Origin of the sequence: Sphingopyxis panaciterrae, assembly GCF_011762125.1 — a bacterium.
GTDB classification, from domain to species: Bacteria; Pseudomonadota; Alphaproteobacteria; order Sphingomonadales; family Sphingomonadaceae; genus Sphingopyxis; species Sphingopyxis panaciterrae.
The window spans coordinates 340538-455880 of record NZ_JAASQN010000004.1 but is presented as its reverse complement, the minus strand read 5'-3'; the positions used below and the strand labels follow the sequence as shown (position 1 = coordinate 455880).

The 115343-nt window shown below is 65.4% G+C and carries 102 protein-coding genes and 1 tRNA gene (1 of these 103 cut by a window edge); 56 read left to right on the top strand and 47 right to left on the bottom strand.

Going from position 1 to position 115343, the window contains the following annotated elements:
* Positions 1-136: 136 nt before the first annotated feature.
* From FHR22_RS16285 to FHR22_RS16255, 7 genes are all read left to right on the top strand, one after another.
* On the top strand, positions 137-1675 hold the full coding sequence (locus FHR22_RS16285) for a sensor histidine kinase (protein WP_166944707.1): 1539 nt from the start codon (positions 137-139) through the stop codon (positions 1673-1675).
* A 50-nt stretch (positions 1676-1725) separates the two neighbouring features.
* A complete protein-coding gene (locus FHR22_RS16280; RefSeq protein ID WP_166944706.1) occupies positions 1726-2976 on the top strand; it encodes a putative DNA modification/repair radical SAM protein in 1251 nt (416 codons plus the stop codon).
* A gap of 8 nt (positions 2977-2984) precedes the next feature.
* Positions 2985-4400: a UdgX family uracil-DNA binding protein gene (locus tag FHR22_RS16275; RefSeq protein WP_341786643.1), complete on the top strand. Its 1416-nt coding sequence runs from the start codon at positions 2985-2987 to the stop codon at positions 4398-4400.
* Positions 4400-5413 carry a ligase-associated DNA damage response exonuclease gene (locus tag FHR22_RS16270; protein ID WP_208417745.1) on the top strand — a complete coding sequence of 338 codons (1014 nt, stop codon included), beginning with the start codon at positions 4400-4402 and terminating at the stop codon, positions 5411-5413. Before FHR22_RS16275 ends, FHR22_RS16270 begins: the two co-directional genes overlap by 1 nt.
* Positions 5410-7080 (top strand): cisplatin damage response ATP-dependent DNA ligase, encoded by a 1671-nt coding sequence (locus tag FHR22_RS16265; protein ID WP_166944704.1) that lies wholly within the window; start codon positions 5410-5412, stop codon positions 7078-7080. The genes FHR22_RS16270 and FHR22_RS16265 overlap by 4 nt, the downstream gene beginning before the upstream one ends.
* A gap of 97 nt (positions 7081-7177) precedes the next feature.
* Positions 7178-7792 (top strand): superoxide dismutase, encoded by a 615-nt coding sequence (locus FHR22_RS16260; RefSeq protein ID WP_166944703.1) that lies wholly within the window; start codon positions 7178-7180, stop codon positions 7790-7792.
* Positions 7793-8025: 233 nt separating this feature from the next.
* The gene (locus FHR22_RS16255; RefSeq protein ID WP_166944702.1) at positions 8026-9405 is read left to right on the top strand and encodes an L-serine ammonia-lyase; all 1380 of its coding nucleotides are present in this window, start codon (positions 8026-8028) and stop codon (positions 9403-9405) included.
* 70 nt (positions 9406-9475) lie between these two features.
* Here FHR22_RS16255 and FHR22_RS16250 read toward each other — a convergent pair whose 3' ends face one another.
* Complete coding sequence (locus tag FHR22_RS16250) at positions 9476-10375, bottom strand: LysR family transcriptional regulator (RefSeq protein WP_166944701.1); 900 nt, start codon at positions 10373-10375, stop codon at positions 9476-9478.
* 98 nt (positions 10376-10473) lie between these two features.
* Here FHR22_RS16250 and FHR22_RS16245 point away from each other — a divergent pair, with 98 nt between their 5' ends.
* The 5 genes from FHR22_RS16245 (at position 10474) to fghA (ending at position 14526) form a co-directional block, all read left to right on the top strand.
* The gene (locus FHR22_RS16245) at positions 10474-11586 is read left to right on the top strand and encodes an S-(hydroxymethyl)glutathione dehydrogenase/class III alcohol dehydrogenase (protein WP_166944699.1); all 1113 of its coding nucleotides are present in this window, start codon (positions 10474-10476) and stop codon (positions 11584-11586) included.
* 125 nt (positions 11587-11711) lie between these two features.
* Positions 11712-12572: a formyltetrahydrofolate deformylase gene (purU, locus tag FHR22_RS16240; protein ID WP_166944697.1), complete on the top strand. Its 861-nt coding sequence runs from the start codon at positions 11712-11714 to the stop codon at positions 12570-12572.
* Positions 12573-12769: 197 nt separating this feature from the next.
* Entirely contained in the window at positions 12770-13150 is a 381-nt protein-coding gene (locus FHR22_RS16235; protein WP_166944695.1) for a VOC family protein, read from the top strand.
* Positions 13151-13159: 9 nt separating this feature from the next.
* Complete coding sequence (locus FHR22_RS16230; protein WP_243853764.1) at positions 13160-13666, top strand: prolyl-tRNA synthetase associated domain-containing protein; 507 nt, start codon at positions 13160-13162, stop codon at positions 13664-13666.
* A complete protein-coding gene (fghA, locus tag FHR22_RS16225) occupies positions 13663-14526 on the top strand; it encodes an S-formylglutathione hydrolase (protein ID WP_166944693.1) in 864 nt (287 codons plus the stop codon). Before FHR22_RS16230 ends, fghA begins: the two co-directional genes overlap by 4 nt.
* A 145-nt stretch (positions 14527-14671) precedes the next feature.
* Here the strand turns inward: fghA and FHR22_RS16220 are convergent, their stop codons facing one another.
* From FHR22_RS16220 to FHR22_RS16200, 5 genes are all read right to left on the bottom strand, one after another.
* The gene (locus tag FHR22_RS16220; protein ID WP_166944691.1) at positions 14672-15658 is read right to left on the bottom strand and encodes a quinone oxidoreductase family protein; all 987 of its coding nucleotides are present in this window, start codon (positions 15656-15658) and stop codon (positions 14672-14674) included.
* 97 nt (positions 15659-15755) lie between these two features.
* A complete protein-coding gene (locus tag FHR22_RS16215; protein ID WP_166944689.1) occupies positions 15756-17597 on the bottom strand; it encodes a DEAD/DEAH box helicase in 1842 nt (613 codons plus the stop codon).
* Between the two features lie 148 nt (positions 17598-17745).
* Positions 17746-18924 (bottom strand): BaiN/RdsA family NAD(P)/FAD-dependent oxidoreductase, encoded by a 1179-nt coding sequence (locus tag FHR22_RS16210; RefSeq protein ID WP_166944687.1) that lies wholly within the window; start codon positions 18922-18924, stop codon positions 17746-17748.
* A 61-nt stretch (positions 18925-18985) separates the two neighbouring features.
* Complete coding sequence (locus FHR22_RS16205; protein ID WP_037518413.1) at positions 18986-19165, bottom strand: hypothetical protein; 180 nt, start codon at positions 19163-19165, stop codon at positions 18986-18988.
* Positions 19162-19638, bottom strand: a complete 477-nt coding sequence (locus FHR22_RS16200; protein ID WP_166944685.1) for a GreA/GreB family elongation factor — start codon at positions 19636-19638, stop codon at positions 19162-19164. The genes FHR22_RS16205 and FHR22_RS16200 overlap by 4 nt, the downstream gene beginning before the upstream one ends.
* A 125-nt stretch (positions 19639-19763) precedes the next feature.
* On the opposite strand from FHR22_RS16200, the gene FHR22_RS16195 reads away from it, so the two are divergent.
* A complete protein-coding gene (locus tag FHR22_RS16195; RefSeq protein WP_166944683.1) occupies positions 19764-20531 on the top strand; it encodes a head GIN domain-containing protein in 768 nt (255 codons plus the stop codon).
* A 43-nt stretch (positions 20532-20574) separates the two neighbouring features.
* Entirely contained in the window at positions 20575-21285 is a 711-nt protein-coding gene (locus tag FHR22_RS16190) for a head GIN domain-containing protein (RefSeq protein ID WP_166944681.1), read from the top strand.
* 192 nt (positions 21286-21477) lie between these two features.
* Here the strand turns inward: FHR22_RS16190 and FHR22_RS16185 are convergent, their stop codons facing one another.
* Positions 21478-22284 (bottom strand): SDR family oxidoreductase, encoded by an 807-nt coding sequence (locus tag FHR22_RS16185; RefSeq protein WP_166944679.1) that lies wholly within the window; start codon positions 22282-22284, stop codon positions 21478-21480.
* Between the two features lie 191 nt (positions 22285-22475).
* Here FHR22_RS16185 and FHR22_RS16180 point away from each other — a divergent pair, with 191 nt between their 5' ends.
* The 6 genes from FHR22_RS16180 (at position 22476) to FHR22_RS16155 (ending at position 29980) form a co-directional block, all read left to right on the top strand.
* Entirely contained in the window at positions 22476-22748 is a 273-nt protein-coding gene (locus FHR22_RS16180) for a hypothetical protein (RefSeq protein ID WP_166944677.1), read from the top strand.
* Positions 22749-22860: 112 nt separating this feature from the next.
* The gene (gene secA / locus FHR22_RS16175; RefSeq protein ID WP_166944674.1) at positions 22861-25596 is read left to right on the top strand and encodes a preprotein translocase subunit SecA; all 2736 of its coding nucleotides are present in this window, start codon (positions 22861-22863) and stop codon (positions 25594-25596) included.
* A 276-nt stretch (positions 25597-25872) separates the two neighbouring features.
* Positions 25873-27312, top strand: coding sequence for a circularly permuted type 2 ATP-grasp protein (locus tag FHR22_RS16170; RefSeq protein ID WP_208417743.1), 1440 nt, complete (start codon positions 25873-25875; stop codon positions 27310-27312).
* A 130-nt stretch (positions 27313-27442) separates the two neighbouring features.
* On the top strand, positions 27443-28384 hold the full coding sequence (locus FHR22_RS16165) for an alpha-E domain-containing protein (RefSeq protein ID WP_166944670.1): 942 nt from the start codon (positions 27443-27445) through the stop codon (positions 28382-28384).
* A gap of 14 nt (positions 28385-28398) precedes the next feature.
* Complete coding sequence (locus tag FHR22_RS16160) at positions 28399-29202, top strand: transglutaminase family protein (protein WP_166944667.1); 804 nt, start codon at positions 28399-28401, stop codon at positions 29200-29202.
* A gap of 46 nt (positions 29203-29248) precedes the next feature.
* Positions 29249-29980 carry a proteasome-type protease gene (locus tag FHR22_RS16155; protein ID WP_166944664.1) on the top strand — a complete coding sequence of 244 codons (732 nt, stop codon included), beginning with the start codon at positions 29249-29251 and terminating at the stop codon, positions 29978-29980.
* Positions 29981-30085: 105 nt separating this feature from the next.
* Here the strand turns inward: FHR22_RS16155 and acs are convergent, their stop codons facing one another.
* The 5 genes from acs to fsa form a co-directional block, all read right to left on the bottom strand.
* The gene (acs, locus tag FHR22_RS16150) at positions 30086-32068 is read right to left on the bottom strand and encodes an acetate--CoA ligase (RefSeq protein ID WP_341786642.1); all 1983 of its coding nucleotides are present in this window, start codon (positions 32066-32068) and stop codon (positions 30086-30088) included.
* A gap of 298 nt (positions 32069-32366) precedes the next feature.
* Positions 32367-33164, bottom strand: coding sequence for a YwqG family protein (locus FHR22_RS16145; protein ID WP_166944661.1), 798 nt, complete (start codon positions 33162-33164; stop codon positions 32367-32369).
* Between the two features lie 155 nt (positions 33165-33319).
* A complete protein-coding gene (locus tag FHR22_RS16140) occupies positions 33320-34822 on the bottom strand; it encodes an acetyl-CoA acetyltransferase (protein WP_243853763.1) in 1503 nt (500 codons plus the stop codon).
* Positions 34823-35617, bottom strand: a complete 795-nt coding sequence (locus tag FHR22_RS16135) for an enoyl-CoA hydratase-related protein (protein ID WP_166944657.1) — start codon at positions 35615-35617, stop codon at positions 34823-34825.
* 117 nt (positions 35618-35734) lie between these two features.
* Positions 35735-36385 carry a fructose-6-phosphate aldolase gene (gene fsa / locus FHR22_RS16130; RefSeq protein ID WP_166944654.1) on the bottom strand — a complete coding sequence of 217 codons (651 nt, stop codon included), beginning with the start codon at positions 36383-36385 and terminating at the stop codon, positions 35735-35737.
* A 169-nt stretch (positions 36386-36554) separates the two neighbouring features.
* On the opposite strand from fsa, the gene radA reads away from it, so the two are divergent.
* The 4 genes from radA to FHR22_RS16110 all read left to right on the top strand — a co-directional run bounded on the left by radA (position 36555) and on the right by FHR22_RS16110 (position 40984).
* Complete coding sequence (gene radA, locus FHR22_RS16125; RefSeq protein WP_166944650.1) at positions 36555-37916, top strand: DNA repair protein RadA; 1362 nt, start codon at positions 36555-36557, stop codon at positions 37914-37916.
* Positions 37917-38088: 172 nt separating this feature from the next.
* Positions 38089-38649 carry a CvpA family protein gene (locus FHR22_RS16120; RefSeq protein ID WP_208417742.1) on the top strand — a complete coding sequence of 187 codons (561 nt, stop codon included), beginning with the start codon at positions 38089-38091 and terminating at the stop codon, positions 38647-38649.
* Entirely contained in the window at positions 38646-39074 is a 429-nt protein-coding gene (locus FHR22_RS16115) for an iron-sulfur cluster assembly scaffold protein (protein WP_166944647.1), read from the top strand. Before FHR22_RS16120 ends, FHR22_RS16115 begins: the two co-directional genes overlap by 4 nt.
* Positions 39071-40984 carry a cation:proton antiporter domain-containing protein gene (locus FHR22_RS16110; RefSeq protein ID WP_166944645.1) on the top strand — a complete coding sequence of 638 codons (1914 nt, stop codon included), beginning with the start codon at positions 39071-39073 and terminating at the stop codon, positions 40982-40984. Before FHR22_RS16115 ends, FHR22_RS16110 begins: the two co-directional genes overlap by 4 nt.
* Here the strand turns inward: FHR22_RS16110 and FHR22_RS16105 are convergent.
* From FHR22_RS16105 to FHR22_RS16095, 3 genes are all read right to left on the bottom strand, one after another.
* Complete coding sequence (locus FHR22_RS16105) at positions 40965-42257, bottom strand: MFS transporter (protein ID WP_208417741.1); 1293 nt, start codon at positions 42255-42257, stop codon at positions 40965-40967. The two genes, FHR22_RS16110 and FHR22_RS16105, sit on opposite strands and share 20 nt — an antisense overlap.
* Before the next feature lie 453 nt (positions 42258-42710).
* The gene (aroB, locus tag FHR22_RS16100; RefSeq protein ID WP_166944643.1) at positions 42711-43805 is read right to left on the bottom strand and encodes a 3-dehydroquinate synthase; all 1095 of its coding nucleotides are present in this window, start codon (positions 43803-43805) and stop codon (positions 42711-42713) included.
* On the bottom strand, positions 43793-44368 hold the full coding sequence (locus tag FHR22_RS16095) for a shikimate kinase (protein ID WP_166944641.1): 576 nt from the start codon (positions 44366-44368) through the stop codon (positions 43793-43795). Before FHR22_RS16095 ends, aroB begins: the two co-directional genes overlap by 13 nt.
* 75 nt (positions 44369-44443) lie before the next feature.
* Here FHR22_RS16095 and FHR22_RS16090 point away from each other — a divergent pair, with 75 nt between their 5' ends.
* The 5 genes from FHR22_RS16090 (at position 44444) to FHR22_RS16070 (ending at position 50163) form a co-directional block, all read left to right on the top strand.
* Positions 44444-44614, top strand: coding sequence for a hypothetical protein (locus FHR22_RS16090; protein ID WP_166944639.1), 171 nt, complete (start codon positions 44444-44446; stop codon positions 44612-44614).
* Complete coding sequence (locus tag FHR22_RS16085; protein ID WP_166944637.1) at positions 44611-46425, top strand: hypothetical protein; 1815 nt, start codon at positions 44611-44613, stop codon at positions 46423-46425. Before FHR22_RS16090 ends, FHR22_RS16085 begins: the two co-directional genes overlap by 4 nt.
* A gap of 196 nt (positions 46426-46621) precedes the next feature.
* Positions 46622-47551 carry a tyrosine recombinase gene (locus tag FHR22_RS16080; protein ID WP_166944635.1) on the top strand — a complete coding sequence of 310 codons (930 nt, stop codon included), beginning with the start codon at positions 46622-46624 and terminating at the stop codon, positions 47549-47551.
* Positions 47552-47561: 10 nt separating this feature from the next.
* Complete coding sequence (locus tag FHR22_RS16075; protein ID WP_166944633.1) at positions 47562-48509, top strand: acetyl-CoA carboxylase carboxyltransferase subunit alpha; 948 nt, start codon at positions 47562-47564, stop codon at positions 48507-48509.
* A gap of 145 nt (positions 48510-48654) precedes the next feature.
* Complete coding sequence (locus FHR22_RS16070; RefSeq protein ID WP_425057458.1) at positions 48655-50163, top strand: M48 family metalloprotease; 1509 nt, start codon at positions 48655-48657, stop codon at positions 50161-50163.
* Between the two features lie 95 nt (positions 50164-50258).
* Here FHR22_RS16070 and FHR22_RS16065 read toward each other — a convergent pair whose 3' ends face one another.
* Both FHR22_RS16065 and FHR22_RS16060 read right to left on the bottom strand, forming a co-directional pair.
* Entirely contained in the window at positions 50259-50447 is a 189-nt protein-coding gene (locus FHR22_RS16065) for a Flp family type IVb pilin (protein WP_166944631.1), read from the bottom strand.
* A 137-nt stretch (positions 50448-50584) separates the two neighbouring features.
* Positions 50585-50764: a Flp family type IVb pilin gene (locus tag FHR22_RS16060; RefSeq protein WP_166944629.1), complete on the bottom strand. Its 180-nt coding sequence runs from the start codon at positions 50762-50764 to the stop codon at positions 50585-50587.
* Positions 50765-50858: 94 nt separating this feature from the next.
* Here FHR22_RS16060 and FHR22_RS16055 point away from each other — a divergent pair, with 94 nt between their 5' ends.
* Complete coding sequence (locus tag FHR22_RS16055) at positions 50859-51260, top strand: (deoxy)nucleoside triphosphate pyrophosphohydrolase (RefSeq protein ID WP_166944627.1); 402 nt, start codon at positions 50859-50861, stop codon at positions 51258-51260.
* On the opposite strand, the gene FHR22_RS16050 is transcribed toward FHR22_RS16055, so the two are convergent.
* Positions 51257-52135 carry a methyltransferase domain-containing protein gene (locus FHR22_RS16050; protein ID WP_341786641.1) on the bottom strand — a complete coding sequence of 293 codons (879 nt, stop codon included), beginning with the start codon at positions 52133-52135 and terminating at the stop codon, positions 51257-51259. The genes FHR22_RS16055 and FHR22_RS16050 overlap by 4 nt on opposite strands.
* 21 nt (positions 52136-52156) lie before the next feature.
* Here FHR22_RS16050 and FHR22_RS16045 point away from each other — a divergent pair, with 21 nt between their 5' ends.
* The 4 genes from FHR22_RS16045 to FHR22_RS16030 all read left to right on the top strand — a co-directional run bounded on the left by FHR22_RS16045 (position 52157) and on the right by FHR22_RS16030 (position 53890).
* Complete coding sequence (locus FHR22_RS16045) at positions 52157-53008, top strand: double zinc ribbon domain-containing protein (protein ID WP_166944625.1); 852 nt, start codon at positions 52157-52159, stop codon at positions 53006-53008.
* A 4-nt stretch (positions 53009-53012) separates the two neighbouring features.
* Complete coding sequence (gene grxC / locus FHR22_RS16040) at positions 53013-53273, top strand: glutaredoxin 3 (protein ID WP_166944623.1); 261 nt, start codon at positions 53013-53015, stop codon at positions 53271-53273.
* 3 nt (positions 53274-53276) lie between these two features.
* Complete coding sequence (locus FHR22_RS16035; protein WP_166944621.1) at positions 53277-53747, top strand: DUF1178 family protein; 471 nt, start codon at positions 53277-53279, stop codon at positions 53745-53747.
* Between the two features lie 66 nt (positions 53748-53813).
* A tRNA-Arg gene (locus tag FHR22_RS16030) sits at positions 53814-53890 on the top strand.
* On the opposite strand, the gene FHR22_RS16025 is transcribed toward FHR22_RS16030, so the two are convergent.
* Positions 53849-55402, bottom strand: a complete 1554-nt coding sequence (locus FHR22_RS16025) for a recombinase family protein (protein WP_341786648.1) — start codon at positions 55400-55402, stop codon at positions 53849-53851. The two genes, FHR22_RS16030 and FHR22_RS16025, sit on opposite strands and share 42 nt — an antisense overlap.
* On the opposite strand from FHR22_RS16025, the gene FHR22_RS16020 reads away from it, so the two are divergent.
* From FHR22_RS16020 to FHR22_RS16005, 4 genes are all read left to right on the top strand, one after another.
* The gene (locus FHR22_RS16020; protein ID WP_166944619.1) at positions 55375-56490 is read left to right on the top strand and encodes a recombinase family protein; all 1116 of its coding nucleotides are present in this window, start codon (positions 55375-55377) and stop codon (positions 56488-56490) included. The two genes, FHR22_RS16025 and FHR22_RS16020, sit on opposite strands and share 28 nt — an antisense overlap.
* 56 nt (positions 56491-56546) lie before the next feature.
* Complete coding sequence (locus FHR22_RS16015; RefSeq protein ID WP_243853762.1) at positions 56547-56909, top strand: recombinase family protein; 363 nt, start codon at positions 56547-56549, stop codon at positions 56907-56909.
* Between the two features lie 408 nt (positions 56910-57317).
* The gene (locus FHR22_RS22570) at positions 57318-57623 is read left to right on the top strand and encodes a sigma factor-like helix-turn-helix DNA-binding protein (RefSeq protein ID WP_166944617.1); all 306 of its coding nucleotides are present in this window, start codon (positions 57318-57320) and stop codon (positions 57621-57623) included.
* A 120-nt stretch (positions 57624-57743) separates the two neighbouring features.
* Positions 57744-58031: a hypothetical protein gene (locus tag FHR22_RS16005; protein ID WP_243853761.1), complete on the top strand. Its 288-nt coding sequence runs from the start codon at positions 57744-57746 to the stop codon at positions 58029-58031.
* A gap of 40 nt (positions 58032-58071) precedes the next feature.
* On the opposite strand, the gene FHR22_RS16000 is transcribed toward FHR22_RS16005, so the two are convergent.
* Entirely contained in the window at positions 58072-58362 is a 291-nt protein-coding gene (locus tag FHR22_RS16000; protein WP_166944615.1) for a recombinase family protein, read from the bottom strand.
* 420 nt (positions 58363-58782) lie between these two features.
* Between FHR22_RS16000 and FHR22_RS15995 the strand changes: the two genes are divergently transcribed.
* Complete coding sequence (locus FHR22_RS15995) at positions 58783-61053, top strand: TonB-dependent receptor (RefSeq protein WP_166944613.1); 2271 nt, start codon at positions 58783-58785, stop codon at positions 61051-61053.
* A 64-nt stretch (positions 61054-61117) separates the two neighbouring features.
* Here the strand turns inward: FHR22_RS15995 and FHR22_RS15990 are convergent, their stop codons facing one another.
* The 7 genes from FHR22_RS15990 to FHR22_RS15960 are packed head-to-tail and all read right to left on the bottom strand — an operon-like array spanning position 61118 to position 67348.
* Entirely contained in the window at positions 61118-62275 is a 1158-nt protein-coding gene (locus FHR22_RS15990; protein WP_166944610.1) for an LLM class flavin-dependent oxidoreductase, read from the bottom strand.
* A gap of 11 nt (positions 62276-62286) precedes the next feature.
* Positions 62287-63249, bottom strand: a complete 963-nt coding sequence (locus FHR22_RS15985; RefSeq protein ID WP_166944608.1) for an LLM class flavin-dependent oxidoreductase — start codon at positions 63247-63249, stop codon at positions 62287-62289.
* Positions 63246-63854, bottom strand: coding sequence for a nitroreductase family protein (locus FHR22_RS15980; protein WP_166944606.1), 609 nt, complete (start codon positions 63852-63854; stop codon positions 63246-63248). The genes FHR22_RS15985 and FHR22_RS15980 overlap by 4 nt, the downstream gene beginning before the upstream one ends.
* The gene (locus FHR22_RS15975; protein ID WP_166944604.1) at positions 63854-64705 is read right to left on the bottom strand and encodes an ABC transporter ATP-binding protein; all 852 of its coding nucleotides are present in this window, start codon (positions 64703-64705) and stop codon (positions 63854-63856) included. Before FHR22_RS15975 ends, FHR22_RS15980 begins: the two co-directional genes overlap by 1 nt.
* Before the next feature lie 17 nt (positions 64706-64722).
* The gene (locus FHR22_RS15970; protein WP_166944602.1) at positions 64723-65490 is read right to left on the bottom strand and encodes an ABC transporter permease; all 768 of its coding nucleotides are present in this window, start codon (positions 65488-65490) and stop codon (positions 64723-64725) included.
* A complete protein-coding gene (locus FHR22_RS15965) occupies positions 65487-66293 on the bottom strand; it encodes an ABC transporter permease (RefSeq protein ID WP_166944600.1) in 807 nt (268 codons plus the stop codon). Before FHR22_RS15965 ends, FHR22_RS15970 begins: the two co-directional genes overlap by 4 nt.
* Positions 66293-67348, bottom strand: a complete 1056-nt coding sequence (locus tag FHR22_RS15960; RefSeq protein WP_341786640.1) for an ABC transporter substrate-binding protein — start codon at positions 67346-67348, stop codon at positions 66293-66295. The genes FHR22_RS15965 and FHR22_RS15960 overlap by 1 nt, the downstream gene beginning before the upstream one ends.
* 28 nt (positions 67349-67376) lie before the next feature.
* On the opposite strand from FHR22_RS15960, the gene FHR22_RS15955 reads away from it, so the two are divergent.
* The 9 genes from FHR22_RS15955 to FHR22_RS15915 all read left to right on the top strand — a co-directional run bounded on the left by FHR22_RS15955 (position 67377) and on the right by FHR22_RS15915 (position 78215).
* The gene (locus tag FHR22_RS15955) at positions 67377-67562 is read left to right on the top strand and encodes a hypothetical protein (protein WP_166943985.1); all 186 of its coding nucleotides are present in this window, start codon (positions 67377-67379) and stop codon (positions 67560-67562) included.
* Between the two features lie 180 nt (positions 67563-67742).
* Positions 67743-68795: an ABC transporter substrate-binding protein gene (locus tag FHR22_RS15950; RefSeq protein ID WP_166944598.1), complete on the top strand. Its 1053-nt coding sequence runs from the start codon at positions 67743-67745 to the stop codon at positions 68793-68795.
* A 106-nt stretch (positions 68796-68901) separates the two neighbouring features.
* Positions 68902-70005 carry a sigma-54 interaction domain-containing protein gene (locus FHR22_RS15945; protein WP_243853760.1) on the top strand — a complete coding sequence of 368 codons (1104 nt, stop codon included), beginning with the start codon at positions 68902-68904 and terminating at the stop codon, positions 70003-70005.
* 161 nt (positions 70006-70166) lie between these two features.
* Positions 70167-71297: an ABC transporter substrate-binding protein gene (locus FHR22_RS15940; RefSeq protein WP_341786639.1), complete on the top strand. Its 1131-nt coding sequence runs from the start codon at positions 70167-70169 to the stop codon at positions 71295-71297.
* A gap of 3 nt (positions 71298-71300) precedes the next feature.
* Positions 71301-72047 (top strand): class II aldolase/adducin family protein, encoded by a 747-nt coding sequence (locus FHR22_RS15935; protein ID WP_166944596.1) that lies wholly within the window; start codon positions 71301-71303, stop codon positions 72045-72047.
* A gap of 67 nt (positions 72048-72114) precedes the next feature.
* A complete protein-coding gene (locus FHR22_RS15930; protein ID WP_166944594.1) occupies positions 72115-73476 on the top strand; it encodes an LLM class flavin-dependent oxidoreductase in 1362 nt (453 codons plus the stop codon).
* Positions 73477-73487: 11 nt separating this feature from the next.
* Entirely contained in the window at positions 73488-74546 is a 1059-nt protein-coding gene (locus FHR22_RS15925) for an ABC transporter substrate-binding protein (RefSeq protein WP_166944592.1), read from the top strand.
* A 98-nt stretch (positions 74547-74644) separates the two neighbouring features.
* The gene (locus FHR22_RS15920) at positions 74645-76369 is read left to right on the top strand and encodes an ABC transporter ATP-binding protein (RefSeq protein WP_243853759.1); all 1725 of its coding nucleotides are present in this window, start codon (positions 74645-74647) and stop codon (positions 76367-76369) included.
* A gap of 4 nt (positions 76370-76373) precedes the next feature.
* Entirely contained in the window at positions 76374-78215 is a 1842-nt protein-coding gene (locus FHR22_RS15915) for an ABC transporter ATP-binding protein (RefSeq protein ID WP_166944588.1), read from the top strand.
* Between the two features lie 20 nt (positions 78216-78235).
* On the opposite strand, the gene FHR22_RS15910 is transcribed toward FHR22_RS15915, so the two are convergent.
* From FHR22_RS15910 to FHR22_RS22560, 7 genes are all read right to left on the bottom strand, one after another.
* Entirely contained in the window at positions 78236-79585 is a 1350-nt protein-coding gene (locus FHR22_RS15910; protein ID WP_166944586.1) for an LLM class flavin-dependent oxidoreductase, read from the bottom strand.
* A 24-nt stretch (positions 79586-79609) separates the two neighbouring features.
* Entirely contained in the window at positions 79610-79810 is a 201-nt protein-coding gene (locus tag FHR22_RS15905; protein WP_166944584.1) for a hypothetical protein, read from the bottom strand.
* Between the two features lie 47 nt (positions 79811-79857).
* Positions 79858-80697 carry a CmcJ/NvfI family oxidoreductase gene (locus FHR22_RS15900; protein WP_166944582.1) on the bottom strand — a complete coding sequence of 280 codons (840 nt, stop codon included), beginning with the start codon at positions 80695-80697 and terminating at the stop codon, positions 79858-79860.
* Between the two features lie 198 nt (positions 80698-80895).
* The gene (locus tag FHR22_RS15895) at positions 80896-81177 is read right to left on the bottom strand and encodes an OsmC family protein (protein WP_166944580.1); all 282 of its coding nucleotides are present in this window, start codon (positions 81175-81177) and stop codon (positions 80896-80898) included.
* A gap of 184 nt (positions 81178-81361) precedes the next feature.
* Complete coding sequence (locus FHR22_RS15890) at positions 81362-81769, bottom strand: hypothetical protein (protein WP_166944578.1); 408 nt, start codon at positions 81767-81769, stop codon at positions 81362-81364.
* A 197-nt stretch (positions 81770-81966) separates the two neighbouring features.
* Positions 81967-82134, bottom strand: coding sequence for a hypothetical protein (locus tag FHR22_RS22690; protein WP_166944576.1), 168 nt, complete (start codon positions 82132-82134; stop codon positions 81967-81969).
* Positions 82131-82958 (bottom strand): TonB-dependent receptor domain-containing protein, encoded by an 828-nt coding sequence (locus FHR22_RS22560; RefSeq protein ID WP_166944574.1) that lies wholly within the window; start codon positions 82956-82958, stop codon positions 82131-82133. Before FHR22_RS22560 ends, FHR22_RS22690 begins: the two co-directional genes overlap by 4 nt.
* Before the next feature lie 117 nt (positions 82959-83075).
* Between FHR22_RS22560 and FHR22_RS15875 the strand changes: the two genes are divergently transcribed.
* Positions 83076-85133, top strand: coding sequence for a CocE/NonD family hydrolase (locus tag FHR22_RS15875; protein WP_208417740.1), 2058 nt, complete (start codon positions 83076-83078; stop codon positions 85131-85133).
* A gap of 108 nt (positions 85134-85241) precedes the next feature.
* Here FHR22_RS15875 and FHR22_RS15870 read toward each other — a convergent pair whose 3' ends face one another.
* A complete protein-coding gene (locus FHR22_RS15870) occupies positions 85242-87110 on the bottom strand; it encodes a sensor histidine kinase (RefSeq protein ID WP_166944572.1) in 1869 nt (622 codons plus the stop codon).
* Between the two features lie 13 nt (positions 87111-87123).
* The gene (locus FHR22_RS15865) at positions 87124-87774 is read right to left on the bottom strand and encodes a response regulator (protein WP_166944570.1); all 651 of its coding nucleotides are present in this window, start codon (positions 87772-87774) and stop codon (positions 87124-87126) included.
* 205 nt (positions 87775-87979) lie between these two features.
* Here FHR22_RS15865 and FHR22_RS15860 point away from each other — a divergent pair, with 205 nt between their 5' ends.
* Both FHR22_RS15860 and FHR22_RS15855 read left to right on the top strand, forming a co-directional pair.
* Entirely contained in the window at positions 87980-90505 is a 2526-nt protein-coding gene (locus tag FHR22_RS15860; RefSeq protein ID WP_166944568.1) for a YadA family autotransporter adhesin, read from the top strand.
* 251 nt (positions 90506-90756) lie between these two features.
* On the top strand, positions 90757-91311 hold the full coding sequence (locus FHR22_RS15855) for a hypothetical protein (RefSeq protein WP_166944566.1): 555 nt from the start codon (positions 90757-90759) through the stop codon (positions 91309-91311).
* Positions 91312-91316: 5 nt separating this feature from the next.
* On the opposite strand, the gene FHR22_RS15850 is transcribed toward FHR22_RS15855, so the two are convergent.
* The 3 genes from FHR22_RS15850 to FHR22_RS15840 all read right to left on the bottom strand — a co-directional run bounded on the left by FHR22_RS15850 (position 91317) and on the right by FHR22_RS15840 (position 98402).
* On the bottom strand, positions 91317-93782 hold the full coding sequence (locus FHR22_RS15850) for an LpqB family beta-propeller domain-containing protein (RefSeq protein ID WP_166944564.1): 2466 nt from the start codon (positions 93780-93782) through the stop codon (positions 91317-91319).
* Between the two features lie 17 nt (positions 93783-93799).
* Positions 93800-95767, bottom strand: a complete 1968-nt coding sequence (locus FHR22_RS15845; protein WP_166944562.1) for a CocE/NonD family hydrolase — start codon at positions 95765-95767, stop codon at positions 93800-93802.
* 472 nt (positions 95768-96239) lie between these two features.
* On the bottom strand, positions 96240-98402 hold the full coding sequence (locus tag FHR22_RS15840) for a TonB-dependent siderophore receptor (RefSeq protein WP_166944560.1): 2163 nt from the start codon (positions 98400-98402) through the stop codon (positions 96240-96242).
* A gap of 372 nt (positions 98403-98774) precedes the next feature.
* Here FHR22_RS15840 and FHR22_RS15835 point away from each other — a divergent pair, with 372 nt between their 5' ends.
* The gene (locus FHR22_RS15835) at positions 98775-99158 is read left to right on the top strand and encodes a winged helix-turn-helix domain-containing protein (RefSeq protein WP_166944558.1); all 384 of its coding nucleotides are present in this window, start codon (positions 98775-98777) and stop codon (positions 99156-99158) included.
* A gap of 9 nt (positions 99159-99167) precedes the next feature.
* On the opposite strand, the gene FHR22_RS15830 is transcribed toward FHR22_RS15835, so the two are convergent.
* The gene (locus FHR22_RS15830; RefSeq protein WP_243853758.1) at positions 99168-99689 is read right to left on the bottom strand and encodes a homogentisate 1,2-dioxygenase; all 522 of its coding nucleotides are present in this window, start codon (positions 99687-99689) and stop codon (positions 99168-99170) included.
* An 89-nt stretch (positions 99690-99778) separates the two neighbouring features.
* Here FHR22_RS15830 and FHR22_RS15825 point away from each other — a divergent pair, with 89 nt between their 5' ends.
* Both FHR22_RS15825 and FHR22_RS15820 read left to right on the top strand, forming a co-directional pair.
* Positions 99779-101887 (top strand): TonB-dependent receptor plug domain-containing protein, encoded by a 2109-nt coding sequence (locus FHR22_RS15825; RefSeq protein ID WP_166944556.1) that lies wholly within the window; start codon positions 99779-99781, stop codon positions 101885-101887.
* A 41-nt stretch (positions 101888-101928) separates the two neighbouring features.
* Positions 101929-102420 (top strand): MgtC/SapB family protein, encoded by a 492-nt coding sequence (locus FHR22_RS15820; protein ID WP_166944554.1) that lies wholly within the window; start codon positions 101929-101931, stop codon positions 102418-102420.
* On the opposite strand, the gene FHR22_RS15815 is transcribed toward FHR22_RS15820, so the two are convergent.
* From FHR22_RS15815 to FHR22_RS15795, 5 genes are all read right to left on the bottom strand, one after another.
* Positions 102417-103265, bottom strand: a complete 849-nt coding sequence (locus FHR22_RS15815) for an HTD2 family dehydratase (RefSeq protein WP_166944552.1) — start codon at positions 103263-103265, stop codon at positions 102417-102419. The genes FHR22_RS15820 and FHR22_RS15815 overlap by 4 nt on opposite strands.
* The gene (locus FHR22_RS15810; RefSeq protein WP_166944550.1) at positions 103265-104860 is read right to left on the bottom strand and encodes an acyl-CoA dehydrogenase family protein; all 1596 of its coding nucleotides are present in this window, start codon (positions 104858-104860) and stop codon (positions 103265-103267) included. The genes FHR22_RS15815 and FHR22_RS15810 overlap by 1 nt, the downstream gene beginning before the upstream one ends.
* Positions 104861-104978: 118 nt before the next feature.
* Complete coding sequence (locus tag FHR22_RS15805; RefSeq protein ID WP_166944548.1) at positions 104979-106208, bottom strand: acetyl-CoA C-acetyltransferase; 1230 nt, start codon at positions 106206-106208, stop codon at positions 104979-104981.
* A 132-nt stretch (positions 106209-106340) separates the two neighbouring features.
* Positions 106341-107537 (bottom strand): CoA transferase, encoded by a 1197-nt coding sequence (locus FHR22_RS15800; RefSeq protein ID WP_166944546.1) that lies wholly within the window; start codon positions 107535-107537, stop codon positions 106341-106343.
* Between the two features lie 117 nt (positions 107538-107654).
* Positions 107655-108830 carry an acyl-CoA dehydrogenase family protein gene (locus FHR22_RS15795; protein WP_243853757.1) on the bottom strand — a complete coding sequence of 392 codons (1176 nt, stop codon included), beginning with the start codon at positions 108828-108830 and terminating at the stop codon, positions 107655-107657.
* 110 nt (positions 108831-108940) lie between these two features.
* Between FHR22_RS15795 and FHR22_RS15790 the strand changes: the two genes are divergently transcribed.
* Together FHR22_RS15790 and FHR22_RS15785 are read left to right on the top strand one after the other, a co-directional pair.
* Complete coding sequence (locus tag FHR22_RS15790; RefSeq protein ID WP_341786638.1) at positions 108941-109666, top strand: IclR family transcriptional regulator; 726 nt, start codon at positions 108941-108943, stop codon at positions 109664-109666.
* 65 nt (positions 109667-109731) lie between these two features.
* On the top strand, positions 109732-111594 hold the full coding sequence (locus FHR22_RS15785) for a DUF885 domain-containing protein (RefSeq protein WP_208417739.1): 1863 nt from the start codon (positions 109732-109734) through the stop codon (positions 111592-111594).
* Positions 111595-112158: 564 nt separating this feature from the next.
* Here FHR22_RS15785 and cobA read toward each other — a convergent pair.
* Together cobA and FHR22_RS15775 are read right to left on the bottom strand one after the other, a co-directional pair.
* Positions 112159-112941, bottom strand: a complete 783-nt coding sequence (cobA, locus tag FHR22_RS15780) for a uroporphyrinogen-III C-methyltransferase (RefSeq protein WP_166944542.1) — start codon at positions 112939-112941, stop codon at positions 112159-112161.
* On the bottom strand, positions 112931-115343 hold the 3' portion of the coding sequence (locus FHR22_RS15775; RefSeq protein WP_166944540.1) for a nitrate reductase. 182 nt of this gene lie beyond the right edge of the window; 2413 of the gene's 2595 nt are visible here — the last part of the coding sequence; its start codon lies beyond the right edge, outside the window; the stop codon is at positions 112931-112933. The genes cobA and FHR22_RS15775 overlap by 11 nt, the downstream gene beginning before the upstream one ends.

Genomic DNA, 115343 nt, shown 5'->3' with positions numbered 1-115343 from the left:
CGGCAGGAGCGGCTGCAACTTGTCCCCTCCCAAAGCGTAGAGTCAGCCGGGACGCGTCGGAGCCAAGGCTTAAGCGAGTGGAATATGGTGACTTTTCCTGTCGTTTTGCCATCGTGCTTTTTTAGGAACGAAAATCATGGCAGAGCGTCCCCCACCAAGAATCGACGCGGCGGCGTCGGCACGGAGCGAGGGGCAGACATTGGCCGACGGAGGCGAAGCAACGGCGGCGGAGCGTGAACGCCGACGCCTTGACACGCTTCGCGAATATCGCCTGCTGGATACCGGACCCGAGCAAGCGTTCGACCGGGTAACCAAGCTGGTCGCCGACCTGTTCGATGCTCCGATCGCGCTCGTGTCGCTTGTCGATGATTGCCGCCAGTGGTTCAAGTCGGCCTATGGACTCGACGTCGCCGAAACCGGGCGCGACATCAGTTTCTGCCAGTTCGTGGTGACCGATGAGCAGCCGATGATCGTGACCGACGTGCTCGGTGACGAACGGTTTCGCGACAATCCGCTGGTGACGGGCGATCCCTTCATCCGTTTCTATGCCGGGGTGCCGCTGCGCGCCTATAATGGCGCGATCCTCGGCACCCTGTGCGTCATCGACCGCAAGGAGCGTGTGATGCTCGAGGCGGCCGAATTGGCGCGGCTCGAGGATTTTGCCGCGATCATCATGGCCGAGGCCGATCTGCGGCGGCTGGTTTCCGAGCGTGACGAGGCGCGGCGGATGCTCGAACGCGCACTTGATTTTTCGGGCATCGCGACGTGGCAACTCGACCCGCAGAGCGGCGGGATGCATTGGCAAGGGGCGGCCGCCGGATTGTTCGGCGCCGATTATGAAACGGCGCTGCGCACCGCGCCCGACCTGCTCGAGCGCATGCCGTCCGAAGATCGCGACCGGGTGACCGCCGCGCTGGAGGAATCGCGTGAGGGAGGTAGTCCCTATTCGGTCGAGCACCGCATCCAGCATCCCGAGCGCGGGATGCGCTGGATTGCCTCGCGCGGCGATTGGGACGTCTGGTCGAACGACGCCCGGCTGACCGGAGTCAGCATCGACATCACCGAACAGAAGAGCCGGCAGGAAAATGCCAACCTGCTGATGCGCGAACTGCACCACCGGATGCGCAACCTGTTCGCGACGGTCAGCGCGATCATCTCGCTCACCCGCCATTCGGCGAACGATGTCGACGATTATGTCGAGCGGATCACCAGCCGCCTCGACGCGCTCAACCGCGCGCAGAATGTGCTGCTCGGCGCCAATTTCATGACCGGGTCGATGCACGCGCTGATGCGCGAGGTCGAGGCGGCTTTTCCGCGCATCCGCTGGACCGGCCCCGACCTGCTGCTCCCCGAAAATGCCGTCGTCGCGATGGCGCTGCTGTTCAACGAGCTTGCGACCAACGCGGTCAAGCATGGCGCGTTGACGGGCACAGATGGCCGCGTCGACATCAGCTGGACGCAGGATGAAGAAGGTGCCGAGCCACGGCTTTTTCGCCTGACCTGGGCCGAAACGGGCGGCGCGATGCGCGTCGCCGCGCCCGAACGGACGAGCTTCGGCACGCTGCTGATCGAACGCAGCGTGCGCAACAATCTGGGCGGGACGATCGAGCGGCGCTGGGATCCGGATGGGCTGGTCGTCGATATTGCACTGCCGGCGCGGTGGCGCGACGCCTAAGCGCGCTGGACAGATTTGTTCCTTTTATGTTCTCATGCTAGGCATGGGATATGTCCACCAAGTCGATTCTGGAAAAGCTCGCCGTTCTTGCCGATGCGGCCAAATATGACGCTTCCTGCGCTTCGTCGGGGACGGTGAAGCGCGATTCGACGGCGACCAAGGGCATCGGGTCGACCGAGGGCATGGGGATTTGCCACAGCTATGCGCCCGACGGACGGTGCATTTCGCTGCTCAAGATATTGCTCACCAATTTCTGCATCTACGACTGCCGTTTTTGCATCAATCGCGCGTCGAGCAATGTTGAACGTGCGCGGTTCAGCCCGCAGGAGGTGGTGCGGTTGACGCTCGATTTCTACAAGCGCAATTATATCGAGGGGTTGTTCCTGTCGTCGGGGATTATCCGGTCGGAAGATTACACGATGGAGCAGCTGGTCGAGGTAGCGCGCATCCTGCGCGAGGAGCATCGGTTCGGCGGCTATATTCATCTGAAGACGATCGCGGGGGCCGACCCGGGGCTGATCGCGCTCGCCGGGCTTTATGCTGACCGGCTGTCGACCAACGTCGAACTGCCGACCGAAGCGGGATTACAGAGCTTTGCGCCCGAGAAAAAGCCCGAGACGATCCGCAAGACGATGGCGTCGGTGCGCGTCGGCGCCGACGATGCGATCGAGGCGGCGAAAAGCCGGCTGATCGGCAAGGCGATGCCGCCGCGCTTTGCACCGGCGGGGCAATCGACGCAGATGATTGTCGGCGCCGACGCGGCGCGCGACGATGACATATTGAAGACCGCGACCAACCTCTATTCGGGCTACCAGCTCCGCCGCGTCTATTATTCGGCCTACAGCCCGATCCCCGATGCGAGCAGCGACCTGCCGCCGGTGCGCCCGCCGCTGATCCGTGAGCACCGGCTGTATCAGGCCGACTGGCTGCTGCGCTTCTACGGCTTCGAGCGGGCGGAAATCATGGAGGGCGCGCGCGGGGGGATGCTCGATCTGGCGATCGATCCCAAGCTCGCCTGGGCGCTGATGCGGCGCGAGGCATTTCCGGTCGATATCAATCGCGCGCCGCGCGAACTGCTGCTCCGCGTGCCCGGGCTGGGCACGCGCGCGGTCGACCGGATCGTCGCCGCGCGGCGGCTGGGCAAGCTACGGCTTGGCGACCTCGCCAAGCTGACCGCCTCGGTGAAGAAGCTGCTGCCCTTCATCGTCACCCCCGATTGGCGGCCGGGCGGGCTCACCGACAGCGCCGATCTGCGCGCGCGGTTCGCGCCCCCGCCGGAACAGCTGGCGCTCGCGCTGTGAGGGAGGTGGTGCTCGAGGAGCCGGGCGATTTTACCGAATGGCGGAGCGCGGCGCGGGCTTTGCTGGCAGGCGGGGTGGCGCCAGAGGATGTGAGCTGGCGTGGCAGCGAAGAGGGGGCGTCGCTGTTCGGTGCGGAGACCGTTCCGGCACCCGCGGGTGCGGTCTCGCTGCCGCGCGAACTGCTCGAGATTGCCGAGCGGGTGATATGCCATCGCGATGCGGAAGTGCCCGCGCGGCTGTACCGGATCATCTGGCGTGCGGCGCGCGACCGGCAGTTGCTCGCGCGGACGACCGATGCCGAGGTCGACTGGCTGCGGGGAGCCGACAAGGCGATCCGCCGCGACGTCCACAAGATGCACGCCTTCGTGCGCTTTCGCCGGCTGGGCGAGGAGGCGGGGCGTGAAAGTTTCGCGGCATGGTTCGAACCGTCGCACCGCATCCTCCGGCTGACCGCGCCCTTTTTTCAGCGGCGTTTCACCGGCATGGACTGGGCGATCGTGACGCCCGATGCGCGCGCGATCTGGCAGGACGAGATACTCACCTACGGCGCGGGCGGCACGAGGGACGAGGTGCCTGACAGCGATGTGGTCGAGGATCAGTGGCGCACCTATTATGGCGCGATCTTCAATCCGGCACGGGTGAAGATCGACGCGATGCGTGCCGAGATGCCGAAGAAATATTGGAAGAACCTGCCCGAGGCGCGGGATATCGCGCCGTTGCTCGCGGGCGCCGAGGCGCGGGTGGAACGCATGCGCGAAGCGGCCGTTTCCTTGGCGAACCCTTTGACCGATAAATGGCGGACGCGCGTGCCCGAAGAGCTGGCCCTCGATGACGATGTAAAGACGATGAGCGAACTTGCTCGCGCGGTCGATCGCTGCACGCGCTGCCCGCTTTATTGCGATGCGACGCAGGGGGTGGCGGGCGAGGGGCCGGAGTCGGCGCGGATCATGTTGGTCGGCGAGCAGCCGGGCGATCAGGAGGATTTGCAGGGGCGGCCGTTCGTGGGTCCCGCAGGGCAGGTGCTCGATGAGGCGCTCGCAGAGGCGGGGCTCGACCGCAGGCGGCTGTTCCTCACCAACGCGGTCAAGCATTTCAAGTTCGAACCGCGCGGCAAAAGGCGGCTGCACCAGAATCCGACGACGGGCGAGATCGATATCTGCCGCTGGTGGCTCGACAAGGAACGCGCGTTCGTCCAGCCGGAGCTGATCGTGACATTGGGCGCGAGCGCGCTGCGCGGGGTGACGGGCAAGAGCGCGAGCATCAAATCGATGCGCGGCGACGCCCACGAGTTGCAAGGAGGCGTCAAGCTGATCGCGACGATCCATCCGTCGTTCCTGCTGCGTTTGCCCGACCGCGAACGGGCGGCCGAGGAGCGCAAGGCGTTCGTCGCCGACCTTGTGCGTGCGCGGAAGCTCGCCGCCTGATGGCGAAGCCCAGGACCTGGATCGAGCCGCATCCGGGCGGCATCTATGTGAAGCCAGCCGACCTGTGGATCGATCCCTCCCGCCCCGTCGAGCGCGCCGCGGTGACGCATGGCCACGCCGATCACGCCCGCAGCGGGCATGGAGCGGTGTACGCGACGCCGGAGACGCTGGCGATCATGGCGCTGCGTTACGGGGTCGATGTCGAGGCGAGCCATAATCAGGCGTATGAATATGGCGACGGGTTCCAGTGCGGCGGGGTGCGGTTCAGCTTCCACCCGGCGGGGCATGTGCTTGGCAGCGCGCAGATATTGATGGAATATCAGGGCGAGCGGATCGTCGTCACCGGCGATTACAAGCGGCGGCCCGATCCCACCTGCACGCCGTTCGAGGTCGTGCCGTGCGATATCTTCGTCACCGAGGCGACCTTTGGCTTGCCGGTGTTTCGCCACCCGCCGACCGTCGACGAGATCGCCAAGCTGATCGGCGCGGTGCGCGCCGAGCCCGACCGTTCGGTGCTCGTCGGCGCCTATGCGCTCGGCAAGGCGCAGCGGGTGATTGCCGAACTGCGCGGGGCGGGGTGGGATGCGCCGATTTATATCCACGGTGCGCTGGAGAAGATGTGCCAGCTTTATGCGATCCATGGCATCGATCTGGGTGAACTGCGGCTGGTGTCGGAGACCGCCAAGGCGGAGATGGCGGGGCAGATCGTCCTCGCGCCGCCCTCGGCGCTGAACGATCGCTGGTCGCGGCGGCTGCCCGATCCAGTGACCGCGATGGCATCGGGCTGGATGCGCGTGCGCCAGCGGGCGCGGCAGCGGATGGTCGAGCTGCCGCTGGTGATTTCGGACCATGCCGATTGGGACGAGCTGACCGCGACGATCGAGGAGGTGAACCCGAAGGAGAGCTGGATCACCCATGGCAGCGAGGACGGGCTGCTGCGCTGGTGCGAACTGACGCAGCGCAAGGCGCGCGCATTGCATTTGGTGGGGCGCGACCTGGAGGAAGAGGTGTGAAGCGCTTCGCGGCCCTGATCGACCGGCTGATCTATACGCGTTCGCGCAATAGCAAGCTTGCGCTGATCGTCGATTATCTGCGGCACACGCCCGATCCGGATCGCGGCTGGGCGATCGCGGCATTGACCGAAAGCCTCGACTTTCCGGCGGTGAAGGCGGGGACGGTGCGAACCCTGCTGGCGACGCGGGTCGATGAGGAATTGTTCCGGCTGTCGCGGCATTTTGTCGGCGACACCGCCGAGACGGCGGCGTTGCTGTGGCCGGACTCCCTTGCCGTTCGTGGTGAGGAGCGGCTGAGCTTGTCGAAGACGCGTCTCGAACCACCTGCTGCGGTCCTTCGAGACGACCCTTCGACAGGCTCAGGGTCTCCTCAGGACGAACGGGATCTGCTCAGCGTATCGCAGGCGGTCGACGCTCTCTCTTCCACGTCCCGCAGCGATGCCCCAGCCATCGTCGCGTCGCTGCTCGACCGCCTCGACGCCGATGGGCGCTATGCGCTGCTCAAACTGGCATTGGGAGGCATGCGCGTCGGGGTGTCGGCGCGGCTTGCGAAACAGGCGTTTGCGCAGGCGTTCGATGTGCCGGTCGACGATGTCGAGGAGCTGTGGCACGCGATCCCGCCGCCCTATGCGCCGCTGTTCGCCTGGGGCGAGGGACGCGGGGAGCGGCCCGACCTCGCCGATGTCGCCTTCTTCCGCCCCTTCATGCTCGCGCATCCGCTTGAAGAGGAGAGCGTCGATCTTGCCGACTATGCCGCCGAATGGAAATGGGACGGCATTCGCGTCCAGATCGTGCGCGGCGGCAGCGAAACGCGCATCTACAGCCGCGGCGGTGAGGAGATCAGCGGGGCATTTCCCGAGCTGATCGCGGCCTTCGATCAGGATGCGGTGATCGATGGCGAGTTGCTTGTGCGCGGCGAGATTCAGGGCGGGGAGGCGGCGAGCTTCAACGCGCTCCAGCAGCGGCTGGGGCGCAAGGTCGTGTCGAAGAAGATGCTCGCCGACTATCCGGCGTTCGTGCGCGTCTATGATCTGCTTGGCGTCGACGGCAATGATCTGCGCGGCCTGCCGTGGACCGAGCGGCGGCGGCAATTGGAGGCGTTCGTGCCGCGCCTCGCCGACAGCCATTTCGACCTGTCGCAGGTGATCGATGCCGCCGATTTCGGCGACCTCGCCGAACGCCGCGCCGGCGCACGCGATGCGGCGATCGAGGGCGTGATGCTGAAGCGCCGCGATGCGCCTTATGTCGCGGGACGGCGCGCGGGGCTGTGGTATAAATGGAAGCGCGATCCGCTGACCGCCGATTGCGTGATGATGTATGCGCAGCGCGGCAACGGGCGGCGGGCGAGCTTCTATTCGGACTATACCTTCGGATGCTGGTCCGAAGCAGGCGAATTGCTGCCCGTTGGAAAGGCCTATTCGGGTTTTACCGACGAGGAGTTGAAGTGGCTCGACAAATTCGTGCGCGACAACACGCTGAACCGCTTCGGGCCGGTGCGCGAGGTCGAAAAAACGCTCGTGCTCGAAGTCGCGTTCGATTCGATCCATGCGTCGAAGCGCCATAAATCGGGGCTTGCGATGCGGTTTCCGCGCATATCGCGCATCCGGCGCGACAAGCCCGCCGAAGAGGCCGACCGCATCGCGACGCTGCAAGTGATGGTGACCTGAATTTTAAGCGGAAAAATTGCCGCCGCGGCCTTGCAACCCGCAGGGGCGATACCGAGTTTAAGGCCGCAAACCCCTCGATAACAAAATGGAGACTGCCATGACGATCGCCCATCCTCCCCTGCCTTATGCCCAGGACGCGTTGGAGCCGCATATCTCGGCCGACACGCTGGCGACGCACCATGGCAAGCACCACAAGGCCTATGTCGACAAGGTCAATGCGGCGATCGAAGGCACTGAGCTCGCCGACAAGCCGCTTGAGGAAATCGTCCACCATGCCGAGGGCGCGGGCAACAAGGGGTTGTTCAACAACGCCGCCCAGTCGTGGAACCACGCTTTTTATTGGGAAAGCCTGTCGCCGGCGAAGACCGCGCCGAAGGGTGACCTGCTCGCGGCGATCGAGCGCGATTTCGGTTCGCTCGATGATCTGAAAAAGAAGCTCAAGGAAACCGCGGTCAACCATTTCGCGTCGGGCTGGGCCTGGCTCGTCTCGCGCGACGGCACGCTGTCAGTCACCGACACGCATGACGCCGGCACCGAACTGACCGCCGGTATCAAGCCGCTGGTTGTGATCGACGTGTGGGAACATGCCTATTACATCGACCGCAAGAACCTGCGCCCGGCCTATGTCGACGCGGTGGTCGACGAGCTTTTGAACTGGGATTTCGCGGCGGAGAATTTCGCGCGCGACACGACCTGGACCTATCCGGCGTAATTTTATCCTCTCCCATAGGGGAGGCAACGAGACTTGCCGGCTTTGCCGGTTAGTCGCAATGGTGAGGGGCTCGGTCCTATCGATAGGGCACAGCCCCTCATCCAATTTCGCCTGGCCGGCAGAGCCGGCAAGGCTGCATATCCTTCTCCCAAAGGGAGAAGGATAGCGGGCCGTAACGAAAATTGGCCCGCGCGGCCCTATCCCGATGAAGCGCCTTCTCCTATAGGGCCGCCATGACGATCAGCCTGTTCGAACTTTTCAAAATCGGCGTCGGACCGTCGAGCTCGCACACCGTGGGCCCGATGGTGGCGGCGCGGCGTTTCACCGTCTGGCTCGACGAGCAGGCGCTGCTTATGAAGACCGTGCATGTCGAGGCCGACCTTTATGGCTCGCTCGCGCTGACCGGCAAGGGGCACGCCGCCGATACGGCCGTGGTCGCGGGGCTCGCGGGCGAAATCCCCGCCTCGACCAGCCTCGCCGCGATCACGGCGCATTGGGACCGCGCGACGAGCGAGGGGTTTCTCTACCTGCTCGGGCGTCAGCGTGTGCGGTTCCAGCCGGCGCGCGACCTGCATTTCCAGATGCGCCAGCGCCAGCCGTTTCACAGCAATGCATTGAGCTTCACCGCGCGCGACGGCGATGGCGAGATTCTGGCCAAGCGCATGTATTTCTCGATCGGCGGCGGCTTTGTGGTCGATGAGGATGAGGCGGGGCGCAACAGCCGCGGCGCCGAGGATGAGGTCGAATTGCCCTATCCCTTCACCTCGGGCGCCGACTTGATCGCGATGGGCAAGGCGTCGAGCCTCAGCTTTGCCGAAATGATGTTCGCCAACGAAGTGCGTCACCGCCCGCCGAACGAGGTGACGGCGGGTATCGATGCGATCGCCGAGGCGATGGATGCCTCGATCGATGCGGGTTGTTCGAGCACGGGCATTCTGCCCGGGGGGCTCAAGGTCAAGCGCCGCGCGCCGCAGATCGCCGACGACATCCGCAACCGCCACGAAACCAATCTGATCGACCCGCTCGCGATGATGGACTGGATCAACCTGTGGGCGATGGCGGTGAACGAGGAAAATGCCGCGGGGGGCAAGGTCGTCACCGCGCCGACCAACGGCGCGGCGGGGATCATCCCGGCGGTCATCCGTTTCTACCGGCGCGGTTATCGCGGTGATGACGCAGGCGTGCGCACCTTCCTGCTCGCCGCTGGCGCAGTCGGTGCATTGTATAAACGCAACGCAAGCATTTCGGGCGCCGAGGTCGGCTGCCAGGGCGAGGTCGGCGTCGCCTGCTCGATGGCCGCGGCGGGGCTGACCGCCGCGCTCGGCGGCACCAATGCGCAGGTCGAAAATGCCGCCGAGATCGGCATGGAGCATAATCTGGGCCTCACCTGCGATCCGATCGGCGGGCTGGTGCAGATTCCGTGCATCGAGCGCAACGCGATGGGCGCGATCAAGGCCATTGATGCTAGCCGCATCGCGATGATCGGCGACGGCACGCATGTCGTCAGCCTCGACACGGTGATCGCGACGATGCTGCAAACGGGCCGCGACATGCGCGACAAATATAAGGAAACGTCGAAGGGCGGGCTGGCGGTTAGCGTGGTGGAGTGTTGAGCTCCATTTCATCGTCACCCCGGACTTGATCCGGGGTCCCGCTTCCAACCTCGCTTAGCGGGACCCCGGATCAAGCCCGGGGTGACGAGGTTTGTTGAAGAACCGTCGGCAATTCCTCGCGCAATTTGTCGATCAGCAGCCGCACCTTCGGCAGCAAATGGCGGCGCTGCGGATAGACGGCCCAGATCGGCTCCTCCTGCGGGCGGAGCGGGTCGAGGAGCGAGACGAGCGCGCCGCTTTGCAGATGCGGCATCACATAGAAATCGGGAAGCTGGCAGACGCCGTGGCCCGCGAGCGCGGCTTCGGTGACCGCGGTGCCGCTGTTGCAGCGCCAGCGGCCGGCGGGGCGGTGGGTGACGTCCTTGCCCTGCGCCCGGAAATGCCAGGCGGGCGCGGTGCCGAGCAGGCATTCGTGGCGCGCGAGATCGTCGATCGACTGCGGCGCGGCGGCGCGTGCGAGATAGGCGGGGGCGGCGCAGAGGTAGAGGCTGCGCGAGGCGATGCGCGTCGCGACGAGTCCCGAGTCCGGCAGCGTGCCGGTGCGGATCGCGAGGTCGAATCCCTCGGCGAGCAGGTCGACGACGCGGTTGGTGAGTTCGAGGGTCACGGTCACGTCGGGAAAGGCGAAGGCATAGTCGCGCGCGATCTGCGCGACGAAGCGCTCGCCCATCGCGATCGAGCAGGTCATCCGCACCTCGCCGCGCGGCGCGCCGTCGTCGCTGACCGCCGACAGCGCATCGTTGCGCGCGGCGATAAGACTGCGGAATTGCTCGATCAGTGTGCGGCCCGCGGGCGTGGGGACGACGCGCCGTGTCGTGCGCACAAAAATCTGCGCGCCGATCCGGTTTTCGAGGCGGATCACCGCGCGGCTGATATGCGAGGTCGAGGTGCCGAGCCGCGCCGCCGCGGCGACGAAGCTGCCCGAGTCGGCAATCGCGACGACCTCTTCGATGCCTTCCCATGCGCCCATTATCTCACCTTTGGGATAATATATTGCCGATTGGCCCCTTTATCGTGCTTTGGATCGGTGTACAGCGGGCGCAATGTTTTTCCGTGAGGAGTGTTCCCATGAAGACCCGCGCCGCCGTAGCGTTCGAAGCGAAGAAGCCGCTCGAAATCGTCGAACTCGACCTAGAAGGCCCGAAGGCGGGCGAGGTCCTGGTCGAAATCATGGCAACAGGCATCTGCCACACCGACGCCTACACGCTCGACGGCTTCGACAGCGAAGGCATCTTCCCGAGCGTGCTGGGGCATGAGGGTGCGGGCGTGGTGCGCGAGGTCGGCGCGGGCGTGACGAGCGTCGTTCCCGGCGACCATGTCATCCCGCTCTACACCCCCGAATGCCGCCAGTGCAAAAGTTGCCTTTCGGGCAAGACCAACCTCTGCACCGCGATCCGCGCCACCCAGGGCAAGGGGCTGATGCCCGACGGCACGACGCGCTTCTCGTACAAGGGCCAGCCGATCTTCCATTATATGGGCTGCTCGACCTTCTCGAACTTCACCGTGCTGCCCGAAATCGCGGTGGCGAAAATTCGCGAGGACGCGCCGTTCCAGTCAAGCTGCTACATCGGCTGCGGCGTCACCACCGGGGTCGGCGCGGTGATCAACACCGCCAAGGTGCAGGTCGGCGACAATGTCGTCATCTTCGGGCTCGGCGGTATCGGACTCAATGTGATCCAGGGCGCGCGTCTGGCTGGCGCAAACAAGATCATCGGCGTCGATATCAACCCGGCGCGCGAGGAATGGGGCCGCAAGTTCGGGATGACCGACTTCCTCAACACCAAGGGCATGAGCCGCGAAGACACGGTCGCCGCAATCGTCCAGCTGACCGACGGCGGCGCCGATTATACTTTCGACGCGACGGGCAATACCGACGTGATGCGCACCGCGCTCGAAGCTTGCCATCGCGGCTGGGGCACCTCGATCATCATCGGCGTCGCCGAGGCGGGCAAGGAGATTGCGACGCGTCCGTTCCAGCTCGTCACCGGCCGCAACTGGCGCGGCACCGCGTTCGGCGGCGCCAAGGGCCGCACCGACGTGCCCAAGATTGTCGACATGTATATGCAGGGCAAGATCGAGATCGACCCGATGATCACCCATGTCATGGGGCTTGAGGAGATCAACAAGGGCTTCGACCTGATGCACGCGGGGGAGAGCATCCGCAGCGTGGTGGTTTTCTAAAAAGCAGTTTCGTTTCTCGCCAAGCTTCGTCATTGCGAGGAGTCGAAGGCGACGCGGCAATCCGGGGTGGTGCACCGCTCTGGATTGCTTCGCTTCGCTCGCAATGACGAGAAGAGGGGAATGTTTTGACCGGACCCTATGTCCTGACGTTCAGCTGCGTCGATGCGGTGGGCATTGTTGCCGCCGTGACGGGGCTGCTCGCGGAGCGCGACGGTTTTATTCTCGACAGCCAGCAATATGCCGACCTGGGTTCGGGGCGCTTCTTCATGCGCGTCGAGTTTCGCGGCGAAGGTGCGCGCTTTCCCGCAGGGCTGGCGGGTGTGCACGAAGCCTTTGCGCCGGTCATCGACCGTTTCGCGATGGACGCGCGAATCAGCGACCGCGCCATCAAGCCGCGCTTCGTCATCGCGGTATCGCAGGGCAGCCATTGCCTGAACGACCTGCTCCATCGCTGGTCGACCGGTAATCTCTCGATCGACATCGCCGCGGTGGTGTCGAACCATGAAGCGCAGCGGCGGCTGTCCGAATGGCATGGGGTGCCGTTCCATTATCTGCCGGTCAGCGACGCGAACCGCACCGAACAGGAGTCGGCGATCCTGGCGATCATGGACGATGCCGGCGCCGAATATCTGGTGCTCGCGCGCTATATGCAGGTGCTGTCGCAGGATCTGTCGGCGCGGCTTGGCGGGCGCTGCATCAACATTCATCACAGCTTCCTGCCGGGGTTCAAGGGTGCCAAGCCCTATCATCGCGCGCAGGAACGCGGGGTAAAGCTGATCGGCGCGACGGCGCATTTCGTGACCAGCGATCTCGATGAAGGGCCGATCATCGAACAGGCGGTCGAGCGCGTCGATCATCGCGATTCGGTGGATGAACTGATCCGCATCGGCCGCGATACCGAGGCACAGGTGCTGGCGCGCGCGGTGCGCTGGGTCGCCGAGCAGCGGGTGCTGATCGATGGACGCAAGACCGTTGTCTTCCGTTAGGACCAGTCGCCATTCCGCCCCTGGCGGCCTGCAAATGGCGAATTGTCCCGCTTCGGGTGCTCACGTGCAAAAGCACGCTGCGCTCCGGGCCGTGACGCTTCACCATTTTCGGCTCGCCAGAAGCAGAATGGCGACTGGTCCTGCTCACTCGGACAGGATAGGTTCCGATTCGCAACCAAAACCGGAGGAGCAAACCAGTGTATAGTCACAATATGGTCGGCGCGAACGACATCGAAGCCGCGAAGAAATTCTATGACGCGACCTTTGGAGCGATCGGCGGCAAGCCGGCGATCCAGGACGACAAGGGCCGCCTGATCTACATGCACAATGGCGGGCTGTTCCTGGTCGGCACGCCGATCGATGGCGAGCCGGCGACCGTCGGCAACGGCTGCACCATCGGTTTCGCGATGGAAGGGCCCGAGCAGGCGAAGGCCTGGCACGATGCCGGCGTCGCCAATGGCGGCACCTCGATCGAAGACCCGCCGGGCGTACGCGAAGGCGGTTTCGGCGCGATGTATCTTGCCTATCTGCGCGATCCGTCGGGCAACAAGCTTTGCGCGCTGCACCGCGTCGTCTGAGGTAATGGAATGATGCGCGGCGAAGCGGGATTGCGATCCGACCTTGAAACCCTTGCGATCCCCTTCGTCGAGCAGGAACATAAGCCGCTGTTCACCGTCGCGGACAGCGAAGAATTATATGGCGTCATGGCCGGGGCGCATACTAAGAACCTGTTCCTGAAGGATGCGGGCGGCGCCTTTTGGCTCGTCACCGTGGGATCGGACGCGCGCGTCGACCTGAAGGCGCTGCCCGCCGCGATCGGCAGCAAGCGCGTCAGCTTCGGCAAGGCCGAGGATATGGAACGGCTGCTCGGCATCGTCCCCGGATCGGTGACGCCGATGGCCGCGATCAATGCGTCGCCGGGAAGCATCACCATCGTCCTCGATGCGCCGCTCGCGCCGGCCGAGCAGGTCAATGTCCATCCGCTGCGCAACACCGCGACACTCGGCCTGTCGGGTGCGGCGATACTGGACCTGCTGCGTCACTGGGGGCATAGCCCGCTCGTCGCGTCCATCCCCATGCAGGAAAGCCAATGACCCTCGAAACTCTCTCCACCAACCGCAGCCATGGCGGCACGCAGGGCGTGTACAAGCATCAGAGCACGACGACCGGCACCGACATGACCTTTGCGGTTTTCGTTCCCGATCATCCCGAAGGGACGAAGCTGCCGGTGCTCTGGTATCTGTCGGGGCTGACCTGCACCCATGCCAATGTGATGGAGAAGGGCGAATATCGCGCGGCGTGCGCCGAATATGGCGTGATCTTCATCGCGCCCGATACGAGCCCGCGCGGCCCAGCCTCAAACGGAGATGCTGTTCCCGACGATCCCGATGCGGCCTATGATTTCGGGCTGGGCGCAGGCTTCTATGTCGATGCGACCGCCGAGCCATGGGCAAAGAATTACCGGATGCGCTCGTACATCGAGGACGAGCTGCCGTCGCTGGTGCTGCGCAATTTCGCGAGCGCCGACCTGACGCGGCAGGCGATCACCGGGCACTCGATGGGCGGGCATGGCGCGTTGACCATCGGGCTGCGCAATCAGGATCGCTTCCGTTCGGTCTCGGCCTTTTCGCCGATTGTCGCGCCGTCGCAATGCCCGTGGGGCGAGAAGGCGCTGACGGGTTATCTCGGCGGCAACCGCGAGGCGTGGCACGCCTATGATGCATGCGCATTGCTCGATCAGGGGCTGCGCGTGCCCGACCTGCTCGTCGATCAGGGCGATGCCGACAATTTCCTCGCCGAGCAATTGAAGACCGAGCTGCTGGTCGATGCGTGCGAGCGCGCGGGACAGAAGGCCGAGATCCGGATGCAGCCGGGGTATGACCATAGCTATTATTTCATCTCGACCTTCCTCGCCGAGCATGTCGCCTGGCATGCGGCGCGGTTGAAGGCGTAGACATTTCGTCGCCCCCGCGAAGGCGGGGGCCGCTATCGGCCTTGCACAATGCTGCCAGCGGCCAGTGAAGGGTTGGACATGCCCCGCATGTCCAAGGATTGTCCGGGGGACAATCCGACCTTTCACTCCTGCGCGGGGGCGACGGTTAAGGGTGCTCGGGAATCAACAGGCTGGATCCCGTCGTGCGTCCCGCCTGCAGGTCGGCGTGGGCGCGCGCCGCGTCTTCGAGCGAATAGCGCTGGCCCACGGTGACCTTCACCGCGCCGCTCTCGATCATCTCGAACACGCGCGCGGCGCCGGCGGCGCGTTCGCCGGGGTGGGCGTAATAGTCGAACAAGGTCGGCCGCGTAACGAACTGCGACCCGTGCTGGGCAAGGATGCCGAGGTTTATGCCGGTCACCGGTCCGCCGGCATTGCCGTAGCTGACGATCAGTCCGCGCCGGGCGGTGGCCTTCAGCGAGGCGTTCCACGTCGCCATGCCGATGCCGTCGAAGGTGACGGGCACGCCCTGACCGTCGGTGATCTCGCGGACATGTGCCGCGACGTCGTCATCCTTGTAACGGATGACATGATCGGCGCCGGCTTCGCGCGCGGCATGTTCCTTCGCCTCGGTGCTGACGGTGCCGATGACGGTCGCGCCGATGGCTTTGAGCCACTGGACGAGGATCAGGCCGACGCCGCCTGCCGCGGCGTGGACGAGCACGGGCCAACCCGCTTCGACCTTGGCGCAGCGCTCGACGAGCGCCTCGACGGTGCAGGCTTTGAGCAGCGCCGCGGCGGCGGTTTCATCGTCGATGCCGGCAGGGAGCTTGAACAGCGAGGCGGCGGGAAGAAGGCGTGCGCTGGCATAGGCGTTGCGCTGCGGCCCGAAGGTCGCGACGCGGTCGCCGGGCCGGAGGCCGTGGACATCGGCGCCGACCGCGACGACCTCGCCCGCCGCCTCGACCCCGAGTCCGCTGGGCAACTCGATCGGATAGGTGCCGTCGCGATGATAGGTGTCGAGATAGTTGAGCCCGACGGCGGTCTGGCGAAGCAGGACCTGGCCGGGGCCGGGTTCGCCAAGCGTCACCTCGCGCCAGTCGATGACTTCGGGTCCGCCCTGGCTCTCGATAAAGGCTTCGATCGCTTTCATGCTCGCGCTCCTGCTGTCCGGTCCATCTGGTGGGCCGGACAGAAGAGCGCAAGGGCAGTGCGGTGAAAGCCCCTCCCCGAAAGGGGAGGGGATCATATCATTTGGGGCGGCGCGGGCTGCGCTGGCCGAAGGGCTTCGGCTTGTAGCGTTCGTTGCCGCCGGGGCCGCCGGGACCACGCGGTCCGCGCGGACCAGCGCGGTCGCCGCCCGGCGCGCGGCCGAGCGTGCTGCGCGGCCCCCGGTCGCCCGGGCCGCCATGCCCGCCCTTGTCGCGGCGCGGCGGATAGGTCGGGCCGTCGGGTGCGGGGGTGATCGACACGCCGCTATCGTCTTCGCCATCCTCGTTGGCGCTGCGCACCACGGCTTCGGCAAAGCGATCGGCGATCGCGCGCGGGATGTTGAACATCGTTTCCTTGGGACCGATGCGGATCGCGCCGATCTCGTTCTTGCTCACATGGCCGCGACGGCAGAGCAAAGGCAGGATCCAGCGCGGATCGGCATTCTGGTGGCGGCCGATATTGAGGCGGAACCAGACGCTGTCCTCGAAGCCTTCGCGGTGGTCGGCGCTGCCGCGTTCGGGACGTTCGCGTTCGCCGCGCTCCCCACGTTCGGGGCGGTCGCGGCCGCGGGCGCTGTTGTCGATCAGATCCTCGGGCGGCGGCATCAAGGCGCGGTGCGCCTGGACGAGCGATGCGGCAATATCCTCAGGCGTGCGCTCGGCCATCAGGCGCTGCGCGAGTTCGAGATCCTCGGGCTCATGCTCGACGGGGGTGAGCAGTTTTTCCATCAGCCGTTCCTGGTCGCGCGCCCGCACATCGGCGGCGGTGGGAGCTTCCATCCATTCGGCGTTGATGCGTGCCCCGCGCAGCATGCCGTCGACGCGGCGGCGGCGCGGATAGGGGACGATGATGACCGCAGTGCCCTTTTTCCCCGCGCGGCCGGTACGGCCCGAGCGGTGCTGGAGCGCCTCGGCGTCGCGCGGGATTTCGACGTGGATGACGAGGCTGAGCGTGGGCAGATCGATGCCGCGCGCGGCGACGTCGGTCGCGACGCAGACCTTGGCGCGGCGGTCGCGCAGCGCTTGCAGCGCCGCGTTGCGTTCGTTCTGGCTATGCTCGCCCGACAGCGCGACCGCGGCGAAACCGCGTTCGACGAGGCTGGCGTGGAGGCGGCGGACATTGTCGCGCGTGGCGCAGAACAGCATCGCGGTTTCGGCGTCGTGGAGGCGGAGCAGGTTGACGACCGCACCCTCGATGTCGGCGGGCGCGACGGTCACCGCCTGATAGGCGATGTCGCCATGGCCGCGGTCTTCGCCGACGGTCGAGATGCGCAGCGCATCCTGTTGATAGCGTTTGGCGAGCTGGACGATCGGTTTCGGAAGCGTCGCCGAAAACAGCAAGGTGCGGCGCGTCGCGGGGGTGCCGTCGAGAATTTCCTCCAGGTCGTCGCGAAAGCCCATGTCGAGCATTTCGTCGGCCTCGTCGAGTACCGCGACGCGGAGCGCCGAGAGGTCGAGCGCGCCGCGTTCGAGATGGTCGCGCAGGCGGCCCGGGGTGCCGACGACGATCTGCACGCCCTGGTTCAGCGCGCGGCGTTCCTTGCTGGCGTCCATGCCGCCGACGCAGGTCGCGATGCGCGCACCGGCCTTGGCGTAGAGCCAGCCGAGTTCGCGGCTGACCTGCAAAGCAAGTTCGCGCGTCGGGGCGACGATCAGCGCGAGCGGCGAGGTCGCGAAGGGCAGGCGGCCGTCCTCGATCAGTTCGTCGCCCATCGCAAGGCCGAAGGCGACGGTCTTGCCCGAGCCGGTCTGCGCCGAAACGAGCAGGTCGCGGCCCTTGGCCTGATCCTCGCTGACCTGCGTCTGGACAGGGGTGAGTGCTTCATAGCCGCGCGCGGTCAGGGCGTCCGAAAGGACGGGGGAAAGATTCTCGAAATTCATTTTGTTCTTCTTATCCTGTGCGGCCATTCTCGGCCGATTCTCTGTTCGTCACCCCGGACTTGATCCGGGGTCCATCGCCCAAGGTTCAGCAATGGCGCGTGGATGCCGGATCAAGTCCGGCATGACGATGGTTTTTGCGGTTTTTTTCCTAAAGGGCTTGGCCCGCCGCGTGTCCGCTGGCCCAAGCCCATTGAAAATTATAGCCGCCCAGCCACCCGGTGACATCCACGGCTTCGCCGACCGCATACAGTCCCGGCACGCTTTTGGCCATCATTGTTTGCGACGACAGATTTGCGGTCGAAATTCCGCCGACGGTGACCTCGGCCTTGGCGAAGCCCTCGGTGCCGTTCGGACGGAATATCCAGCGCGACAGCCGCGCCTCGGCATCGCGAAGCTTCGTGTCGGTCAGGGCTCCGAGTTCGCCGGGGAGCGCAAGGCGTTCGGCAAGCGTTTCGGCAAGGCGGTCGGGGAGCGCGGCGCCCAAGGCTGCACGTACCGAACTGCGCGGGCGGGTACGCTTGGCATCGATCAGCCAGCCTTGCTGGGCATCGGGCAACAGATCGATCGTCACCGGTTCGCCGTGGCGCCAATAGCTGCTGATCTGGAGGATCGCCGGGCCCGAGAGGCCCTTGTGCGTAAACAGCGCGGCCTCGCGAAACGCTGCCTTGCCGGCGCGCGCCTCGACCGGCGCGGCGATGCCCGAGAGCTCACGGAACAGCACATCGCCGCCGCCGAGGGTCAGCGGGACGAGCGCGGGCCGCGGCTCGACGACCTTCAATCCGAACTGGCGCGCGAGGTCGTAGGCGAAACCGGTCGCCCCCATCTGCGGGATCGACGGGCCGCCGGTGGCGATGACGAGACTGGCGGCGGTGAAATATTGGTCGCCGAAGCGGATAGTGAACTTGCCGTCGGCGTGGGTGACGTCGCTCACCGGCTGGCCGGTGCGCACATCGACGCCGGCTTTGGCGGCTTCTTCGAGCAGCATCGCGACGATCTGTTTCGCCGAGCCGTCGCAGAACAGCTGGCCGAGCGCTTTTTCATGATAGGCTATGCCGTAACGTTCGACGAGCGCGACGAAATCGGTGGGCGTATAGCGCGCGAGCGCCGACTTCGCGAAATGCGGGTTCGCCGAGATGAAGCGGTCGGGCGCCGTATTCACATTGGTGAAGTTGCAGCGCCCGCCGCCCGAGATCAGGATTTTCTTGCCGACCCGGTCGGCATGGTCGAGCAGCAGGACGCGCTTGCCCCTTTGCCCCGCGACCGCGGCGCACATCAGCCCGGCCGCGCCGGCACCCAGCACGATGGCATCATATTCGGCGATGGTCATCCGGCCTGGCGCGCGATTCGGCCTTCGCCGGGATGGCGGATGAAAGCTTGGGACATGGTCGTCAGTGCAGCTTCGCGATCGACAGGCTGTCGGCCTTGGCGCGGATCTTCACCGATTCCTCGCTGCGGGTCAGCGCCTTGGCGATCGACTTCAGCGGCATGCCCTTCTTGGCGAGCGTGTGCAGCTTGTCGATCTCGGCGGGAGTCCACGGCTGTTTGTGGCGTTCGAACTTGTCCTTCATGCCTGCACCTCTTGATCGGCGTGCGCCGCGACGATGGCGATCGCCTCTTCGCGGCCCTGATATTCGAGCATCTCGCCCGGCTCGGCACCCATCATCGCGCGGGCGAGCGGCGCGGAGAAGGCGATGTGGCCGCGCGCCGGATCGGCCTCGTCGTGGCCGACGATGGTCAGCGTGCGTTCGGCGCCGTTCAGCGCGAAGGTCACGCGGCTGCCGATCGCGACGACATCGGCGGCGGGCACGGGCTGCACCTCGGCGGTGGCCTGGCGGGTGTGGAAATAGCGCAGGCGGCGCTGGAGTTTCTTGCGTTCCTCTTCGGCGTCGGTAATCGCGATCTCACCCTCAAGACGCGCGACCGCTTCGCCGAGCAGGCGGAGCCCGCGCGGGGTCACGAGATTGGGGCCGACGGGGATCGGCAGCTCAAACTCGGGTTCCTTATGCTCGTCGTCGCTTTCGCGGCGGAACGCAACGCTCATGGTCTGGCTTTCGGTTTCGGGGAGAGGCTTGCCTCTGGACCGCGAAGGTGGCGACAAGAAGGCAGCCATGCTGGACAGCCGCCGCGACCGTGTGTTATATGTACAATACACAGAGGAGATTTGCGATGCGTAACTGGACGATGGCGATCCTGCCGCTGGCACTGACGATGACGGCCACGGGTTGCAGTGGTGCCGACGGCAATGGCGGCGACCGGCAGGACGGCAGCAAAGGCGGGCCGCCCGCCAGCGTCGGCCCGATCACGACGCGCGATTTTGCGCTGACGGGCTTTACCGGCATCGACGTCGCCGGGCCCGACGACGTGACGGTCCGGCGCGGCGACGCGTTTTCGATCAGCGCGCGGGGACGGCAGGAGGCGCTCGACCGGCTCGAAATCAAGCTCGACGGCTCGACACTGGTCGTCGGACGCAAGCGGACGGGCTTCAGCTTTTCGAACAGCGACGAGGATGATGTCGATATCGCGATCACCCTGCCGAAACTCGACACGGTGCAGCTCACCGGTTCGGGATCGATCGAGGCCGATACGGTCGACGGCGACGCGGTAAAGGCGGTGCTGACCGGATCGGGCGACCTGAAGCTGGGCAAGCTGAACGGCAAGAGCGCCAAGATCACCCTGTCGGGTTCGGGCGATATCGAGGTCGGCGGCGGCAAGATCGGGTCGGGCGACGTCAGCATCGCCGGGTCGGGCGACGTCGATGCCGACGGGCTTGTGGCGGAGACGCTGGATATCTCGGTTGCGGGATCGGGCAGCGTCGAGGCGCAGGCGACCGGTCAGGCCGACATCAGCATCCTGGGGTCGGGCGACGTCAAGCTGACCGGCGGCGCGACCTGCAAGACGCGGCAGGTCGGATCGGGTACCGCGACCTGCAAATGATGCGGCGCTGGTGCCGCCTGCGCGAACGGGCTAAGGCGGCACCATGATCCATATCCAGCGATGGGCCGCGCTGTCGGCCGCCGTCTTCGTCGTGACCGCGCCCGCCGCGGCGGCGGAGAAGCGTTACGGGCTGACCAGTTTCGAGACCATCGAGGTCAGCGCCGATGTCGCGGTCGAGGTGGTGACGCGAGCGCCGGTGAGCGCGGTCGCAACCGGATCGCAGGACGCGCTCGACCGGATTGTCGTCGAGGCGCGCGACGGCAAGCTGGTGATCAGCGAGAAGACATTTGCCGGCGACGAAAAGCGCGTGGCACCGCGGGGCTCGGCGACGATCCGCGTCAACGCCGCGAACCTGCGCGCAGCGATGCTGAGCGGCGCCGGATCGCTCCGGATCGACAAGCTGAAAGGCGCGCGCGTGACGATCGGCCTGCGCGGCCCGGGTCAGATCAGCGTCGGCGACATTGTAGCCGACCGCCTGGCGGTCGCGATGGTCGGCAATGGTGCGATGACGCTCGGCGGCAGCGCCAAGCAGGCGCAGATGGCGCTGTCGGGCGCCGGGATGGTCGATGCCGGCAAGCTGGCGGTCGACCAGCTGATCAGCGACAGTGAGGGTGCGGGCGACCATATGCTGAACGCGGTAAAGACCGCCGCGATCACGACACGCGGCGCCGGCAAGACGGTGGTGCTGGGACGGCCGGTGTGCACCGTGCGCAACGTCGGCAGCGGGACGGTGACCTGCGGGACGAAGAAATAAGGGGCTGGCGGCGGCGGTCGTCGGCAGGTCTCGGCCGTTGGTAGTCGTTCCGTCCTTCGTCACCCCGGACTTGATCCGGGGTCCCGCTTGATGCCGAAACTGCCGCCGCTCCAGAAAAAAAGCGGGATCCCGGGTCAAGCCCGGGATGACGAAAGCGGGTGGTGCCTATGCCAGCTTCCCACCCCAATGCCGCTATCCGTGCCCTGCGGTGCCCAGCCCGTCGATCTTCTTCGACTGGCGCACGATCAGGCCGGGGAACCAGCGCGCGATGCGTGCCAGCCGCTTTGCCATCTTGCCGACGGTCACATGCACCTTCGCGCCGTGCACCGCTTCCCACGCCGCTTCGGCGACGCGTTCGACGGGGACGATTTCGAAGCCGCTTGCCGACAGGCGGCTGCGCGCGGGTTCGTTGCTGTCGGCGCTGACCTGGTCAAGCAGCGGGGTGTCGATGAAGCCGGGCATCAGCGAGCGCACTTTGATGCCATGCTTCGAAAATTCGATTTCGAGCGCTTCGGTGAGGCCGCGCACCGCGAATTTGGTCGCCGAATAGACCGCAAGGCCCGCGACGCCGTAAAAGCCCGACGCCGACCCGGTGTTGAGGATCGTCGACCCCGGCGTCGCGCGCAGCAGCGGCAGCGCCGCATAGATGCCGTTGACGACGCCGCCGAAATTGATCGCGATCAGCCGGTCGGCTTCTTGCGGATCCATATCGATATATTGGCCGCCCGATCCGATCCCGGCGTTGTTGAACAGCACATCGAGCCGTCCGCCGCTCGCGGCCGCGAAGCTGTCGAGCGCCGCTTTCCACTGGTCGCGGTCGCGCACGTCCATGATGTGGCGCGACGAGGCGCCTTCGGGGAGCAGCGCCGCGGTTTCGTCGATCCCTTGCGAATTGACGTCGGCGACGCCGACGAACCAGCCTTGTGCGGCGAAATGGCGCGCCGTCGCGCGGCCGATACCCGAACCGCCCCCGGTGATGAAAATCGCCTTCCGTGCCACCCGCGTCCTCCTTACATCAGTGTCAATGTGAGAAGATGCGAAGTTGACGCGCGCGTCAAGCGTCAAATCGCGGCCCGGTTCGCTGCAGCGGTTCGTCGCACCGAGCCCTCTGGACGTCGCAGGGCTTTCACCCTATGTTCAGGGTCCAGCGCCTATATGCGGCGCTTTACGGAAACGAACAGGGGCTATTCTTGCGGTTGTTGCTGACCCTTTTGGCATTGCTGACCGGCCTGGCGACCGCCGACCGGGCGGTTGCCGCGCCTGCCGTTCCGGCGGCGATGGGGTCGCTCATCATGTTCGCCGAGACGGCCGGACAGGCCGAGACCAGCGACAGCGAACGCCGCCCCGCGACGACGACGCCCACCCGCCGCACCAGCGGCGGGGGTGGCGGCCGCAAGGTCCGCAAGGCGGCGCCGCCGCATCTTCCGGGCCTGCTCACCGGTAGCGACCGCGCGCTCGAATAGCATCGAGCCTTAGCGTCCCATCGCGGACGCCGCCCCGAATTGCGGGGCTTTTTTGCATATCCGGCGGCGCCATGCCGCATTGTCATTTCAGAAAATCTCAAGGAAATCCGCCATGTTTGCTGGCCTCGCCAAAAGCCTGTTCGGCTCGTCGAACGACCGTTACGTCACCTCGATGCGCAAGATCGTCGACAAGATCAACGCCTTCGAACCCGCGCTCGAAGCGCTCGACGATACGGCTTTGCGGGCGCAGACGCAGGCGTTTCGCGACCGGCTGAACGCCGGCGAGACGCTCGACGACATTTTGCCCGAAGCCTTTGCGACGGTGCGCGAGGCGGCGAAGCGGACGCTCGGCATGCGCCATTTCGACGTCCAGATGATCGGCGGCATCGTCCTTCATCGCGGCGAGATCGCCGAAATGGCGACGGGCGAGGGCAAGACGCTGATGGCGACCTTGCCCTGCTATCTGAACGCGCTCGAGGGCAAGGGCGTCCATGTCGTTACCGTCAACGACTATCTCGCAACCCGCGATGCCGAATGGATGGGTGCGGTTTACGGCTTCCTTGGCCTGACCACGGGGATCATCGTCCCGAACCTCAACGAGGTACAGCGGCGCGAGGCGTATAACAGCGACATCACCTATGCGACGAACAACGAACTTGGCTTCGATTATCTGCGCGACAATATGAAGTTCGACCGCGTCCAGATGGTCCACCGCGAGTTCAACTTCGGTATCGTCGACGAGGTCGATTCGATCCTGATCGACGAGGCGCGGACGCCGCTGATCATCTCGGGCCCGACCGACGACAAGTCCGAACTCTACATCCGCGTCAACGAGGTGGTCCACCAGCTTGTCGAGGATGATTATGAAAAGGACGAGAAGACCAAGTCGATCAACCTGACCGAAGACGGCACCGAGCATGTCGAGCGGCTGCTCGAGGCTGCGGGGCTGTTGCAGGGCAGCAACCTCTACGACATCGAGAACACCCAGATCGTCCATCACGTCAATCAGGCGCTGAAGGCGATCGTCATGTTCCGCATCGACACCGACTATATCGTCAAGGACGACAAGGTCGTGATCATCGACGAATTCACCGGCCGCATGATGGACGGCCGCCGCTGGTCCGACGGCCTGCACCAGGCGGTCGAGGCGAAGGAAGGGGTGAAGATCGAGCCCGAGAACCAGACGCTGGCGTCGATCACCTTCCAGAATTATTTCCGCATGTATCCCAAGCTGTCGGGAATGACCGGCACCGCGGCGACCGAAGCGGCCGAATTCTTCGATATCTACAAGATGAACTGCGTCACCATCCCGACCAACCGCCCGATCGCGCGGCAGGACGACGAGGATGAATTCTACAAGAATATCACCGACAAGTTCGGCGCGATCGCCAAGACGATCCGCGCGGCGCAGGAGCGCGGCCAGCCGGTGCTCGTCGGCACCGTGTCGATCGAAAAGTCCGAACTTCTGTCCTCCTTTCTCGAAAAGGAAGGCGTTGCGCACAGCGTGCTCAACGCGCGTTTCCACGAAAGCGAAGCGCATATCGTCGCGCAGGCGGGGCGCACCGGCGCGGTCACCATCGCGACCAACATGGCGGGCCGCGGCACCGACATCAAATTGGGCGGCAACGAAGAGTTCCGCATCGACGATGAGCTGAAAGATGTACCCGAAGGCGCCGAGCGCGATGCCGGCATCGCGCGCATCCAGGCAGAGGTTGCCGCCGAGCGCGAGGCGGTGAAGGCCGCGGGCGGGCTGTTCGTGCTCGCGACCGAGCGCCACGAAAGCCGCCGCATCGACAACCAGCTGCGCGGCCGTTCGGGGCGCCAGGGCGACCCCGGCCTCAGCAAATTCTACCTCTGCCTCGACGATGACCTGCTGCGCATCTTCGGCCCCGACACGCTGTTTTCCAAGATGATGAACAAGAATCTGGAGGATGGCGAGGCGATCGGGTCGAAATGGCTGTCGAAGGCGATCGAGACCGCGCAGAAGAAGGTCGAGGCGCGCAACTACGACATCCGCAAGCAGGTCGTCGAATATGATGACGTGATGAACGACCAGCGCAAGGTCATCTATGAACAGCGCGGCGAGATCATCGACAGCGAGACCGTCGACGAGGTGATGCTGGCGATGCGCGCCGAAACGGTCAACGCGATCGTCGCCGACGCGTGCCCGCCGGGCAGCTATCCCGAACAGTGGAACGTCGAGCAGATGAAGGAGCGGACGCTCAATATCCTCGACCTTGCTCCGCCGATCGACGACTGGATGCAGGAAGATGCCGTCGAACCTGAAATGTTCGAGCAGCGCATCCAGGAACAGGCCGACGCCGTCGCCGCCGAAAAGGCGAGCCAGGTCGATGTCGATACCTGGAAGGGGATCGAGAAATCGGTGCTGCTCCAGACGCTCGACCATCATTGGAAAGAGCATCTGTCGACGCTCGACGCGCTGCGCCAGGTGGTGTTCCTGCGCGCCTATGCGCAGAAGCAGCCGATCAACGAATATAAGCAGGAAGCCTTTGCGCTGTTCGAACGCATGCTGTCGAACATCCGCGAGGATGTGACGCGGACGATCGCGCGCATCGACCTGCGTTTCGAGGAGCCCGAGCCGATGGCGCTGCCCGAGCTTCCCGACTTTCTGACCACGCACATCGATCCGTTCACCGGCGATGACAACAGCGCCGACGTCGATGGCGGCGACCTGGGCGTGATCGCGAACACGCTGCCGCCGATGCAGATCCCGCGCCCCGACCTGCCCGAGGGCGAGAATCCCTATGCCGAGCTCGACATCAGCCGCAACGCGCCGTGCCCGTGCGGCTCGGGTCGCAAGTACAAGCATTGCCACGGGGTGATTTGACGTCGGTCCCACTCATTCGTGACCCCGGACTTGATCCGGCGTCCCGCTATTCGACGTCATAAAGCGGGATGCCGGATCAAGTCCGGCATGACGAAGGAAACGAAACAACCCCCTGAAGTTACGGTAACACTTGCCGCCACAAGCCCGCTTGCCAAGGCGCGCGGGGGCGATTAGCATCGCATCTCATAAGCTTGATGGCCGCGTAGCCCCAAGCGACGCAGCAGCAGGAACAATGGGCCGCGCCGGCCGGAAATATCGGGGCGGCTGGTCGATGGCATGTTGCGTGGAAAGGGCGGGCGCATTTCCTTTTTCGACGAGATGACGAGCCAGGAGGGCGGGCCGCGGTCGCCTTACCGCGAATATTGCGACTGGTTCTATGCCGAGGACAGCCAGCGCATCCAGCACAAGACGCAGCAGGCCGAAGCGCTGTTTCGCACCACAGGGATCACATTCAACGTCTATGGCGACGCCGATGCCGACGAGCGGCTGATCCCTTTCGATGTCGTGCCGCGGATCATCTCGGCGAGCGAGTGGCGGCGGCTGTCGCGCGGGATCGAGCAGCGCGTGCGGGCGCTCAACGCCTTTCTCTATGATATCTACCACCGGCAGGAAATCCTGCGCGCGGGCCGGGTGCCGACCCGATTGATCGCGCGCAACGACGCTTTCCTGCCGATGATGATGGGCCTCGATCCCCCGGGCGGTATTTACACGCATATCAGCGGCACTGACATCGTGCGCACTGGCGCCAATGAATTCTACGTGCTGGAGGATAATGCGCGGACCCCGTCGGGGGTGTCATATATGCTCGAAAATCGCGAGACGATGCTCCAGATGTTTCCCGAGCTGTTCGCGAAGGTCGCGGTGCGCGAGGTCGGCGACTATCCGATCAACCTGCTGAAATCGCTCTCCGCCTGCGCGCCGCCGAAATGCGGCGGGACGCCGACGGTCGCGGTGCTGACCCCGGGCATCCACAATAGCGCCTATTATGAGCATAGCTTCCTCGCCGACCATATGGGCGCCGAACTGGTCGAGGGGCACGATCTGCGCGTCGTCGACGGGCGCGTCCAGATGCGCACGACGCAGGGATATAAGGCGATCGACGTCGTCTATCGCCGCGTCGACGACGATTTCCTCGACCCGCTGAACTTCCGGCCCGATTCGATGCTCGGCGTGCCGGGAATCTGGGACGTCTATAGGGGCGGCGCGATCACCATCGCCAATGCGCCGGGCACCGGGATCGCCGACGACAAGGCGCTCTATAGCTATATGCCCGACATCATCGAATTTTATACCGGCGAGAAGGCGCTGCTGCCCAATGTGCCGACGTGGCGGTGCAGCGAGCCCGAACATCTGCGCGAAGTGCTCGACCGCCTGCCCGAACTGGTGGTCAAGGAGGTGCATGGGTCGGGCGGTTACGGGATGCTCGTCGGACCCGCGGCGAGCAAGAAGGAACTGGCGGCGTTCCGGGCCAAGCTGGAGGCCAATCCGGGCAATTATATCGCGCAGCCGACGCTGTCGCTGTCGACGGTGCCGATCTTCACCAAAAAGGGCCTCGCGCCGCGGCACGTCGACCTGCGTCCCTTCGTCCTGATGTCGCCGCAGGGGATTACGATCACGCCGGGCGGGCTGACGCGCGTCGCGATGACGAGCGGGTCGCTGGTGGTGAATTCGAGCCAGGGCGGCGGGACCAAGGATACGTGGGTGCTGGAGGATTGATGGGGACTGCGGCTCTCTTGAACATCGCGCGTCGCCCCCGCGAAGGCGGGGGCCGCTGGAAGTTTACGCGGCAGCGAAGCTGTAGGCTGACAGCGGCCCCCGCCTTCGCGGGGGCGACGCGGGTGTCGCCATGCTAGGCAAGACCGCCGGTTCGCTCTTCTGGATGGCGCGCTATCTTGAGCGTAGCGAGAATAATGCGCGGCTGATCGACGCGGGGTTCCGCATCGCGCTCACCCGGTCGACGACCGCGGCCGCGGAGTGGAAATCGGTGCTCGTCACCGCGGGGGTCGACCGGGCGTTTGTCGGCGCGCATGGCGAATATACGTCGGCACGCGTCGTCGATTTCATGCTTCGCGACCCCGCCAACCCGTCGAGCATCTTGTCGGTGATCAAGCAGGCGCGCGACAATGCGCGGACCGCGCGCACCGCGCTGACGCGCGAGGTGTGGGAAGCGGTCAACACCAACTGGATGACGCTGACCGCGCTGCTCAAGCGCCCGGTCCGCGACGACGACCTGCCCGATGTGCTGACCGCGATCCGCCAGCAGAGCGCGCAGGTGCGCGGCGCCTTGAACGGCACGATGCTGCGCAACGACGGCTTCAACTTCTCGCTGCTCGGCACCTTTCTCGAACGCGCCGACAACACGGCGCGCATCCTCGACGTCAAATATTATCTGCTGCTGCCGTCGGTCGCGCATATCGGCAGTTCGATCGACAATGTGCAGTGGGAGACGATCCTGCGTTCGGTGTCGGCGCACCGCGCCTATCGCTGGCTGTACGGCGCCGAAATCAGCGCGCTGAAGATCGCCGAATTCCTGATCCTCTATCGCCAGTTGCCGCGCAGCCTGGCCTTCTGCTGCGAACGGATGGAGGATAATCTGGCGCAGCTCGAACGCGGCTATGGCGCCGAGACCGAGGCTGGCACCATGGCGCGGGCGCTATGCCACGAGCGGCTGTCGGCGCCGATCCAGACGATCTTCGACAGCGGGCTGCATGAATATGTGACCGCTTTCCTGCGTGCCAATGCTGCGCTTGCGCGGCAGATCGAGCATGATTTCCGGTTCGTGGAATAGGACGGAGCCCGACCATGCGCCTCGCCGTCGAACATACCACCCATTATCATTATGACGCCCCGGTCAGCTATGCGCTGCAACAGGTAAAACTGACGCCCAAGGACCGGCCCGGCCAGCAGCTGGTGACCGATTGGGTGATCGAGGTGGAGGGCGGCGAACGCCAGCTTCATTACACCGACCATCATGGCAATGGTGTCGACCTGATCGCGGTCAGCGGCGGCGCCAGCGAGCTGGTCATTCGCTGTCGCGGCGAGGTCGAGCTGGTGACCTTCGACGGGGTGATCGGCGCGCATCGCGGCGCCATGCCGCTCTGGACCTTCCTGCGCCCGACGCCGCTCACCCGGGCGGGGCGGGGCGTGCGGGCGCTGACCGCGGCGCTGGGCCGCGATTTCGCGTCGGACATCGAACGCGCGCACGCGCTGTCGGCGCTGATCATCGACCGGCTTCCCTACCGGATCGGCATGACCGATGCCGAGACGACGGCGGAGCAGGCGATGGCGGGCGAGGGCGGGGTTTGTCAGGACCATACGCATATCTTCATCGCCGCAATGCGCCATCTGGGGCACCCCGCGCGCTATGTTTCGGGCTATCTGATGATGAACGACCGGACGCAGCAGGACGCAACCCACGCCTGGGCCGAGGCGCATTTCGAGCATATCGGCTGGATCGGCTTCGACGTCAGCAACGGCCATTCACCCGACCAGCGCTATATCCGTGTCGCCACCGGGCTCGATTATCGCGATGCGGCCCCGGTTCGCGGCATGCGCTATGGCGCCGCGCAGGAAAATCTGGTTGTCCAATTGCAGGTCCAGCAATAAGCGGGGCCGGGCAAGACGACTTTCCGGGCGGGGAAAACGGGACAAGATGACCTATTGCGTTGGCATGCGTTTGAACAAGGGACTGGTGTTCATGTCGGACACCCGCACCAACGCGGGCGTCGACGACATTTCGCAGGTCCGCAAGATGCGCAGCTGGCACATGCCGGGCGAGCGCGTCATCACGCTGATGTCGGCGGGAAACCTCGCGACGACGCAGGCGGTCGTCAGCCTGCTCGATGAGCGTACCAAGGCGCCCGAGGACCGGCATCCTTCCATCCTCGAAGCACCGTCGATGTTCCAGATCGCGACGATCATCGGCGAAACGCTGCGCGGCGTCGTGATGCGCCACAATGATGAAGGGCCGGCCGCCGAATCGCTGTTCCGCGCCTCGCTGATCGTCGGCGGCCAGATCAGGGGGGCCGAACCGCGATTGTTCCTGATCTATCCGGAGGGCAATTTCATCGAGGCGGGTGAGGACAATCCCTTCTTCCAGATCGGCGAGACGAAATATGGCCGGCCGATCATCGTGCGCTCCTACGATCCCGCGATGTCATTCGAGGATGCGGTGAAACTGCTCTGCGTCTCGTTCGATTCGACAATCCGCGCGAACGCCGGGGTCGACCTGCCGATCGACCTGAAGGTGCATGAGCGCGACGAATTCACCAGCGTGCGTGAGCGGCGGTTCGAACGCAACGATCCCTATTATGAAAGCGTCGCCGACGGCTGGGCCGAAGCGCTGGGGATTGCGCTGGCCGAACTGCCCGACTTTCATTTCTGATACCGCGATAGCGCAATTATCGTCGTCGCCCCGGACTTGATCCGGGGTCCGAAATTGCGCCGTCGAAATGGATCCCGGATCAAGTCCGGAATGACGATGGCGGGATTATCTGTTCTTTCGCCCCTCGATCAGCCCATCGACCAGGCTCGGGTCGGCGAGCGTCGAGGTGTCGCCGAGTGACCCGAAGTCATTCTCGGCGATCTTGCGCAGGATGCGGCGCATGATCTTGCCCGAGCGCGTCTTGGGCAGGCCGGGGGTCAGATGGATGTGGTCGGGTGTCGCGATCGGGCCGATTTCGGTGCGCACCTGCTGCTTCAGTGCGGCGGCGACCTCGTCGGTCGGTTCGACCCCGGCGTTCAGCGTGACATAAGCGTAGATGCCCTGACCCTTGATGTCGTGTGGGAAACCCACCACCGCGGCCTCGGCGACGAGGTCGTGGAGGACGAGTGCGCTTTCGACCTCGGCGGTGCCCATGCGGTGGCCCGACACGTTGATCACATCGTCGACACGGCCGGTGATGCGCCAATAGCCATCGGCATCGCGGCGGCAGCCGTCGCCGGTGAAATATTTGCCCCTGTAGGTCGAGAAATAGGTTTCGGCGAAGCGCTGGTGATCGCCATAGATCGTCCGCGCTTGCCCCGGCCAGCTGTGCGTGATGCAGAGGTTGCCTTCGGCCGCGCCGCCCGTCTGTTCGTCGACGAGCACGCCGCCCTCGGCATCGACGAGTTGCGGGCGGATGCCGAAGAAGGGGCGTCCCGCGCTGCCCGGCTGCATCGGGTGCGCGCCGGGCAGGGTGGTGATCATGATGCCGCCGGTTTCGGTCTGCCACCAGGTGTCGACGACGGGGACGCGGTTCTTGCCGACAAGCTGATGATACCAGCGCCATGCTTCTGGATTGATCGGTTCGCCGACGCTGCCGAGCAGGCGGATCGACGACAGGTCATGGCGGGTCACATAATCGTCGCCTTCGCGCATCAGCGCGCGGATCGCGGTCGGCGCGGTGTAGAGGATATTGACCTGATGCTTGTCGACGACGCGCCAAAAACGGTCGTGGTCGGGGTAGTTGGGAATGCCCTCGAACATCAAAGTCGTCGCGCCGTTCTGCAAGGGACCATAGACGACATAGCTGTGGCCGGTGACCCAGCCGATGTCGGCGGTGCACCAGAAGATTTCGCCCGGCCGATAATCGAAGCCATAATGGAAGGTGCTGGCAGTCCAGACGCTGTAGCCGCCGACGCTGTGGAGCACGCCCTTGGGCTTGCCGGTCGAGCCCGACGTATAGAGAATGAACAGCGGGTCTTCGGCGCCCATCGGTTCGCACGGGCAGTCGGCGCCGACGTCGGCCGACAGCGCGTCGTACCAATGATCGCGGCCTTCGTGCATCGTGATGTCGCCGCCGGTGTGCGCGATGACGAGCACCGCCTTCACCGCGACCTTTTCGAGCGCCTTGTCGACATTGGCCTTGAGCGGGACCTTCTTGCCGCCGCGCAGACCCTCGTCGGCGCAGATCACCCAGTCGCTCGCGCAATCCTCGATCCGCCCGGCGATCGCATCGGGGGAGAAGCCGCCGAAGATGACGCTGTGCACTGCGCCGATGCGCGCGCAGGCGAGCATCGCCACCGCGCCTTCGGGGATCATCGGCATATAGATGGTAACGCGGTCGCCCTTTTTGACGCCGAGTTTCTTCAGCGTGTTCGCCATGCGGATGACGTCGGCGAGGAGTGCGGCATAGCTGATCGTCCGCGTCTCGCCGTCGGGCGCGTCGGGTTCGAAGATGATCGCGGTGCGCGCGCCATGTCCCGCCGCGACATGGCGGTCGACGGCGTTGTGGCAAAGGTTGAGGACGCCGTCCTCGAACCATTTGATCTCGACCGGGTCGTACGACCAGTTGCCGATCTTCGTCGGGGGGGTCACCCAGTCGAGGCGCTTCGCCTGTTCGGCCCAGAAGGCGTCGGGATCATCGATGCTCTGTTCGTAGAGCCGGTCGTAGTCGGCGGCGTTGCAGTGCGTGTCGGCGGCTGCGTCGGCGGGAACGGGAACAAAGGGCTCGGATGCAGGAAGATCAGAGGGGGGCAATTCGGACGACACTTAACGATTCTCCCGGCTATTTTCTCGCAACGCCTCTCCTATTCGATCGGCATCGTTGGAGCGAGCAAGCAAATCTTCAGTCCCTTTACCGGTTCGCATCGCGTGTAGTCGAGGTGTTCCGAGGTCGCGCGCGCGATGCGGTGTCTCGCCCCCGGGACATGCTCGGGCATGCTTTGCTCGATGCCGACGCGGCGCGCGACGAACAGGGTGCGTTATTCCGAGGCGTTGCCGATGATGCCGGGGAGTTCGTTCGAAATGCAGAAACGCGCGAGGGTCGTTCGCATCCGATGATTGGCGATCAATAACAGTCCCATTGATAAAAAACCTTGCTGAAGTCCCGCTTCAGCAGGTCCTCGCGGCGGATCATGAACTGACCCTGCCCGGAGTCGCCCCACATCAGGTGATCGTCGCTCCAAAGGTTGATCAATACGCGATCGACGTCTTGATAGGGTGCAGTGGAGCGCCAGTCCGACTGGGTGAAGCCGGGGTGACCCCCGACATGATGGACCGACGGATTCGCCTCATCTTGCTTTTCGACAAGGGCATGGATGCGGTCGCTCTTGTCGCGATCGTTCAGCAACGTTTCGAGGTCGCGTTCGGCCAGCCAAGAATCGACAGAAGGGATCTGATCAGTCCGTTTCGGCTGCAGCGCGATGCCCTGTGTAACGGTGGCGTCGTAAAGCGGGGAGTAATCGTCGATCCCGCGATCGCCCGATGGCCGCCCCATGTGCAATTTTCCGGGACCGCCGAGTTTTTCGCGCCAGATGACGCGGAACTTGCCCGCTTCAGGTTTTTCGAAATTCGCCCCGTACAGGTCGCCGCGAGCAATAAAGAATTGCAGGATGCCGCTGGCCGGATAGTCGGGTAGAGGCGGCAGTTCGGCAAAATCGATCTGGGCGAGGAACGACATGGGGCGTCCTTCTGTATCGGTCGGCCAGGATTCGTCGGCGGCCAGCCATACCGGGCCGCCGATCCGCGTGCCACCCGATGTAGCGGGGGCCGGTCCCGACGGCTTGAGCTCGATTGCCGGCAGGCTATGGCCCTTTTGCCAGGCCGCAAATTCGGCAACGGCGGGATCGCGCAGCAGTTCCTCCATCGTCGGTTCGGCGTGGGTTGGCGCCGTACATCCGAAAATGCTCATGATCGAAGCGCCGAATGCCAACCGGACAAGAAGATTTTTCATGCGATCGGTGATAGCGGCCGATCGCATCGGGAGCGAGCCAAATCAGAACTGGAATCCCGTCCCGCAGGTCAGGCGGATCGCCAGCCGAAGCCTTGTTCGAGCGCGACGATTTGTCCCTCGGCGCCGACCGGCTCTTGCGAGCCGTCGGTCAGAAACCCCAGCATCGCGGCGTCGCCGACGTCGATATGCGCAAGCGTTCGCGCGCCCTCCGGCGTGCGCGCCACGACGACGCCGGCCTTCGGATTGCCGTCGCGGCCATAGAATATCGTGTAGCTCTCGATCGTCGCCGCCCCGGCATAATCCTGGGCCAGCTCGGGCACCGGCCCGCGCTTCGCTTCGGCTTCGGCCTGATAGTCGAAGTCCTGCGGGAAGCTTGCCGCCGCGATCGGACGGTTGCCGAGGATGATGCAATGATTGTCGGTCGCGAAGCCGCCGTTGGCGAAGAGGAAGCCATAGCGGCCCTCGCTCCGCAATTTCTGGGTCATCGAGACGATCGCATGGCTCATATAATTGGCGATCGGACCGCCGCCGAAGGTCAGGCCGCCGAACACGCTCGCCGGACGATCCCATGGCCAGCCGAGGATGCGGCGCGCCATTTTGGGGACGCAGGGGAAGCAGCTGTAGAGTTCGACGAAATCGAAATCCTGAACCGTCATCGCGTTCAATTCGAGCGTATGGTTGATCGACGTTTCCATACTGACGCTGCCGTCATAGCCGTCGCGGTGGAGGATGCTTGGCGGCTCCTTCGCCGCCGCGCCCATGCCGACGTAGACCAGCCGGTCTTCGGCGATGCCGCGGCGGCGGGCTTCGGCAAGGCTCGCGACGATGAAGCCCGCGCCCTGGTTGACCGAAGCGTTGGCGACCATCAGCTTCGAATAAGGAAAGGCGATCGGGCGGTTGCGTTCATCGACCCGCAGGATGTCATCGGGCGAGGCGGGCTGGCGGATCCACGCGCCGTCGTTGGCGGCCGCGACCTCGGAAAAGCGCGACCAGATTTTGGCGCTTTCGAATTGCGCTTCGGCAAGGCTCTGGCCCCAGGCGGCGCGCGTGGCGTTTTCGTAGAGCGGATACACGTCGACCGGCGCGGCGAGACCGTGAAGCTGGGCGTAATCGGGCTCGCGCCGCGTTGCCACCTTGCGGACCGCGTTATAGCTTTTGTCCTCGCCGCTCGCGGCTTTCGCGGCGCGGCCGGCGGCGGTGCGCAGGGCCTCGGCGCCGACCACCGCCGCGAGTTTCACTTCGCCTGCGCCGATGCGGTTGGCGGCTTCGTTGAGCAGGCGGACGGGGGTGTCGCCATGCGGGGCGGGGGATTGATAATTGATCGCGGGTGTCGCGCCGATCGCGGCGGCGAGCGGTTCGCAAAGCTTGCCGAGATGGTGAAAGCTGATCTGGTCGACGATCGCGAGACTGTCGAGTTGGGCCAGCGGCACGCCCGCGTCTTTCGCCGCGACCGTCAGCGCGGCGACCATCAGCCCGAGCGAATCCAGCCCCTGATCGGGATCGTCCGGGCGGTCATTGACCTGCCCGACGCCGATAATTACCGGAATGCGCTCGGGATCGGTCATCGCCATCTAGCGGGCTTTCCATTCGGGCTTGCGTTTCTGCGCGAAGGCGAGAGGGCCTTCGCGCGTATCCTCGCTGCGCATCAGCATGCCGCGCTCGCGGGCATTATGTTCCCAATAGGGTGCGTCGGACGCGATACGGCCATCCTGGATGCCGAGCGCGACGCGCTTCGAAACCTGTACCGAAAGCGGCGCGTTGGCGGCGATCTTTTCCGCCAGCGCAATCGCGGTCGGCATCAGGTCGGCCAGCGGGACGACATGGTTGACCAGCCCGAATTCGGCGGCGCGGGCGGCGGGGATCGGGTCGCCGGTCAGCATATATTCCATCGCCAGCTTGCGCGGCAATTGCTGGACGAGGCGGAAGGCGCCGCCCGCCGCGGCGAACAGCCCGACCTTGACCTCGGGCAGGCCGAATTGCGCATGGTCGGCGGCGATGATGATATCGCTCATCAACGCGATCTCGCAGCCGCCGCCAAAGGCGAAGCCGTTGACCGCGGCGATGACCGGTTTCGATATCGGGTGCGCCACCATGCCCGCGAAGCCCCACGCCTGCTGCGCCTTGTCGTCGGGCTGCAGGCTTTCGCCGCGTGATAGCGCGACAAGGTCGGCGCCGGCGCAGAAGCTCTTGTCGCCGGCGCCGGTGATCACGACGGCGCGAATTTCGGGGTCGTTTTCGGCGGTTTCGAGCGCGGTGCCGATGCCGACATGGACGGCGGCATTGACCGCGTTGCGCGCCTCGGGCCGGTTGATCGTCACGATCAGCACATGGCCGCGGCGGTCGGTGAGGATGGTGGTGTCGGTCATCGCGAATCTCTCCCTTTCGGACGAGTATCGCGGTGAGTTGACGTTTACGTCAACTGGAAAGGGGCATAACGTAGATCGGGCCGTCGCCCCCGCCTTCGCGGGGGCGACGGCCTTAAATCAGATCGACTGACCCGTCTTCGCCCAATCCGCCAAGAATCCTTCGATGCCCTTTTCGGTCAGGATATGCTTGAACAGGCCCTTGATGACCGACGGCGGCGCGGTCATCACGTCGGCGCCGATCTTGGCAGCTTCGAGCACATGGATGCCGTGGCGGACGCTCGCGACGAGGATTTGGGTCTGGTACGAATAATTGTCGTAGATCAGCCGGATATCGTCGATCAGCTGCATACCGTCGAAGCCATTGTCGTCGTGACGGCCGACAAAGGGCGAGACGAAGGTCGCGCCCGCCTTGGCGGCGAGCAGCGCCTGCGCGGCCGAGAAGCAGAGCGTGACATTGACCATCGTGCCGTCGCTGGTCAGCGCCTTGCACGTCTTCAAACCGTCGATCGTCAGCGGCACCTTGATGCAGACATTGTCGGCGATCTTGCGGAGGATTTCGGCCTCCTTCATCATCGTTTCATGGTCGAGCGCGACGACTTCGGCCGAGACGGGGCCGGTGGTCAACGCGCAGATTTCGCGGGTCACTTCCTTGAAGTCGCGGCCCGACTTGGCGATCAGCGACGGGTTGGTGGTGACCCCGTCGAGCAGGCCGGTTGCGGCGAGTTCCTGGATGTCGGCGATTTCGGCGGTGTCGGCGAAGAATTTCATGGCGCAGGCTTTCCTGTGGGAAGGGTGATTCGGATTTCGCTTCGCCCTAGAGCAACCCGCGCGTAAATTGAACCGTCGCTACCCTTCATTCGTCACCCCGGATCAAGTCCGGGGTGACGAGGATTTGAATCTGCTGGCGTTCCATCTTTGTTCCGATTATGCGGACCGCATGGCCAAAGCGAAACGTCAATATGTCTGCCAGAATTGCGGCTCCGCCACCTATCGCTGGCAGGGGCAGTGCGCCGATTGCGGCGAGTGGAACACGTTGGTCGAGGAAGCCGCCGAAACCGTGTTTTCGGCAAAGCACGACCTGAGCCGCGGCGGGCGGACGATCGCGCTCGAAACGCTCGACGCCGACAGCAAGATGCCCGAGCGCATGCTGTGCGGGATCGCCGAGTTCGACCGTGCGCTGGGCGGCGGCTTCGTCGCGGGATCGGCGACGCTGATCGGCGGCGACCCGGGGATCGGCAAGTCGACCCTGCTGTTGCAGGCGGCGGGGCGGTTGGCGCAGGCGGGCAAGTCGGTCGTCTATATCAGCGGCGAGGAGGCGGCGGCACAGGTGCGGCTGCGCGCGCAGCGGCTGGGGCTCGGCGGTGCGCCCGTTGCGCTGGCGAGTGCGACGTCGGTGCGCGATATATTGGCGACGCTCGACGGGCGCGCCGCCGACTTCGTCGTGATCGATTCGATCCAGACGATGCATAGCGACCTGATCGACAGCGCGCCGGGGACGGTGAGTCAGGTCCGCGCGAGCGCGCAGGAACTGATCCGCTATGCCAAGGACAGCGACGCGGCGATCGTGCTGGTCGGCCATGTCACCAAGGACGGGACGATCGCCGGGCCGCGCGTGCTCGAACATATGGTCGACACGGTGCTGGCGTTCGAGGGCGAGCGCAGCCATCAATATCGTATCCTGCGCGCGGTGAAGAACCGCTTCGGCGGCACCGACGAGATCGGGGTGTTCGCGATGGGCGAGGAAGGGCTGGGCGAGGTGTCGAACCCGTCGAGCCTGTTCCTGACCGATCGCAGCCGCGACGTCCCGGGATCGGTGGTGTTTCCGGCGCTTGAGGGTACGCGGCCGGTGCTCGTCGAGGTGCAGGCACTGACGGTGCGGCTGGCGAGCGGGGCGACTCCCCGAAGAGCGGTGGTCGGCTGGGACAGCGGGCGGCTGGCGATGGTGCTCGCGGTATTGGAAGCGCGCTGCGGGCTGCAGATGGGCGCCGCCGAAGTCTATCTGAACATCGCGGGCGGTTACCGGCTGACCGATCCCGCCGCCGATCTCGCGGTCGCCGCGGCGCTGATCTCGGCGTTCAGCGAGCGGCCGGTGCCCGCCGATGCGATCGTCTTCGGCGAATTGTCGCTGTCGGGCGAGGTGCGGCAGGTTTCGCACGACGGGCTGCGGCTCCGCGAAGCGGCGAAGCTCGGTTTTTCGCGCGGCTGGGGCCCCAAGGGGATGAAGGGGGTCGGCGGAATTTCGGTGACCGGCTTCGGACGGCTCGGCGAACTCGTTGACCTGATGCTGGGGCGTGATTAGATCGCGACTATCAACACCGTTCGTCCTGAGGAGGGGCTGAGCTTGTCGAAGCCCCGTCTCGAAGGACTTTGACGCCTCGGTCCTTCGAGACGCCATTTCGACAAGCTCAATGGCTCCTCAGGACAAACGGGTTGGCAATGCAGGACAATTAGGCGATCACTGACAGGCGAATATGGGAAGTCTGACGGCTCTGGATATCCTCGTGCTCACGCTCGTTGGCGGCGGCGCGGTGCTCGGTTTCATGCGCGGGCTCGTGCAGGAAGTGACGACGTTGCTGGCGTGGGTGCTGGCGATCGTCGCCGTGCGCCTGTTCCACGGTATCGTGACCGGCTTCGTCGCCGGCTGGGTCGGGACCGAGGGCGGGGCGGCGATGCTGGCGTTCGTGCTGCTGTTCGGCGGCGTATTCGCAGCTGCCAAATGGGGATCGCGCGCCATGGGGCAGCGCAGCCGCGCCTCGCTGGTCGGCGGATTCGACCGCGGGCTGGGCGCGGGGTTCGGCGCGGTGAAGGGACTGATCGTTGCGACCCTGCTCTTCATGGTCGTGACGCTGCTTTACGATATCGGCTATGGCAATGCGCAGCGTCCGCTGTGGATGACGGGCAGCCGCACCTATCCGGCGCTCAACGCAACGAGCGGAGCGATGAGCAAGGTGATCGCCGAACGGCGCGCCGCGGCGCGTGAAGCGGAAGCCGAAACGGCCAAACAGGATGCGTCCGAAACGGCCGGCAAATGAGCGCGCCGCTTTATAATCGCGACATCCTGTCGCTCGCGGTCGCGACCGCCGAATATCTGCCGCTTCCCGCCGCGCGCCATCATGCGAGCGCGCGCGCCCCGCTGTGCGGCAGCCGCATCCTCCTCGACCTCGACGCCGACGCCGATGGACATGTGACCGCGATCGGCATGCATGTCGAGGCGTGCGCGCTGGGGCAGGCGGCGGCGACCTTGCTGGCGCGGCATGCGCCGGGCCGCGGCATCGCCGATATCCGTGCGGCGCGCGATGCGATCGCCGGCTGGTTCGGCGGCGACGGGGCGCTGCCCGCCTGGCCGGGCTTCGCCCTGCTGGCGCCGGCGCGCGACTATCCGGCGCGGCACGGCGCGATCCTGCTGCCCTTCGACGCCGCGATCGCGGCGCTCGAGGGTCAGACGGCACCCGCATGACGATGCTCGCGCTCGCGGCCGCCGCGGCCGAGGTCGCGACCGGAAATGCGACCGACGCCGCGCTGACCGAAGGCGCGATCCTGCTCGGCGTCGCGACCCTGTTCGTGCTGATCTTTCGGCGCCTCGGGCTTGGCGCGGTGCTGGGTTATCTGATCGCGGGCGCGCTCGTCGGGCCGCACGGCCTCGGGCTTGTCGGCGGCGGCGAATCGAAGCTTGCCTTTGCCGAGCTCGGCATCGCCTTCCTGCTCTTCCTCGTCGGGCTCGAACTGTCGCCCGGGCGGTTGTGGCAGATGCGCCGGGCGATCTTCGGGCTCGGGCTGGCGCAGGTCGTGGTGACGGGGCTCGTCCTCACCGGCCTCATCTACCTGACCCTGGGGTTCAGCTGGCAGGCGGCGCTGGCGCTTGGCCTGCCGCTCGCGCTCTCGTCGACCGCGCAGGTGCTGCCCAGCCTCAAAAGCTCGGGCCGGATCAACTCGCCCTTCGGCGAAAAGGCGTTTTCGATCCTGCTGTTCCAGGATCTCGCGATCGTGCCGATGATCACGATCATCGCGGTGCTGTCGCGCGCGCCCGCCGATCCGTCGGCGCCGCCGGGATGGCACATGGCCTTCTTCACCGTGTGGGCGATCGTCGTGCTGGTCTTCGCGGGCCGCTTCGTCGTCAATCCGCTGTTGCGGCTGATCGGGCGCTATGGCGAGCGCGAGCTGTTCGTCGTCGTCGGGCTGCTCACCATATTGGCCAGCGCCGCGCTGATGCACAGCCTGCATCTGTCGACCGCGCTCGGCGCCTTCATTGCGGGCGTGATGCTCGCCGATTCGCCGTACCGGCACGAGATTGAATCGGATGTCGAACCTTTCCGCCTGATCCTGCTCGGTCTGTTTTTTCTCGCGGTCGGCATGGTGCTCGACATCGATGTCGTGCTGGCAGATCCGCTGCGCGTGGTCATGCTCGCGCTCGGGCTGGTCGCGGTGAAAGTGAGCGTGCTGACCGTCATCGTCCGGCTGTTCGGCAAAAGCTGGAAGACCGCGCTTGGGCTTGGCCTGCTGCTCAGCCAGGGCGGCGAATTCGGCTTTCTGCTCTTCACCCAGGCGGCCGGCGCGCTGCTGATCCGGCCCGAGGCGGCGAGCCTGTTCAGCGCGGTGGTGACGCTGTCGATGGTGACGACGCCGTTCCTGATGCTGTTCGCGCGCAACCTGGAATTCTCGCCCGATCGCGACGGCGAGGCGCCCGAGGGCCCCGACGACGCACCGCTCGGGTCGGCGATCGTGATCGGTTACGGGCGGTTCGGGCAGATCGTCGCGCAGATGCTGCACGGGGTTGCCTGTTCGGTGACGCTGATCGACAAGAAGCCGAGCCAGATCGAACTGTCGAGCCGTTTCGACACCAAGGTCTATTTCGGCGACGGGCTGCGCGTCGACCTGCTCCGCCGCGCGGGGGCGGATGAGGCGCGGCTGATCATCTTCTGCATCGACGACGCGTCGGTCGACGCGGCGGCGGTGAAGCCCGTCGTCGATGCCTTCCCGCAGGCGAAGGTGCTGATGCGCGTATTCGACCGCCGCCAGTTGATGGCGATCGACGGCGCGGGGACGGCGGGCGCAGTGCGCGAAGTGTTCGAAAGCTCGATCGCGCTGGGTCTGCTCGCGCTGCGCGAGCTCAACGTCGACCCGCGCGAAATGGAGGATGTCGAGACGGCGCTGCGTCATATGGACCAGACGCGCTTCGATGCGCAAATGGCCGACGGCGATCTGTCGGCGGGCATGGATCACCGCTTCAAGCCTGGCGGCGGGCGCGAGGCCGCCAGCGTCCTCGAAAAGCTGCGCCAGCGGCGTCAGGCCGCGAAGGCGGCGAAGGAAGAGGCGAAAGACGAAGCGAAGGAAGGCGAGATCGAGCGCGCTACGGCAACGCGCGCCTGACGCGCGCCATCGATCCGGCGGACAAGGCCGCGATCGCCAATGCGGGCACCCCCGTCAGCGCCATGGCGAGCAGCAGATTGCCTTCGACCGCGCGGTCCGACAGGCTGCCCGTCAGCAACGGCCCGAGTGCGCAGAAGGCGGCGATGACGAAGCTGTAGATCGCGAAGCTGCGCGCGCGCAGTTCGGCCGGGATGATATCCTGAAGGATCGTCGGGATCAGCGCGTTAGCGGTGCTGGTGAGCGCGAGGAACAGCGCGATCGCCGCCAGCGCCTGATTCTCGCCGCCCGCACTGCCGAGCCAGACGAGGCAGGGGACCGCGAGCATCGCACCCGCCGCCATGACGACCGGCCGCGACGCCTCGCCGAGCCGCGGTTGCAGCAGCCGGTCGACGAGGCCCGCGACGGCGAGACTGCCGAGACTGGTCGCGAGCGTGATGAGGCCGAGTGCATGGCCGGTCGGGGTCAGGTCGGCGGCATAGCGGCGCACCAGGCCGAGCGCCGCCATCGGCGCGACCGCCTGCACCGCGATCGCCAGTCCGCCGGCGGCACCGAGGAAGAGCAGGATGCGGCGCCGCTGCGCGCGGAAGAAAGGGAGGAGCGCGGCGGTCGCGGCAGCTCCATTGCCGTTCGGGTCGCGGCGCGGCGGGTCCTGAACGAACAGCCCGGCGCCGAGCAGCGGCAGCGCGAGCAGGCTGAGACAGAGAAGCGCGAGGCGCCATGGCTCGGTTCCGGCAGGGGCGACCGAGCCGGCGAAGGCGAGCAGATTGCCGCCGAAATAAAAGCCCGCGCTCGCCCCCGTTGCCATCAGCGCCGCAAAAACCAGGTTCGATGGCACCCGGTGCCGCTCGCCGACCAGATCGGGGATGAGCGAATAGACGACCGGGATCATCGCGAATTCGGTGATCCCCGACGCGGCGCGGCCGACGAAGAACAGAGCGAAATTGGGCGCAAGACCGCTGAGCGCGGTGAGCAGGCCCCACAGCATGATCAGCCCGAGCAGGATCGACTTGCGCGAATGGCGGTCGGCAAGGCGCGCGAGCGGTACGGCGAGCGCGCTGGCGACAAGGATGCCGGCGATGCCGTGCAGCGCCCCGATCACCGCGTCGGAGACGCCGAAACTGGCCTGGATCGCGGGCGACAGGATCGATTGCAGCCCGCGGTCGCTCATCTGCGTTCCGGCGGTAATGCCGAGGAAGGCGACGGCCCAGAGGCCGGCGGGCGTCGTCGGCCTGTCGGCTTCGATCAGCTGGCGCGTGTTGGCAATCGCAACCAAATATCAGGCCCCCACGGCATGAATATTGCAAATCATTTGCAACTGGCTAGCGCAATGATGGGTCGAGGGAAAGGGGGAATGGTGGTTTTGGGGTGGGGAGCGGACGTTCGCTAACCATCCATAACCGTCGCCCCCGCGAAGGCGGGGGCCGCTGGCAACCTTGCGCTCGGCCGATTGCGGCCAGTTAAGGGTTGGACATGCCCCCGGCATGTCCAAGAATGGTCCGGGGGACCATTCGACCCTTCACTCCTTCGCGGGGCGACGGTTATTTGGCTAGCGTCCGCTTCCGGCCGTTTCCTGCCCTCCTTCGTCATCCCGGGCTTGATCCGGGATCCCGCTTTTTTTTGGACGCACCGGCAGTTTCGGCATCAAGCGGGACCCCGGATCAAGTCCGGGGTGACGACGAAAGGAAGATCAGCAACCAGCCGTTCCCGGCGCGCGGGCTTCCGCCCTTCAGCGATCGAGAAACGCCGCCACCGCATCGAGGCCATAGTCCTCGGTGACAAAGCTTTGCCCGATGCCGCGCGTCAGGATCAGCGGCAGCCTGCCGCCGCGCACCTTCTTGTCGTGCGCCATATGACCCGCGAGCACCGCGCCGCCGGTGTTGATCCCGGCGCTGGCAAGGCTGTGGGGCAGGTCGACGCTTGCCAGATGATCGCGCACGCGATCGGCATCCTCGGCGGGGCAAAGGCCGTTCGCGGCCGAAAACTGATGCGCGAGCACCATGCCCGCCGCGACCGCTTCGCCGTGGAGCAGCCGGTCCGAATAGCCGGTTTCGGCCTCCAGCGCGTGGCCAAAGCTGTGGCCGAGGTTGAGCAGGGCGCGGATGTCCTGCGTTTCGCGCTCGTCGGCGGCGACGATGCGCGCCTTGGCGGCGACGCTGTGGGCGATCGCCTTGTGGCGCGCGGCGCTGTCGCCGGCGAGCAGCGCGGCGCCATGTTCCTCGCACCAGGCGAAAAAGGCGGCGTCGTCGATCAGGCCATATTTGACGACCTCGGCATAGCCGGCGCCGAGTTCGCGGCGCGGCAGCGTTTCGAGCGTCGTCGGATCGATGACGACGAGCGCGGGTTGATGGAAGGCACCGATGAGGTTCTTGCCCGCGGGCACGTTGATCGCGGTCTTGCCGCCGACGCTGCTGTCGACCTGTGCCAGCAAGGTGGTCGGCACCTGAACGAAGTGGCAGCCGCGCTTGACGATGCTGCACGCGAAGCCGACGAGGTCGCCGATCACGCCGCCGCCCAGCGCGATGACATGATCGCTGCGCTCGACGCCTTCGCCGATCAGCCAGTCGGTGAGGCGAGCAAGGCCGGCCCAGCTTTTCGTGCCCTCGCCGGGATCGAGGACGAAGGAGGAAAAGGAAATTCCTTCACGGCCGAGCGCGGCGCCGACGCGCGTCAGATAGTGGGGGGCGATATGGGCGTCTGTGACGATCATCGTCCTTGGGCGCTTCAGGAGCGGCGCGACATGGCGGCCGATGTCGGCGAGCAGCCCGTCGCCGATCAGGATCGGATAGCTGCGGCTGCCGAGGTCGACGCTTAGCTGTTCCATTGCGAGAGAGCCTCCATGATGGCGCGCACCGTATGGTCGTGCGGTGTGCTGGCCGAACTGATGCGCACATGCGCCTCGGCATAGACGGGGTTGCGGATCGCGGCGAGTTCGCGGAGCACTTCGCCCGCGTCGCGATCTTTCAGGAGCGGGCGATGGCTGCGGCGCCCGACGCGATCGACGAGCGTCGGAATGTCGGCGTCGAGCCAGATGCAAAGGCTGCCCGCGAGGATCAGCGCGCGCGTTTCGTCGTTGATGAAGGCGCCGCCGCCGGTCGCGAGCACCAGCGGCTTGCCGGTCAGCAGCCGCTGGATCACCCGCCGTTCGCCGTCGCGAAAATGTGCCTCGCCGAAGCGCGCGAAAATGTCCGAGATCGTCATCCCCGCCGCGCGTTCGATTTCATCGTCGGCGTCGGCAAAGCGCATGCCGAGCCGCTGCGCCAGCCGGCGCCCGATCGTCGATTTCCCCGACCCCATCAGCCCGACGAGCACGATCGACCGTTCGCGGATCGACGCGCGGGTCGCCTTTGTGCTGGTCGGGGCCGGGCTTTTCGGGTTTCGCGACATGATGCGCGCGGCTATACCGCCCGAACCGGGCGGGACAATGGTTTTCGCCCTGCGACGAATAGTGGGCATGGGATATTGCGCGCGAAGGGCAGATCGGGAAAAGGCCGCTGGATTGCACGCGCGATCGTGCTGGGCCTGCTATTGATGGCCTTCTGGCTGTTCCTGCTGTTTCTGGGCCGGCCGATCGAGCCCAAGACGATTGAGGTGGACGTGACCGACAAGATTGCCGAAAGCGCTTCGCGATGAAGAAGATAATCCTATCGCTGACGCTGGGCCTGTCGGGCACCGCCATGGCCGCGGCGCTGGTCCTCCCCGCGCTGGCACAGGAATCGCTGCTCCCCGAAGGGTTCGGCAATCCCGCCGAGACCCCCGCACCGCGCCCGTCGCCGACGCCCTCGCCCAGCGCGGCGCCGACGCCGAAAGCCACACCGAAAGCCATTACGATCGCCCCGCCGGTCACGCCCACCGTCGCCAGCAGCGCCGCGAGCGATGCCGATGACACGGAAAGCGGCGAAGAAGGCGAAGAGGTTGCACCCGGCACGCTGAAATATGACCTGCCGCCCGGCGCGCGCCGGCTGCTGACGCGCATTGGGCCGCTGACCCCTGAAACGGGCGGGCTGGCACCCGATGCGTTCGGCGTGCGCGGGCAATATGCCGCCGCGATCATGCGCAATACGCGCGGCGACCTGGCGTCGCGCTGGGGACAGATCTTGCTACGGCGGTCGCTGACTTCGGCAATCGACACGCCCGAAACGATCAACGGCGCCGACCTGGCGGCCGAGCGCGCCGCGCTGCTGCTCCGCATGGGCGAATCGATTGCGGCGCGCTGGATCGTCCAGTCGGTCGATTATGACCGCGCGAGCCCGCGCCTCGTTTCGGTCGCGCAGCAGGCGTTTCTCGCCAACGCCGATCCGGCGGGCATGTGTGCCTATGTTCCCGCCGGCCTTGCGCATGGCGACGAACAGGCATGGCGGCTCGCCGCTGCGATCTGCGCCGGCCTGTCGGGCGAAGCCGGCCCCGCCGGCTGGGCGATCAGCCGGGTGCGGTCGAGCGGGAAAATCTCCAACTTCGACATATTGCTCGCCGAGCGCGTGCTCGGCGCCACTGGTGCGGGACGCCGGTCGACGACGATCGAGTGGGACAAGGTCGACCGGCTGACCAGCTGGCGCTTTGGCCTGGCGACCGCGACGGCAATTCCGATTCCCGAGCCGCTCCGCGCGTCGGAACCCGCCTATATGCGCGGCTGGACGGTGCTGGCGCCGATGACCGACATGGCGCAGCGCGTCGCTGCGGCGCCTGACGCCGCGGCGCGCGGCGTGCTGTCGAGCGAAGCCTATGTCTCACTGCTCAGCGCCGCCGCGGGCGAGGAAGAGCCGGGCGAAGCGCTCGCGACGCAGACCGATGCGCTGCGAGGCGCCTACGGCGCGGCGAGCGGGGCCGAGCGTTACGGCGCGATGCAGGGGTTGTGGGGCGCCGACGCGAATACACCGCAGCGCTATGCCGCGATGGTCGCGACCGCGCGCGCCGCCGCGGCGCTGCCGATGAACACCGAGGTCGGCGACGATCCGTGGCAATTGGTCGGATCGATGTTCGCGGGCGGATACGACCATAACGCGATCGACTGGGTGCCCAGCGTTTCGGTCGGCAGCCACGCATGGGGCGTGCTCGCGGTCGGCTCGCCGCGCCCGCTCAGCGGCATGAGCGCGGGCGCGATCGGCAATTTTGCCGGCGACGACAGCAGTGCCGAATCGCTGCGCTCGAAATTCCTGCTGGCCGGCCTGGCTGGCCTGGGACGCATCGACGCCAGCGGCGCCGCGTCGGCGGCGAGCGATCTGGGCGTCGACCTCGGCAAGCAGACGCGCTGGTCGCGGGCGATCATGGCGGCGGCCGAACGGCGCGAGCCGGGGATGGTCGCGCTGCTCGCGGCGGCGGGGATGCAGGGCGACTGGTCCAAGGTGCCGCCCTATCATCTTTATTATATCGTCCGCGCGCTGCGCGAAGTGGGGCTTGGCTCCGAAGCGCGGATGATCGCCGCCGAAGCGGTGGTGCGTGTCTGAGTTTGCAGGTCCGGTCCCATATTGCGGCCTGCTGTGATAGGGCGTCCGAAAAGTTGCGTGTTCCCGCGAAGGCGGGGATCCATCTCCGGACAGTTCAAAATGACACCGGCAGATGCTGGGTTCCGGCCTTCGCGCGAACACACGACCTTTGCCGTGGCGACAGGACGCAAGCCAATGACAAGGCCGGATTTGTGCCATGTCTGACGGCGCCCTGATCGACCGCTTTCTGGAGATGATGGCGGCCGAGCGCGGCGCTTCGCGCAACACGCTCGCCGCTTATCGGCGCGATCTCGATCAGGCGGCCGAGTGGATCACGGGCGGGCTGGCGGATGCCGACGTCGCCGCGCTTCGGAAACTGATGGCTGATTATCAATCGCTTGCGGCGAGCAGCGCGGCGCGGAAATTGTCGGCGCTGCGCCAGTTTTTCGCGTTTCTGCTCGACGAGGGGGAGCGCGCCGATAATCCCGCCCTCGACATTGCACGCCCGGCAACGCAGCGTCCGCTGCCGCGCATCCTGACGCACGAGGATGTCGAGCGGCTGTTCGCGCAGGCGGTCGAAGAGGCGGCGGGCGAGGTGCCGCCGGCCGCGGCGGTGCGCATGCTGTTGCTGCTCGAACTGCTCTATGGCTCCGGGCTGCGCGCGAGCGAACTGGTGTCGCTGCCGCGCCGCGCGATGGCGGGCGGGCGCGAATTTCTGATCGTGCGCGGCAAGGGCGACAAGGAACGGCTGGTGCCGTTGTCCGGACGCGCGCGGGACGTACTGGATCGCTGGACGCCGCTGCTCGCCGACGGTTCGCCCTGGCTCTTTCCATCGGGCAAGGCGCATATCTCGCGCGTGCGGCTGTTCCAGATGCTGCGCGGGCTTGCGGGCCGCGCCGGGATCGACCCCGCGGCGATCAGCCCGCACGTGCTGCGCCATGCCTTTGCGACGCACCTGCTGGAAGGCGGGGCGGATCTTCGCGCGCTGCAACTGATGCTTGGCCATGCCGATATCGCGACGACCGAGATTTACACGCACGTCGACAGCCGCCGTCTCGTCGAACTGGTGAACAAGCGGCATCCGCTGGCGCATATGGATGCCGGGCGCACCGCGCCAGACGTTGACGTTGCGACGCCATCGGCTTAGCGGTCCGACGATGACAGCCTTTCTGGACTTCGAAAAACAGGTCGCGGCGCTCGATCGCCAGATTGCCGAATTGCGCGAGATGGGCGACGATCCGACGCTCAATATCGACGGCGACATCGCGCGATTGGAGGCCAAGTCCTCGAAATTGCTGCGTGAAATCTATGCCAAGCTGACGCCGTGGCAAAAGACGCAGGTCGCGCGCCACCCCGACCGGCCGCATTTCAAACATTATGTCGCGGGGCTGTTCGACGACTGGATGCCGCTGGCGGGCGACCGCAATTTCGGTGACGATCAGGCGATCCTCGGCGGGCTTGCGCGCTTTCGCGGCCGGCGCGTGATGGTGATCGGGCATGAGAAGGGCGACGATATCCCGTCGCGCATGAAGCATAATTTCGGGATGGCGAAGCCCGAGGGCTATCGCAAGGCGATCCGCCTGATGCAGCTTGCCGACCGTTTCGGGCTGCCGGTGGTGACGCTGGTCGACACCTCGGGCGCGTTTCCGGGCATCCAGGCCGAAGAACGCGGGCAGGCCGAAGCGATCGCGCGGTCGACTGAACAATGTCTGGCGCTGGGCGTGCCGATGATCGCGGCGGTCGTCGGCGAAGGCGGGTCGGGCGGTGCCATTGCGCTGGCGGCGGCGAACCGCGTGCTGATGTTCGAACATGCCGTCTATTCGGTCATTTCGCCCGAGGGCTGCGCGTCGATCCTGTGGCGCACGTCGGACAAGGCGGCCGATGCCGCGGCGGCGATGAAGATGTCGGCCGAGGATCTGCTGGCGATGAAGGTCATCGACCGCATCGTTCCCGAGCCCGTCGGCGGGGCGCACCGCGCGCCCGAAGTGGCGATCGCTTCGCTGGGCGACGCGATCGATCAGGAACTGGGCGCGCTGGCCGGGCTGCCGCGCGATACATTGCTTGCCGCGCGCGAGGAAAAATTCCTTGCCATGGGCCGCGCCTGATCCCGGAACCTGATCCACGCCTTTGGCGTTATTTTTGCGAGATATGGGCAAGCCCCGGTTCGGTCGCGGCTTGCCTTGTCATGATCAGAGGATATTCCTGAAAACGGAATATGCTTGGCAATCAAACCATAAGGGAGGCGCACCGATGATCCGCAAGACGATGACCGCTTTGGCCATCACACTGGCCGCCGGCATGGTGATGGGACAGGGCGGGGTCAATGCGCCCGCCGACGCCAAGACCAAGGCGATCCGGACGGCGACGAGCATTTCCGCCAGTGATCGCAAGCAGGGGCAGGATGCGCATCCGCAGCTGATGGAGGAGTTCGGCGGCGCCTATGCGGGGCAGCAGGCGAGCTATGTCAATCGCATCGGACAGAATATCGCGGTCCAGTCCGGTCTGTCGCGCAGCCCCAGCGATTTCACCGTGACCTTGCTCAATTCGCCGGTGAACAACGCCTTCGCGATCCCCGGCGGCTATGTCTATGTGACGCGCCAGCTGATGGCGCTGATGAACGACGAGGCCGAACTGGCGGGCGTGCTGGGGCATGAGGTCGGGCATGTCGCGGCGCAGCACAGCAAGAAACGGCAGTCGGCGGCGACGCGCAATGCGATTCTCGGCGTGCTGGCGCAGGTGGTCGGCGGGGCGATCGGTGACAATGGCGGGCTGCTCGGCGGCCTGGGCGGGTTGATCCAGAATAATGCGATGCAGGTCGCGCAATATGCGACGCTGGGCTTTTCGCGCAGCCAGGAGCTCGAGGCGGATCAGCTTGGCGTCCAATATCTGCGCAGCGCCGGTTATGATCCGCTGGCGCTGTCGACGATGCTCGCGAGCCTTGCCAACCAGACGAATCTGGAAGCGCGGCTGTCGGGCGGCGATGCGCGCGCGCTTCCCGAATGGGCGAGCACCCACCCCGATCCAGCCTCGCGCGTCCGCAACGCCGAGGCGCTGGCGAGCCGCGCGGGCACGGGCGGGGTGCGCAACGCCGACGCTTTCCTGACGTCGGTCGACGGCGTGCTCTATGGCGACGATCCCAAACAGGGCGTGGTCGAGGGCAATGAATTCCTGCACCCCGATTTCAAGCTGAAGTTCGCGGTGCCGAATGGTTATGGCATGCAGAATGGCGCGAGCGCGGTGTCGGTCAGCGGCAACGGCGGGCAGGCGCAATTTTCGACCGGCGCCTATCATGGCGACATGAACGCCTATATCGCGGCGGTGTTCAAATCGGTCGCAGGGAATGCGTCGATCAGCCCGGGCAATCTTCAGCGGACGACGGTGAACGGCATTCCGGCCACTTATGCGGTCGCGCGCGCGAACACCCAGTCGGGGCAGGTCGATGTGACCGTCTTCGCGTATGAATTTTCGAAAACTCAGGCCTTTCACTTCGTCGCGCTGACCAAGGCAGGCGGCGCCGGGGTGTTCAATCCGATGTTCAACAGCGTCCGGCGGCTGAACACGGCCGAGGCGGCGGCGATCAAACCACGGCGGATCGATGTCGTGACGGTCGGCCGCGCCGACACGGTGGCGGGCCTTGCGAAGCGGATGGCGTACAGCAATTATCAGTCGGAGCGCTTCCAGGTGCTCAACCGGCTGTCCGCAACCAGCCGCCTGACGCCGGGACAGAAGGTCAAGCTGGTCGTCTACGCCAGCCGCTAGGGCATCCGGCGGACACGAAAAAGGGCGGTGGATCGCTCCACCGCCCTTTCCGATCCTCGCTCTCTGGCTACGTCTGGTAGCGAGAGGAAAAGCGATTAATTCGTCGTCTTAACCTTATTCGCCGCCTGCAGTTCGGTGTCGACCTTGGTAAAGGTGCCGCTGACGGTGCTGCCGACCGAACGGAAGGCGGCGATGCCGGCGACGGCGATGAGAGCTGCGATCAGGCCATATTCGATGGCGGTGGCGGCTTTTTCGTTGCGAATGAACTTCTTGAAAAACTTCATGTCTGGTCTCCTGACAAATCACTTACCCTGTTGACGGTCTGGTCGTAGTCAACATGTCTCGATCTACGGAGAATTGGTTTTAAAAGGCTTAATGTCGAAAAGCGTGTTGCGCGGCCGGCTGTCCCAAAACTGAACGGTCACTGCCCCTTGGTCGCTTTGTCGGATGTTTGTGAAACAAAAGTCCACATCCCGCGGGTCTCGGCGGCAACGCCGCTGACCGCGGCAATGATGGCAACGAAGATCAGCGCGAGTATCAACCCATATTCGATGGCTGTTGCGGCCCTGGTCGACCGCATCAGCTCGGAAATTTTGCTCATTGTTCCGCCCCTAACTGCAGTTATAGTTCCGCAAGGGTGCCGAAGATCGCACAGGAGGGTTAATAATTTGGCTGCGCCGATCACCGGGAATCCCATGGAAAACTGTCTTCTCGTGGTCGCGGCGGCGCTCATCGACCGCGACGGCCGCCTGCTCGTCCAGCAGCGGCCCGAGGGTGGTTCGATGGCGGGATTGTGGGAGTTTCCTGGCGGCAAGGTCGAACCGGGCGAAACCCCCGAACAGGCGCTGATCCGCGAGCTTGGCGAAGAACTGGCGATCGACGTCGACCACGCCTGCCTGGCGCCCGCCTGTTTCGCCAGCGATACGCTGGGCGACCGGCATCTGCTGTTGCTGCTTTATGTTTGCCGCAAATGGCGCGGCACACCGGTCGCGCAGCACGCCAGCGCGCTACGCTGGGTCCGGCCGGTCGAGCTTCATGGCCTTGCCATGCCGCCGGCCGACAAACCGCTGATCGGGCTGCTCGAAGCGCTGGTCTAAATCTTCGGTTTCAGCGCTTCGGCGAGCGAGGCGGTGCCGCTGCCGCGCCGTGCCGGCTTTGGTTGGTCGGGGTGCGGGGCCCAGCCGCTGAAATAGATGAGGCGGAACGTCTCGGCGATTCGGCCGTCGGGATCGGCTTCGCCCGCGAAGGCGGCGGCGATGCGGGCGGCTTCTTCGCGTGTCAGCGGCGGCGGAGCCGGGGCAAGCCGGCTCGACAGCCCGGCCGCGCGCAGGTCGCGGACAAGGCTGAACCAGTCGCCATAGCGGACGGTCAGCGTATCGACATCGACGACGGGGAGGGTGAAGCCGGTGCGCTGGAGCAGATTGCCCATCGCCGCCAGGTCGATCTGTGGATGCAGCCGTGCGATCGTACGCACGCCATCGGCCATCATCGCGCGGCGCAGGCGCGGCAGGCTGCCGTCGCCCGTGAAAGCACCGAGCAGCAGGCCGTCGGGGGCGAGCAGCGCGCGCAGGCGGATGAGCGCGCCGGGCACGTCGTTGACGCTGTCGAGCCCGCCTGGCCAGACGATGAGGTCGAAGCTGCCGAAGGGCATGTCGACGCCGTCCGCCTCGCCCGCGACGGCGCCCGTGCGGGCGGCGAGGCGCGGTCCCGCCTCGAGCAGGGTCAGCGTCGTGCCAAGTTCGCGCAGATGCGCAGCCAAGGCTTCGTCACGCGCACCGATCAGCAGGATCCGGTCGAAGCGGCGCGTGACCATGGCGAGGCGGTCGAGCAAGGTTTCGGTGACGATCGGCGCGATAAAATCGGCATCGCCAGGCAGGCCGGCCATGCGATCGCGCTGGGCGCGATGGCGAGCGGGGGAGAAGAGCGGGGATTGCGACATGCGGCGCTTGTGCCGCCCAAGGCGTTGGTTCACAAGTCCGCTATGGGGCCAGGCATGGGGGATATTGCAGAGGACCGGGCGGCGGTGGGAAACATCGGCCGCGGTTTGCGCCATATCGCGCGCGCAGTCGTCGATTATGCCTTGCCGCCGCGCTGCCCCGGGTGCGGGAGCATCGTCGATGACGACCGCCAGTTTTGCCTGAGCTGCTGGTCCTCGCTGCACTTTCTCGACGGTCCGGCGTGCGCGCGATGCTCGATCCCGCTGCCGACCGCCCTGCCGGGCGGACCGGTGACCTGCGGCGCGTGCCTTGCGGCGGCGGCGCCCTTCGATGGTGCGCCGGCCGCGGTCGCTTATGGACCCGTCGCGCGGACTGTCGCATTGCGGCTCAAATATGGGCGGCGAACGGGGCACGCGCGGCTGATGGCGCAATTGATGGCGCGCCGGCTGGCGGCGCTGGCGGGGGACGCGCCGATATTGCTTGTCCCGATCCCGCTGCACCGCTGGCGGCTCTGGTCGCGCGGGTTCAATCAGGCCGCGCTGATCGCCGCCGAACTGACGCGGCTTGCCGGCATTCCGCACGACCATCACCTGCTGCTCCGGACGAGGGCGACCAAGATGCTGCGCGGGCAGGGACGGCGCGAGCGCGAACGGATCGTTGCGGGCGCTTTCGGGCTGGCAGCGGGAGCGAAGGAAAAGGCGGCGGGCCGCCACCTCGTGCTGATCGACGACGTCCACGCGAGCGGCGCGACCCTGCGCGCGGCCGCACGGGCATTGCGGCGGAGCGGCGCGGCGCGCATATCCGCGCTCACCTGGGCGCGCGTCGTCCCGGATGCATTGATGACGAGCAACATATTTGACTTTGCGCGCGTTGATTCCGATATGTTCGATGAAAGGATGACAGGATAGCCGCATGGCAAAGATCGAAATCTTTACCAAATTCTTCTGCCCCTATTGCACGCGCGCGAAAGCGCTGTTCGATCGCAAGGGAGCGGATTATCAGGAAATCGACGTGACGATGGACCGCGCGGGTTTCGACGCGATGGTCGATCGTGCCGGCGGCGCGCGCACCGTGCCGCAAATCTTCATTGACGGAAAGCATGTCGGCGGCAGCGACGACCTGGCCGCGCTCGATGCGCGCGGCGGGCTCGACCCGCTGCTCGGCCCGGCCTGACCCTTGATCGTCTTCGATCTTTGCTGCGCGGCCGGTGCCCACCGGTTCGAAGCCTGGTTCGCGAGCAGCGACAGCTTTGCGGACCAGCAGGCGCGCGGTTTGATCGCCTGCCCGGTGTGCGGCGACAGCGAGGTCGCAAAAGCGATCATGGCACCGCGCGTCGGCGCGAAATCGAACCAGCAGATCAGCGTTGCCGCGAAACCCGTCGACGCGCCGGCGGCGGGGGAGCCTTCGCCTGAACTGGTGCGCAAGGTGATCGCCGAAATCGCCGCGAAGCAGGCCGAGATGCTGCCGCAATCGCGCTGGGTGGGCCGCGATTTTGCGAGCGCCGCACGTGCGATGCATGAGGGGCGTGCGAAAGAGGATTTGATCCACGGCCAGGCGTCGCCCGCCGAGGCGGAGGCGCTGCGCGACGACGGCATCGCGGCGATGCCGCTGCTAGTGCCCATCGTTCCGCCCGACGCGGTGAATTGACGCCGCGGCTAATTGGTCCGCACCGATTGACGCTTGGCGCCCCGCGCCGCTACACGGACCGCGCGTGCACCCGTAGCTCAGCAGGATAGAGCATCAGATTCCTAATCTGGGGGCCACAGGTTCGAATCCTGTCGGGTGCACCACTTCGGAACAAAGCTGGGCACTGCGCCCGGCTTTGTTTCGGCGGCTCCCGCGATCAGCGCTTCCAGCAGATTGCTTTTCGAGCCGATAATCCGAACCTCTCCGACATCGACCTCTACCCGCTGTGCAAGCGCGCGGACATGATCCCGGCGATAGCCGCCCTCTTCGATTCGCATCCGCCGCCGCGCGGTGGTGGCGAACTTCGCCAGCATCTCGGGCGCGACTGACTTTTGGCCCGCAGCTCCGAGCGCGGCGGTCACGCGCTCCGCATCGGCCTTGGCTTGATCGCGTGTCGCCTTTAGAGTTGCGATGCGCTCCTTGAGGTCCGGGTCGTCCACATCGGCAATCCCATTCTCGATTGCGTCAAAGAGCCGCTTTAGGCGCAGGTCGGTCTCGGTGGCTCGCTTGTTAAGGTCCGCCACATGGCTGCGCTTGCGGGTTGCCTGTTCCTGTCGCCGGTCCAGCACCGCAGACAGGATGGCTTCCAGCCGGTCGGGTTGGAGAAGCCGGTCCTCCAGATGCTTGGCTACCAGATCGTCGAGCTTCTCCATCGGTACCGTCATGCCAGCGCAGGCGGTCGCCCCCTGCCGTGCCTTCGTCGAACAGGCATAATAGCGATATCGGCCACCTTTGCCGGTACGGATGGTCATGGCGCCACCGCACTTCGCACAATGAATGAGGCCGGTAAGGAGGGTCGGGCCGCTCACGACGCGGGGCGGCATCTTCTTGGGATTGCGGGCCTGCAAGTGCGCCTGCACCCCCTCATAGGTCGCTTGATCGATGATCGGGGGCACATCGACCGCAACGGCCTCTGACCTCGGTTTAAGCTTCCTATCCTTCCCTCGGCGGTTGAACTCGTGACGTCCGGTATAGGTCGAGCGGGTCAGTATCTGGTGGACGGCACCAAGGCCCCAACGCCCGCCATCGCGGGTGCGAATGGACCTCTCGTTGAGCCACGCCGCGATTGCCTTGACCCCCATCGAGCCTGATATGCCATCGCCCTCTAGAGCTAGCCGGAAAATGGTTCGCACGGTCTCGGCATGGAAGGGGTCAATCTCCAACCGCTTCTTGACCTTGGCGCCGCGCTGCTCGGCTGCGACAACGCGGTAGCCGATCGGCGGCATCGATCCATTCCAGAAGCCTTGCCGAGCATTTTCGCGCATAGCACGCAGCACATGCTTGGCGGTCTCCTTCGACTGATACTCATCGAACAGCGCCATAATCTGGCGCATCATGACGTGCATGGGATCGTCGCCCATTTCCTGCGTGATGGAAACGAGCTTCACGCCATTCTTGGCGAGCTTGCGGATATAGAACTCCAACTCGAAATGATCACGGAAGAAGCGCGAAAAGCTGTGGACCACCACGAGGTCAAACGGCGCCGGTTTCGACGTTCCGGCCTCGATCAGCCGCTGGAACTCCGGGCGGCGGTCATTGGTCGCCGAGGCGCCCGATTCAACATAGGTGTCGACGACCTTCAAACCGCGTGCAGCGCACCAGCCTTCGCCCTGCACTAAAGCGGCTGCTCGCTGACGTACTGAGTGATGAGAGGCAATTTCGCGCCATTCTTGTTCTCGATGTCAGCCGATGGGGTCGTTTTCAAGACCTCGATCAAGCCGCGCACTACGAATATATGTGTCAGGAGGCGGGCGTAAACCGACAGCGACAGACGCAGTCGAACGGAAGCCGCTGGACCCACGCGACGGTGCGACGCACTTTGAGCAATCCCCTTTATGTCGGAGACTATGTATTTGGTCGCAAACGGAACAACCTTGGATTGGAGGTCGCCGTTCCGGAGACGGACTGGGTACGAACAAAGGTTCTCGATCCCATCATCCCCTTGGAAATGTTCGAGGCCGCGCAAACGAGGCTAGTCAATTGTCGCCAACTTTTCACGAACGAAGAGATTCTGGCTGGCATGTCGCGCTTGCTGGCGGAAAAAGGCGTTCTGACGCACAAAGTGATTGTTGAGTGTCACTACGTATCGTCTCCTGCTACGATAGTGCAGCGCTTCGGAAGCATGGTCGCCGCCTATCAGCGGATCGGTTATGATCCGCCGAAATATTACCCACCAAATCCGCAAGGGCGCCGCTACACGTCCGCCGAATTACTGGAGCGGCTTCGCACACTTCACGAGGATCAAGGGTTCCTCAGCGTGCGGTTGATCAACGACGATAACTCGCTGCCGTCATATAATTACATCTGCGCCCGCGTCGGCGGCATATCCAAAATTCTCGCAAAGATGGGCCTTCCTGTGACGGCGGAAGCGCAGAGGCTGGCGACGCTGAAGCGGACGCAGCGGGACGTGGTGGGAATGCCGGGGCGTTTCAAACCTCGACGACATCGTAATCCCGATGGGACACGAGTCACGAATGAGCAACTGGTCGACCACCTCAAACGCCTGCTGTCATTGCACGGCTATCTGACCACGGAGATCATCAGCGCGGATCCGTATTGCCCGGATCCGCAATTCTTCCGGCGACGACTGGGGAGTATGCCGAGAGCCTATGCCCTTGTCGGCTACGCAGGGTCGCGCAGAGAGATTGCCGTCGCCGCCCACGCCCGAAGTGCCGCGACCAAGAACACGAAGGCACAGCGCTGACCCGGAATATAGGGGGAGCACCGCGCACGGCCCGCGTCGAGACCTAGGAAAGCAGGATGGCGAAGGAATTAGTTTTTCAAGGCGCAGGCGCGGGGCCGACGCGGGCAGCCCAATATATCCGTATGTCAACCGAACACCAAAGATACTCACCTGACAACCAGCGGATCGCGATTGCGGCGTTTGCAGCTTACCGCGGTTTCGAGATTGTCAGGACGTACGAGGATAGCGGAAAGAGCGGGTTGACATTGAGCGGTCGTCCCGCCTTGAAGCAAATGCTGAGCGACGTTTTGAGCGGGACAGCCGACTTCGACACAATCCTCGTCCTCGATGTCAGCCGGTGGGGCCGCTTTCAGAACACCGATCACCCCCGCGCCGGGCGGCGCCAGACGTCCTTCGAACGCGCGAGGGCCGACATCTGAGCCGGTGCCGCTATCGCAACGCCGAAAGCTTCTTCCTCGCGATTGAGGAACGGCTTTTCTCCGACACAAGCGACCTTCTCTATCAAACCGGCATCGTGGCGCAGTTGGCTCTAACCTCACATCTGCTGGACGTCGGTTTCGACGACAGGTGGTGCGCCCGACATATTGGACTGCATATCGGAAAGGCGCTGGCCTACGCCAACTTGACCGGCCTCAACTATCACTCCCCCGCACTTGAACTGCTGGCTCCTGTGCTGTCGCCTTACAACGTCTGGCGCAATCCGGACTTCGACGAATCGCGGCCCCCGGTGCCCAAGTCGCTACCCGATGTGCCGCCCTTGCTCCGAGATTTGCTCGATCATGTGCGAGGCGTGACGGGACACCCTCGCCCACGGCGGAGGAAGGCTCGTGGCTGACGGCAACCTCGCCGCCCGCTTCGCGCGCACGATCCGCGACCTGCTCGTCCCGCCGCCGGTCGTTCCAAATTTTGGCGAGGCTCCCGATCCGGAGATTGCGCGGATCGAATGGGCGATTGCTCGCTTGCCAAAGCGAACCCGCGATGTGTTCCTGATGCACCGCTTCGACGATCTTCCATACGACCGTATCGCCCATCGTCTCGGCATCAGCGAAAAGGCGGTCGAGCGGGAGATAGTCCGGGCGCTATGCGCCATTCGCAAGGCCAGAGAAGAACATGCCCGCGAGCGCTTCGGCTAGCCTTTTGCCCGACGCATTTATGCTGGCGATTCGCGTCGGGACGCTGGAACAGCGCCCCAAAGCCGCACCAACGCCGGAATCCGATCTTTCCCATTCGTTCTTTTTCGTCTCCATTATTGGATGCGAGCCAAGGAAGTGCGGATTGTTGTTCCATCGCGCGATTTACTGCGCGACCGTTGGAGCATGGCCCGCCCTTCCTCTGAGCGAGCGCCCAGCGCATCGCAACAGCTTGAAGCGCTGCTCGGCAAGCCGTGGCCCTTTCCCGGTCGCCCTCCAAAGCATGACCTCTCGACGTGGCGCGTCACCGATGATTGGCCCGATCCCGTTCCGGTTACGTTGGCCGAAGTCGAAGTGTTTGAACGCTGGTTCGGCGATCTCTTCGACGAGCTATTTTCCTCGCCCCTTTGAACCGACCTTTTGGAGAGTGCCATGACCGCGCCGCAGACCATCACGGGGGCGCGCGCTGCTCTCTACCTTCGCGTCTCGACGGCGCGGCAGGCAGAACATGATGTGTCGATACCCGACCAACGACGGCAAGGCGACGGTCCAAGGTTAGACCGCTTTTTCCCGCATCCTCATAGGTCTTAAGGATTTCAAAGCCTTGGTGTGCAGCGAATGATGCGATAAATATACGCTGATTATCGAGCGAGTAGCGCTGATGCTCGGTAGACATGCGGACATATTGCACCGCAGGGGTCAGGCCGGCGCCGGGCCCCGTAAGTATCAGGTCTTTCGCCATGTCCGCTCCAGTGCCGAAGGAACGGTCGCTAACCTCGGAAAATTTCAGATATGTGGCACGGGCGGTGGCGAACGGATGTCGCGTCCGAGTAGCCAGCTGACATCCGCATTTTGAGATTCGGTACTGGAATCCGTCCGACTGCTCCTGAGCATCCGTTTCCCATCATGCGAAATGCGCGCTTGCTGTTGAGGATACAGCAGCACTGACATCGTGTGGTGTGCAGTTTCGTTCACTCCCGATCCCGATATCAACCGATAAGCGTTTTAAATCAACTGCTTAAGAGACTGGCACGCCCTTTGCGTTTCCGCCCCTGTCTGCTCCGCGACGTGCGGGTCGTTTCAACGATAAGGGGTAATCTCAGTGTCCAGGAAATCTATCGCGTCCCAATCTTGGCGCCTGCTCGGTTGTAGCGTCGCTGCCATGTTGGCGGCAGGGCAGGCTGGCGCCGCGCATGCGAATGAAGACGCCGCGGCCGCTGGCGACGCGGCGTTGGCCGATGCGGGCGATTCCGGTTCTGCGATCGTGGTGACCGCGCAGCGCCGGGAAGAACGGCTTCAGGATGTGCCCGTGGCGGTCACTGCGATCGGCGAGGAGAAGTTCACGGTCGGCGGGCTAGGGCGGTCGGCCAACGAGGTGCTCAACCTTGTGCCCAATGCGTCGGCGGGGACGCAGCAGCACGGGCGTCCGCGCTGGTGGATCCGCGGCGTGGGGGCAGGGCAGCAGCAGCTCGACCTCGCGAATCCTGTCGGTTTCTATCTCGACGACGTCTATATCAGCAACGCGAGCGCCACCGGTCTGCCGCTCTTCGACATCGAGCGGGTCGAGGTGCTGCGCGGTCCGCAAGGGACATTGTGGGGAAAGAACACGACCGGCGGTGCGATCAACGTCATCTCGAAGCGGCCGTCGCTGACCGGTGACGACGGCAATTATGTGAAGCTCGAATATGGGACCTACGACAACAAGGTCGTCGAGGCGGGGGTCGGCACGGCGATCGTCGAGGATCGGCTTGCCGCGCGCGTTTCGGCGCGCTTCGACGATCGCGGCGGCCGGTTCGACAATCTCTTCACCGGCGAGAAGTCCAATGCGGTGAAGGACGTCGTCGTGCGCGGGCAATTGCTCGCGGCGCCGACCGACAATTTCGAGGCGCTGCTGAGCGTCCATTACCGCGATTATGATACCGACGGCAGCTATTGGACGACAGCAAGCTATGTCCCGAGCGGCGTGGTTCGGAACGGCTATGCGCCCTCGACGCGGATCAACGACATCAGCGCGAACGCGCCCGAATATGGGCGATCGAGCCAACTTGGCGGGTCCTTGCATCTCGACTGGGATTTCGGCGGGATCACCCTGACCTCGATCACGGGCTATGAACGCTACAAGACGCGCGGCGCCGGCGAGAGCGATTACACGCCGCTCGAAATCTCGCGTGGCTATACCGAGGCGCGCTCGCGCCAGTGGAGCCAGGAGCTTCGGTTGGCGTCACCGCAGGACGACCGGCTGACATGGATCGTCGGTCTCTTCTATTTCAACGAGGACATCAACTCGAACGCCTTCTCGGCGACCTTGCCGCGGGGCTCGGTTCCGTCGCTGCCGGGTACGGCTCCCGCGGCCTTCAGTGACACGGCCTATCATCACAAGGCCGAAAGCGGCGCTGTCTTCGGCAGCACGAGCTTTGCCTTCACCGACAGCCTGAAGCTCACGCTCGGCGGCCGCTGGAGCCGGGAGACCAAGGAGGTCGACTTCGTGCGCCGCGCTTCGCCCAACGCCGCCGCCGCGTCGTGGAGCAATCTCGCGCAATGGTGGAACAGCTACACCGGCACGTACGGCGGGCCGGGCACGTTCAGCAATTCGCTCAAAGAGACATGGGACGCCTTCACTTACGACATCACCCCGTCGTGGAAGATCGCGCGCGATCATCTTCTCTATGCGAAATTCTCGCATGGCGTGAAATCGGGCGGCTTCAATACCGCCGCGACCTTGGCGATCGCGCTGACCGATGTCCGGCCCGAGAAGCTCGACGCGTTCGAGATCGGCTACAAGTCGAGTTGGTTCGATGGGCTCGTCGGTTTCAACGCCACGGCCTTCCATTATGATTATAAGGATGTGCAGGTGAATGTCGTCGGGCCGAATCCCGGCGCGGTCGGCGGCGCGACGGTCTCTTATCTGCAGAATGCCGAAAAGGCCAAGGTCGACGGGGCCGAATTCGAACTGACGCTTGCGCCGGCGGAGGGCCTGGAGTTCAACGCGGCGCTCGGCCTTCTCGACACCGAATATACGCGGTTCCAGGTGCAGAACGGCGGCGCAAACCTTGCCGGCGCCCGCTTCGTTCGCGCGCCGAAGGCGACGCTCAACGTCGGGGGATCGTATAGCTTCGCGCTAGGTAACATCGGCAAGCTCGAACTTGCAGCGGACGCGCGATACCAGTCGCGACAATTCTACTATGTGACGCCGCAAGATCCGGTGAATCGTTATTATCTGACGCAAAAGCCGTACACGATCACCAATCTGCGCGTCACCTACACGACGAAGGACGAGAATGTCAGCGTCACCGGCTTCATCAACAATCTGTTCGATGTGCGCTATCTCAACCACGCGTTGCCGGCGGCGAATGCCGCGCTCGGCGTGACGGGCGATACGGTGGCGTGGGCGGATCCGCTGACCGCGGGTGCCGCAGTCGTCTTCCGCTTCTGATCGGATAGAGCGCAAAAAAAAGGGGCGCCGGACAGGTCTCGGCGCCCTTTTTTTGTCGGCTCGCTTATTCGGCGGCTTGCAGAAGCGACGCGGTCTCGCGACCGAGGAGCGGTAGCACCTCTTCGCCGACCCGATAGGCTTCCTCGAGATGCGGCGTGCCGGCGAGGATGAAGGCATCGGCGCCGCGCGCGATCAGTTCGTCGAGCTGCGCCGCGCATTGCTCATAGCTGCCGACGATCCCGAGTGCCGGACCGCCGCGCAGCAGGTTGAAGCCGCCCCAGAGATTGGGCGCGACGATCAGCTCGTCATAATGGCGGGCGTCGCTCGGGCGCAGCGCCGCCTGCCGCGCCGCGCCGATCGAATCGGTGGCCTGCCCGCGCCAGCGCTGGCGCGTCTCCTCGCTGACATTCTCGAAGCCTGCACGGATGTCGCGCCAGGCTTCTTCCTCGGTCGCGCGGGCGACGAGGTCGACGCGGACGGCGCATTTCTGCTCGCCGCCAAGGGCTGCGGTACGCTCCTTCACGCGCGCGAACTTGTCGCCGAGCTGGTCGAAGGGCTCAAGCCAGGAGAGATAATAGTCGGCGTGGCGCGCGGCGGTCTGGAGTGCCGCGTCGGACGAGCCCGAGAACCAGATTTCGGGGAATTCTTCCTGCCGAAGCAGCGAGGGAAGGCCGCCATTCCTGAGTTGATAGAAGCGTCCGTCATAGGAGAAGGCGGAGGATTCCCAGATGCCGCGGAAGATGTCGAGGAATTCGCTTGTCCGGCCGTAACGATCGTCGTGCGCGAAGCTGTCGCCCCACCAGAGCTGCGCGGGCCCGCCGCCGCCGGTGATGATGTTGAAGAGCAACCGTCCGCCGGTCGCCCGTTGCAGGCTTGCCGCGGCGCGCGCGGTGTGCACCGGATTGCCGAACCCCGGCTGGAAGGCGATCATGAAGCGAAAGCTCTTCGTCTCGCGCGCCAGCAGCGACGAAATCACCCACGGGTCGTCGGTGTTCGGGAAGGATGGGATAAGGCCGCCCTGAAAACCCACCGCCTCCGCCGCTTTTGCGATTTCGGCAAGATGATCGATATAGGCGAAGCCGTCAGGCTCGCCGCCGGCATCCAGACCCGGCGCGATGTTTCCGGAGGCGAGGGGCGACCAGTCGCCGCGCTCGTAACCGCTCGTCCGGATGCTGTTGTGGCAACCATGCGTCGGCAGGCGCCAGTAGAAGTCGATCGTCATATCCTGTCCTCCTATGCCGCCTTGCGGGCGCGCGCCGTGAGCGCACGGAGCCGCGGCAGCACTTCCTGCCCGGTGCGATACGCTTCCTCGAGGCCGGGCGCGGCGCTCAGGACGAATTCGGCTATTCCCGCATCGGCATGGCGCGCGAGCTGTTCCGCCGCCTGGTCATAGCTTCCCACCAGCGCGCCGGGGGGCAGCGTTTGCCCAGATGCGTCGTCGGCGGCCTGTCCGGCATCGCCGCGCGTCAGGAGCGGCTGGATCAGTCCCGCGGCAACGCGGCGCCCTTCGGCCGCGGCGAGTTCGCCCAGCCGCGCAACACTGTCTGCCAGTTCGGCGGCCGTCGCCGGGCGGAACAGGTGCACGTCCGCATGGCGGGCCGAGAGCGCCAACGCCTCATCATCTTCGCCCTGCAAATAGACCCGCGGAAAGGCGAAGCGTGTCAACGGCGCCTCGAAGCCGCCGTTCTGCACCTCGAAATATCGGCCCTTGAAGCTGAACGGCCTTTGTTCATGCACGCCGCGCGCAACGGTCAGAAACTCGTCGAGCCGTTCGCTCAATTCCTCGTCGCCGAGCGGATCGCTCTCGCGCTCGCGGCCGATATGATCGGCGTCGGGCGCGATCGCCCAGCCGAGCCGACCCTGCGTTCCGCGCTGAAAGGTTGTTGCCTGCTTGGCGGCGTACACCGCCGAACCGACCGAGGCTGGAAATTCTGGGATGATATGGAGCCGCGGTACGGCGCGCGCCACGACCGCGGCGATGATCCGGCTTTCGTCCGACTGGATACGATGCCGGATGAAAAGCCCATCGAACGCGGTTTGCGCTGCGGCCTCGGCAACCTGGACATAATAGTCGAAGCGGTTCCGGTTCGCCGCCCGGCGGTCGCGGATGAAGTCGGGCAAGGGCGGTTGCAGGCCAGGTTCGGAACGCTGGCGATCGGCGGCGGGATCGAGCCGCCAGTGAATAGCGAGCGTCATGCGGCATTCCTTTCTTGCGCGAAGGCTGGCGTGCCGAGTGATCCGGCAAAAACCGTTTCGCTGAGTGGGCGGCGGCCGTTGGGGACTTCGGCGGCGTGGAATTGCGGATCGAGGTCTTCGAGTTCGCCCTTGCGCCCGAGTGCAACAAAGGCCTCGATCTCATAATCATAAGATATGCCGAGGCGCGTGCGCGCGGCGGCGCGATCGAAGCCGCCGATGCCGTGCGTGTGCCAGCCGAGCAGCAGCGCCTGATGCGCGAAGTTCGTCCATGCCGCGCCGGCGTCGAAGCTGTGCGAGCTGTTGTCGACGACGGCGCCGCCGCGTTCCAGCTTTAGCGCCGAGAGAATGAGGATCAGTGCCGAGGCGCGAGCGGCCCAAAGCTGGTTCTTCGTCATCAGCAGTTGGAGGAAGCCGTCCCATGCCGCATCGCCGGGCCGCGCGACAAGAAATCGCCAGGGCTGGGCGTTCGAGGCCGAGGGCGCCCAACGGGCCGCCTCGAACGCGCTTTGCAGGACGGCGTCGGGCACCGGCTCGCCGGTGAAGCTGCGCGGCGACCAGCGGTCGGTGAACAGGGCATCGACGGGGTGATCGGAAATGCGGCTCATTAGCGGGGCTCCCGGCTTGGCAGGTGAACAAGATTGTCGGCGGCGTCGGCGTCGGCGCCTGAAGTCAGCTCAGCGAGAATCTCGTCTTTCAGCCGATGCAGCAGCGGCGAGCGGCGGTCGCGCGGGTGGGGCAGGTCGACATCGACGATGCGGCGAATGCGGCCCGGGTTGGGTGACATCACGATCACCCGGTCGCCGAGATACAGCGCTTCCTCGACATCGTGCGTGACCATCACCATCGTCGAGCGCTGCGCCATCCAGATGCGCTGGAGTTCGTTCTGGACATGGACGCGCGTCAGAGCGTCGAGCGCGCCGAGCGGCTCGTCGAGCAGCAGCAGCCGCGGCTCGGTAACGAGCGCGCGCGCAATCGCCGCGCGCTGCGCCATGCCGCCCGACAGCTGGTGCGGATAGGCCTTCTCGAACCCGGTAAGATTGACGAGCGCGATATGGTCGGCGACGATCTTCGCGCGCCGGTCCTTCGGCGTGTCGGTGTTGAGCAGCGCAAGCTCGACATTCTGTTCGAGCGTCATCCACGGGAACAGCCGGTGGTCCTGAAAGATGATGCCGCGATCGAGGCTGGTCGTCGCGATCCGCTCGCCATCGAGGCGAAGTTCGCCGCTGTAATCGGTGTCGAGGCCGACGATCAGGCGGAGCAGCGTTGACTTGCCGCAGCCCGACGCGCCGACGATGCTGACGAACTCGCCCGGACGGACGTCGAGGTTGATGCCGTCGAGCACCTTGTGCGGCCGGCCGCCGATCTGGAAGCTCTTGTCGAGATCGCGAACGCTGAGCGCGCCGTGCTGGACCGATTGGGGGGGCTTGTCTTCGCGGGCGTGGGGGTGGGCACTCAAGACATGTCTCCTGATCTTCAGACCGAGGGTTGCCAGCGCAGCAGCGACTGGCGGAGCTGGCGGAACAGCTGGTTGATGGTGAAACCGAGCGCGGCGGTGACGCCGATGATGACGAGCATGATGTCGAGCCGCTGCTGGACCTGTGCGAGCTGCATCGCGACGCCGAGGCCGGCATTGGCGCCGGTGAGCAGCTCGGTGCCGATCGTCGCGATCCAGGCGAAGGCCAGCGCCTGCGTGATGCCGGTGAGGACGAGCGGCATCGCGCCCGGAAGCAGGATGTAACGGATGCGCTGCGCGACCGAGAAGCGGAAGATGCCGCCGACCTCGATATAGCGCTTCTCGACCTGCGCGACGCCGGCATGACTGTTGAGCATCGACGGGAAAAAGGAGGACATGCCGACGACTGCGAGTTCGGTTGTCGCCCCCATGCCGAACCACAGGCCCATCAGCGGCAGCCAGCCGATCATCGGAACCTGCCGCAGCGCGTGAAGAAGCGGGCCGACCAGCCGGTCGATCGGTTTCCAGATGCCCATCGCGATACCGACCGCGACCCCGAGCGGCACCCCGATCGCAAGCCCGGTGAAGGCGCGCTTTAGGGTCGCGAGCGTATCGCGGGCGAGGTCTCCGCTGCGGATGAGGTCGAGCAGCGCGGTGCCCACCGCCGCGGGCGGAGCGAAGGTGACGATATGTTCGCTCGTCTGCCATTGCCACAAGACGATCAGCAGCGCGGGGGCGACAAGGCCGATCGCAACCCGGACGGGAAAGCGGGTGAGCCAGCCAGTCATGCGGCTCTCCAGCGCGTCGCGTGGCTCTCGACCCAGCGCGCGCCGCGATCGAGGAGGAAACCGACGAGGCCGGTGACGATGACGCCGGCCAGCACGACGTCGATCTGGAACAGCTGGCGCCCCATCTCCATCATCTGGCCAAGGCCGCTGTCGGCGGCGAGCAGCTCGGCCGCGACCAGCACCACCCAGGCGCGGGTCAGCGACACGCGAAGGCCTGTCAGCACGGCGGGCACCGTCGCCGGGAGGAGGATGCGGCGGATCAGCTGGAACAGGCTCAGCCGATAGACTTTCGCGACCTCGAACCAGCTTTTCGGTACGCCGCGGATCCCGTCGAACGTAGCCAGCGCCATCGGAAAGAAAGCCGCGATCGCCACGACCGCGAGCTTGAAGGGCTCGTCGATGCCGAGGAACATCACCATCATCGGCACAAAGGCGATCACCGGGACTTGCCACAGCGTCAGGAAAAGCGGCGACAGCGCTGCCTCGGCGAGCCGCGAGAGCGCGATCGTCACGCCGAACGCCATGCCAGCCGCGGCGCCGATCGCAAAGCCCAGCAGAAGGCGGCGCATACTGTCGCCGAGATGCCGCTGAAGCTCGCCCGACAGCGCCATCTCCTCAAGCGTTCGCGCGACCCCGCTCGGCGGAACAAGCACCTGCGGCGGGAAGACCCCGCTAAGGCAGAGGAGCTGCCAGAGGCCAAGCAGCAGGAGGGGCGCAAGAAGGGCGCCGACCGGCAGGCCGCTCAGCTGGAATGCACGGCGCGGCCGGACGGGAGGCAGGAGATCGGCGGCCCGGCTTGTCATCAGCCCGCGTCCTTCGCGGGCCGGGCCCAGAAATCCTCGAGCTTGAGGTCGGTCAGCGCCTTGGTGACGAAGCGGTCGTCGAACAGTGCGTCGGCATCGACCCTGCTCCGGATCAAGCCGCGCTCGAACGCATAGTCGGCGACCGAGTGATAGTGGGTGCGCAGCGCCGGGCTGTAGAGCGGCGAGAAGCGCTCGCGCCACGGAATATTGGAATTGGCATAATCCCTCTCGACGATCTCGACCGGCAGCGCGCCGCGCGCGGCGTTGCGGATGACCGCGGCCTTGTTGGCCTCGTCCGACGACCAGGCGGCGGCGCGGACATAGGCTTCGACGACCAACTGCGTGAGCTCGGGATTCGCATCGACGAAATCCTTGCGGGCGAACAGCTCGGCGCGCATTTTCCAGTCGGCGGGCGCTTCGCGCGTCGACCAGAGGACGCGGGCGATGCCCTTTTGCTCGACCAGCAGCCCGTCGGAGAGGAGCACGGCGGCGTCGACGCTTGCCGACTCCAGCGCCGCGGGTGTCGCCGCCGGATTGATGTTGACGATCTTGAAGTCCTCGAGCTTCAGCCCCTTGCTGTCGACGAGCTTCGAGAAGGGAAGCTCCCACGGCCGCCCGCGGTGAAGCGCGATCCGCTTCCCCTTGAGGTCGGCGAGGCTCTTCGCCGCCAGCCCCTTGCGCACGACAAGATAGACGTCCTGACCCTGGCCGACGGGCGCGACGATCTTGAGCGGTACGCCTCCGGCGACCGCGATAGCGGCCGGAAAGTCGCCGTAAGATGCGAAGTCGATGCGCTTGCCCGAAAAGCCCTCGTTGATCACCGGCGCGCCGACGGCGGTCGAAACGGGCGTGAAGACAAGCTCGATACCCTTTTTGGCGAGCTGGTCCTTGAGCCAGCCCTGATCGGCGACCACGCCGTTCAGCCCGGTGAAGACCTGCTTGCCCTGATAGGGATAGGCGATCGATGCGATTGTCACCGTCGAGACCTTGCCGTTATCCGGTTTGTCCGCGCTGCAACCGGCGAGCAGGGCGCCGACGAGAACGGCGACGACCACAGCGCGCCCTTGCTTGACGAAACGAAGGATGGCTGACCTGCTGCTGGCTATCACTGAAATGCTCCCTGTTCCGGCCGGTTCGAAAAGCTCTCGCTCCATCATGCATGGCCTGTGCCAACCGCTGGATTGGCGCGCACGCGCGGCGCCCCTCGTCCGGGCGCTTGCGGGGGTGCTGATTTTGACGCACTTTTTCCGTGCGGATTGCGCGAAATGAAGCGGTCGTGCCGAGGGGGACGGGCGCGAAGGGCCGAAACAGGCGAGCCAGCCTTTGCGCCGCCTGTCTGGCACGGGCTTTGCGAGCAGACGGACATGCATGGCGGACGCGTGGCCAAGTGCCTGTTCCGGCTGGTGCTGCTGCCTTCGGGCCGCTATTTGGGCAGGATAGGGAGGTTGGATGCCGAAACGAAAGGCTTCGAGCGCAGCGCCGGTTGGTTTGGACAAGCTGTGGGTCACGCGCTGCCCCGTGCCGGCCGCCTCGAGCATCGCATGGGCCAAGGGCTGGATGGCGGAGGCCTTTGCGCCCGACGGCATCGCGGTCGGGCGCGTGCAGGAGCAGGGGCTGAACCTGGTCGAGAGCGATCCCGAAAATCAGCTGCGCCACCTTTTTCGCGAGGGCGGTAACATCCAGGCCCTCGCGGCGCGCGCGCTGGGGGCGCCAACCCGCGTCATCGGCCTGACCTGGATCGACGAGCGCCAGGCGATCATGGTGCGTCGCGACGCTGCCATTCTCGATCCGGCCGATCTCAAGGGACTGTGCTTCGCGCTTCCCGGCTACGCACGCACGCGCGGCGAGAGCATCGCGCGCGGCATGGCGCTCCATGGTATAAAGAGTGCGCTGGCGCTCGGCGGCCTCACCCTCGACGACGCCCGTTTCGTCGAAATCCCCGCGCCCCCGGTCGAGCAGGCGAGCGCCGAGGGCATGCGCCGGCTCTGGCTCGGTCTCGAGTGGCTGGCCGCGGGCCGCGTCGATGCGGTCTATGTGAAAGGCGCTGCCGCGGCAGAAGCCGCGCACCGGCTGGGGCTAGAGATCGGGATCGACCTCGATGCCTATCCGAGCCGCCTTGCCCGTGTGAACAACGGGACGCCGCGGCCGATCGTCGTTCACCAGCATATGATCGATCACCATCCCGATCTGGTCGAACGCTTCCTCGAACAGAGCCTCCGCGCGGCGGACTGGGCCGCCCATAATCTGCCCGAGGTGAAAGCCATCGTCGCAAGCGAGACGCTCGCGGGGATCAATGGCGTCGAGACCGCCTACCGGAACAATTTTCATCGCTCGCTCCATCCCGACCTTTCGTACGAGCGGATCCAGATGCTGAAAATCCAGGCCGACTTCCTCTGGCTTCATGGCTTTCTCGAATCACCTGTCGCGATCGACGACTGGATTTGTGCCGCGCCGCTCGAAGCGGTCATCGAACGGCGCGCCGCCGCGCTGCCGTCGCTCTGACCACCCCGCTGAAAGCTCAGCTAGCCGCAGGAATTTAAATTCTACTAAAATAGATGACAATTGTCTGTTATGCGTTGAGGCCCTCGCAATGAGGCACGGAGGGCGCATGACAATCACCTCACCGGAAAGAACTCCGCACGCCGCGGACGTCGGGCTCATGTCGGCCGCGAAGGGCGACGGGCCGCCGCTGCTGGCCTATGATTGCGACGCGCACCATGCCGTGGGTCCCCGTGCCCGCGCGCTCATTTTCAACGATCCGCGCTCGCGCGCGTTGCTTCCGCTGATCGCGCGCGTCGCGCCGAGCGATGCGCATGTGCTCATCATGGGCGAGACCGGGACGGGCAAGGAACTGGTCGCGCGCTATGTCCATAGCCTCAGCAGCCGCGCCGACACGCCGTTCGTCGCGGTCAACTGCGGCGCCTTTTCCGAATCGATGATCGAGGGCGAGCTCTTCGGATATGAGAAGGGCGCCTTTACCGGCGCGGCCGTTGCCCGTCCGGGCTGGTTCGAGGCGGCAAACGGCGGCACCTTATTTCTCGATGAACTGGGCGATCTGCCGCTCGCATTGCAGGTGAAGCTGCTGCGCGTTCTGCAGGAGCGCGAAGTGGTCCGGCTCGGATCGCGCAAACCGATACCGCTCGACGTGCGGGTGATCGCGGCGACCAATGTCGAGCTTCAGCAGGCGGTAAAGGAGGGCCGCTTCCGGTCCGATCTCTATTACCGGCTGCAGGTCGTCCCGATTTCGCTGCTTCCGCTACGCGAACGGCGCGCCGACATCCTGCCGCTCGCGCGCCACTTCCTCGAAGTCTATGGTGCGCGCGTGCGTGCCAGCCGCCTGGACCTCAGCGTCGCGGCCGAAGAAGCGCTGTTCCAGCACGATTGGCCGGGCAATATTCGCGAGCTTGAAAATGCCATCCACCGCGGCACGCTCGTCTGTGAGGACGGCCGGATTTCGCCGGCGCATCTCGGTCTCGACGACGGCGAGAGCGAACTCGACCACGGCGCCGGAGGCTCGCTCGAGGATGCGATGCGGCCCTTCGTACGGCGCCTGATCAAGAGCGACCATGCGAACCTGCTCGACCGGCTGGTCGCCTTCACGGTGACCGAGGCATTCCGGCAATCCAACCAGAACCAGATCAAGACCGCCGAAGCCCTCGGCGTGACGCGCAACGTCGTGCGCACGCATCTCAAAAATCTCGGCATGATCTGACGGTAGGCAAGCGGCGGCTGCAAATCCAACAGCGCCGCTGTTCAATATGCCGCAGCGCCGGGCAGGGCGTTTCGTGAAGAACGTCGCATTTCAGCCGAATTTTCGACTGGCATAGCTCTTGCTCATCACCGGACGTGAAATGAGCCGGGAGCTGCCGATCCGTGTCGACCCTGTTGAAACCCGAACAAGCCCCGCGCTCCGGCGCGGCGACGCTGCCGCAAGAAATATGGTTCACCCGCTGCCCGGTGCCGACCGCGACGGGGATCGCCTACAAGCTCGGCTGGCTGACCGAGGCCTTCGAGAGCGACGGGATCGCGCTCCGCACGCTGCAGGAATCGGGATCCGAGCTCGGCCGCCACCATTATGACCACCGCCTGCCGACGTTGATCCGCGAAGGCGGCAACATGCTCGCCATCGCGGCGCGCGCCCAGCGCGAACCGACGAAGCTCGTCGGCCTGACCTGGATCGAGGAAAGCCAGCTGATCCTCGCGCGCCCCGGATCGGGCATCGCGTCGGCCGCCGACCTGGAAGGCAAGCGCTTGGCGCTCCCGGGCTGGAGCGAGAATGATATTCCGGACCATGTGCGCGGCACCAGCATCGCGCGCGGCATGTCGCTCGCGGGCTATAAGGGCGCGCTGGCGTCTGCCGGACTGACGCTCGACGATGTGACCCTGGTCGAGACGCCCGACCGATTGCGCAATATCGGCGGTGCCGGCCGCGACCTGTTGCCGCGCAGCGAGGGACGCCGCAGCGGCGTCGGGCGCCTGTGGCCGATCGAGGCGCTCGCCGATGGCCGGGTCGATGCCATTTATGTGAAGGGCGCTGCCGCGCTCGATCAGGCGCGCGAGGCAGGACTTGTCGTCGCGATCGATCTCGACGCGCTGCCCGATCCGCGCTTCCGCGTGAATAACGGCACCCCGCGTCCGATCACGGTGCATCAGAGCCTGATCGACGATCATTTCGATCTGCTGGTCCGCTTTCTGGCCGTGACGCTCCGCGCGGCGGACTGGGTCGCGGCGCAGCCGAATCGCCTGCGCGACATATTGGAGCATGAGACCGAAGGCAGCGCCGCTTCGGTCGACCGGGCCTATGCGCGGCTCCACGAAGGCTTGCATCCGACACTGGGTGACGAGCGGCTGGCGCTGCTCGACCAGCAAAAGCGGTTCCTGTTCACGCACGGCTTCCTCGATGCCGATTTTGCGCTTGGGGACTGGGTCGATCGCCGACCGCTGGACGCGGCTTACAAATTGAATGCCGAACGCAATCCCACCCTTTCAACCGGAGGAAATTGAATCATGTCCAATACAAATGGTCTGTCCGCGGAGGCGATCGCCTTCATCAATCAGGCGAGCGACGATGCGCGCCGCGCCTTTCGCCTGCTGCGCGAGAGCCGCACCGTCTCGGCGAGCGGCACGCTGGGTTTCGCGGTCCGTATCCCGGGCGAAGAGAAGATTGCGACATTGAGCTATGTCGGCCTTTGGGAAGACGATCCCGACAAGCCGCGCGTCAGCGTCATCGATTTCGAGGGTAATCGCCTGTGGGGCGAGGCGACCGGCGGCGAAGCCCGCTACCTCAAGATCTTCAAGAAATATCCCGACTTCAAGGCGATCAGCCACATTCATACGCCACACCTCGGCGCCTATTCGCAGGCGCATCAGGAACTGCCGCTGCTCTATGTGCCGAACCGCCGCTTCCGCTTCACCGCGAAGCTTCCGGTCTATATCAACCGCCGCCAGGGCGAACCCGACTTCATCCTCGACGCGATCGAGCAGGACCGCGAAGTGCCTGGCATCGTCGAGGCCAATGGCGGCGCGACGATCTGGAGCTGGAAGGGCATTCGCGATCTCGCCAACACGATCGTGCTGCTCGAGGAAGGCGCGCAGTTCCAGATCCTCGCCGCGGCGCTCGGCGGCTCGCGGCCCTTCGGTCCCGGCGTGCTCGAACAGCAGTGGAAGATGGGCAAGCTTGTCCCGCCCGACGCCCGTGTCGACGACGACGGCACGATCCATCTGCCCGAAGCGGCGGTGCAGGCCGCCGAATGACGTCGCGGCGTCCCGCGCTCCAAGGGAGCCGCGGGCGCCGGACCCATCCTTTTTGCGGAGCGATCCCATGAGCCAACATAAACGCCAACTCGCGCTGGCTGTCTTTCTCACGCGGCATGGCCACCATCCCGGCGCCTGGCGCCAGCCCGGAACCGCAAGCACCGGCAAGCCCGATTTTGGCTATTGGGCCGATCTCGTCCGCACCGCCGAACGTGGCAAGCTCGATGCGGCCTTCTTCGCCGATTTCGTCGGCCAGAGCGGCGACAGCACGCGGGGGATCGAGCGGCGGCACGCCTTTCTCGACTTCGAGCCGCTCACCGCGATCGCGGCGCTGGCGAGCATCACCAGCCACATCGGGCTGGTCGCGACGGTGAACACCAATTTCGAGCAGCCCTATGCGCTCGCGCGGCGTTTCGCCTCGCTCGATCATATCAGCGGCGGCCGGACCGGCTGGAATATCGTGTCGTCGCTCGCCGATGGAGCCGCGAAAAGTTTCGGCATCGATCAGCCCGCGACGCACGCCGAGCGCTATGCCCGCGCGCATGATTTCACCGAGCTGGCCAAGGCGCTGTGGAACAGCTGGGAGGATGACGCCTTCGACAGCGCCGACAAGGAGAGCGGGGTCTATCTGAACGCCGATGCGGTCCATCCGGTCCATTATCGCGGGCCCTATTATCACATCGATTCGATTCTCGACATGCCGCGTCCGATCCAGGGCTATCCGGTCTTCGCGCAGGCGGGCAATTCGGAGGTCGGGCGCGATTTCGCCGCGCGCCATGCCGAGATGATCTATGCGGCGGCGCAGTTCATCGAGGATGCGCAGGCCTTCTACAAGGATGTGAAGGGCCGCGTCACCGGTTACGGCCGCGATCCCGATACGCTGAAGGTCATGCCGGGCCTTTCCTACACCATCGGATCGAGCTTGCAGGAAGCGCAGGACAAGTTCGGTGCGCTGGAAGAGAAGGTCGACTTCGGCGGCGACCTCAACCTTATGGGCCAGGATGTGAGTGCGTACCCGCTCGATGGCCCGCTGCCCGATCTGCCCGAACCCGAAAATGGCAAGGGCCGCTGGCGCCAACTCACCGCGCTCGCGCGGCGCGAGAATCTGACCATCCGCCAGCTCTTCCTCCGCTTCAACGCGGTTCGCGGCCACCGCGTCGTGCTCGGCACGCCCAAGGACATCGCCGACCAGATCCAGGACTGGTTCGAGCGCGATGCCGCCGACGGGTTCAACCTGATCCCGCCGCTGCTCCCGAGTTCACTGGAGGATTTCGTCGATCTGGTGGTGCCGGAACTCCAGCGCCGCGGCCTGTTCCGAACTGAATATGAGGGCACGACGCTGCGCGATCATTTGAATTTACCGCGCCCCGAAAATCCCAACACCCGCGCGGCAAGCGTCGCCGCACCCGCCCTCGAACCCGCGAACTGAGGAGATAGTTCATGAGCCAGAAACTCGACACGCTCTGGTATACGCGCTGTCCGGTCCCGACCGGGCTCGGCATCGCGTTGCAGCAAGGATGGCTGGAGCAGGCGTTTGCCGATCAGGGCACGAGCCTCTCGTCGCTCCTCGAATCGAATGATTTTGCGAAGCGCGAATCCCATTTCTCGCACACGGTGCAGAATTCGGTTCGCCACGGCGGCAATATCCCTGCGATCAGCGCGAAGGCGCGCGGGCGCGATACGCGCGTGATCGGCTTGTCCTGGGCCGATGAGACGCAGTTGATCCTTGCGAGCCCCGAATCGGGCATCACCTCGGTGCGCGATCTCAAGGGACGGCGCTTCGGCCTGCCCAACTGGAAGACTGTCGAGATCGACTTCACCCGCGCGCAGGCGCTTCGCGGGCTTGAAAACGCCTTGCGGCTCGAAGGTCTCGAAGTGTCCGACGTCGAGATCGTCGACCAGGATATCGACACGCACTATAGTGACGGGCAGGCGGAAAATGTCGGCGGCACGCTCGCCTGGAACGGCCGCAGCACGACGCGCGCCCGCGCCAATAATCTGGAGCTCATCGCGCTGCTGCGCGGCGAGGTCGATGCGATCTTCCTCAAAGGCGCATCGGGCGCGCAGATCGCCCATCAGTTCGGACTGACGACGGTGATCGACACCGGCATCCATCCCGATCCGCTCGTGCGTGCGAACAATGGCACGCCGCGGACACTCGCGGTCGACGGGCATCTTCTCGACAATCATTTCGACGCCGCGGTGACGATCGTCGAACAGGTGCTTCGCGCTGAGGCCTGGGCACAGGCGCATCCGTCCGAGGTTCGCCGCTATCTCGCGCGCGAGACCAACAGCAGCGAATATTGGGTCAGCATCGCTTATGGCGAAGACGCACAGAAACGGCTGAAGACCGATCTGTCCGAACAGTCGATCGCCGGCATCCAGCATTTCACCGACTTCCTGCATCGCTGGAATTTCATTCCCGAAAGCTTCGACGTGCGTCAGTGGATCGATGCGCGGCCGCTCGATGCGGCGCGTGCCTTGCCCATCGCCGTCTGAGCGGACCGGGGCGCGCTTGCATGGCAGCGGGGGGCAGGCCTGCAAGCGCGTTCCTTCGGCGTAGCCCGTTGCTGCGCTGTCTCGCCATTTATGGCGAGATGCCCGGACGCTTCTTGCTGACCGCGATCCTGCTCGCGGCGGTCAATATCGCGCTCGTCGCGCAGCAGGTGCTGCTCGGTCATGCGGTACAGGAAGCGCAGCACGGGACGCTCGTCGCCGTCGGTTCGGGCGGGGCGCTCGATTATGACCGCGCCTGGTTCTGGGGCGCGCTGCTCATCGGCCTCGCGCTCGCGCGCAGCGCCGTGCAATATGGCGCGGGGCTGCTCTCGCTCGCGATCGGGCAGGAACTGCTCACGACCTTGCGTCAGCGCATTCTGGTCCAGATTCAGCGGCTCGATCTGGCCTATCATTGGCGGCACGGCGTCGGCGAGATGGTGACGCGCATGACGCGCGATGCCGACAAGGTGCGCGACGCGCTGATCAACTTCTGGCGGCAGATTTTCGAGACCGGGCTGATCGTGCTCATCTCGCTGGGGCTGCTGTTCTTCTATTCGCCCTGGCTCGCGCTGGTGCCGCTTGTCCTGCTGATCGCCGGCATCGCGAAACTCTGGTCGGAGGCCGACACATTGGTCGCGCTCGACCGGCGGATCGGCGATGCCTATGATGCGGTGACGCAGGATCTCTCCGAAGGCGTCAACGGCGTCCGGGTGATCAAGGCCTTCTCGCTGGGCCCGGCGCGCGCCGAGCGGTTCCGCCGCCATGTCGACCTGTTTCGCGCCGAGGCACGCGCCGCGATCCGCCACGCATCGCGGAGCGTTCCGCTGCCGCAGGCCATCATTGCCCTCTCGCATGCCTGGGTGCTGGGCTTCGGCGCGTGGATGGTCGCGCACGATATGATCGGGCTCGGCGCACTGGTCGCCGCGCTGCTCGTGGTCAACAATCTCGTGCTCCGGATCGAGGGGATCGGGCGTCTTTTGCAGGTGATCGCCGACGCCCGCGCTTCGGCCGCGCGCATCTGGGACGTGCTCGATGCCGAGCCCGTGATCCATTCGGGCGACCGGCGCCTGCCGGCGGGGCCGCTCGGCCTTCGCCTGTCGCATGTGTCGGCGTCGCCGCTCGGCGATGGCGCTGCGGTGCTCCACAATCTCGACCTTTCGGTCGCGCCGGGCGAGATCGTCGCGCTGGTCGGGGCGACGGGGTCGGGCAAGAGCATCCTCACCGCACTCCTGCCGCGGCTGGTCGAGGTCGATGCCGGCGCGGTCGAAATCGGATCGGCCGCGGCGGGATGGCACGATGTCCGCGATACGGATCTCGCCGACCTGCGCCGCCGCGTGCATGTCCTGCCGCAAGAGAGCTTTCTGTTTTCGGATACGCTGGCGGCGAACCTTCGGCTCTGCGCGCCCGAAGCGAGCGATGCAGAGCTGGAGGCGGCGCTTGAGAAGGCGGCCGCCGGCGAGCTTCTGGCGCGGCTAGCCGACGGGCTCGATACGCGCGTCGGCGACCGCGGTGCGACGCTGTCGGGCGGGCAGCGCCAGCGCGTCTGTCTCGCGCGGGCGCTGCTTGCCGATGCGGATATACTGGTGCTCGACGACGCCACCAGCGCGCTCGATGCGCGGACCGAACGCCGCGCGATCGATACTATCCGCGGTCTGCGAAGGGACGGCGGGCGCCCGATCACGATGCTGATCGTCGCGAGCCGGCTTTCGACCGTGCGGATCGCCGATCGCGTCGTCCTCCTGTCGGGTGGCCGCATCGTTGCCGAAGGCCCGCACGAGCGGCTGGCCGAAGCGAGCGCGGCCTATCGCGCGCTGATGGGACTGTGACGCGATGAACGCATTTCGCGGCGACAGCGCGCTGTCCGACATCGAGATCGAAGAGAAATTCTCGCAGCGCAAGCTCGGCCAGAGCGTCGCGAGCCGCCTCCTGCCGTTGGTCGCCCCGGTGCGGCGGCAGATCGCCGCGGTGATCGGGATCGAGCTGATGCAGGTGCTCGCCATCTTCGCGCGCCCGCTGCTCATCGGCCTCGTCATCGACCATGGCCTGCGCCAGGGCGCGGTCGACGCGTCGCTGATCGCATGGGCATGCCTCGGCCTCGCCGCGAGCTGGGCGCTGCGCTTCGGTCTGGGCGGTTTGTCGCAATATCACGCGGGAATTGCGGCCATTCGCGTGCTCAACGACCTGCGCGCGCGGGTGTTCGCGCACGTCCAGACGCTTAGCGTCGGATATTTCGACCGGACGAAGGCGGGACGGATCATCGCGCGTGCCGACCGCGATGTCGACACGCTCGAACCGCTGCTGATCCAGGGGCCGCCCGAATTTCTCTCGGCGATCCTGCGCCTGCTTTTGTCGGCGTTTCTGCTTTGGCTCATCGCGCCGATCCTGCTCGCCGGGCTGGCGCTGGTCGTCGTCGCCCTGATCGCCGCAAGCCTCGCGTTCAAGCGCGTATCGCAGCGCAGCTGGGCGCGCGTCGCCGAAAACCGCAGCCGCTTCACGGCGCATCTGGTCGAGACGGTCGCGGGGGTGCGGCTGATCAAGCAGTCGGGGCGCGACAAGGAAAATCTCGTCAAATATCGCGGGCTCCTCGAGGACTTCAACCGCTCGCTCATTTCGGGTAACTTGCGCTCCGGATGGTTCGCGCCCTTCACGGGGCTGCTCGCCACCACCGGGCTCGCGCTGACGCTGATCATCGGCGGCCGCGGCGTGGCGCTCGGTACGCTCAGCCTCGGTGAGCTCACGCAGAGCCTGTTCTTCGTCTTTCTCTTTCTCGCGCCGCTTCAGGAATTCAGCGATCTTTTCGAGCGCTTCGCCAATGGCACCGCCTGCGCCCAGCGCATCTTCCTGCTTCTCGATACCGCGCCCGAGATCGTCGATGCCGACGGCGCGGTCACCTTGCCGGCGGTCGAGGGCGCGATCGAATTTCGCGGCGTCCATTTCGGTTATCTTCCGGGCCGCCCGGTCATCCGGAACCTCGACCTCATTATCGCGCCGGGCGAACTGCTCGCGATCGTCGGGCCGACCGGTCATGGGAAAAGCACGCTCGTCCAGTTGCTGACGCGCTTCTACGATGTCGATGCGGGCGCGGTGTTGCTCGATGGGTGCGATATTAGGACGATTTCCGAACAGAGTCTGCGCAGCCATATCGGCGTGGTGCTCCAGGACAATGTGCTGTTCGGCGGAACGGTGCTCGACAATCTGCGCCTCGCCAAACCGGGCGCCAGCGACGCCGAACTGATCGCGGCGGCGACACGGATCGGGGCGCACGACGTCCTGCAATCGCTTCCGCACGGCTACGATACCCAGGTCGGACCGCTCGGTGGACAGCTGAGCCAGGGGCAGCGCCAGCTCGTCTGCCTTGTCCGCGCCTATCTTGCGAACCCGTCCGTACTCGTTCTCGATGAGGCGACTTCGGCGATCGATGTCAGCACCGAGCGGCGCATCCAGCAAGCGTTTCGGGTGCTGAGCGAAGGGCGCACCACGCTCGTCATCGCGCACCGGCTGGAGACGATACGGGCGGCGCACCGCATCGCCGTGATCGAAGAAGGCGAAGTGCGCGAGATCGGGACGCATGACGCGTTGATCGCGAAGCGCGGCCACTATGCTGCTCTCCATGACAGTTATGAGGAGGCTGCAGGCCGCGAAGGGTCCGCAGCCTGTGCAATCAACGCTTAGGTAGGCGTTGCGGCGCCTTGTTATTCCGCGCCTTCGTCGCGGCGCTGTGCGAAGAAGCGATTCTCCGGACGGGGTAGCCCCAAATGATCGCGGAGCGTCACGCCCGCATAATCCTTCCGAAAGATACCGCGCCGCTGAAGCTCGGGAACGACGCGGTCGACGAAATCGTCGAGGCCCGCCGGCAGATAGGGAAACATGATATTGAACCCGTCGGACGCGCGCGTGTCGAGCCATTCCTCCATTGCGTCCGCAATCGTCTTCGGCGTACCGACGAAGGCGAGGCCGCTGTAGCTGCCTGCGCGCGCGGCGAGTTCGCGAATGGTCAGCTTCTCGCGGCTCGCGGCCTCGACGATACGCGCCCGCGAACTCTGACTGGCGTTGGTTTCGGGGATGTCCGGAAGCGGCCCATCGGGGTCGTAGACCGAGACGTCATGCCCAAGCATGCCCGAGAGTGAATGAATGCCACTGTCATAATGGACGAGGCTGTCGAGATGGGCGCGTTTCGCCTGCGCTTCCTCGACGGTGTCGCCCACCACGACGAAGGCGGCCGGCAGAACGCGCAGCAGGTCCGGATCGCGTCCGTACCCGGTCATGCGCTGCCGGATATCGGCGTGGAAATCGCGCGAGCGCTCGATCGAGGATTCGGCGGCGAAGATAACCTCCGCGGTGGCGGCAGCGAGGTCGCGTCCTGCCTCCGACGCGCCCGCCTGGACGATCACCGGCCAGCCTTGGATCGGCCTTGCGATGTTGAGCGGGCCGCGCACCGACAGATAGTCGCCCTTGTGCGCCAGCACATGCATTTTCGCCGGATCGAAATAGAGGCCGGTGGCGGTGTCGCGCGGAAAGGCGTCGTCGGCAAAGCTGTCCCACAGGCCGGTCACGACGTCGTGGAACTCGCGCGCCCTGCGGTAGCGTTCGTCATGATCGATTTCGTCGTCATAGCCGAAGTTGAGCGCGGCATCGGGATTGGCGGTGGTGACGATGTTCCAGCCCGCGCGGCCGCCGCTGATATGGTCGAGCGAAGCGAAGCGGCGGGCGATATGATAAGGTTCGTCGAAGGTCGTCGAGGCGGTGGCGACGAGGCCGATCCTGTCGGTCGCGCCGGCGAGCGCCGACAGCAAGGTGAAAGGTTCGAGCGAGGTGACCGTATGGCTGCGCTTCAGCGCATCGACCGGCATGTTGAGGACCGCGAGATGGTCCGCCATGAAAAAGGCGTCGAACTTCGCCGCCTCGAGCCGCTGCGCGAGATGGCGGATGAGCGGGAAGTTGAAATTGGCATCGGGCACCGCGCCCGGATAGCGCCAGGCGCCGGTGTGGATCGAAATCGGGCGCATGAAGGCGCCCAGATGCAGCTGGCGTTCGCGGGTCAAATCAGTCTCCGGGAAGGATGGTTGTCATGGCCAGAAGCGGCCAAGCGCGAACAGGTCGCCCGATGTTTGCGGTCCGGCAGGACGACCCTGCGGTTCGGACGGATCGCGATCCCGTTCGGCGACAAGTATGCGCATCGCGCGCGGGGCCGCGCCGCCCGCCGCGGCGCTGCATTCGAAGCAGGCCGACAGGTCGCGCAGCACGAGGGGTGAGGGGGCCTGGGTCATGGTCAGGCCCGATGTCCCTTGGCCAAGGCGCTGCCGATGGTCATCGCCTAGCCGTAGAATATCAGCGCGCGTGTCTCGATACTCTCGCGCGGGGGGGCATCGTCGGGGATCGTCGGATCATCGAAGGCGCTGTGCGGTGAAAAGCGCGCCACGCCGCTTTCGTCCGAATCATAGCTTTTGATCAGGATCGCTTCGTCGGGCCGAAGCTCCGGAAAATAGAACCAGCGCTGGCCGTCGCTGTGACCGATCGCGTAGATTTCGCCGACACGGTCCCGGTACACGAGATCGGTGACCACCAGATCGCCGCGCGCGAGCGATCGCGCGTCGCATAGAGCGAGCGGATGCCGCAAGACCGGACGCGCGATCGGGCGCCACAGATTGACGATTGCGAAGCGGCCACCGAGCCAATGCGCCGGATTATAGCCGCGCGCGGCAAGCTCGCGCTGGGCGCGGTCGCGGCCCGACCGGTGGGTGAAATCATTATGGGTACGGATGACCGGCGCCTTGATGCCGGCCTCACCCGCGTCGGCGCGCGCGGCATTGCGGACATTGTGATCGAAGTTGAGCACGAACTCGGCATCGGTGGCCTTGCGCAGCTGCTCTTCGACCTCCGCATAATAGTGCCGGCGGATCGCCGCTTCATCGTCGAACGCCGTGAAGCGCGCGGGGCCGTGGAAAAGCGCGAAGCCCGACCTGTCGAGGGTCAGGCTATGCGCCAGCGGCCGGCCGTCCTCGATGGTCATATCATGGGCGTCATAGGTCCCCGACTGCAGCGGTATGCCGGGAGGCGGCTCGAACTGATAGGCGACCGGCCGTTCGGTCATCGGGCGGAGAAAGTTGAGCGGCGCGGTCACCGTTCTGGAACGGGCAAGGTCGAGTGCCGTCATGGCCGCTCTGCCGTCGGAAGGGACATGGTCGACACCTCCTGTTGTTCAGCGATACGCACAATCTCTACTGAATCAGAAGAGAATAAAGCGAGCATTTCTAGCCCCTGCAGAAGAGGAGCTTTGCGCGGGATGGAGACGGGACCGCGATGCGGTCTGATCTGTCGTTGACCGGACCCGCGGAAGCGGGTCCGGCCTCGACTATTTGCCAGGCCTATGCCTCACGCGGCCGGCTTGGCGGCCTTCCGAATAACGGCCGCGGACGACGCTGCCCTTCACGGCCTGACCATCCTTGAGCAAATTATAGACGGGGCAGGTCGCCTCGACCGCCTGGCGAAGGCCATCGATCTCGGCGGCGCTCGCCGGGCTTTCGATATGGACCGTATATTTGAGATCCTGATATCGCGGCGGCTGCGTCGTACCGGCGCCGATCCGCGGCGTGAGCTTGCCCTCGACCCGCACTTCGAGGCTGTCGAGTACCACCTGCTCGTCGCCGCCTGAATCTCGAAGATATGCGTGAGGCAGGTGCCAAGCACGCCGACCTGATGTTCCTCGACCGTCGGGGCGAGGCGATAGCCGCCGAATTCCTTGCGGCTGTCATGGACGATCTGGAAATTGCCCTCGCCGGTGCGGGTCGTGCGGATGCCCGTCGCGGGTTCGACCGTCGTCACCGCGCGCAGCGCATAGGGCTTGGGCGGATTGGCGGCGGCGCGTTTGTCGCGGCGCGCTTCTCGACAAGGAAATCGCGCAGACCCGGCGGCAGGTCGGCGTTGTGCGTCGCCGGGCTGGGCTTGAGTATGATCTCGCCGTGCGGGATCGGATAGCCCGCGCTGATCAGATTGAGAACGGGCGATGTCTTTTCGACCGAAGTGCGGAGCGCGGCAAGCTGGGCGTCTGTCGCCTTGGAGTCGATATAGGCAACATAGGTCAGGTTGCGGGGATAGGCGACCTTGCGGGCCTTTTCGATCGTGGGATCGTCGGGATAGCTCGTGAATTCGACCGCGATGTGATCGACCGCGATTTTCTGTGCCGCTGCCTGAATGGCGAACTCGTCGGCGATCGCGCTTGCGAGCACCGCGACCTCGGTATCCCACGATCCCGCGCCGAGATTATAGCCGCCGAAATCGCGGCCGCTGTCGCTCAGATACTGGAAATCGCGAATGCGCAGGCGTCGGACACCCGAGCGGCTTTCCGCGGTAACGCGGGCCTCGAGCAGTTCGGGCTGCGCCGCAGGGGCTTTTCCCTGCTATTCGATCAGCGCGCCCGCGCCGTTCAATCGATGGCGGCGCGGACGATAACGCCAAACCAGCGCGGAATGCCGGGTTTATACTGGTTCCAGCTTGGCTTGAGGCCGGTATCGACGTTGAAGGCATTCTTCGCGACGAGACTGACGTCGAAGCGGTTGTTCGGGAAGGTGAAGCCGAGCGACAGGTCGGTCACGCCCCGGAAATCGGTCCTGGTGTACCGCGACAGCGTCGTGTCGGGATAATAGCCGCTCTGGAAATTATAATTGAGATTGGCGTGGATGACGTGCCCGCTTTCGAGCGGGTAGGAGAAGTCGCCGAACAGGTTCCCGCTCCATTTTGGCGCGCCCGCCAGCGTCTCGCCGCCGGCGTCATAATAGGCGCCCGCCGGATTGCTGCGCCGAGTTCTCCGGGGTTCGCGGCGCGCGGGAAGCTGCGATAGCGCGCATCGGTATAGGCGCCCGCAAAACGCAGCGTCGTATAAGGAATGCCGAAATAGGCGACGTCGAGTTCGACGCCCTTTGAGCGAACCTTCGGCACGTTGCCGAGCGCCGAAAGATAGACGGGCAGGCCGTTGTTGTTGAGCGCTGTCTGCACCTCGTCAAAGACGAAGCTCGGCTGGATATAATTTTCGATATCCTGCCAGAAGCCGGTCGCGCTCAGCGACAATGTGTTGTCGAAGAGGAGCGAACGGAAGCCGAGTTCATAGGCGTCGGTCTTCTCAGTTTCGGCGGTACCCACTTGCCGCCGAGTACCGTCGCCCCCACGATCTGCGAAATGCCCGGCTTCTCGCCATGCTTGTACGTTGCACAAAGCGTATGGTCGTCGGTGACCTTGTAGGTCAGGCCGGTCTCGATCGTCGGCAAGGTCGCCGAGTATTTCTCGGCTTCCGTCCGTTGGTGGAGTGCGCCGATGCGTGCGGCGCGGACCGACTTGGCCGCGCCGACCTGCGAGCGCCAGCTGTGCGGCGCTGTTGGTACCGGTGAGTGCGCCCGCGGCGTTGCCGTTGAAGCCGCCCATCTGGACATCGCTGATCGTTTTGGCTTTCCTTGCTTTGATCCTGTAGCAATAGGTGCAAACATTTTGGTGACGTATGTCGCCGCTACGTTCGGGTGAGGTCTTGGAAGTCGAAAATATTTGGCTACGCTACGTCCGCTCTCGCCGATTGTGGTCGAAAAGCGGAACGGCGCTGACGGCCAAGCCAGACTGTCGCCAAAACCAACGCGGCTCGGCCGCGATCGCGGGTGTATCGACGAGCGCGCGTCGCTGAGGCGCTGCATGATTAAAGGTGGGGGATTCACGGTTATGCGCAGAGGCTTGATCCGGTACGGTTTCGCATTGTCTGCGCTGCTGCTCGGCGTCCTTGCCGGAGCGCCGGCAATGGTTCAGCCGGCGGCAAGCCAGCCGGTTGCCGCCGCAGTAAGCCTCTCGGGGTACGAAGCGCAGGACGTGATGATTCCGATGCGCGATGGCATCCGTCTGCACGCACAGGTCTGGCGCCCCAAAGGCCACATCGGCAAACTCCCCATTCTTATGACGCGGTCGCCTTATGGTTTCACGAGGGGTCGCATCGACAGCGGCCTCGGCAAGACCGGAGGCTATGGAGAACTGGCCGAGGACAAGTTTATCTTCGTCTTTCAGGACATTCGTGGCCGATTCGACTCTGAAGGCGAGTTTGTGAACCTGCGTCCGCTCAAGAAAACGGCGGACGGCATCGACGAAGCTACCGACACGTATGACACCATCGATTGGCTGGTAACGAACTTGCCCGACAATAATGGCAAGGTCGGGGTGTTCGGCGTGTCCTATGGCGGCTGGACCGCCGCCGTGGCGACGGTGAATCCGCATCCGGCGTTAAAAGCCGTGACCTCGCAGGCGTCGCCCGAGGATATGTTCATCGGCGACGACTTCCTGCACAATGGTGCCTTCCGGCTCGATTATGCCTGGTCGTGGGTGTCGGCGCTGGAGACCGACGGCCGGACGATGAACGCTTTCGATTTTGGGACCGACGATGCCTATGACTGGTATCTGAAACAGTCAGACCTCGCCAACATGGATCAGCGGTTGCTGGGCCGCTCGATGCCAAGCTGGCAAAATTTCGTTTCACATCCGAACTATGACCGCTTCTGGCGCGATAGCCGTACTTCGCACATGATGCCTGCACGGGTTGCCGTGCCCAATTTGATCGTCGCCGGCTGGTGGGACCAGGAAGATTTTTATGGTCCGATGACGATCTACGCCAATCAGGAGAAAGGCGACGATCGCGGCCTGAACTATTTGGTCGTCGGGCCATGGAATCATGGGGGCTGGCGCGGCGAGGGCAGCAATTACGGCCCGTTCGATCTGGGCGGCCAAACCGGGCAGTGGTTTCGCAGCTCGGTCGAACTTCCCTGGTTTCGCTATTGGCTGAAAGGCATCGGCAAGCTCGACCAGCCCGAAGCGCTGGTCTTTCAGTCGGGCAGCAATCAGTGGCAGCGCCATTCGCGCTGGCCGGCCGTCGAGGGCAAACGACGCAGCCTGTATTTGCATGCCGACGGCAAGCTCTCCTTCGAGGCTCCCCAGTTGCGCAAGGGTGTCAGCAGTTTTGTTTCGGACCCGGCGAGCCCGGTCCCTTATCGCGATCGCGCCATATTGAAACCGTTCATGCGGCCGGGATCCGACTGGTCAACGTGGATATCCGACGATCAGGCGCCCTTTGCACAGCGCAAGGATGTGCTGTTCTGGCAGACCGAGCCGCTGGCCGAGGATGTTGTCGTGGCTGGCGACATCGCAGCGCGCCTGTTTGCCAGCACAACGGGCACCGATGCCGACTGGGTGGTCAAGCTGGTCGACATCTATCCCTCAGACGTGGCGACACCCGAGGCGATGCGCGGCCGTCAGCGGATGATCGCGAATGACGTGTTCCGTGGCCGCTTTCGCGCCAGCTATGAAAAGCCGGCGGCTATCAAACCGGGCAAGGTGCTGGAGTATAAGATCGACCTCCATTCGGCGTCGCATGTGTTTCGAAAAGGGCACCGTATCGGGGTGCAGGTACAGAGCAGCTGGTTCCCGCTGATCAACCGCAACCCGCAGACGTTCGTACCCAATATCCTGAGAGCGAAGCCGGGGGACTATCGGGCGCAGACACATTCGGTCTTTTACTCGCGCGATTTCCCCTCCTCAATCTCGATGTCCGTCGTGCCCGATGCCAAATGATTTCATTCCCGCTCGAAGAGAAAATCAGCGGGCCATCGCGGCGCGGACAGGGGGGTAACCTGTGTTCATCCGCCTACCTGGTCAGATGATAGCTGTGGCAGCGGCCGATCATCGGGCCTCGGTCTGCCGTACATAGGGGAGCCAAACCGAGATGACCGTCCCTTCGTCGCGAACGGAGGACAAAAGAAACGTGCCGCCGATCGCTTCGGCGCGGCTGCGCATTCCGCAGAGCCCCTGACCACCGGATACGGCGCGGACAGTGTCGAAACCCGAGCCGTTGTCCTTGATCGAAACAGTCACCCCCGGTGCGCCGCCACTTATATACTCGACGCATGCGAGATCGATTCTGGTCGCGCCCGAATGCATCATCACATTGGCCAGCGCCTCCTGGAACAGGCGAAGCAGGTGGAGTGAGTTGGTCGCGTCGAGCCAGTCGATTCTCTCGCACCGATCAACATTCCAGTGGAGCTTGATGCCCGCCTCGACCAGGTCCGGCTCGGACCGATGACGAAAGTTCCCGAGCAACGCCACCACATCGCCTGCAAGGGGTTCCAGTGAGTCGACAGTCAATTTCAGATCGGACAGCGCGCGTTTCAGCGTCGCGATCGATGCCGGCGGGTGATTTTGACGCTCTGCCACGGTCAGCGCCGCGACAAGGTTGGACCCGATTCCGTCGTGCATTTCGCGCATGATGCGACCGCGCTCGGTTTCGAGCGCGCGTGCGACTTCAAGTTCGCGGACTTCCCTTTCGCGCTCCTCAAGGGCTGCGCGCGCATCCTCCACCCTGGTTTCAAGCTCGGCGTTAAGGCCTTCCAATCTTCCGAAGGCAAGATTGGCTCGCCTTCCGAACGACAGCAGCAGGACGAGGCAGAACAGGCTGCCGATATAGGGTTGCAGAAAAAATCCGAGGCCGTCCCAAAGGCGGCTGTCCCATTGTCTGCCTATGTCGTGGGTCGTGCCTGTGATGATCGTTGCGAGGCACAATGTTATCAGCGCGGCGCCGGCATCGCGGGTTCGCCACCAATGGGTCACCAACAGGAAGGCGGTGTAGGCGACGCAGGCCACGGCGAGCAGATTTCCGATGGAGTCGGTGCCGAAGGCGCCCGTCAAGCCCCACTCGACCGTCGCAAACCGGATCAGGCACAGGAGTACGCCCGCGGTCAGCAAGATCGCACCATGGAGCTTCCACCGCGGCAGGCGAACATAGACGAGGCAAAAGGCAAGGCTTGCCGACATGGCCGGATAGACGGCGTAATAGGTCATCGCCTTGAAAGCGACGATGTTGAAAGGCGCCCGTACGGCGGTGAAATTATAATCGCGCGCGAACCACATCAAGCCGAGAATGGCGAGGAGTAACAATTCGGTATCGCCGCGGCGCAGCAGCCAGAACCAGAGTGCCGCGGCGGCGAGGACGATCATGGTGAGATTGGCAGCTTGTACACCCGTGATGCGCCAGAAATGCATTCGTTCGTGCCGCGCATCGAGGGCGGCGGCGGGACCAAGATAATAATCGCCGCTGACCAGGTCGTAATTGCTTTCGATCTTGACCAGCAAGCTGTTGGTGCCGCCGGCAAGCAAGGGGGCGGGCAGGCGAACGATCTGGGGACGATACCAGCCGAGAGCGCGGTCGTCGCCCTCGGTGAAGTTGCGGAAAATCTCCTGCCCGTTGAGCAGGACCGCGATGCGTTCATAGTTATTTTCGGTGTAGAGTGCGACCGGGCCGGCGGGCAGCATCCGGCGATCGAAACGCAGCCGCAGCCAGAGTGTCTTCGTCGTCGAGGTGGCGCCCATCTTTTCGAACGCAAAGCCCCGGTGCGCCGGGCCGCGCACCCAGCCTCCGGCGGGTATCCGCCCGCTGTCGGTGCGAACATAATCGGCATCGGTAAAGCGCAGGATCACCGCGCCATTGCTGTTCTCGCGGACGAAGCCGTTCAGCGGCGGCTCGGCCAGCACGTGCACCGGCCAAGCAAGCAGCAACAGGAATAGCGCCCTAATTGCGCGAAATAAGACCCTGGCTTCCCGCTTCAAACAATGCCTCCGCCCTGCTGTTTACCTCGAGTTTACGGTAGATATTCTTTACGTGAAACCCGATCGTGTTGAGCGAGACGTGCAGAATGTCGCCGCATTCGGCATAGGAAAATCCCCGCGCCAGCAACTGCAGAACCTCGGTCTCGCGTTCCGACAGGGGCGAAACGGGCGGTGGTAATGCGGCCGAACGATCCTCGACCATCTGTTCCATGATGCGGCGGGCGATCACCGGCGATATCGGCGAGCCGCCTCGCCGGATCTCCATGATCGCCTCGACGCAGGATTCGATGCGCTGGTCCTTGAGGAGGTAGCCGCGCGCGCCGGCCCGAATGCTGTCCAGCACCTTCTGCTGATCGGCAAACTGGGTGATGACCAGAATGTCCGTGTCGCGCCCTTTGGCCGCCTCCTTTGCGATCAGCGTGGTGCCGTCGCCGTCGGGAAGGCCGAGGTCGCACAGCAGCACGTCATAACCGCCCGCATCGACGAGGCCGCTGCCGCTGGCCACGCTGTTCGCCTTGTTGACGACCATCATGCCGCTTGCCGCGTTGACGGCGTCGGCGAAGCGTCCGGCCAGTATCGGATCATCCTCGATAATCGCAACGCGTATCACCATCGCAGCCTCCCGTCCTTCATTCCGCCGGAAGATAGCGGTCGCGCTCTCGCAGTAAACCCACATGGATAGGTGGGGGGCACCCACATGCTCATGTGGGGCGTGGCCGCCCCCATCCGCGCTAACCGCATCGCAGGGTCAGCCATTCGGGGGCAGCGAACCGCACCAATCAGAACGGCGCTTTCCTCCTTTCACGGGAGCAATGAACATGACGAACACCAAGCGATTTTTCACCGCCGCCGCGCCATTGGCACTGGCCACCTCCTTGCTCGTGCCCGGCGTTGCCCATGCCGATCCGACGCCCGAATGCAACATAGGGGATCCGCTGGCACCCAGTTCGACCGAATGCGGCGTCGACGCCACCGTCACCAATGCGGATGGCACGCGCGTCGCGGTGGAAGCGACGGCTGTCGGTTCCAACACCCGGGCGAGTGGTGACGGCAGCAGCGCGGTTGGTTACAAGGCCATGGCAACCACGAAAAATTCCGTCGCGGTGGGCACCAGCGCCCTGACCTATGCGGATGGCGCAACGGCGCTGGGCGCCGGCGCTGTCGTTGACGTCGTGGGTTCGACCAAATTGAACCCCAATCCCGATGGCCTTCCCGACATAGTGGACGCAAGCGTCGCCGTCGGCTATCGCGCGCAGGCCGATGGTCATCGCACCGTCGTGATCGGCGGCAACGCGCGCGCCGGCGGGACATTGTTCGAACCGGCGATTGAACCTGACGACGCAACCGCCGTCGGTTCCACCAGCCTGATTCTCTCCGACAGAAGCACCGCGATTGGTGCATTTTCACAGGCAGGCGCCGGGGATGACACGCAAACCGACGCCACCGCAGCAGGTTTTCTGGCCAAGGCCAACGCGCGGAACGCCACGGCGCTCGGCAGCAACGCGGCAGCCTCAGCGACCGATGCCGTCGCGCTTGGCGGTGGGGCCAATGCCTCCCAGAGCAATTCCGTAGCACTCGGCGCCAATTCCGGCACCGTGCGTGGCGCGGTGGCCAGCTACACGGCCTTTGGTTTGGCTGATCCGCAATCGTCGGTTGGCGAAGTTTCGGTCGGCGGCGATACGGGAGCCGGAAACAATTATCGTCAGATCACCAATGTGGCTGCCGGCAATGACGATCATGACGCCGCAACGGTGGGGCAGCTCAAAGGCGCTATCGCGTCAGCGGCCAACCCTTATGTCAAAGTCAACAGCACGGGCGCCGCGGCAGTCGCTTTTGGCGGCAATTCCATCGCGATCGGCCAGGATGCGTCGGTCAGTCATGCCGACGGCGTTGCTGTCGGCCGCGAGAGCAAGGTGACCGGCGAATATGGTGTCGCGCTGGGACTGAGTGCAGAGGCGACCAATTTCGGGGTCTCGATCGGCGCGCAGAGTAAAGCAGGATTTTTCGGCACGGCGTTGGGCTATGCCGCGACATCGGGGACGTCCAGCACCGCCGTCGGCAATGGCGTCAAAGCGCCCGGAAATGCCAGCACGGCGACGGGCGGATATAACTCCAATATTTTCTCCTACACCACGGCTTCCGGGGATTTCAGCGCTGCCTATGGTGCCGGCAGCCTGGCGAAAGGGAATGATAGTAGTGCCTTTGGCGCGGCAAGCGTGGCCAACGGCGTTGGCAGTGTCGCCACCGGCCATGCCGCCAGAGCGAATAACCGCGATTCCATCGCCGTGGGTAATAATGCCGAGGCAACCCAGGATTTCGCGACCGCGATCGGGGCAAGCAGCCACGCCACCGCGATCAACAGCGTCGCATTGGGCAATGGATCGGTGGCGGACCAGGCCAATAGTGTCTCGGTCGGGCTGGTCGGCGGCGAACGCCGCATCGTCAACGTCGCCGCCGGGACAGACGCGACCGATGCGGTGAACAAGGCGCAGCTCGATATTGTGGATGCGAAGGCAACCGCTGCGCAGACCACCGCCAATTCCGCGCTGGCGATCGCGAATGCCGGTGCCGGCAGCGCCACCGCGGCGCAGGCGACCGCCGATGCAGCGATCGCGAATGCGGCGGCGGCGCAAACGACCGCCAATAGCGCGCGGACCGAAGCCGCGGCGGCGCAGGGCACGGCGAACACTGCGCTGGTCAATGCCGCGACAGCACAGACCACGGCGAACACAGCCCGAACCGAGGCCGCGGCGGCGCAGGGCACGGCGAACACCGCATTGGCGAATGCGGCGACGGCCCAAACCACGGCCGACACGGCGCGTACGGAGGCTGCCGCGGCCCAGACGACGGCGACGGGTGCCGCCGCAGATGCCAGCGCCGCTCTGGCCCAGAATGTCGTGCAGGACGGGCGGATCACCGCCGTGGAGGATGTCAACACGGCGCAGAATACGCAGATTTCGGCGGTGCAGACGGTCAACACGACCCAGAACGGCCGGCTCGCGTCGCTCGAAACGATAACCTCGACCGCAATCCCGGCGTTACAGGCGCTGACCGCCACGCATAGCGCCCAGATCGGTGAGCTCTATGCGATCACCAACCGTGACCGCCGCGAGGCGCAGCGCGGCACCGCCGCCGCCGTTGCCTTGACCGCCGCGCCGATGCCTTCCGAGCCAGGAAAGACGAGCTATACTTTCAACCTTGCTACTTTTCGCGGCGAGCAGGCGATCGGCGCGTCGATCGCCCATCGTTTCGATACGGGAGCGCCCCTGGCCTTTACCGCCGGCGTTTCCTACGCGGGCAGCAGCAACACCGCCGTGCGGGTCGGTGTAGCCGGCGAATTCTAGGGTCACGCCGGCGTGAAATAATCTCCGATACGGCGGCGCGGGGCCGATCAGCAACCACGTCGCCGGATCGGAGATATTTCCTACCGCCATTTTTACGATGCGGGACGAGGGGAGCGAGCCGCAAACCGGCTTGTTCCCATTCTCGCCCGACGGGCGAAAGCGGGTCGCTATCGTGCGGACCGACGGGGCCGCGGGCCCATTTCAGTGCGGAAAAGACGGCAATCATGCCGGGGGTGTCGAAGGATGATGGCATGAGGAAGAGCATGATATTTGCGTTCGGCGCCCCGCTGGCGCTCGTCGCCTGTGGGGGGCCGCAGGGCGATGACAAGAATGAAAAACCGGCGGCTATGACATCGGGACGGGATGCGGGCTGGGATGCGACCGATGCGTGCAAGCTGCTCGACAAGGCGGTACTTGGCGCGGTGCTTGGCGATGCGGTTACCGAGACGAGCCTTGCCTTCGTCCATCAGCCAACCCCGGTCGAAGCGGCGACGTCGGAATGCACCTACCGGTTGAAGGGCGGTGGCACCGCAACGCTCATGGCGCGCCGCTCACCCATCGCGGACAACACGCCCGAGGCGATCGCGCAGGCGCGCAAAACAACCGAATCGACCATGCGCGCTTTCAGCGACAAATCGGTCGAGGATGTTCCGCATCTTGGCAAGGCGGCGTTTTTCGTACCCGGGATCAACCAGATGAACGTCTTCCTCGACGACCAGAGATTTCTGATCCTGACATTGGGAACGGCGCCCGATGATCGCGTGAGGGATATTGCCGCCGATCTGGTGAGGATGGCGGCCGGTTAGCAAGATCAGTTCCGCAAGGCTTCGAGCCGGGCGCGGGCTTCGGCGAAGCGGGCTTTCAGGCGCGTACCGGTGCCGTCGGGATAGCCGGCTTCCAGTCGCTTTTCGCCCACGGTCGTCATCCAGCGCAGCAGGTCGTTGGCCGCGCCGCGCGCCGCAGCGGGGTCGGTGCTGCCGATCCGGCCCAGCCAGACGGGTGCACTGTGCGCGAACGGCTGGCCATCCTGGATGGGCCAGCTTGCCGCGCCGCCATGGACGCGGGCGGCGACCCAGCCGCCGGCGGGCACGTCGAGCTTGCCCGAATAGGTCCGTTTTCCGGGTGCGGACAGACCCTTGCCGCTCCACGCGACGCGGCCGTTGACCAGAATTTCGACGGTTTCGACCGCGGTCGGCGAGAAGAGGTCGAGCGACCAGTCGATCGATTTCGCGCCGCCCGCGATCGCGCCGCCAGGGCCGATCCCTGCGGCGGTGAAGTCGATCATCGGGCCGGTGGTGACAAAGCTTCGCCCCTTGCGGACCGCATCGAGGAAGCTCGTCATGCTGACGGGGCCATCGGGCTTTGCGTACACGCGGGTCGCGCCGATCGCGAGCATGCGGTGGATATTCTGCATCGTGTCGCTGCCCGCCGACGGCGCGATCGGCAGGCCAAGGTTGAGCAGCCGGTACCAGAGCTGGCTGGTGCCGAGCTCGTCGCTCCACACGCAGGCAAGCTCGATCGCATCGACGTCGCCCAGCACCGCGTCGGGCACCAGTCCCAGCGGAAAGCCGCCCGGATCGCCGTTGGCGGGAAAGGGATCGCTGCCGACCACCGGGTGGACATAGATATTGAGCCCGCCATGCGCGCGGGTGAAACGGAGCACGTCGGCGTTGGTCACTTCGCTCTGCGCGCGGACCGGATAGGTCGGGCCGAAGAACCAGGGATCGAATTGCGCGTCGGCACCGATGACGCCGATATGCCCCAGATAATGCGCGCGCACTTCCTGCGAGACGCGGATCAGCGGCAGTTCGGTGCGCTGCCAGCCCCACCATTTGGCGTCGACCTGCTGCGTCTGGAGATTGGCGAGCTGCGGCGTCGCCACATCGAGCGCCTCGGCGCGCATCATGGTGACGAGGTCGCCGGGCTCGAGCTGGTAGGGGCCGCCGTAGTTGAGATGATTGTGGAGGTCGCCCGAATACCAGCCGCGCGCCGCGGCATCGAAGCCGGTGCCGGGCAGGTCGAGGTCGATCGTCACCTCGTCGCCCGCGCGGACCTGCCGCGTTGCTTCGGCCACCCCGTCGAAGCCGTGCGTGGCGCTGAGCCTGATCGCGCCGGCGGGCACATCGAGCGTTACCGCGCCGGGCGAATGAACGAAGATGCGGTCATGCTGGAAATCGAAATAGGCGAGGCCGGTTGCCGGGACGGCGGGATGGCCTTGGCCGTCGACTATCGCGAGCCGCGCCGGCGTCAATTGCCCGGCCTGCCGGGTGCGGATCGTGACGCGCGCGGTGCGCTCGCCCAGATCCCAGTCGAGCGGAGTCATATCCTCAAGGCCGCCGCCGTTGGCGGAGGAACGATAAAGCGTAAACTGCTTGTCGCGGTTCGGTTGGACGAACCACAGCCAGCCGTCCGCCGACCAGCTTGGCGCGAGTGGATAGGTCGCATCATTTGCGACGCGGATCGTATCGCTGCCGTCGGCATCGAGGGTGATCAGTTTCAGCCGGTCGCCGTCGGGGGTCGCGATGGCGAGCGAGCGGCCGTCGGGCGAGGCCGCGATCCGGAGCTGCGGCGCCATGCCCGCGGAATGAAGCGTCCGGCGCTGGCCGTCGGCGAGTGAGACGGTCGACACCGCGTCGCTGAAAAATTTCGCGCGATCGACAAAGGCGAGCGCGGTGCCGCCCTTGATCGGCCGGGGACCGAGTTCCTGGCCGACATCGGTGGTGAGGCGGGTCTTGGCGCCGGTCGCGAGATCGATCCGCCACAGGTCGAAATCGCCCGCTTCGGCCGAGCTGTAGAACAGCGATTTGCCATCGGGAGCGAAAGCGGGGTCAAGGTCGAGCGCCGGGCTGGCCACCAGCACCCGTTCCTTGCCCGTCGCGACGTCGACGAGGACGATGTTGGTGTCGCGGCCGCTGTCGCGCACGAAGGCGATCTGCCTGCCGTCGGTCGACCAGGCCGGCCGCGAATCGATCTGGGCGCCGCGCGTGAGCCGCCGGGCCTGGCGCGTCGCGACATCCATCGTCCACAGCCAGCCCTTGGCGGCGAACGCGACGACGCGCCCATCGGGCGATGGCGCGGGGTCGGTCGGGCTCGCCGCGAAGGTCGGCAGATTATAGGCCTCCAGATAGAGCTGGTGGCCGGCATTCTTCCCGGTATTCTGGACTTCGGGATATCGGCTGGTCCATTGTCCCTGCGCCGGCACCGCCGCGAGAAGGCACAGCGATAGGGCGAGCGAGCGGCGGGCGGCGCGGCGCCCCGGCTTTCCTTGACCGGCCAACTGCTATCCCTCCGCGCTTATCGTGCCATCGCGGCGGACTGGTCGACGGGGACGACCGGCAGCCACACCTTGCTGCCGTTCGCGCCGCGTTCGAGCGTGATCGTCGCGGCCTTATAGTCGCCCTTCTTCGCGTTGAAGATGTTGGGGACATAGGTTTGCGGGTTGCGGTCGTAGAGCGGGAACAGGCTCGACTGGACCTGGATCATGATGCGGTGCCCCGGCTGGAAGACATGGTTCACCGTCGGCAGGCGGAACTTGTATTTTTGCACCTTGCCCGCCGGGATCGGCGAAGGGTCCGAAAAACTGTCGCGGTAGCGGCCGCGGAAGATGTCGAGCGCGATCGCGAGCTGATAGCCGCCCATGGTGGGATTGCTGGCGCTTTCCTGCGGGAAGACGTCGATCACCTTGACCACGAAATCGCCATCGGTGCCCGTCGTGCGCGCGAGGATTTCGGCGATCGGCGCGCCCGAGACGCGCACCGGTGCGGTGAGCACCTCGCTGCGATAGGTCATCACATCGGGGCGCCCGTCGACGCTGCGCTGGTCGCTGACCAGCCAGGTCGGCCATTCGGGGGTATAGACCGAACGCTGCATGCTGAACGGACGCGGCAGGAACGGCACCGGCTTGGCGGGATCGGAGACATAGCTGTCGCTGCCCGCCGGCCCCGCCTGGAAGCCGAGCCCGCCGTCGGCGGCGAGGTAGATCGGGGTCAGTGGCGAAGGGCAGCCCTTCTCGCAGGCGAGCGGCCAGGTCGTCAGCTTTTCCCAGCGATCCTCGCCGGTGTTATAGACCGTCGCGACCGGCATGTTCGACGGCGGGCCGTCCTTCAGATGCTCGTTGAAGAAGGGCAGCACCATGCGCTTCCAATAATGTTCGACCGTGTCGCCGTCCCAGTTGAGCGGGCCGAGGCTGCGGCCGCCGGTGGCGCGGTTGACCTGGCTGTGCGACCAGGGGCCGAGGATCAAATGGTTGTTGCCGGTCTTGCCCGCGGCGCGCAGCGCCTCGAACGAGCGGATCGCGCCATAGCCGTCCTCCTGGTCCCAGATCGGGTGGACCCACAGGGTCGGCACGTCCGACGGATTGGCGGCGAGCAGCTTGTCGACCCCCTGTCCCGACCAGTTCGCGCTATATTCGGGGTTGGCGATCACGCGCTTGAACGCCGGTAGCTGGTCGAAACCGCGCGCCCGCGCCCAGTCGCCCGCCGATCCGGCCTCGCGGAACACGTCATAATCGTCGCCGCCGCCGTGCGACGGCGACGCGGCAAAGCCTTTTTCGCCCGACTGCATCGCGACGAAGCCGAGCATCAACTGGCGAAAGGCGCCATAATGGAACCAGTCGTCGCCCATCCAGCCGTCGATGATCGGGCTTTCGGGCGCCGCCGCCCGCAGCGCCGGGTGCGGATTGAGCAGCGCCATCGCGGTGGTATAGCCCTCGTAAGACGAGCCGATCATGCCGACGCGGCCGTTGCTTTCGGGCAGGTTCGCCTTGTTCACCAGCCAGTCGATGGTGTCATAGGCGTCGGTCGAATGGTCGACCCCGGTCTTGTTGAGCGGGCCGGCGACGGGCATGATCATCGTATAATCGCCCTCCGACCCGAACTTGCCGCGGGTGTCCTGCCAGACGATGATATAGCCGTTCTTGACGAACTGCTCATTCTCGAACGGCAGCGCGTTGACCATCCGCGTGCTCGTCGAACGCGTCGAGCGCGCCGTCGCATTATAGGGCGTGCGGTCCATCAGGATCGGCGCGTTGGTTGCACCCTTCGGTACGATGATGATCGTCTGCAGCTTCACGCCGTCGCGCATCGGCACCATGACGACGCGCCGTTCGTAGTCGGTTCCCTCGCTTTCGGGCGAATAATGTTTCGGAATGTCGCCGCCGGGTTGCACGACCGGCACCACCTCACGCGCGCGCTGCGCATGAGCCCCGACCAGCGGCGAAAGCGTCAGCACGAGCGTCAGCGCGGCGAGCGACTTTTTTATCATATCCTGCCCCATCTTTTTCCTGAAGGTCCGAGAATGGTCCGTCCAAGGAAAGTTGCAAGGCTGATTGATCTGATGCAAAGGCTAAGAAAAATTAGGTCTTTTTGAGGCGTGCCGGTTGCGGGCCGACGGTCGCGATGGCGGTTTTGGGGTGGGGAGCTGCCATTCGCTAACCATCCATAACCGTCGCCCCCGCGAAGGCGGGGGCCGCAATCGGCCGAGCGCAAGGTTGCCAGCGGCCCCCGCCTTCGCGGGGGCGACGGTTATTTAGCTAGCGTCCGCTACCGGCCGGTTGTTGCCCTTTTTCAGTCATCCCGGGCTTGACCCGGGATCCCGCTTTTTTGAGGGTAACGCAGGTTTCGACGTCCAGCGGGACCCCGGATCAAGTCCGGGGTGACGACGAAGGGAACGGCAGCTTCCGGCCGAAAGCCGGCGTTCCTTCGCTGCCGCCTTCGGCAGGAGTGCGCCGGACCCGCTACCAGTCGATCCGCACGCTCAGCGAGCCATTCCTCGCCTCGCCGATGTTGCCGAGGCCCCAATATTTCTTGTTGAAGAGATTGTTCAGATTGCCGGTGAAGGTCACGCCCTGTCCGCCGATCTGCGTCCGGTACTGGAAGCCGGCGTTGGCGAGCGTGCGGCGGGGGATGAAAAGGCGGTTGGCGTCGTCGGTGGGCGCCTTGCCGAAATAGCGGACATTGGCGTGCAGGCTCAGCCCATCGATCCCAGCGACGGCATATTCGGCGTTGCCGGTCAGCTGCCATTTCGCCGCTTGCGCGGGGATATTGCCGATATCGGGGGAGGGCGTGCCGTCAGCGGTTTCCGACAGCTTGCGCAAGCTGGGGTCGAGGCGGATCACGCCCGCACCCAGTTTCAGGTCGCGGCCGATCCGATAGCTGGCGATGAGTTCCAGCCCCTTGTACAATGTCTCGCCGTCCTGCCGCAGATAGGGGCGATCCTCCCCCGCGACGAAGCGTTCGGCGGTATTCGCGCGTTCGACGCGGAAAGCGGCGCCGGTCAGGCTGAGTCCGTCATGCTCCACCTTGACCCCGGCTTCATATTGCCGGCTGACCGTTGGGCTCAGGATTTGGCCTGCGTTGGCATATTGGCCGCCGACGCGGCTGCCGGGTTCGAGCGATTCGACATAGCTGCCATAGATCGACGCCCAAGGCGCGGGTTTCAGGATCAGCGCGAAGGTCGGCGACAGTTTCGAGGTGCGATATCCGCCGTCCGTGGCCGGGTCGCTGTCGGTGTCGAGCAGCTTGTAACGCGTGTAGCGTCCGCCGACGATCGCCTGGACATGGTCGCCGAGGTATAAGGTGTCGCTGAGGAACAGCGCGCGCTGACGCTCGCGGGTAGGAGAGCCCTTAGTACTCCAGTCGATGTCGCGCGTGACGCGGAAGTCCTGATTCTCATAGATATTGCCGTCGAAGTCGTGGCCCCAATAGCTGTTGGCGCCAAAGTAGCTGTCGTTGACCATATAGGACGCGCCCGCGACGATCGCGTGACGCACCGGCCCGGTTTCGAATTCGCCCTGCACCATTGCCTGGACGAAATGGCTCTTGTCGAGTTCGGCGAAATTATAGGCATTGCCTTCGTAATCGCCCGCCCGGTTGACCATATTGACGAACATCTTGTTCGAATGATGCAGCTTGCTGGTGTAGCCGTAGGTGAGCTTCGCCTTCCAGCCATCGGCAAAGCGCCAGTCGACCCCGGTCGCGGTCGCGAGCGTGCGCGCCTTGTAATAGCTGTTGTCGACGTTGAGCTTGTCATAATCGTAGGTGGGTTTCGGCAGGATCGCGCCCTCATAGCCGCTCCAATAGATTTGGAAGGGCTCATGCTCCAGCTTGCTGTCTTCGTAGGTCGCGGTCGCGTACCAGTCGACATCGGGGCTTATGGCATAGGTGAGCGCCAGCGATCCGAGCCAGCGGTTCGCCCCGGCCTCGTTGTAGAGCGTGCCCTTTTCGCCCGCGATATTGATGCGGTAGCCAAGCCGTCCGTCGTCGGTCAGCGGACCACCGGCATCGACATGCGCATAGAAATCGCTCTTGGTGCGATAGCCGACCTCGGTGGTCAGCAGGGGCTCGGCGGTCGGCCGCTTGGTGCGATAGGCGATGGTGCCGCCGGGGGCGCCAAAGCCGTACATGAAACCCGACAGCCCCTTCAGCGCTTCGACGCTTTCGACCGATTCGAGCGGAAAATCGCCGCCCCAATAAAGGAGCAGCGGCACGTCATCGATATAATAGTTGCGCACGCCGAGGCCGCGGATCTGGGTGCCCCACCAGTTGGTCGTGCCTGCCGTCGCAAAGGAAAAGACCGAGGGGTCGTTAACGAAAATCTGCGCGATCGTGTTCGCCTGCCGCTTCGAAATATCCTCCTTGCCGACGACGGTGATCGAATAGGGCGTGTCGAGCAGCGATTTCGAGCCGAGCGCGCCATTGTCCGCTTCCTTATTCTGCCCTTCGCCCTGATGGAGGCCGGTGACGACGATATCGGACCGGCGCTGTTCGGCCGCGTCGCCTGCGTCCGCGGTGTCTGCCGCGCTGTCAGCCAACACGCTCTCGGCCGCATGGAGAAGGGGGGCGCCACAAAGCAACGCCGCGACGGCGGCGGAAAGGCGAAGAGCAGGCTTGATGGTCATGGATATCCCCGAGCGATTGTCGCGCGGCCGCTATCGTTTCAGCTATTGCAAGTCAATCGCAATTGTAGATTTTTGCGAAACGGATCAGCTTCTTGGCGAGGCCGCGGGCCGGGCCGCTTGGACTCGCCGTGCTGCTGCGATATCAGGGTATGATGATTTTACTCCGCCTCGTCATTGCGAGGACCCCGGACTTGATCCGGGGGACGCGGCAATCCAGAGCATGCGTAAACCGCTCTGGATTGCTTCGCTTGCGCAACGCGCAAGTTTATCCTGAGCGCCCGCAAGGCAGTCGAAGGGCTCGCAATGACGAGATGGGGGTTAGGGTATAATCATCAGACTTTAGGTGGCGGGTTCAATGATCGGGGCGGGAATATGGTGCGGCACGGTGCGCTCAAGCTGAAGGCACAGCTATTTTGCGGCGATGAGCCGGCGATCGGCCCGGGAAAGGCCGACCTGCTCGAGGCGATCGACCGCGAAGGATCGATCTCGGCCGCGGGGCGGTCGATGGGGATGAGCTATCGCCGGTCGTGGCTGCTCGTCGACAGCATGAACCGCTGCTGGGCCGAAAGGCTGGTCGAAACGACCGCCGGGGGCGGTGCGGCGAAGGGCGCGCGGCTCACCGGTTGCGGGCGGGCGGTGCTGGACAATTATCGCGCGCTCGAACGCCGGCTGGCCGAGGCGGCGCGGCGCGGCGGGCTCGACGAATTGACCGCGCTGATCCGCGAGCAGCCATTGCCGCCGAGTCCAAAGCCCTGACGAGGAGCGTCAGGGTAGCTTGGCAACCATGACGGCGATCGACGGGGTCGCGCTCGCGGCAATCTGCAGCAGATAAGTCCCCGGGGTCAGCGAGAAATCGACCATCTTGCGAATGCCCGAGCATTGCGGCCCATGGCCATGCGCGGTCGAGGCGAGCGCGGTGCCGGCCTGTATGACATCGACCCATGCCCCGGCGCCGAGCGCGACGCGATAGTTGCCCGCGGTTTCGACGGTGAAGCCGAGCAGGCCTGCGCGGCTTTCGCCTTCGCCCGCCTTGCCGGGCGCGGCGGCGAAGTCAACGGCAGCCGCGGGTTGGAGCGATGCGTCCACGGCGCGGCCGATCGTGATCGGACCGGTTGCGGCGCCCGCAGCATCGACGGCTGCGGTCACCGCATCGCGAGTCCCCCAAGCCGCAAGTTCGGGCGGCAGCGCCGGTGCGCCGGCGGTGCAATCGGGCTCGGCGGCGAGAGCGCCGGACGACGGCGCCAGCAGCGCCAATCCGGCAAGCATGACCAAAAAGTGACGCGGCATGGCTTTTCCTCTCAGGCGACCGATGTATATGGCCGTATATAGCGATTCGCCGAAATGCAATGGCGACCGCATCGGCAAAGGGGATTTCCATGCGACTGTTTCTTCTCGTGACGACGGCGCTCGCCGCCGCGGCCCCGGCCCATGCGCAGGAAACGGACAGGCCCGCGCCGAGCGAAGACAGCGCCTTCACGCTGGGCCAGATCATCGTCACCGCGCCGCGCGCCGAGAATATCACGATCGGGACCGAGACGCTGTCGTCCGATGCCATCTACAGCTTCAACCGCAACACGCTCGACGAGGCGGTCAATCTGATGCCCGGCGTCACGGCGGCGAACAGCGGCGGATCGCGCAACGAGCGGCTGATCTTCGTCCGCGGCTTCGACCGCTTCCAGGTGCCGCTGTCGCTCGACGGCATCCGCGTCTACCTGCCCGCCGACAACCGGCTCGACTATGGCCGCTTCCTGACCCCCGACATCGCCGAGATCCAGGTCGCGAAGGGCTATGCCTCGGTGCTCGACGGGCCCGGAGCGATGGGCGGCGCGATCAACCTCGTCACGCGCAAGCCGACCAAGGCGCTCGAAGCCGAAGCGCGCGCGACGATCGATCTCGACCGCGATATCGACTATGCGGGCTATAATGTCTTCGCGCTGCTCGGCACGCGGCAGGACAAATTCTACGCCCAGGCATCGTATACGCGCAATTTCCGGGATCATTGGGACCTTGCCGGGGGTTACGACCCGGCGCCGGGTTCGGCCGAAGATGGCGGCGAACGCGACTTTTCGCGCACGCGCGACTGGCGGGTGAATGCGAAGGTCGGTTTCACGCCCAATGCGACGGACGAATATTCGATCAGCTACACGCGGCAGGAGGGCGCCAAAAATGCGCCGCTGCACGTGACCGACGGGGTCGGGGCGCAGCGTAACTGGAGCTGGCCCTATTGGAATATCGAGAGCATCTATTTCCTCTCGACGACGGCGCTCGGCGACCGTGGGACGCTGAAGACGCGCATCTATCGCAACACGTTCGACAATCTGCTGCAGTCGTTCAACGACAGGACCCAGACGACGCAGTCGCTCGCGCGCGCGTTCGACAGCTATTACGCCGATGAAGCGTGGGGCGGGTCGGCCGAACTGGCGGTGCAACTGACCGAAGCGGACCGCCTCACGCTGGCGGCCCATTACCGCCGCGACGAACATCGCGAGCGGCAGGACGGTTTCTACAACCGGGTGCCGACCAGCAGCGGGCCGCCGATCGCCTATAGCGAACCCTGGCAATCGACGGTCGAGGACACGTACAGCATCGCGGGCGAGAATGTCCTGGCGCTGAGTCCCGCGCTAACCCTGACGCTCGGTGCCAGTTTCGACTGGCGCGATCTTAAAAAGGCGGAGGAATATACGATTTCCTTCACCTCGCCTGCGAACTTCTTCGAATATCCGCTGGCCAACGCGTCGGCGTTCAACTGGCAGGGGCGGATCGAATATCGTCCCGACGAGGCGACGCGCCTGCATGCCAGCGTGTCGCGCCGGTCGCGTTTTCCGACGATCTTCGAACGCTTCAGCACCCAGTTCGGCACCGCGGCGTCGAACCCGGACCTGAAAGCCGAGCGGGCAACGAATTTCGAGATTGGCGGATCGCGCGATTTTGGCGGCCTCCATGCCGAGGGCGCCATCTTCTACAGCAATATCGACGATGCGATCGTGTCGGTGCGGCCCCAGGATTTCCCCGCGAATACGAGCCAGCGCCAGAATCTGGGCAATGCCGAATATTATGGCGCGGAACTGGCTTTGACCGCGCATGTCGGGCCCTCGCTCGAACTCGGTGCGAACTATACATATACGCATCGCTCGTTCGAGATCGGCGCCGGTGCGCCGGGAACCGTGATCCCGGTGTTCCGCCTGACCGACGTGCCGACGCACAAGGGTTTCGCCTATGCAAGCTGGTCGCCGTTCGGCAGCCTGACCATCGTGCCGAGCGTCGATTTCGCGTCCGACCGCACGACGCTGAGCACCGCGTCGCCGCCAGTCTATTACCGCACCGGCAGCTATGTTCAGGCGAACCTGCGCATCGACTATGCGCTGCAGGGCGGGGTCGAGATCGGGGTCGGCGCGCGCAACCTGTTCGACGACCATTATGTGCTGACCGACGGTTTCCCCGAACCCGGGCGCAGCTTCTTCGCGAGCATCCGCGCGCGATACTGAACGGGCGGAACCCTTTGCGCGCTGCGGCGCTATGATGGGCGATGGAGCTCAATGCGCCGATACTCGTCCACTGGATCGACTTCGACTTGCTGTCGCGGCTCGGCGTCGCGGCGGTGCTTGGCTTGCTGTTGGGGCTCGACCGCGAGATTCGCGGGCATGAGGCGGGGTTCCGGACGCACGGGCTGATCTGCTTTTCGGCGGCCGCGATGACGGTGTCGATCATCGCGCTTTACGCGCAGATCGGCGGGCAGCGATCCGATCCGCTGCGCATCTATGAAGCGACGGGCGCCTTTATCGGCATCATCGGCGCCGGGCTGATCGTGTTCAGCAGGGGCGAGGTGAAGAACCTTACCACCGCGGCGCATCTGTGGCTCGCGGCGGTGATCGGCATCGCGTGCGGCGCGGCGCAATGGCCGCTGGTGCTGATCGGGTCGGTGATCAGCGTCGTCATGCTGACCTTGCTGAGCTTTGTCGAGGCGCGGTGGGAGCGGCGGCGCAAGGACGAAGCACCGCCCGGCGAGGACAGACGCTAGAGCGCTGCCGAAGCCTGCATGATCTGCCGCCCGTCGGCTGCGAAGGCGCCGAGTTCGATGTTGTCGAAGGTGCCACGCAGCGTGAGGTGCAGTTCCTGGTTGCAGATCGCCGGTGAAGTACCACGAAAGCTGAATTTTTTCAGTCGGTTATCTCCGAAATGCTGCGCCGCCAGATTGAGCAGCAGCGTCGCGGTGAGCGGCCCGTGGACGACGAGGCCCGGGTAGCCCTCTGCCTCGCACGCATAGGGCAGATCATAGTGGATACGGTGGCTGTTGAAGGTCAATGCCGAGTAGCGGAACAGCAAAGCTTCCGACGGGACGAGCAGGCGGTGCGCGTCCCAGCCCGACGGGTCGAAGTTGTCACTCGCGGGCAGCGGGGCCGGTAGCGCGCCGCCGGGGGCGGGTTCGCGGAAGACGATCGACTGGATTTCGCGGATCGCCAGCTCGCCGTCGCCGTGGGTTTCATGGGCAATTTCGGCGAAGACAAGCTTGCCGGTGCCGCCCTGCTTTTCGGTGATCGAGGCGACGCGCGATGCGCGCACTATCGACCGGCCGGGGCGCAGCGGGGCGATGAATTCGACTTTGCTCGCAGCCCACATGCGGCGGGGCAGCGGGATGGGGGGCAGGAAGCTGTCGTCGCTGTCGTCACGCACCGGATGCCCGTCGGCGCCGAGCGTCGCGGTCGGCGCGTCGGGAAGGCAGAGGCACCAGTGGTACGCCTGCGCGACGCTGCCGTCGGATGGCGCGGCGCGATCGAGCGTCGCGAGCCAGCGCGCGACCGCGGCGTCGTCGATGCGGTCATGGCGCGTCTCTTCGCGGCCGATCCATGCGCTCCATTCGCTCATCAATTGCGTCCTCCGGTCAGCCCGCGCGCGATCACCTGCGCCTGAATCTCCGCCGCACCCTCGAAGATGTTGAGGATGCGCGCGTCGCAGAGCAGCCGGCTGATCTCATATTCGAGCGCATAGCCGTTGCCGCCGTGGATTTGCAACGCGGCGTCGGCATTCGACCAGGCGGCGCGCGCGCCGAGCAGCTTCGCCATGCCCGCCTCGATGTCGCAGCGCTTGCCGCTGTCCTTGGCGCGCGCGGCGGCATAGCTCAGCTCGCGCGCGGTGACGAAGTCGACAAGACTCATCGCCAGCTTGTCGGCGACGCGCGGGAAATGGACGATCGCCCTGCCGAACTGTTTGCGGTTCAGGGCATAGTCGAGCCCGAGCTCGAGCGCGCGGCGCGCGACCCCGACGGCGCGGGCGGCGGTCTGGATGCGCGCGCCCTCGAAGGTGCGCATGAGCTGTTTGAAGCCTTGCCCCTCCTCGCCGCCGAGCAACGCGTCGGCGGGTGCCGCCATCGCGTCAAATTGCAGCGCATATTCGCGCATCCCGCGATAGCCGAGCACTTCGATCTCGCTGCCCGTCATCCCGGCGGCGGGGAAGGGATCGGATTCGGTGCCGCGCGGTTTGGGGACGAGCAGCATGGACAGGCCCGCATAGCCCTTGGCGTCGGGCACGGTGCGCGCGAGCAGGGTCATCAGGTCGGAGCGCGCGGCGTGGGTGATCCAGTTCTTTGCGCCGTCGATGACCCAGCGGTCGCCGTCGCGGCGGGCGCGGGTCTGGAGCGAGCCGAGGTCGGAGCCGGTATCGGGTTCGGTGAACACCGCGGTCGGCAATATTTCGCCGCTCGCGATCTTCGGCAGCCATGCGGCCTTCTGCGCGTCGGTGCCGCCGAGGACGATCAGTTCGCCCGCGATTTCGGAGCGGGTGCCGAGCGACCCGGTCCCGATCCAGCCGCGCGACAATTCTTCGGTGACGATGCACATCACGAGTTTGCCGAGGCCGAGGCCGCCATATTCCTCGGGAATGCAGACGCCGAAGGTGCCGAGGTCGGCCATCGCCTGCACCGTCGCGTCGGGGATCAGCGTGTTGGCGAGGTGCCAGCCGTGGGCGTGGGGGATGATCGCGGCGTCGGTGAAGCGGCGATATTGCGCGCGGATCGCGTCGAGGTCGGTGTCGTGGAGCGTCTCGCTCGGCCAATGGCCGCCGGCGAGTGCGGCGGCGACCTCGGCGCGGGTCGCCGCATGATCGGCGTCGAGGAGGTTGGTGCAGGCATCGGCGAGCGTTCGCGCAGCGGCGCCGAGGCCGAGATCGGCGGGGCGGAATATCTCGTTCTGACCCATCGGCAGGCCGCCGGTGAGCTGGCCGATGCCTTCGGCGAAGGCGAGGGTAGCGATTTTGGTGTCGAGGGGGTTCGAGTCCTGGCCGGACTCGCACCACGCGAGCGTTGCTTCGAGCGCCGCGACCGTCGTCGCGACCCACGCGAAGCCATGCGCCGCGCGTTGTTCGCGGTCGATCGGCCGCGCCGCCAACCGTTCGCCGAGCGCCGCCTGCGCTGCACCGCGATAGGCCTGTGCGGCGGCAAGAGCGTTATTCAAAGTGATACGCATTGTTAGAGCTTGTCCTCTTCCCCATCGTCACCCCGGACTTGATCCGGGGTCCCGCTCAGCGACGGTGACAAGCGGGACCCCGGATCAAGTCCGGGGTGACGAGGAGGAGGGGCCTGGTTCAAGCCGCGCGCTCGAAGATCGCGGCGATGCCCTGGCCGCCGCCGATGCACATGGTTTCGAGACCGTAGCGGCCGTTGCGGCGCACCAGCTCGCGGGTCAGATTGGCGAGGATGCGCCCGCCGGTGGCGCCGATCGGATGGCCGAGCGAAATGCCCGAGCCGTTGACATTGAGAATATCGTTGCGGCTGTCGTCCTCCGACCAGCCCCAGCCTTTCAGGACGGCGAGCACCTGCGGCGCGAAGGCTTCGTTGAGTTCGACGAGGTCGATGTCGTTCCAGCCGAGGCCGCTGCGCGCGAAGAGGCGTTCGACCGCGGGGACGGGGCCGATGCCCATGCGGCTGGGGTCGCAGCCTGCGGCGGCCGAGCTGTGATACCAGGCGATGGGCGTGAGCCCGAGTTCGTCCAGCTTGTCCTCGGCGACGACAAGGCACGCGGCGGCGGCATCATTCTGCTGGCTGGCGTTACCCGCGGTGACGACGGCGCCCGGAATAGCCTTCGCTTCGAGCGGGCGCAGCTTGCCGAGCGATTCCAGCGTCGCGTCGGCGCGATAGCCCTCGTCGTGCGCGAAGACGACGGGGTCGCCCTTTTTCTGCGGCACCGATACGGGGACCAGTTCGTCGTCGAACAGCCCGTTCGCCCAAGCGGCGGCGGCGCGCTGGTGGCTGCGGACGGCATAGGCGTCGCATGCTTCGCGGCCGATATGATAATCCTTCGCCAGATTTTCGGCGGTCTCGATCATTCCGGTGATCACCCCGAAGCGTTCGACCGGCTGCGACATGACGCGGCCGCGCGTCAGCCGATCGTGGAGGGTGAGATTGCCCGCGCGGATGCCCTTTCGGATATCGGTGCTGTAATGTTCGACGTTCGACATCGATTCGACGCCGCCCGCGACGACGACATCGGACATGCCGGTCTGGACCATCATCGCGGCGTTGACGATCGCCTGCAGCCCCGAGCCGCAGCGGCGGTCGAGCTGGTAGCCGGGCACTTCGAGCGGCAGGCCGGCGGCGAGCCACGACCAGTGGCCGATGCACGGCGCCTCGCCATTGCCGTAACCCTGCGAAAAGACGACGTCATCGACGCGCGCGGGGTCGATCTTCGTCCGCTCGATCAGCGCCTTCAGGATGACGGCGCCGAGGTCGCCGGCGGTGATCGACGACAGCGCGCCGCCGAACTTGCCGACGGGGGTGCGGATCGGGGCGACGATAGCGGCGCGGCGCAGGGTCATTTGGGGTCTCCGGTTGGGGTCGTGTCGTTAAACTGCTTCGTCACCCCGGACTTGATCCGGGGTCCCGCTTTTCGACGGTGCTGAGCGGGACCCCGGATCAAGTCCGGGGTGACGATAAGGGGGGATGTGATGTCATGCGACACCGGCAATCCCCGCATCGATCAGGCGGGCGATCTGGCCCGAGGAAAGCGAAAGGCGCGAGGACAGCACTTCTTCCGTATGCTGGCCGTTGCGCGGGGCAGCGCGCGGTGGCTCGCGGTCGACCTGCGGGATGGTCGAGAAGGCGCCCGCGGCGGGATAGGCGAAGCCGCTGGGGTTTTCCGCGGCGCCGAAGATCGGGTTGTTCGCGACGAGTGCGGGGTCCTGTACGGCGTCGAGCATCGTGCGATAGGGCGAATGGACGATCCCGCCCGCGTCGAAGGCGGCGGCGAGGTCGGCATGGTCGCGCGCGGCGATGGCTGTTTCGAACAGCGGATAGAGTGCGTCGCGATGGTCGAAACGGAGGCCGTCGTCCTTGGCGAACGAGACGCCGCGCGCGGTTTCGATGCTCGCGATCGCGTCGCCGAGGTTCAGCGCCGCGATCAGATTGGCCCATTGGCGCGGGGTGACCACGACGATCATCGTCCGCTTGCCGTCGCGCGTCACGAAATCGCGCCCGAACAGGCCGTACACCGCATTGCCGACGCGCGGGCGGTTTTCGCCCGAATAAAGCATTTCGGCGATGCCGCCCAAATTGGCGACGGTGCCGATCGCGACATCGGAGAGCGGGATGCGGACTTCGCCACCTTCGCCGCTGACGCTGCGCCGCTGGATCGCCGCGAGCAGCGCGAAGGCGGCATAGGCGCCGGTGAGCAGGTCCCAGGCCGGGAGCACATGGTTGACCGGATCGGGTCCGGCGCCGGTCAGCATCGGATAGCCGACGCTGTTGTTGACCGTATAGTCGAGTGCGGGCGAGCCGTCGGCCCAGCCCATCACGCGGACGGTGATCAGGTCGGCGCGTCCTGTCGCCAGCGTGTCGTGCGAGAGGAAACCGCCGACAGGAAAGTTGGTGATGAACTGGCCGGTCGCGCGCACCAGTTCCTGCAGCAGCTCGCGCCCCTCGGGCCGGCCAAGGTCGAGCGCGACCGACTTTTTCGCGCGGTTGAGATTTTCCCAATAGAGCGAGTCGTTTTCCGCGGTCACCGGCCAGCGCCGGAAATCGGGGCCGCCGCCGATCTGGTCGACGCGGATCACCTCCGCGCCGAACTGGGCGAGGTAGAGGCCCGCGGTGGGGGAGGCGACGAAGGAGGAGGCTTCGATGATGGGGAGGCCGGAGAGGAGGTTATACATCGTCCACTCCGTCGCCCCCGCGCAGGCGGGGGCCGCTAGCGGTTTGCGCAGCGACGACGGGCAAGGCCGACAGCGGCCCCCGCCTGCGCGGGGGCGACGGGATATTCACCGCCACCCTCAATTCGCCGCCGCAAATTCGCGCAGCATATGCTTGGCGATCTGGAGCTGGAGGATCTGCGTCGTGCCTTCGTAGATGCGATAGATGCGCGCATCGCGGAAGAAACGCTCGGCGTCATATTCGGCGAGATAGCCGGCGCCGCCATAGACCTGGACGCAGGCGTCGACGACGCGGCCGCACATTTCGCTGGCGAAGACCTTGAATGCCGCGGCCTTGCGCAGGACATTCTCGCCCGCGTCGGCGCGGCGGGTGACGTCCTCCATCATGCATTCGGCGGCGTAGATGTCGATCTCGCTCTGCGCGAGCATCTGCTGGATCAGCTGGAAGTTGGCGATCGGCTCGCCGAACGCCTTGCGCTCGGTCGCATAGCGCACGGCGCTGTCGAGCGCGCGGCGGGCGTAGGCGGTGGCGGCGGCGCCGACCGACATGCGGCCGTTGTCGAGGCTCATCATTGCAAAGGCGAAACCCTTGTCGAGTTCGCCGCCGAGCAGCGCCTCGCCGCCGACGCGAACGTCGTCCATCACGATGTCGGCGATATGGCTGCCCGACTGGCCCATCTTCTTGTCCGACTTGCCGATCGTCACGCCCGGTGTGTCGAGCGGGACGATAAAGGCCGAGACATGGGCGTTCTTGGGCAGATTCTCCTTGCTCGTGCGCGCCATGATCAGCCCGACCTTCGCGAAGGGCGAATTGGTGATGTAGCGCTTGGTGCCGTTGAGTATCCAGCCGTTGTCGGTTTGCACCGCAGTCGTCTGCAGCCCCGCCGAATCCGACCCGGAGCCGGGCTCGGTCAGGCCGAAGGCGGCGATATCGCCCGCCGCGATCCGCGGCAGCCATTCGGCCTTCTGCGCGTCGGTGCCGCCATTTTTCAGCGCCGAGGCGAACATGCCGAGATTGATCGAGATGATCGAACGGAAGGCGGGCATCGCATAGCTGAGCGTGTGGATGGTCCGGACATATTGGCTGACGCTCATCCCCGCGCCACCATATTCCCCGGGGATCGTCAGCCCGAACAGGCCCATGTCGCGCATCTCGGCGAGGATGTCGGCGGGGATCGCGTCGGTCTCGATGATCGTCTGCTCGGCGGGGAGCAGGCGCTCGCGGACATAGCGCTGTAGCTGCTCGATGAACTGCTCGAAAACATCGGCGTCCATGCCGGGGCTGGAAATGCTCATGTCGGCCTCCTGTTACGGTCATAGGCCGAATAGCCGCGTTGCGGGTGATATTCAACATTGGGAATTGCTTTTTACTATAGTGAAAACTAACAGGGCGCATGACCGGTCCGGTGCGATCCGTATCCCATGCCCTGGCGATCCTGCGCCTGCTCGCCGGAACGAGCCCGTTGTCGCTGTCCGAAATCGGCCGGCTCGTCGAACTCAGCCCGTCGAGCTGTCTCAACCTGCTCAAGACGCTGGTCGAGGAAGGCGTCGTCGAGCGCGATCCGCGCGGCAAGCGATACGGGCTGGCGCCGGCGTGGGCGGCATCCGGCGCGCTTCGCGATGGCGCGGCACAGATGCTGGCCGATCGCGCGCGGCCGCTGATGGCGCAGTTCGCGCAATCGTTCGACGCCGCGGTCGGACTGTGGAAAATGGTTTCGCGCGAGCGAACCGGGCTGATCGCCCGCGCCGAGAGCGACGCCGGGATGCGCCTGCATCTGGCCGATGCGCAGCGCCAGCCGCTCGGCGGCGGCGCGGTGGGGCGCGCCCTGGCGGCGGCGCAGGGTATCGACGGGGCTGAACTGCGCCGCCGCTTCGCGCCCGTGCGCTGGCAGGCCGATCTGTCGTTCGAAACCTATGCCGGACAGGTTCGCGAGGCGGGGCGCAAGGGCTTTGCCGTCGACCAGGGTTTCGCGCACCGCGGCGTCTGCACCGTCGCGGCCGGGCTCGCGGGCGCCGGCGCGGGCTTTTGTGTGTCGGCCTCGGTCCTAGCGGTGTCGCGCAGCGCTGCGGAGGTCGAGGCGCTGGGTGCCGAACTCCTCCGGCTCGGCGCGGCGCTGACCCCCGGACGATAATCGCGCGCAATCCATTTGCGTCGGAAGCAAGGGCGAGTAACAAGCATCTGACGAAATGGGAGAATATGATGCGTTTGACCCTTGCCCTGCTGCTGTTGCCCGCCGTGCCGTTCGTTCCGTTGTCGGCGCCCGCCTTCGCGCAGGCAGCGTCGGCTGCGGCGCCCGCCTTCGCGCAGGCAGCGTCGGCTGCGGCGCCAGCCGCGACGCAGGATGCGGCACTGCTCCAGTTCCTCGACCAGGCGTTCGACGAGCGGGTGAAACTGCATCCCGAAACGCAGACGCAGCTCGGGTTCAAGACCGATTATGACCGGCTCGACGACTATACCGACGCGACGGCGGTGCGCGAACAGGCGCTGGCCGAGCGGCAGCTGAAGGACATGCGCGCGCGCTTCCGGCCCGACCAGCTCGGCGAAAGCGCGCGCGTCAGCTACCGATTGTTCGAATATGAGGTCGAACGCGAACGCGCATCGGCCCGCTTCCGCAAGCTCCGCCTGCCGGTGACCACCAACGGCAGCCCGGCGGGCGATATTCCCGTGCTGCTCATCAACAACCACAAGGTCGACAGCGTCGCCGACGCCGCGGCCTATATCGCCCGCCTGCGCGATACCGAGCGGGTGATGCGCGAGGTCACGGCGCTGATGCGCGAGCAGGCGGCCGCCGGGATCATCCCCAACAAGGTGAATTTCGCGCCCGCCCGCGCCGACGCGCGCCGCGTCATCACCGGCGCGCCCTTCGATGACGGGGCCGATTCGACGCTGCTGGCGGATTTTCGCAAGAAGGTCGGCGCGCTGGATGCGCCCGCCGCGACGAAGGAAAAGCTGATCGCCGACGCGCGTGCGGCGCTGACCGGGCCGTTCAAGCGCGGCTATGACGCGCTGTTCGCGGCGCTCGACGAGATCGAGCCGCAGTCGAAGGGCAATTTCGGCGCCTGGAGCCTGCCGGGCGGTGATGCTTATTATGCCGACCGGCTGAAAAGCTCGACCACGACCAGCCTGACCGCGGACCAGATCCACCAACTGGGCCTCGACCAGGTGGCGGCGATCCGCAAGGAGATGGAGGCGATCAAGCGCGAGGTCGGTTTCACCGGCACGCTGGAGCAATTCTTCGACAGCATCCGCACCGATCCCAAGTTCAAATATCCGAATACCGAGGCCGGCCGCGAGGAATATCTGGCCGATGCGCGCGCGGTGATCGCGTCGGTGATGGCGACGGCGCCCCGCTATTTTCGCGTCCTGCCCAAGGCGGCGCTGGAAGTGCGCGCGGTCGAGAAGTGGCGCGAGGGGACCGCGCCGACCGCCTTTTACAATCCGCCGTCGGCCGACGGGTCGCGCCCCGGCATCTATTACGTCAATCTCGTCGACATGAACCAGACGCAGAAGGTCCAGGTCGCCGGCATCGCCGCGCATGAAGGCGCGCCGGGGCATCATTTCCAGATCGCCCGCCAGCAGGAACTCGCCGGGGTTCCCAAATTCCGCAAGTTCGGCGGCTATGGCGCCTATATGGAAGGCTGGGGGCTCTATTCGGAGCGGCTGGCGGGCGAGATGGGGGTGTATAAGGACCCCTATGCCAAGTTCGGGATGCTGTCGCTCCAGGTGTGGCGCGCGATCCGGCTGGTGCTCGACACCGGCATCCATTCGAAGCGTTGGACGCGCGAGCAGGCGATCGCCTATTTCAAGGCGAATAGTTCGGTGTCGGACACCGACATCGCGCGCGAGGTCGACCGCTACTTCAACTGGCCGGGCCAGGCGACGAGCTATATGGTCGGCCAGCTCAAGATCGCCGAACTGCGCGCGCGCGCCGAACGCGAACTCGGGCCGCGCTTCGACATCCGCGATTTCCATGAAGCGGTCCTCAGCGAGGGCGCGTTGCCGCTCGACGTGCTGGAGGAGCAGGTGGGACGGTATATCGCGGCGAAGCGGAAAGGCTGATTGGCGGGGGAGCGTCTGATTGAGGCGATGATTGCGGGCCTGCGACGCGATGTTGGGTAGCGGCTGGTTGCGGCCATTCCCTTTTTCGCACCCCGGACCCTTCGACAAGCTCAGGACCGGCTTGATCCGGGGTCCCGCTTGATGCCGAAAACTGCCTGTGCCCTCAAAAAAGCGGGATCCCGGGTCAAGCCCGGGATGACGAGGTGAGGGCGGGTTTCGGCCGATTGCGTACGTTTGCATTTCCTATCCGTGTCATCCCCGCGAAAGCGGGGACCCAGGGCTGGATTGCGCAGCCCTGGGTCCCCGCTTTCGCGGGGATGACATAGATTGGGTGCGGATGAGGGGGTTTGAACGTCCGCTCCCCACCCCAATGCCGCCGTCTCTTCCTGCCGCCCGCTATCGGCAAATCGCCGCAAATCAAAGATGCCGCTGCTCTTCCGGGCTGTTCCACCAGGCAGCGCGCTCGCGAAAGCGCCGGCGAAGGTAAGCAACCGCGATCAACGCGGCATAGGGCTCGGATCGCGATTGGGCACGGCTCGTTCTCAACGGAGGGGCGACCATGCTCTATTTTGCCCGGGCGCGGCTTTCAACCTTGCCGCTCGATACGCCGCAATCGGCAGCGATAGCGGCGCCGACCAGCAGGAGCGTTGGCGCGTCACCGGCCAGTGCGCGCGTCGCCAGTCCCAGCAGGTCGAGCCGCGTCGTCAGCCGTTGTTCGTCGCCGCGGCTGACGTTGCAGGCGATCATCACCGGCATATCGGCGGGCATGCCGGCTGCGATCAAACCGCGCGCGATGTCGGCGGCGGCATCGCGCCCCATATAAAAGGCCAAGGTCGACCCGCAGCGTGCGAGCGAATGCCAGTCGAGATCGAGCGCCGCGCCGCGGCGGCTGTGCGCGGTGACGAAGCGGACGTCGCGGGCAACGCCGCGCAGCGAGAGCGAGATGGTCGCCGATGCCGCCGCGGCGCTCGCGGTCGTGATGCCGGGGCAGACATGGACCGCACAGCCGGCTTGCCGGAGCGCGGCGATTTCCTCGGCCGACCGGCCGAACATCGATGGGTCGCCGCCCTTCAGCCGGACGACGCGCTGGCCAGCGGTCGCGGCGGTGACGAGGAGTGCGTCGATCGCCCGTTGATCCTTCGAATGACGCCCCGATCGTTTGCCGACACTGACGCGTTCGGCGCGCGGGGGAATCAGCGTGAGGACGCCGTCGCCGACCAGCGCGTCGTAAAAGACGATGTCGGCGCGTTCGATCAAGCGCACAGCCTTCATCGTCAGCAGTTCGGGGTCGCCGGGACCGGCGCCGACGAGCCAGACCGTTCCGGGCGCGAAGTCGTCAGGCTGCATCGCTCGTCTCCTCGGTCAAAATGCGGGTGAGCGCCGGGCGGCACGACCCGCAATTGGTGCCTGCGCCGATTGCGCCGCCGATCGCGGCGACGTCGGTCAGGCTCTGGTCGCGGATTGCGGCGACGATGGCTTTCAGGCCGACATCGAAGCAGGCGCAGATGATCGGGCCGCGATCGACCTGCACCCCCGGCGCGCGGCCGGCGAGCAGGGTGGGGGCGACCTGCGGGGCGGAAAGCTGGGCGATCAGCCAGTCGCGCGGCGGCAGTTCGCCGCTTGTCGTGACGAACAACGCCCCGGCGAGGCGGCCGTTCGCGACGGTGGCCATGCGGCGGGTGCCGCGTGCCGCGTCCTGCGCTTCGATGCGCTCGCCGCGCGGGAGCAGCGCTTCGATGCGGCGGAGGTCGCCATTGCCGGCGAGTTCCCACATTGTACCCGACGGCACCGCGACGCGCGTGGCCCAAAGGCAAGCGGGGCGTTCGTCCGCTTCGTTTGCCAGCAAAAGGAAACCGCGCCATTGCGCCGCGACGGGGACAATCGCGGCGGGGGTCCGCTTGAAACCGGGCTGGCCCGAGACCGGATCGACGAGCGGGCGCGACAGCAGCCCGGTGCGGCCGCCGCTTGCGGTGCGGTCGGTCCAGTGGATCGGGACGAACAGCTCGCCCGGGCGCTGGCCGGTCGAAAAGGCGACGCGAAAGACGCTGTTGCCCTGCGGCGTCTCGACGCGCGCGAGACCGCCATCGGTCAGGTCGAGGCGCGCGGCGTCATCAGGATGGACCTCGACCAGCGGCTCGGCGCGGTGACGCGCGAGTTTCGGCGCGAGGCCGCTGCGCGTCATCGTGTGCCACTGGTCACGGTAGCGGCCGGTGTTGAGCGTCAACGGCCATTTCGCGAGCGGCGCGGGCAGCGGCTTTTGCACGACGGGGACAAGCCGCGCGCGCCCGTCCGTGGTCGGGAAGCGCCCATCGGCAAAGACATGATCGCCGCCCCAGCGGAACGGCGCCATCATGTCATAGGCGACGTTGCCGCCCTGCGCCGCGCCGGGCAGCGCGAACAGGCGCGCGCCGTCATTGTCATAGGTCGACAGGCGGCAATGCTCGCGCCAGATGTCGGCGGCGCGGTCATAGGCGAAGGCGTTTTTCCACCCCATCCGCCGCGCGACCTCCTTGACGATCCACCAGTCGGGCATCGCTTCGCCGGGGAGCGGGAACAGCGCGCGCTGACGGCTGATCATACGGTCGCTGCCCGTGACCGTGCCGTCCTTTTCACCCCAGGCGGCGGCGGGGAGGCGGACATGGGCGAAAGCGCCGGTGTCGGTCTTTTCGATCACGTCGCTGACGACGACGAAGGGGCAGGCGGCGAGCGCCGCGCGCACCGCATTGCCGTCGGGCATCGACACGGCGGGGTTGGTCGCCATGACCCACAGCGCCTTGATCCGCCCCTCGCCGACGGCGCGGAACATATCGACCGCCTTCAGCCCCGGCTTTTCGGCCATCGCCGGCGCGGCCCAGAAGCGCTGGACGCGGGCGCGGTTTTCGGGGGCGAAGTCCATGTGCGCGGCGAGGGTGGAGGCAAGCCCGCCGACCTCGCGCCCGCCCATCGCATTGGGTTGGCCGGTGATCGAGAAGGGTGCAGCGCCGGGTTTGCCGATGCGGCCCGTCGCGATGTGGAGGTTGGTGATCGCATTGACCTGGTCGGTGCCGGCGGTCGCCTGGTTGATCCCCTGGCTGAACAGGGTGACGGTGCGCGGGGTCGCCGCGAACAGCTCGTAGAAATGCCTGAGGTCGGCGGCGGGGACGTCGCAAAGGCGCGCCACCGACCACAGGTCATTCCCCTCGCCAAGCTGATCCCAGAAGCCCTCGGGCTCGGCGACGTGGGCGGCGAGATACGCATCGTCGACGACGCCGGCATTGCGGCAATGCCGGAGCAGGCCGGTCATCAGCGCGACGTCGCTGCCCGGCCGGATGGGCAGATGCAGGTCGGCTTCCCCGGCGGTCTCGGTGCGGCGCGGGTCGATGACGACGAGCTTCGCGCCCGCCTCGCAGCGTGCGCGGATGCGCTGGTAGACGATCGGGTGGCACCAGGCGGTGTTCGATCCGACAAGGACGAACAGGTCGGCGGCATCGAGATCGTCATAGGTCGCGGGCACGACATCCTCGCCGAACGCGCGCATATGCCCGGCGACCGCGCTCGCCATGCAGAGGCGCGAATTGGTGTCGATGTTCGCGGTGCCGATGAAACCCTTCATCAGCTTGTTCGCGACATAATAATCCTCGGTGAGCAATTGTCCCGAGACGTAGAAGGCGACGCTGTTCGGGCCGTGGCGCGCAATCGTTTCGCGGAATTTCTTCGCGACGAGGTCTAGCGCCTTGTCCCAGCTTGTGCGCTTGCTGCCGATCATCGGA

What these genes read in the sequence shown, in the direction of transcription:
- FHR22_RS16285 (WP_166944707.1), top strand. Translation starts at nt 137, where the DNA reads ATGGCAGAGCGTCCCCCACCAAGAATCGACGCGGCGGCGTCGGCACGG.
- FHR22_RS16280 (WP_166944706.1), top strand. Translation starts at nt 1,726, where the DNA reads ATGTCCACCAAGTCGATTCTGGAAAAGCTCGCCGTTCTTGCCGATGCG.
- FHR22_RS16270 (WP_208417745.1), top strand. Translation starts at nt 4,400, where the DNA reads ATGGCGAAGCCCAGGACCTGGATCGAGCCGCATCCGGGCGGCATCTAT.
- FHR22_RS16260 (WP_166944703.1), top strand. Translation starts at nt 7,178, where the DNA reads ATGACGATCGCCCATCCTCCCCTGCCTTATGCCCAGGACGCGTTGGAG.
- FHR22_RS16255 (WP_166944702.1), top strand. Translation starts at nt 8,026, where the DNA reads ATGACGATCAGCCTGTTCGAACTTTTCAAAATCGGCGTCGGACCGTCG.
- FHR22_RS16250 (WP_166944701.1), bottom strand. Translation starts at nt 10,375, where the DNA reads ATGGGCGCATGGGAAGGCATCGAAGAGGTCGTCGCGATTGCCGACTCG.
- FHR22_RS16245 (WP_166944699.1), top strand. Translation starts at nt 10,474, where the DNA reads ATGAAGACCCGCGCCGCCGTAGCGTTCGAAGCGAAGAAGCCGCTCGAA.
- FHR22_RS16230 (WP_243853764.1), top strand. Translation starts at nt 13,160, where the DNA reads ATGATGCGCGGCGAAGCGGGATTGCGATCCGACCTTGAAACCCTTGCG.
- fghA (WP_166944693.1), top strand. Translation starts at nt 13,663, where the DNA reads ATGACCCTCGAAACTCTCTCCACCAACCGCAGCCATGGCGGCACGCAG.
- FHR22_RS16220 (WP_166944691.1), bottom strand. Translation starts at nt 15,658, where the DNA reads ATGAAAGCGATCGAAGCCTTTATCGAGAGCCAGGGCGGACCCGAAGTC.
- FHR22_RS16215 (WP_166944689.1), bottom strand. Translation starts at nt 17,597, where the DNA reads ATGAATTTCGAGAATCTTTCCCCCGTCCTTTCGGACGCCCTGACCGCG.
- FHR22_RS16210 (WP_166944687.1), bottom strand. Translation starts at nt 18,924, where the DNA reads ATGACCATCGCCGAATATGATGCCATCGTGCTGGGTGCCGGCGCGGCC.
- FHR22_RS16205 (WP_037518413.1), bottom strand. Translation starts at nt 19,165, where the DNA reads ATGAAGGACAAGTTCGAACGCCACAAACAGCCGTGGACTCCCGCCGAG.
- FHR22_RS16200 (WP_166944685.1), bottom strand. Translation starts at nt 19,638, where the DNA reads ATGAGCGTTGCGTTCCGCCGCGAAAGCGACGACGAGCATAAGGAACCC.
- FHR22_RS16195 (WP_166944683.1), top strand. Translation starts at nt 19,764, where the DNA reads ATGCGTAACTGGACGATGGCGATCCTGCCGCTGGCACTGACGATGACG.
- FHR22_RS16190 (WP_166944681.1), top strand. Translation starts at nt 20,575, where the DNA reads ATGATCCATATCCAGCGATGGGCCGCGCTGTCGGCCGCCGTCTTCGTC.
- secA (WP_166944674.1), top strand. Translation starts at nt 22,861, where the DNA reads ATGTTTGCTGGCCTCGCCAAAAGCCTGTTCGGCTCGTCGAACGACCGT.
- FHR22_RS16170 (WP_208417743.1), top strand. Translation starts at nt 25,873, where the DNA reads ATGTTGCGTGGAAAGGGCGGGCGCATTTCCTTTTTCGACGAGATGACG.
- FHR22_RS16165 (WP_166944670.1), top strand. Translation starts at nt 27,443, where the DNA reads ATGCTAGGCAAGACCGCCGGTTCGCTCTTCTGGATGGCGCGCTATCTT.
- FHR22_RS16160 (WP_166944667.1), top strand. Translation starts at nt 28,399, where the DNA reads ATGCGCCTCGCCGTCGAACATACCACCCATTATCATTATGACGCCCCG.
- FHR22_RS16155 (WP_166944664.1), top strand. Translation starts at nt 29,249, where the DNA reads ATGACCTATTGCGTTGGCATGCGTTTGAACAAGGGACTGGTGTTCATG.
- FHR22_RS16145 (WP_166944661.1), bottom strand. Translation starts at nt 33,164, where the DNA reads ATGGAGGAACTGCTGCGCGATCCCGCCGTTGCCGAATTTGCGGCCTGG.
- FHR22_RS16140 (WP_243853763.1), bottom strand. Translation starts at nt 34,822, where the DNA reads ATGGCGATGACCGATCCCGAGCGCATTCCGGTAATTATCGGCGTCGGG.
- FHR22_RS16135 (WP_166944657.1), bottom strand. Translation starts at nt 35,617, where the DNA reads ATGACCGACACCACCATCCTCACCGACCGCCGCGGCCATGTGCTGATC.
- fsa (WP_166944654.1), bottom strand. Translation starts at nt 36,385, where the DNA reads ATGAAATTCTTCGCCGACACCGCCGAAATCGCCGACATCCAGGAACTC.
- radA (WP_166944650.1), top strand. Translation starts at nt 36,555, where the DNA reads ATGGCCAAAGCGAAACGTCAATATGTCTGCCAGAATTGCGGCTCCGCC.
- FHR22_RS16120 (WP_208417742.1), top strand. Translation starts at nt 38,089, where the DNA reads ATGGGAAGTCTGACGGCTCTGGATATCCTCGTGCTCACGCTCGTTGGC.
- FHR22_RS16115 (WP_166944647.1), top strand. Translation starts at nt 38,646, where the DNA reads ATGAGCGCGCCGCTTTATAATCGCGACATCCTGTCGCTCGCGGTCGCG.
- FHR22_RS16110 (WP_166944645.1), top strand. Translation starts at nt 39,071, where the DNA reads ATGACGATGCTCGCGCTCGCGGCCGCCGCGGCCGAGGTCGCGACCGGA.
- aroB (WP_166944643.1), bottom strand. Translation starts at nt 43,805, where the DNA reads ATGGAACAGCTAAGCGTCGACCTCGGCAGCCGCAGCTATCCGATCCTG.
- FHR22_RS16095 (WP_166944641.1), bottom strand. Translation starts at nt 44,368, where the DNA reads ATGTCGCGAAACCCGAAAAGCCCGGCCCCGACCAGCACAAAGGCGACC.
- FHR22_RS16085 (WP_166944637.1), top strand. Translation starts at nt 44,611, where the DNA reads ATGAAGAAGATAATCCTATCGCTGACGCTGGGCCTGTCGGGCACCGCC.
- FHR22_RS16080 (WP_166944635.1), top strand. Translation starts at nt 46,622, where the DNA reads ATGTCTGACGGCGCCCTGATCGACCGCTTTCTGGAGATGATGGCGGCC.
- FHR22_RS16075 (WP_166944633.1), top strand. Translation starts at nt 47,562, where the DNA reads ATGACAGCCTTTCTGGACTTCGAAAAACAGGTCGCGGCGCTCGATCGC.
- FHR22_RS16070 (WP_425057458.1), top strand. Translation starts at nt 48,655, where the DNA reads ATGATCCGCAAGACGATGACCGCTTTGGCCATCACACTGGCCGCCGGC.
- FHR22_RS16065 (WP_166944631.1), bottom strand. Translation starts at nt 50,447, where the DNA reads ATGAAGTTTTTCAAGAAGTTCATTCGCAACGAAAAAGCCGCCACCGCC.
- FHR22_RS16060 (WP_166944629.1), bottom strand. Translation starts at nt 50,764, where the DNA reads ATGAGCAAAATTTCCGAGCTGATGCGGTCGACCAGGGCCGCAACAGCC.
- FHR22_RS16055 (WP_166944627.1), top strand. Translation starts at nt 50,859, where the DNA reads ATGGAAAACTGTCTTCTCGTGGTCGCGGCGGCGCTCATCGACCGCGAC.
- FHR22_RS16045 (WP_166944625.1), top strand. Translation starts at nt 52,157, where the DNA reads ATGGGGGATATTGCAGAGGACCGGGCGGCGGTGGGAAACATCGGCCGC.
- grxC (WP_166944623.1), top strand. Translation starts at nt 53,013, where the DNA reads ATGGCAAAGATCGAAATCTTTACCAAATTCTTCTGCCCCTATTGCACG.
- FHR22_RS16015 (WP_243853762.1), top strand. Translation starts at nt 56,547, where the DNA reads ATGGCGAAGGAATTAGTTTTTCAAGGCGCAGGCGCGGGGCCGACGCGG.
- FHR22_RS16005 (WP_243853761.1), top strand. Translation starts at nt 57,744, where the DNA reads ATGCGAGCCAAGGAAGTGCGGATTGTTGTTCCATCGCGCGATTTACTG.
- FHR22_RS16000 (WP_166944615.1), bottom strand. Translation starts at nt 58,362, where the DNA reads ATGGCGAAAGACCTGATACTTACGGGGCCCGGCGCCGGCCTGACCCCT.
- FHR22_RS15995 (WP_166944613.1), top strand. Translation starts at nt 58,783, where the DNA reads ATGTTGGCGGCAGGGCAGGCTGGCGCCGCGCATGCGAATGAAGACGCC.
- FHR22_RS15990 (WP_166944610.1), bottom strand. Translation starts at nt 62,275, where the DNA reads ATGACGATCGACTTCTACTGGCGCCTGCCGACGCATGGTTGCCACAAC.
- FHR22_RS15985 (WP_166944608.1), bottom strand. Translation starts at nt 63,249, where the DNA reads ATGACGCTCGCTATTCACTGGCGGCTCGATCCCGCCGCCGATCGCCAG.
- FHR22_RS15980 (WP_166944606.1), bottom strand. Translation starts at nt 63,854, where the DNA reads ATGAGCCGCATTTCCGATCACCCCGTCGATGCCCTGTTCACCGACCGC.
- FHR22_RS15970 (WP_166944602.1), bottom strand. Translation starts at nt 65,490, where the DNA reads ATGACTGGCTGGCTCACCCGCTTTCCCGTCCGGGTTGCGATCGGCCTT.
- FHR22_RS15965 (WP_166944600.1), bottom strand. Translation starts at nt 66,293, where the DNA reads ATGACAAGCCGGGCCGCCGATCTCCTGCCTCCCGTCCGGCCGCGCCGT.
- FHR22_RS15955 (WP_166943985.1), top strand. Translation starts at nt 67,377, where the DNA reads ATGGCTGACCTGCTGCTGGCTATCACTGAAATGCTCCCTGTTCCGGCC.
- FHR22_RS15950 (WP_166944598.1), top strand. Translation starts at nt 67,743, where the DNA reads ATGCCGAAACGAAAGGCTTCGAGCGCAGCGCCGGTTGGTTTGGACAAG.
- FHR22_RS15945 (WP_243853760.1), top strand. Translation starts at nt 68,902, where the DNA reads ATGACAATCACCTCACCGGAAAGAACTCCGCACGCCGCGGACGTCGGG.
- FHR22_RS15935 (WP_166944596.1), top strand. Translation starts at nt 71,301, where the DNA reads ATGTCCAATACAAATGGTCTGTCCGCGGAGGCGATCGCCTTCATCAAT.
- FHR22_RS15930 (WP_166944594.1), top strand. Translation starts at nt 72,115, where the DNA reads ATGAGCCAACATAAACGCCAACTCGCGCTGGCTGTCTTTCTCACGCGG.
- FHR22_RS15925 (WP_166944592.1), top strand. Translation starts at nt 73,488, where the DNA reads ATGAGCCAGAAACTCGACACGCTCTGGTATACGCGCTGTCCGGTCCCG.
- FHR22_RS15920 (WP_243853759.1), top strand. Translation starts at nt 74,645, where the DNA reads ATGCCCGGACGCTTCTTGCTGACCGCGATCCTGCTCGCGGCGGTCAAT.
- FHR22_RS15915 (WP_166944588.1), top strand. Translation starts at nt 76,374, where the DNA reads ATGAACGCATTTCGCGGCGACAGCGCGCTGTCCGACATCGAGATCGAA.
- FHR22_RS15905 (WP_166944584.1), bottom strand. Translation starts at nt 79,810, where the DNA reads ATGACCCAGGCCCCCTCACCCCTCGTGCTGCGCGACCTGTCGGCCTGC.
- FHR22_RS15900 (WP_166944582.1), bottom strand. Translation starts at nt 80,697, where the DNA reads ATGACGGCACTCGACCTTGCCCGTTCCAGAACGGTGACCGCGCCGCTC.
- FHR22_RS22560 (WP_166944574.1), bottom strand. Translation starts at nt 82,958, where the DNA reads ATGGGCGGCTTCAACGGCAACGCCGCGGGCGCACTCACCGGTACCAAC.
- FHR22_RS15865 (WP_166944570.1), bottom strand. Translation starts at nt 87,774, where the DNA reads ATGGTGATACGCGTTGCGATTATCGAGGATGATCCGATACTGGCCGGA.
- FHR22_RS15860 (WP_166944568.1), top strand. Translation starts at nt 87,980, where the DNA reads ATGACGAACACCAAGCGATTTTTCACCGCCGCCGCGCCATTGGCACTG.
- FHR22_RS15855 (WP_166944566.1), top strand. Translation starts at nt 90,757, where the DNA reads ATGAGGAAGAGCATGATATTTGCGTTCGGCGCCCCGCTGGCGCTCGTC.
- FHR22_RS15845 (WP_166944562.1), bottom strand. Translation starts at nt 95,767, where the DNA reads ATGATAAAAAAGTCGCTCGCCGCGCTGACGCTCGTGCTGACGCTTTCG.
- FHR22_RS15840 (WP_166944560.1), bottom strand. Translation starts at nt 98,402, where the DNA reads ATGACCATCAAGCCTGCTCTTCGCCTTTCCGCCGCCGTCGCGGCGTTG.
- FHR22_RS15835 (WP_166944558.1), top strand. Translation starts at nt 98,775, where the DNA reads ATGGTGCGGCACGGTGCGCTCAAGCTGAAGGCACAGCTATTTTGCGGC.
- FHR22_RS15830 (WP_243853758.1), bottom strand. Translation starts at nt 99,689, where the DNA reads ATGCCGCGTCACTTTTTGGTCATGCTTGCCGGATTGGCGCTGCTGGCG.
- FHR22_RS15825 (WP_166944556.1), top strand. Translation starts at nt 99,779, where the DNA reads ATGCGACTGTTTCTTCTCGTGACGACGGCGCTCGCCGCCGCGGCCCCG.
- FHR22_RS15820 (WP_166944554.1), top strand. Translation starts at nt 101,929, where the DNA reads ATGGAGCTCAATGCGCCGATACTCGTCCACTGGATCGACTTCGACTTG.
- FHR22_RS15815 (WP_166944552.1), bottom strand. Translation starts at nt 103,265, where the DNA reads ATGAGCGAATGGAGCGCATGGATCGGCCGCGAAGAGACGCGCCATGAC.
- FHR22_RS15810 (WP_166944550.1), bottom strand. Translation starts at nt 104,860, where the DNA reads ATGCGTATCACTTTGAATAACGCTCTTGCCGCCGCACAGGCCTATCGC.
- FHR22_RS15805 (WP_166944548.1), bottom strand. Translation starts at nt 106,208, where the DNA reads ATGACCCTGCGCCGCGCCGCTATCGTCGCCCCGATCCGCACCCCCGTC.
- FHR22_RS15800 (WP_166944546.1), bottom strand. Translation starts at nt 107,537, where the DNA reads ATGTATAACCTCCTCTCCGGCCTCCCCATCATCGAAGCCTCCTCCTTC.
- FHR22_RS15795 (WP_243853757.1), bottom strand. Translation starts at nt 108,830, where the DNA reads ATGAGCATTTCCAGCCCCGGCATGGACGCCGATGTTTTCGAGCAGTTC.
- FHR22_RS15785 (WP_208417739.1), top strand. Translation starts at nt 109,732, where the DNA reads ATGATGCGTTTGACCCTTGCCCTGCTGCTGTTGCCCGCCGTGCCGTTC.
- cobA (WP_166944542.1), bottom strand. Translation starts at nt 112,941, where the DNA reads ATGCAGCCTGACGACTTCGCGCCCGGAACGGTCTGGCTCGTCGGCGCC.